Source organism: Klebsiella pneumoniae (genome assembly GCF_000742135.1).
Lineage (GTDB): Bacteria > Pseudomonadota > Gammaproteobacteria > Enterobacterales > Enterobacteriaceae > Klebsiella > Klebsiella pneumoniae.
In genome coordinates, this window is sequence record NZ_KN046818.1 from 4,536,941 (window position 1) to 4,648,622 (window position 111,682).

Annotated in this window: 119 protein-coding genes, 1 rRNA gene, 1 pseudogene and 2 other annotated features (1 of these 123 only partly in view); of the genes and pseudogenes, 34 read left to right on the forward strand and 87 right to left on the reverse strand. The window is 56.4% G+C overall.

The window, feature by feature from the left end; genetic code table 11:
- Positions 1-85 precede the first annotated feature (85 nt).
- Positions 86-165, reverse strand: a sequence feature (23S ribosomal RNA rRNA prediction is too short).
- A gap of 61 nt (positions 166-226) precedes the next feature.
- Positions 227-735: a sequence feature (23S ribosomal RNA rRNA prediction is too short), on the reverse strand.
- A gap of 212 nt (positions 736-947) precedes the next feature.
- Positions 948-2,486, reverse strand: a 16S ribosomal RNA gene (locus tag DR88_RS04510).
- Between the two features lie 470 nt (positions 2,487-2,956).
- Here DR88_RS04510 and DR88_RS04505 point away from each other — a divergent pair.
- Entirely contained in the window at positions 2,957-3,511 is a 555-nt protein-coding gene (locus DR88_RS04505) for a gamma carbonic anhydrase family protein (RefSeq protein ID WP_002919123.1), read from the forward strand.
- Here DR88_RS04505 and DR88_RS04500 read toward each other — a convergent pair.
- Genes DR88_RS04500 through dprA form a run of 6 tightly spaced genes read right to left on the reverse strand, consistent with a single transcriptional unit; the run spans position 3,487 to position 7,278 of the window.
- Positions 3,487-3,744 carry a DUF1488 family protein gene (locus tag DR88_RS04500; protein ID WP_002919125.1) on the reverse strand — a complete coding sequence of 86 codons (258 nt, stop codon included), beginning with the start codon at positions 3,742-3,744 and terminating at the stop codon, positions 3,487-3,489. The genes DR88_RS04505 and DR88_RS04500 overlap by 25 nt on opposite strands.
- Complete coding sequence (aroE, locus tag DR88_RS04495; RefSeq protein WP_002919126.1) at positions 3,741-4,559, reverse strand: shikimate dehydrogenase; 819 nt, start codon at positions 4,557-4,559, stop codon at positions 3,741-3,743. Before aroE ends, DR88_RS04500 begins: the two co-directional genes overlap by 4 nt.
- 3 nt (positions 4,560-4,562) lie before the next feature.
- The gene (gene tsaC / locus DR88_RS04490) at positions 4,563-5,135 is read right to left on the reverse strand and encodes an L-threonylcarbamoyladenylate synthase type 1 TsaC (RefSeq protein WP_002919132.1); all 573 of its coding nucleotides are present in this window, start codon (positions 5,133-5,135) and stop codon (positions 4,563-4,565) included.
- A gap of 4 nt (positions 5,136-5,139) precedes the next feature.
- Positions 5,140-5,682: a DNA topoisomerase family protein gene (locus DR88_RS04485; RefSeq protein WP_004145330.1), complete on the reverse strand. Its 543-nt coding sequence runs from the start codon at positions 5,680-5,682 to the stop codon at positions 5,140-5,142.
- Between the two features lie 26 nt (positions 5,683-5,708).
- Entirely contained in the window at positions 5,709-6,182 is a 474-nt protein-coding gene (gene smg, locus DR88_RS04480; RefSeq protein WP_002919137.1) for a DUF494 family protein Smg, read from the reverse strand.
- A complete protein-coding gene (gene dprA / locus DR88_RS04475; protein WP_002919139.1) occupies positions 6,154-7,278 on the reverse strand; it encodes a DNA-protecting protein DprA in 1,125 nt (374 codons plus the stop codon). Before dprA ends, smg begins: the two co-directional genes overlap by 29 nt.
- A gap of 129 nt (positions 7,279-7,407) precedes the next feature.
- On the opposite strand from dprA, the gene def reads away from it, so the two are divergent.
- The 5 genes from def (at position 7,408) to mscL (ending at position 12,171) form a co-directional block, all read left to right on the forward strand.
- On the forward strand, positions 7,408-7,917 hold the full coding sequence (def, locus tag DR88_RS04470) for a peptide deformylase (protein WP_004150006.1): 510 nt from the start codon (positions 7,408-7,410) through the stop codon (positions 7,915-7,917).
- A 14-nt stretch (positions 7,918-7,931) separates the two neighbouring features.
- Entirely contained in the window at positions 7,932-8,879 is a 948-nt protein-coding gene (gene fmt, locus DR88_RS04465) for a methionyl-tRNA formyltransferase (protein ID WP_004150007.1), read from the forward strand.
- 52 nt (positions 8,880-8,931) lie between these two features.
- Positions 8,932-10,227: a 16S rRNA (cytosine(967)-C(5))-methyltransferase RsmB gene (rsmB, locus tag DR88_RS04460; RefSeq protein WP_004150008.1), complete on the forward strand. Its 1,296-nt coding sequence runs from the start codon at positions 8,932-8,934 to the stop codon at positions 10,225-10,227.
- Between the two features lie 13 nt (positions 10,228-10,240).
- Entirely contained in the window at positions 10,241-11,617 is a 1,377-nt protein-coding gene (gene trkA / locus DR88_RS04455) for a Trk system potassium transporter TrkA (protein ID WP_002919153.1), read from the forward strand.
- Positions 11,618-11,757: 140 nt separating this feature from the next.
- Positions 11,758-12,171, forward strand: a complete 414-nt coding sequence (mscL, locus tag DR88_RS04450; RefSeq protein ID WP_004145325.1) for a large-conductance mechanosensitive channel protein MscL — start codon at positions 11,758-11,760, stop codon at positions 12,169-12,171.
- Here the strand turns inward: mscL and DR88_RS28575 are convergent.
- The 31 genes from DR88_RS28575 to rpsJ form a co-directional block, all read right to left on the reverse strand.
- Positions 12,107-12,385: an alternative ribosome-rescue factor A gene (locus DR88_RS28575; RefSeq protein WP_004145324.1), complete on the reverse strand. Its 279-nt coding sequence runs from the start codon at positions 12,383-12,385 to the stop codon at positions 12,107-12,109. The genes mscL and DR88_RS28575 overlap by 65 nt on opposite strands.
- 57 nt (positions 12,386-12,442) lie before the next feature.
- Positions 12,443-12,868, reverse strand: coding sequence for a Zn(2+)-responsive transcriptional regulator (zntR, locus tag DR88_RS04445; protein ID WP_004185894.1), 426 nt, complete (start codon positions 12,866-12,868; stop codon positions 12,443-12,445).
- A gap of 2 nt (positions 12,869-12,870) precedes the next feature.
- Positions 12,871-13,239, reverse strand: a complete 369-nt coding sequence (locus DR88_RS04440) for a DnaJ family domain-containing protein (RefSeq protein WP_025862083.1) — start codon at positions 13,237-13,239, stop codon at positions 12,871-12,873.
- 108 nt (positions 13,240-13,347) lie between these two features.
- Positions 13,348-13,734, reverse strand: a complete 387-nt coding sequence (rplQ, locus tag DR88_RS04435; RefSeq protein WP_002919206.1) for a 50S ribosomal protein L17 — start codon at positions 13,732-13,734, stop codon at positions 13,348-13,350.
- A gap of 40 nt (positions 13,735-13,774) precedes the next feature.
- A complete protein-coding gene (locus DR88_RS04430) occupies positions 13,775-14,764 on the reverse strand; it encodes a DNA-directed RNA polymerase subunit alpha (RefSeq protein ID WP_002919219.1) in 990 nt (329 codons plus the stop codon).
- 25 nt (positions 14,765-14,789) lie between these two features.
- On the reverse strand, positions 14,790-15,410 hold the full coding sequence (rpsD, locus tag DR88_RS04425; protein ID WP_002919224.1) for a 30S ribosomal protein S4: 621 nt from the start codon (positions 15,408-15,410) through the stop codon (positions 14,790-14,792).
- 33 nt (positions 15,411-15,443) lie between these two features.
- On the reverse strand, positions 15,444-15,833 hold the full coding sequence (gene rpsK / locus DR88_RS0126630) for a 30S ribosomal protein S11 (protein WP_002919257.1): 390 nt from the start codon (positions 15,831-15,833) through the stop codon (positions 15,444-15,446).
- Between the two features lie 16 nt (positions 15,834-15,849).
- Positions 15,850-16,206, reverse strand: a complete 357-nt coding sequence (rpsM, locus tag DR88_RS04420) for a 30S ribosomal protein S13 (protein ID WP_002919259.1) — start codon at positions 16,204-16,206, stop codon at positions 15,850-15,852.
- Positions 16,207-16,352: 146 nt separating this feature from the next.
- Positions 16,353-16,469 carry a 50S ribosomal protein L36 gene (gene rpmJ, locus DR88_RS28580; protein WP_000868187.1) on the reverse strand — a complete coding sequence of 39 codons (117 nt, stop codon included), beginning with the start codon at positions 16,467-16,469 and terminating at the stop codon, positions 16,353-16,355.
- 33 nt (positions 16,470-16,502) lie between these two features.
- Positions 16,503-17,834, reverse strand: coding sequence for a preprotein translocase subunit SecY (gene secY, locus DR88_RS04415; RefSeq protein ID WP_002919515.1), 1,332 nt, complete (start codon positions 17,832-17,834; stop codon positions 16,503-16,505).
- A gap of 7 nt (positions 17,835-17,841) precedes the next feature.
- Entirely contained in the window at positions 17,842-18,276 is a 435-nt protein-coding gene (gene rplO, locus DR88_RS04410) for a 50S ribosomal protein L15 (RefSeq protein WP_002919516.1), read from the reverse strand.
- Positions 18,277-18,279: 3 nt separating this feature from the next.
- Positions 18,280-18,459 (reverse strand): 50S ribosomal protein L30, encoded by a 180-nt coding sequence (gene rpmD, locus DR88_RS04405; RefSeq protein ID WP_001140434.1) that lies wholly within the window; start codon positions 18,457-18,459, stop codon positions 18,280-18,282.
- Between the two features lie 3 nt (positions 18,460-18,462).
- A complete protein-coding gene (gene rpsE, locus DR88_RS04400) occupies positions 18,463-18,966 on the reverse strand; it encodes a 30S ribosomal protein S5 (RefSeq protein ID WP_002919545.1) in 504 nt (167 codons plus the stop codon).
- A gap of 14 nt (positions 18,967-18,980) precedes the next feature.
- Positions 18,981-19,334 (reverse strand): 50S ribosomal protein L18, encoded by a 354-nt coding sequence (gene rplR, locus DR88_RS0126635; protein WP_000358960.1) that lies wholly within the window; start codon positions 19,332-19,334, stop codon positions 18,981-18,983.
- A 9-nt stretch (positions 19,335-19,343) separates the two neighbouring features.
- Positions 19,344-19,877 (reverse strand): 50S ribosomal protein L6, encoded by a 534-nt coding sequence (gene rplF / locus DR88_RS04395; RefSeq protein WP_002919662.1) that lies wholly within the window; start codon positions 19,875-19,877, stop codon positions 19,344-19,346.
- 12 nt (positions 19,878-19,889) lie between these two features.
- Positions 19,890-20,282 carry a 30S ribosomal protein S8 gene (gene rpsH / locus DR88_RS04390; RefSeq protein ID WP_002919665.1) on the reverse strand — a complete coding sequence of 131 codons (393 nt, stop codon included), beginning with the start codon at positions 20,280-20,282 and terminating at the stop codon, positions 19,890-19,892.
- Between the two features lie 33 nt (positions 20,283-20,315).
- Entirely contained in the window at positions 20,316-20,621 is a 306-nt protein-coding gene (gene rpsN / locus DR88_RS04385) for a 30S ribosomal protein S14 (protein ID WP_002919667.1), read from the reverse strand.
- 14 nt (positions 20,622-20,635) lie between these two features.
- Positions 20,636-21,175, reverse strand: coding sequence for a 50S ribosomal protein L5 (gene rplE / locus DR88_RS04380; protein WP_001096200.1), 540 nt, complete (start codon positions 21,173-21,175; stop codon positions 20,636-20,638).
- A gap of 14 nt (positions 21,176-21,189) precedes the next feature.
- Positions 21,190-21,504, reverse strand: a complete 315-nt coding sequence (rplX, locus tag DR88_RS04375; RefSeq protein ID WP_000729185.1) for a 50S ribosomal protein L24 — start codon at positions 21,502-21,504, stop codon at positions 21,190-21,192.
- A gap of 10 nt (positions 21,505-21,514) precedes the next feature.
- Entirely contained in the window at positions 21,515-21,886 is a 372-nt protein-coding gene (gene rplN, locus DR88_RS04370) for a 50S ribosomal protein L14 (protein ID WP_002919748.1), read from the reverse strand.
- Between the two features lie 165 nt (positions 21,887-22,051).
- On the reverse strand, positions 22,052-22,306 hold the full coding sequence (gene rpsQ, locus DR88_RS04365) for a 30S ribosomal protein S17 (RefSeq protein ID WP_002919751.1): 255 nt from the start codon (positions 22,304-22,306) through the stop codon (positions 22,052-22,054).
- Positions 22,306-22,497: a 50S ribosomal protein L29 gene (rpmC, locus tag DR88_RS04360; protein ID WP_002919754.1), complete on the reverse strand. Its 192-nt coding sequence runs from the start codon at positions 22,495-22,497 to the stop codon at positions 22,306-22,308. The genes rpsQ and rpmC overlap by 1 nt, the downstream gene beginning before the upstream one ends.
- The gene (rplP, locus tag DR88_RS04355; RefSeq protein ID WP_002919759.1) at positions 22,497-22,907 is read right to left on the reverse strand and encodes a 50S ribosomal protein L16; all 411 of its coding nucleotides are present in this window, start codon (positions 22,905-22,907) and stop codon (positions 22,497-22,499) included. Before rplP ends, rpmC begins: the two co-directional genes overlap by 1 nt.
- A gap of 12 nt (positions 22,908-22,919) precedes the next feature.
- Complete coding sequence (gene rpsC, locus DR88_RS04350; protein WP_002919766.1) at positions 22,920-23,618, reverse strand: 30S ribosomal protein S3; 699 nt, start codon at positions 23,616-23,618, stop codon at positions 22,920-22,922.
- A 17-nt stretch (positions 23,619-23,635) separates the two neighbouring features.
- The gene (gene rplV, locus DR88_RS04345; RefSeq protein ID WP_002919773.1) at positions 23,636-23,968 is read right to left on the reverse strand and encodes a 50S ribosomal protein L22; all 333 of its coding nucleotides are present in this window, start codon (positions 23,966-23,968) and stop codon (positions 23,636-23,638) included.
- A gap of 14 nt (positions 23,969-23,982) precedes the next feature.
- Positions 23,983-24,261: a 30S ribosomal protein S19 gene (gene rpsS, locus DR88_RS04340; RefSeq protein WP_001138115.1), complete on the reverse strand. Its 279-nt coding sequence runs from the start codon at positions 24,259-24,261 to the stop codon at positions 23,983-23,985.
- A gap of 16 nt (positions 24,262-24,277) precedes the next feature.
- Positions 24,278-25,099 (reverse strand): 50S ribosomal protein L2, encoded by an 822-nt coding sequence (gene rplB / locus DR88_RS04335; RefSeq protein ID WP_002919786.1) that lies wholly within the window; start codon positions 25,097-25,099, stop codon positions 24,278-24,280.
- Between the two features lie 17 nt (positions 25,100-25,116).
- Entirely contained in the window at positions 25,117-25,419 is a 303-nt protein-coding gene (gene rplW, locus DR88_RS04330; RefSeq protein ID WP_000617546.1) for a 50S ribosomal protein L23, read from the reverse strand.
- A complete protein-coding gene (gene rplD, locus DR88_RS04325) occupies positions 25,416-26,021 on the reverse strand; it encodes a 50S ribosomal protein L4 (RefSeq protein ID WP_002919794.1) in 606 nt (201 codons plus the stop codon). Before rplD ends, rplW begins: the two co-directional genes overlap by 4 nt.
- A gap of 10 nt (positions 26,022-26,031) precedes the next feature.
- Positions 26,032-26,661, reverse strand: coding sequence for a 50S ribosomal protein L3 (rplC, locus tag DR88_RS04320; RefSeq protein ID WP_002919796.1), 630 nt, complete (start codon positions 26,659-26,661; stop codon positions 26,032-26,034).
- A 32-nt stretch (positions 26,662-26,693) separates the two neighbouring features.
- Positions 26,694-27,005 (reverse strand): 30S ribosomal protein S10, encoded by a 312-nt coding sequence (rpsJ, locus tag DR88_RS04315; protein WP_001181005.1) that lies wholly within the window; start codon positions 27,003-27,005, stop codon positions 26,694-26,696.
- 383 nt (positions 27,006-27,388) lie between these two features.
- Here rpsJ and DR88_RS04310 point away from each other — a divergent pair, with 383 nt between their 5' ends.
- Positions 27,389-27,874, forward strand: coding sequence for a prepilin peptidase (locus DR88_RS04310; protein WP_020801891.1), 486 nt, complete (start codon positions 27,389-27,391; stop codon positions 27,872-27,874).
- Here DR88_RS04310 and bfr read toward each other — a convergent pair.
- The 11 genes from bfr to fkpA form a co-directional block, all read right to left on the reverse strand.
- Positions 27,858-28,334 (reverse strand): bacterioferritin, encoded by a 477-nt coding sequence (bfr, locus tag DR88_RS04305; protein WP_002919971.1) that lies wholly within the window; start codon positions 28,332-28,334, stop codon positions 27,858-27,860. The two genes, DR88_RS04310 and bfr, sit on opposite strands and share 17 nt — an antisense overlap.
- Positions 28,335-28,407: 73 nt before the next feature.
- The gene (bfd, locus tag DR88_RS04300; RefSeq protein WP_004152415.1) at positions 28,408-28,602 is read right to left on the reverse strand and encodes a bacterioferritin-associated ferredoxin; all 195 of its coding nucleotides are present in this window, start codon (positions 28,600-28,602) and stop codon (positions 28,408-28,410) included.
- 180 nt (positions 28,603-28,782) lie between these two features.
- Positions 28,783-29,967, reverse strand: a complete 1,185-nt coding sequence (gene tuf, locus DR88_RS04295) for an elongation factor Tu (RefSeq protein WP_004174069.1) — start codon at positions 29,965-29,967, stop codon at positions 28,783-28,785.
- Between the two features lie 69 nt (positions 29,968-30,036).
- Entirely contained in the window at positions 30,037-32,151 is a 2,115-nt protein-coding gene (gene fusA, locus DR88_RS04290; RefSeq protein ID WP_002920103.1) for an elongation factor G, read from the reverse strand.
- 96 nt (positions 32,152-32,247) lie between these two features.
- Complete coding sequence (gene rpsG / locus DR88_RS04285) at positions 32,248-32,718, reverse strand: 30S ribosomal protein S7 (protein WP_002920113.1); 471 nt, start codon at positions 32,716-32,718, stop codon at positions 32,248-32,250.
- Positions 32,719-32,814: 96 nt separating this feature from the next.
- Positions 32,815-33,189, reverse strand: coding sequence for a 30S ribosomal protein S12 (rpsL, locus tag DR88_RS04280; protein WP_002920115.1), 375 nt, complete (start codon positions 33,187-33,189; stop codon positions 32,815-32,817).
- 124 nt (positions 33,190-33,313) lie between these two features.
- Positions 33,314-33,601 (reverse strand): sulfurtransferase complex subunit TusB, encoded by a 288-nt coding sequence (tusB, locus tag DR88_RS04275; protein WP_002920119.1) that lies wholly within the window; start codon positions 33,599-33,601, stop codon positions 33,314-33,316.
- A 7-nt stretch (positions 33,602-33,608) separates the two neighbouring features.
- Positions 33,609-33,968 (reverse strand): sulfurtransferase complex subunit TusC, encoded by a 360-nt coding sequence (gene tusC, locus DR88_RS04270; RefSeq protein ID WP_004174061.1) that lies wholly within the window; start codon positions 33,966-33,968, stop codon positions 33,609-33,611.
- A complete protein-coding gene (gene tusD / locus DR88_RS04265; protein WP_002920128.1) occupies positions 33,968-34,354 on the reverse strand; it encodes a sulfurtransferase complex subunit TusD in 387 nt (128 codons plus the stop codon). The genes tusC and tusD overlap by 1 nt, the downstream gene beginning before the upstream one ends.
- Positions 34,354-35,076 carry a helix-turn-helix transcriptional regulator gene (locus DR88_RS04260; RefSeq protein WP_002920130.1) on the reverse strand — a complete coding sequence of 241 codons (723 nt, stop codon included), beginning with the start codon at positions 35,074-35,076 and terminating at the stop codon, positions 34,354-34,356. Before DR88_RS04260 ends, tusD begins: the two co-directional genes overlap by 1 nt.
- A gap of 168 nt (positions 35,077-35,244) precedes the next feature.
- The gene (gene fkpA / locus DR88_RS04255; RefSeq protein WP_004150030.1) at positions 35,245-36,075 is read right to left on the reverse strand and encodes an FKBP-type peptidyl-prolyl cis-trans isomerase; all 831 of its coding nucleotides are present in this window, start codon (positions 36,073-36,075) and stop codon (positions 35,245-35,247) included.
- A 222-nt stretch (positions 36,076-36,297) separates the two neighbouring features.
- Here fkpA and DR88_RS04250 point away from each other — a divergent pair, with 222 nt between their 5' ends.
- Positions 36,298-36,516 (forward strand): protein SlyX, encoded by a 219-nt coding sequence (locus DR88_RS04250; protein WP_002920136.1) that lies wholly within the window; start codon positions 36,298-36,300, stop codon positions 36,514-36,516.
- Positions 36,517-36,574: 58 nt separating this feature from the next.
- On the opposite strand, the gene slyD is transcribed toward DR88_RS04250, so the two are convergent.
- From slyD to kefG, 4 genes are all read right to left on the reverse strand, one after another.
- On the reverse strand, positions 36,575-37,162 hold the full coding sequence (slyD, locus tag DR88_RS04245; RefSeq protein ID WP_002920140.1) for a peptidylprolyl isomerase: 588 nt from the start codon (positions 37,160-37,162) through the stop codon (positions 36,575-36,577).
- 93 nt (positions 37,163-37,255) lie between these two features.
- Entirely contained in the window at positions 37,256-37,456 is a 201-nt protein-coding gene (locus tag DR88_RS04240; RefSeq protein ID WP_002920143.1) for a YheV family putative zinc ribbon protein, read from the reverse strand.
- 11 nt (positions 37,457-37,467) lie between these two features.
- Positions 37,468-39,273, reverse strand: coding sequence for a glutathione-regulated potassium-efflux system protein KefB (gene kefB, locus DR88_RS04235; protein ID WP_004150031.1), 1,806 nt, complete (start codon positions 39,271-39,273; stop codon positions 37,468-37,470).
- Positions 39,260-39,823 carry a glutathione-regulated potassium-efflux system ancillary protein KefG gene (gene kefG, locus DR88_RS04230; protein ID WP_004151401.1) on the reverse strand — a complete coding sequence of 188 codons (564 nt, stop codon included), beginning with the start codon at positions 39,821-39,823 and terminating at the stop codon, positions 39,260-39,262. Before kefG ends, kefB begins: the two co-directional genes overlap by 14 nt.
- Before the next feature lie 173 nt (positions 39,824-39,996).
- On the opposite strand from kefG, the gene DR88_RS04225 reads away from it, so the two are divergent.
- From DR88_RS04225 to DR88_RS04210, 4 genes are all read left to right on the forward strand, one after another.
- Entirely contained in the window at positions 39,997-41,901 is a 1,905-nt protein-coding gene (locus DR88_RS04225; protein ID WP_004150033.1) for an ABC transporter ATP-binding protein, read from the forward strand.
- Between the two features lie 227 nt (positions 41,902-42,128).
- Positions 42,129-43,127, forward strand: coding sequence for a hydrolase (locus DR88_RS04220; RefSeq protein ID WP_024264627.1), 999 nt, complete (start codon positions 42,129-42,131; stop codon positions 43,125-43,127).
- The gene (locus DR88_RS04215; RefSeq protein ID WP_004174055.1) at positions 43,124-43,342 is read left to right on the forward strand and encodes a YheU family protein; all 219 of its coding nucleotides are present in this window, start codon (positions 43,124-43,126) and stop codon (positions 43,340-43,342) included. Before DR88_RS04220 ends, DR88_RS04215 begins: the two co-directional genes overlap by 4 nt.
- 36 nt (positions 43,343-43,378) lie before the next feature.
- Positions 43,379-44,248 carry a phosphoribulokinase gene (locus tag DR88_RS04210; RefSeq protein WP_002920153.1) on the forward strand — a complete coding sequence of 290 codons (870 nt, stop codon included), beginning with the start codon at positions 43,379-43,381 and terminating at the stop codon, positions 44,246-44,248.
- Positions 44,249-44,302: 54 nt separating this feature from the next.
- Here DR88_RS04210 and DR88_RS04205 read toward each other — a convergent pair whose 3' ends face one another.
- A complete protein-coding gene (locus DR88_RS04205; RefSeq protein WP_002920158.1) occupies positions 44,303-44,707 on the reverse strand; it encodes an OsmC family protein in 405 nt (134 codons plus the stop codon).
- Between the two features lie 306 nt (positions 44,708-45,013).
- On the opposite strand from DR88_RS04205, the gene crp reads away from it, so the two are divergent.
- Both crp and DR88_RS04195 read left to right on the forward strand, forming a co-directional pair.
- Positions 45,014-45,646 carry a cAMP-activated global transcriptional regulator CRP gene (crp, locus tag DR88_RS04200; protein ID WP_000242758.1) on the forward strand — a complete coding sequence of 211 codons (633 nt, stop codon included), beginning with the start codon at positions 45,014-45,016 and terminating at the stop codon, positions 45,644-45,646.
- Between the two features lie 51 nt (positions 45,647-45,697).
- Positions 45,698-47,776: a YccS/YhfK family putative transporter gene (locus DR88_RS04195; protein ID WP_004150035.1), complete on the forward strand. Its 2,079-nt coding sequence runs from the start codon at positions 45,698-45,700 to the stop codon at positions 47,774-47,776.
- On the opposite strand, the gene argD is transcribed toward DR88_RS04195, so the two are convergent.
- From argD to ppiA, 5 genes are all read right to left on the reverse strand, one after another.
- Complete coding sequence (gene argD, locus DR88_RS04190) at positions 47,766-48,986, reverse strand: bifunctional acetylornithine/succinyldiaminopimelate transaminase (protein WP_004174049.1); 1,221 nt, start codon at positions 48,984-48,986, stop codon at positions 47,766-47,768. The two genes, DR88_RS04195 and argD, sit on opposite strands and share 11 nt — an antisense overlap.
- A 90-nt stretch (positions 48,987-49,076) precedes the next feature.
- Complete coding sequence (pabA, locus tag DR88_RS04185; protein WP_002920229.1) at positions 49,077-49,640, reverse strand: aminodeoxychorismate synthase component 2; 564 nt, start codon at positions 49,638-49,640, stop codon at positions 49,077-49,079.
- A 32-nt stretch (positions 49,641-49,672) separates the two neighbouring features.
- Positions 49,673-50,275, reverse strand: coding sequence for a putative adenosine monophosphate-protein transferase Fic (locus DR88_RS04180; RefSeq protein ID WP_002920230.1), 603 nt, complete (start codon positions 50,273-50,275; stop codon positions 49,673-49,675).
- Positions 50,265-50,432: a FicA/YhfG family antitoxin gene (ficA, locus tag DR88_RS04175; RefSeq protein WP_002920231.1), complete on the reverse strand. Its 168-nt coding sequence runs from the start codon at positions 50,430-50,432 to the stop codon at positions 50,265-50,267. The genes DR88_RS04180 and ficA overlap by 11 nt, the downstream gene beginning before the upstream one ends.
- Positions 50,433-50,538: 106 nt before the next feature.
- On the reverse strand, positions 50,539-51,108 hold the full coding sequence (gene ppiA, locus DR88_RS04170; RefSeq protein ID WP_002920238.1) for a peptidylprolyl isomerase A: 570 nt from the start codon (positions 51,106-51,108) through the stop codon (positions 50,539-50,541).
- 276 nt (positions 51,109-51,384) lie between these two features.
- Here ppiA and tsgA point away from each other — a divergent pair, with 276 nt between their 5' ends.
- Positions 51,385-52,572: an MFS transporter TsgA gene (gene tsgA, locus DR88_RS04165; RefSeq protein ID WP_002920240.1), complete on the forward strand. Its 1,188-nt coding sequence runs from the start codon at positions 51,385-51,387 to the stop codon at positions 52,570-52,572.
- Here the strand turns inward: tsgA and DR88_RS04160 are convergent.
- Positions 52,569-53,891 carry a cytosine deaminase gene (locus DR88_RS04160; RefSeq protein ID WP_025861255.1) on the reverse strand — a complete coding sequence of 441 codons (1,323 nt, stop codon included), beginning with the start codon at positions 53,889-53,891 and terminating at the stop codon, positions 52,569-52,571. The two genes, tsgA and DR88_RS04160, sit on opposite strands and share 4 nt — an antisense overlap.
- Before the next feature lie 238 nt (positions 53,892-54,129).
- Between DR88_RS04160 and nirB the strand changes: the two genes are divergently transcribed.
- From nirB to cysG, 3 genes are all read left to right on the forward strand, one after another.
- Positions 54,130-56,673 carry a nitrite reductase large subunit NirB gene (nirB, locus tag DR88_RS04155; protein WP_002920243.1) on the forward strand — a complete coding sequence of 848 codons (2,544 nt, stop codon included), beginning with the start codon at positions 54,130-54,132 and terminating at the stop codon, positions 56,671-56,673.
- Positions 56,670-56,996, forward strand: a complete 327-nt coding sequence (gene nirD, locus DR88_RS04150; protein WP_002920249.1) for a nitrite reductase small subunit NirD — start codon at positions 56,670-56,672, stop codon at positions 56,994-56,996. Before nirB ends, nirD begins: the two co-directional genes overlap by 4 nt.
- Positions 56,997-57,149: 153 nt before the next feature.
- Positions 57,150-58,523, forward strand: coding sequence for a siroheme synthase CysG (cysG, locus tag DR88_RS04145; RefSeq protein ID WP_004150044.1), 1,374 nt, complete (start codon positions 57,150-57,152; stop codon positions 58,521-58,523).
- Between the two features lie 72 nt (positions 58,524-58,595).
- On the opposite strand, the gene trpS is transcribed toward cysG, so the two are convergent.
- The 12 genes from trpS to DR88_RS04090 form a co-directional block, all read right to left on the reverse strand.
- The gene (gene trpS / locus DR88_RS04140; protein WP_002920253.1) at positions 58,596-59,600 is read right to left on the reverse strand and encodes a tryptophan--tRNA ligase; all 1,005 of its coding nucleotides are present in this window, start codon (positions 59,598-59,600) and stop codon (positions 58,596-58,598) included.
- Complete coding sequence (gene gph, locus DR88_RS04135; RefSeq protein WP_004188345.1) at positions 59,593-60,354, reverse strand: phosphoglycolate phosphatase; 762 nt, start codon at positions 60,352-60,354, stop codon at positions 59,593-59,595. Before gph ends, trpS begins: the two co-directional genes overlap by 8 nt.
- Entirely contained in the window at positions 60,347-61,024 is a 678-nt protein-coding gene (gene rpe / locus DR88_RS04130; RefSeq protein WP_002920259.1) for a ribulose-phosphate 3-epimerase, read from the reverse strand. Before rpe ends, gph begins: the two co-directional genes overlap by 8 nt.
- 17 nt (positions 61,025-61,041) lie before the next feature.
- Positions 61,042-61,869, reverse strand: a complete 828-nt coding sequence (gene dam, locus DR88_RS04125) for an adenine-specific DNA-methyltransferase (protein WP_002920260.1) — start codon at positions 61,867-61,869, stop codon at positions 61,042-61,044.
- 78 nt (positions 61,870-61,947) lie between these two features.
- Positions 61,948-63,234: a cell division protein DamX gene (damX, locus tag DR88_RS04120; RefSeq protein WP_004150046.1), complete on the reverse strand. Its 1,287-nt coding sequence runs from the start codon at positions 63,232-63,234 to the stop codon at positions 61,948-61,950.
- Positions 63,235-63,318: 84 nt separating this feature from the next.
- Positions 63,319-64,413, reverse strand: coding sequence for a 3-dehydroquinate synthase (gene aroB / locus DR88_RS04115; RefSeq protein WP_004150047.1), 1,095 nt, complete (start codon positions 64,411-64,413; stop codon positions 63,319-63,321).
- 55 nt (positions 64,414-64,468) lie between these two features.
- Complete coding sequence (aroK, locus tag DR88_RS04110) at positions 64,469-64,990, reverse strand: shikimate kinase AroK (protein ID WP_002920267.1); 522 nt, start codon at positions 64,988-64,990, stop codon at positions 64,469-64,471.
- A gap of 270 nt (positions 64,991-65,260) precedes the next feature.
- Positions 65,261-66,505 carry a DNA uptake porin HofQ gene (gene hofQ, locus DR88_RS04105; protein ID WP_032443989.1) on the reverse strand — a complete coding sequence of 415 codons (1,245 nt, stop codon included), beginning with the start codon at positions 66,503-66,505 and terminating at the stop codon, positions 65,261-65,263.
- Positions 66,438-66,821: a HofP DNA utilization family protein gene (locus tag DR88_RS0126650; RefSeq protein WP_002920279.1), complete on the reverse strand. Its 384-nt coding sequence runs from the start codon at positions 66,819-66,821 to the stop codon at positions 66,438-66,440. The genes hofQ and DR88_RS0126650 overlap by 68 nt, the downstream gene beginning before the upstream one ends.
- Complete coding sequence (locus DR88_RS04100) at positions 66,811-67,239, reverse strand: HofO family protein (RefSeq protein WP_025861246.1); 429 nt, start codon at positions 67,237-67,239, stop codon at positions 66,811-66,813. The genes DR88_RS0126650 and DR88_RS04100 overlap by 11 nt, the downstream gene beginning before the upstream one ends.
- On the reverse strand, positions 67,229-67,762 hold the full coding sequence (locus DR88_RS04095; protein ID WP_004174028.1) for a PilN domain-containing protein: 534 nt from the start codon (positions 67,760-67,762) through the stop codon (positions 67,229-67,231). Before DR88_RS04095 ends, DR88_RS04100 begins: the two co-directional genes overlap by 11 nt.
- Complete coding sequence (locus DR88_RS04090; RefSeq protein WP_020323926.1) at positions 67,746-68,546, reverse strand: type IV pilus biogenesis protein PilM; 801 nt, start codon at positions 68,544-68,546, stop codon at positions 67,746-67,748. Before DR88_RS04090 ends, DR88_RS04095 begins: the two co-directional genes overlap by 17 nt.
- Positions 68,547-68,664: 118 nt before the next feature.
- Between DR88_RS04090 and mrcA the strand changes: the two genes are divergently transcribed.
- Positions 68,665-71,223 (forward strand): peptidoglycan glycosyltransferase/peptidoglycan DD-transpeptidase MrcA, encoded by a 2,559-nt coding sequence (gene mrcA / locus DR88_RS04085; protein ID WP_004150051.1) that lies wholly within the window; start codon positions 68,665-68,667, stop codon positions 71,221-71,223.
- A 53-nt stretch (positions 71,224-71,276) separates the two neighbouring features.
- Here the strand turns inward: mrcA and nudE are convergent, their stop codons facing one another.
- On the reverse strand, positions 71,277-71,837 hold the full coding sequence (nudE, locus tag DR88_RS04080) for an ADP compounds hydrolase NudE (RefSeq protein ID WP_002920321.1): 561 nt from the start codon (positions 71,835-71,837) through the stop codon (positions 71,277-71,279).
- Between the two features lie 320 nt (positions 71,838-72,157).
- Here nudE and DR88_RS04075 point away from each other — a divergent pair, with 320 nt between their 5' ends.
- The 5 genes from DR88_RS04075 to pckA all read left to right on the forward strand — a co-directional run bounded on the left by DR88_RS04075 (position 72,158) and on the right by pckA (position 78,315).
- Positions 72,158-74,287 carry an intracellular growth attenuator family protein gene (locus tag DR88_RS04075; RefSeq protein ID WP_004174025.1) on the forward strand — a complete coding sequence of 710 codons (2,130 nt, stop codon included), beginning with the start codon at positions 72,158-72,160 and terminating at the stop codon, positions 74,285-74,287.
- Positions 74,288-74,347: 60 nt separating this feature from the next.
- On the forward strand, positions 74,348-75,031 hold the full coding sequence (yrfG, locus tag DR88_RS04070; RefSeq protein WP_004210367.1) for a GMP/IMP nucleotidase: 684 nt from the start codon (positions 74,348-74,350) through the stop codon (positions 75,029-75,031).
- Complete coding sequence (hslR, locus tag DR88_RS04065; protein WP_002920326.1) at positions 75,028-75,429, forward strand: ribosome-associated heat shock protein Hsp15; 402 nt, start codon at positions 75,028-75,030, stop codon at positions 75,427-75,429. Before yrfG ends, hslR begins: the two co-directional genes overlap by 4 nt.
- Positions 75,430-75,447: 18 nt before the next feature.
- Positions 75,448-76,332 (forward strand): Hsp33 family molecular chaperone HslO, encoded by an 885-nt coding sequence (hslO, locus tag DR88_RS04060; protein ID WP_004188324.1) that lies wholly within the window; start codon positions 75,448-75,450, stop codon positions 76,330-76,332.
- 360 nt (positions 76,333-76,692) lie between these two features.
- Positions 76,693-78,315 (forward strand): phosphoenolpyruvate carboxykinase (ATP), encoded by a 1,623-nt coding sequence (gene pckA / locus DR88_RS04055; RefSeq protein WP_002920331.1) that lies wholly within the window; start codon positions 76,693-76,695, stop codon positions 78,313-78,315.
- Positions 78,316-78,392: 77 nt separating this feature from the next.
- On the opposite strand, the gene envZ is transcribed toward pckA, so the two are convergent.
- Both envZ and ompR read right to left on the reverse strand, forming a co-directional pair.
- Positions 78,393-79,748, reverse strand: coding sequence for a two-component system sensor histidine kinase EnvZ (gene envZ / locus DR88_RS04050; protein ID WP_002920333.1), 1,356 nt, complete (start codon positions 79,746-79,748; stop codon positions 78,393-78,395).
- On the reverse strand, positions 79,745-80,464 hold the full coding sequence (gene ompR / locus DR88_RS04045) for an osmolarity response regulator transcription factor OmpR (RefSeq protein WP_001157751.1): 720 nt from the start codon (positions 80,462-80,464) through the stop codon (positions 79,745-79,747). The genes envZ and ompR overlap by 4 nt, the downstream gene beginning before the upstream one ends.
- Positions 80,465-80,691: 227 nt before the next feature.
- Here ompR and greB point away from each other — a divergent pair, with 227 nt between their 5' ends.
- From greB to feoC, 5 genes are all read left to right on the forward strand, one after another.
- Positions 80,692-81,165 (forward strand): transcription elongation factor GreB, encoded by a 474-nt coding sequence (greB, locus tag DR88_RS04040; RefSeq protein ID WP_002920503.1) that lies wholly within the window; start codon positions 80,692-80,694, stop codon positions 81,163-81,165.
- A gap of 100 nt (positions 81,166-81,265) precedes the next feature.
- A complete protein-coding gene (locus DR88_RS04035) occupies positions 81,266-83,596 on the forward strand; it encodes a Tex family protein (RefSeq protein ID WP_004150056.1) in 2,331 nt (776 codons plus the stop codon).
- A gap of 412 nt (positions 83,597-84,008) precedes the next feature.
- Entirely contained in the window at positions 84,009-84,236 is a 228-nt protein-coding gene (gene feoA / locus DR88_RS04030) for a ferrous iron transporter A (protein WP_002920506.1), read from the forward strand.
- 28 nt (positions 84,237-84,264) lie between these two features.
- Positions 84,265-86,583, forward strand: coding sequence for a Fe(2+) transporter permease subunit FeoB (gene feoB, locus DR88_RS04025; RefSeq protein WP_004150058.1), 2,319 nt, complete (start codon positions 84,265-84,267; stop codon positions 86,581-86,583).
- 9 nt (positions 86,584-86,592) lie between these two features.
- Positions 86,593-86,832: a [Fe-S]-dependent transcriptional repressor FeoC gene (gene feoC, locus DR88_RS04020; protein WP_002920509.1), complete on the forward strand. Its 240-nt coding sequence runs from the start codon at positions 86,593-86,595 to the stop codon at positions 86,830-86,832.
- Between the two features lie 88 nt (positions 86,833-86,920).
- Here feoC and DR88_RS04015 read toward each other — a convergent pair whose 3' ends face one another.
- Positions 86,921-87,190, reverse strand: coding sequence for a YdgH/BhsA/McbA-like domain containing protein (locus tag DR88_RS04015; RefSeq protein WP_002920510.1), 270 nt, complete (start codon positions 87,188-87,190; stop codon positions 86,921-86,923).
- A 120-nt stretch (positions 87,191-87,310) separates the two neighbouring features.
- The gene (bioH, locus tag DR88_RS04010; RefSeq protein WP_004174021.1) at positions 87,311-88,084 is read right to left on the reverse strand and encodes a pimeloyl-ACP methyl ester esterase BioH; all 774 of its coding nucleotides are present in this window, start codon (positions 88,082-88,084) and stop codon (positions 87,311-87,313) included.
- Positions 88,085-88,122: 38 nt separating this feature from the next.
- Between bioH and gntX the strand changes: the two genes are divergently transcribed.
- The 3 genes from gntX to gntT all read left to right on the forward strand — a co-directional run bounded on the left by gntX (position 88,123) and on the right by gntT (position 91,084).
- Positions 88,123-88,797 (forward strand): DNA utilization protein GntX, encoded by a 675-nt coding sequence (gene gntX, locus DR88_RS04005; RefSeq protein ID WP_004185961.1) that lies wholly within the window; start codon positions 88,123-88,125, stop codon positions 88,795-88,797.
- A gap of 58 nt (positions 88,798-88,855) precedes the next feature.
- Positions 88,856-89,431 (forward strand): Fe-S biogenesis protein NfuA, encoded by a 576-nt coding sequence (gene nfuA / locus DR88_RS04000; RefSeq protein ID WP_002920540.1) that lies wholly within the window; start codon positions 88,856-88,858, stop codon positions 89,429-89,431.
- Between the two features lie 336 nt (positions 89,432-89,767).
- Positions 89,768-91,084, forward strand: a complete 1,317-nt coding sequence (gene gntT, locus DR88_RS03995) for a gluconate transporter (RefSeq protein ID WP_002920542.1) — start codon at positions 89,768-89,770, stop codon at positions 91,082-91,084.
- A gap of 102 nt (positions 91,085-91,186) precedes the next feature.
- On the opposite strand, the gene malQ is transcribed toward gntT, so the two are convergent.
- On the reverse strand, positions 91,187-93,280 hold the full coding sequence (malQ, locus tag DR88_RS03990) for a 4-alpha-glucanotransferase (RefSeq protein ID WP_002920543.1): 2,094 nt from the start codon (positions 93,278-93,280) through the stop codon (positions 91,187-91,189).
- 10 nt (positions 93,281-93,290) lie between these two features.
- Positions 93,291-95,681: pseudogene (gene malP, locus DR88_RS0126660) on the reverse strand (maltodextrin phosphorylase).
- A gap of 624 nt (positions 95,682-96,305) precedes the next feature.
- Here malP and malT point away from each other — a divergent pair.
- Positions 96,306-99,011 carry an HTH-type transcriptional regulator MalT gene (gene malT, locus DR88_RS03985; protein ID WP_002920545.1) on the forward strand — a complete coding sequence of 902 codons (2,706 nt, stop codon included), beginning with the start codon at positions 96,306-96,308 and terminating at the stop codon, positions 99,009-99,011.
- 15 nt (positions 99,012-99,026) lie between these two features.
- On the opposite strand, the gene DR88_RS03980 is transcribed toward malT, so the two are convergent.
- From DR88_RS03980 to glpE, 3 genes are read right to left on the reverse strand one after another with little or no spacing between them, the layout of a single operon-like run.
- Positions 99,027-99,785, reverse strand: coding sequence for a DeoR/GlpR family transcriptional regulator (locus DR88_RS03980; RefSeq protein WP_002920548.1), 759 nt, complete (start codon positions 99,783-99,785; stop codon positions 99,027-99,029).
- Positions 99,786-99,834: 49 nt separating this feature from the next.
- On the reverse strand, positions 99,835-100,665 hold the full coding sequence (gene glpG / locus DR88_RS03975) for a rhomboid family intramembrane serine protease GlpG (protein WP_004151408.1): 831 nt from the start codon (positions 100,663-100,665) through the stop codon (positions 99,835-99,837).
- Positions 100,666-100,715: 50 nt separating this feature from the next.
- A complete protein-coding gene (glpE, locus tag DR88_RS03970) occupies positions 100,716-101,045 on the reverse strand; it encodes a thiosulfate sulfurtransferase GlpE (RefSeq protein ID WP_002920552.1) in 330 nt (109 codons plus the stop codon).
- 204 nt (positions 101,046-101,249) lie between these two features.
- Between glpE and glpD the strand changes: the two genes are divergently transcribed.
- Positions 101,250-102,758: a glycerol-3-phosphate dehydrogenase gene (gene glpD, locus DR88_RS03965; RefSeq protein WP_002920554.1), complete on the forward strand. Its 1,509-nt coding sequence runs from the start codon at positions 101,250-101,252 to the stop codon at positions 102,756-102,758.
- Positions 102,759-102,846: 88 nt separating this feature from the next.
- Here glpD and glgP read toward each other — a convergent pair whose 3' ends face one another.
- The 5 genes from glgP to glgB all read right to left on the reverse strand — a co-directional run.
- Entirely contained in the window at positions 102,847-105,294 is a 2,448-nt protein-coding gene (gene glgP, locus DR88_RS03960; protein WP_004150067.1) for a glycogen phosphorylase, read from the reverse strand.
- Between the two features lie 17 nt (positions 105,295-105,311).
- A complete protein-coding gene (gene glgA, locus DR88_RS03955) occupies positions 105,312-106,745 on the reverse strand; it encodes a glycogen synthase GlgA (RefSeq protein WP_002920564.1) in 1,434 nt (477 codons plus the stop codon).
- On the reverse strand, positions 106,745-108,040 hold the full coding sequence (glgC, locus tag DR88_RS03950; RefSeq protein WP_002920566.1) for a glucose-1-phosphate adenylyltransferase: 1,296 nt from the start codon (positions 108,038-108,040) through the stop codon (positions 106,745-106,747). Before glgC ends, glgA begins: the two co-directional genes overlap by 1 nt.
- An 80-nt stretch (positions 108,041-108,120) precedes the next feature.
- Positions 108,121-110,097 (reverse strand): glycogen debranching protein GlgX, encoded by a 1,977-nt coding sequence (glgX, locus tag DR88_RS03945; protein ID WP_004150068.1) that lies wholly within the window; start codon positions 110,095-110,097, stop codon positions 108,121-108,123.
- Positions 110,094-111,682: the 3' portion of a 1,4-alpha-glucan branching enzyme gene (gene glgB, locus DR88_RS03940; protein WP_004150069.1), read on the reverse strand. 598 nt of this gene lie beyond the right edge of the window; the window shows 1,589 of its 2,187 coding nt (coding positions 599-2,187); the start codon falls outside the window, past its right edge; its stop codon occupies positions 110,094-110,096. The genes glgX and glgB overlap by 4 nt, the downstream gene beginning before the upstream one ends.

Consider the following 111,682-nt stretch of genomic DNA (forward strand, 5'->3'; position numbering starts at 1 on the left):
TTTTTCAACATTAGTCGGTTCGGTCCTCCAGTTAGTGTTACCCAACCTTCAACCTGCCCATGGCTAGATCACCGGGTTTCGGGTCTATACCCTGCAACTTAACGCCCAGTTAAGACTCGGTTTCCCTGCGGCTCCCCTATACGGTTAACCTTGCTACAGAATATAAGTCGCTGACCCATTATACAAAAGGTACGCAGTCACACCCGAAGGTGCTCCCACTGCTTGTACGTACACGGTTTCAGGTTCTTTTCACTCCCCTCGCCGGGGTTCTTTTCGCCTTTCCCTCACGGTACTGGTTCACTATCGGTCAGTCAGGAGTATTTAGCCTTGGAGGATGGTCCCCCATATTCAGACAGGATACCACGTGTCCCGCCCTACTCTTCGAGTTCACAGCCTGTGCATTTTGGTGTACGGGACTATCACCCTGTACCGTCGGACTTTCCAGACCGTTCCACTAACACACAAGCTGATTCAGACTCTGGGCTGCTCCCCGTTCGCTCGCCGCTACTGGGGGAATCTCGGTTGATTTCTTTTCCTCGGGGTACTTAGATGTTTCAGTTCCCCCGGTTCGCCTCGTTAACCTATGTATTCAGTTAACGATAGTGCAACGAATCACACTGGGTTTCCCCATTCGGACATCGCCGGCTATAACGGTTCATATCACCTTACCGACGCTTTTCGCAGATTAGCACGTCCTTCATCGCCTCTGACTGCCAGGGCATCCACCGTGTACGCTTAGTCGCTTAACCTCACAACCCGAAGATGTTTCACTTCTGATTGCGAAAATTTGAGAGACTCGAACACACATTAACTGTGTGTCGTTTCAATTTTCAGCTTGATCCAGATTTTTAAAGAGCAAAATTTCACAATGCACTTCGCAGTACATTTTGAAATTTATTATTTATCAAACAATCTGTGTGGACACTACAAAGGCATGTTCTTTAAGGTAAGGAGGTGATCCAACCGCAGGTTCCCCTACGGTTACCTTGTTACGACTTCACCCCAGTCATGAATCACAAAGTGGTAAGCGCCCTCCCGAAGGTTAAGCTACCTACTTCTTTTGCAACCCACTCCCATGGTGTGACGGGCGGTGTGTACAAGGCCCGGGAACGTATTCACCGTAGCATTCTGATCTACGATTACTAGCGATTCCGACTTCATGGAGTCGAGTTGCAGACTCCAATCCGGACTACGACATACTTTATGAGGTCCGCTTGCTCTCGCGAGGTCGCTTCTCTTTGTATATGCCATTGTAGCACGTGTGTAGCCCTGGTCGTAAGGGCCATGATGACTTGACGTCATCCCCACCTTCCTCCAGTTTATCACTGGCAGTCTCCTTTGAGTTCCCGGCCKRACCGCTGGCAACAAAGGATAAGGGTTGCGCTCGTTGCGGGACTTAACCCAACATTTCACAACACGAGCTGACGACAGCCATGCAGCACCTGTCTCACAGTTCCCGAAGGCACCAATCCATCTCTGGAAAGTTCTGTGGATGTCAAGACCAGGTAAGGTTCTTCGCGTTGCATCGAATTAAACCACATGCTCCACCGCTTGTGCGGGCCCCCGTCAATTCATTTGAGTTTTAACCTTGCGGCCGTACTCCCCAGGCGGTCGATTTAACGCGTTAGCTCCGGAAGCCACGCCTCAAGGGCACAACCTCCAAATCGACATCGTTTACGGCGTGGACTACCAGGGTATCTAATCCTGTTTGCTCCCCACGCTTTCGCACCTGAGCGTCAGTCTTTGTCCAGGGGGCCGCCTTCGCCACCGGTATTCCTCCAGATCTCTACGCATTTCACCGCTACACCTGGAATTCTACCCCCCTCTACAAGACACTAGCCTGCCAGTTTCGAATGCAGTTCCCAGGTTGAGCCCGGGGATTTCACATCCGACTTGACAGACCGCCTGCGTGCGCTTTACGCCCAGTAATTCCGATTAACGCTTGCACCCTCCGTATTACCGCGGCTGCTGGCACGGAGTTAGCCGGTGCTTCTTCTGCGGGTAACGTCAATCGACAAGGTTATTAACCTTATCGCCTTCCTCCCCGCTGAAAGTGCTTTACAACCCGAAGGCCTTCTTCACACACGCGGCATGGCTGCATCAGGCTTGCGCCCATTGTGCAATATTCCCCACTGCTGCCTCCCGTAGGAGTCTGGACCGTGTCTCAGTTCCAGTGTGGCTGGTCATCCTCTCAGACCAGCTAGGGATCGTCGCCTAGGTGAGCCGTTACCCCACCTACTAGCTAATCCCATCTGGGCACATCTGATGGCATGAGGCCCGAAGGTCCCCCACTTTGGTCTTGCGACGTTATGCGGTATTAGCTACCGTTTCCAGTAGTTATCCCCTCCATCAGGCAGTTTCCCAGACATTACTCACCCGTCCGCCGCTCGTCACCCGAGAGCAAGCTCTCTGTGCTACCGCTCGACTTGCATGTGTTAGGCCTGCCGCCAGCGTTCAATCTGAGCCATGATCAAACTCTTCAATTTAAGTTTGATGCTCAAAGAATTAAACTTCGTAATGAATTACGTGTTCACTCTTGAGACTTGGTATTCATTTTTCGTCCGAGGACGTTAAGAATCCATGTCACTTTGAGTGCCCACACAGATTGTCTGATAAATTGTTAAAGAGCAGTTGCGACGCGCTTTAGCGCTCTGTCGCGAGGTGGCGTATATTACGCTTTCCTCTTTCAGAGTCAACCCGTTTTTCAGGATTTTTCTCTGCAACCGAACCGGCTGTTTGTGTGAAGTGATTCACATCTGCCGTGTCAGTGGGTGCGCATTATAGGGATCCCATTTTTTTGCACAAGCCTTTTTTCGATCTTTTTTTCTGAATGGTGATTTTTCACCCTTTTCGCCGTGTAATTGCACGATTTGCTCAATTTTCACCGTTTTCAGGGGTTGCACAGGGAGATAAAAGCCACCAAAGTCTTCTTACGTTCCCGTATTTTGAGGTCTATATGTCTGCTCAGCTGCGCCCCTACAAAGCATTTTTCCCACAAATCGGTCTTCGCGTCATGATTGACGCATCCAGCGTTGTCATCGGCGATGTCAGAATTGCCGATGACGTCAGCGTCTGGCCTCTGGTGGCCATTCGCGGCGACGTCAACTATGTATCGATAGGTCAACGCAGCAATATTCAGGACGGTAGCGTTCTCCATGTGACCCATAAGTCCTCTTATAAGCCGGAGGGAAATCCGCTGATCATTGGTGAGGATGTAACTGTTGGTCATAAAGTGATGCTCCACGGCTGCACTATCGGCAACCGCGTACTGGTTGGTATGGGTTCGATCTTATTAGATGGTGTCGTCGTTGGCGATGACGTCATGATTGGTGCGGGCAGTCTGGTTCCGCAGAACAAACAGCTGGAAAGCGGCTACCTTTACTTTGGCAATCCGGTCAAACAGATCCGCCCCCTGACAGAGGCGGAACGGGAAGGACTCAAGTATTCAGCAAATAACTATGTGAAATGGAAAAATGAGTACCTGGATCAGGATAACCAGATCCAGCCCTGAGCATCTTCCTGACCATCGCGGATCAATGCTTCTGCCTCTTCCTCTAGATCCCAACGATGTTCCTGGAAGGCGGCCAGCCACTGCGCTGGCCCCTCTGCGCCGAAACGCTGCTGCAAGATTTGCCCTGAAATTGCGCAGGTTAATTGCATCCCATTCACCAGCGCGGGAAAAACCACGCCCTGCCGTTCGGCATCCCATGATTCCCGGTCAGGAAACTGAATCGCCTGATTCATGCATTCAGTTCCTGCTGCAGCGTTTCAATGACCGGAGCGATAGCCGGCAGAACGCCGTGCCATAGCAGAACAGCATGGGCGGCTTGCGCCACCAGCATTCCCAGCCCATCGGCACAGTGGACTGCGCCATATTGCTGGCACCAGTGAAGAAACGGTGTCGGCCCTTTCTGGTAAAACATGTCATAGCAATATACGTCAGCGTTGACAATAGATGCCGGGATAGCTGGTACATCACCGTCTATTCCACTGGACGTCGCATTGACGATCAGATCGAATGTTTCCCCGGATAAGGTATCCATCTCCCTTGCGCTAACGCTCCCGGTATGGGCGAAGAGAGTGGCTAACTCACGGGCACGAGAATAGGTGCGATTCACGATCGTGACGGCGCATCCCAGCGACAGAAGCGGCAAAAGAACCCCGCGAGATGCCCCACCAGCACCAACCAGCAGGATCCGTTGGCGTGGCTTAATGAATCCCAGGCGTTCCAGATCGCTCAGAAGACCAATACCGTCGGTGTTGTCCCCCAGTAAACGGCCATCTTCCAAGCGTTTCAGGGTGTTTACTGCTCCCGCCAGCGCTGCGCGTTCTGTCAGTTCGTCGGCACGCGCAAAGGCTTCCTCTTTAAAAGGAACGGTGACGTTGGCCCCCTTTCCTCCTTCTGCAAAGAACTGATTCAGAGAAGAGACAAAATCGTCCAGCGGCGCCAGTACACGTCCATAAGGATGAGTAATTCCTAACTGGCGGGCAAACAGCTGATGAATAGCAGGCGACTTGCTGTGCGCGATCGGATTACCAAAAACGGCATAGGTTTCCATGGTTCACCCCTGGCGGAACAGTTCACCCGTCAGGGCATCACGGATTTCAGATGGGTTTTGCCGGCCGCCCGTGGCGCCATCCACCACCGGGAAGCTGTCGCCAAACTGAGCATGGACCTCTGCGGTAGTACGGCACGGTGGTTGCCCGGTGAGATTGGCGCTGGTCGAAACCAGTGGTTTTCCGTAGGCTTCGCACAATTCGATTACCAGCGGATGGTTAGTCACGCGTACGGCCAGTGAATCAAAACGTCCTGTCAGCCAGCGCGGCGTTTCAGGACGCGCCGGGAATACAAACGTCACCGGTCCCGGCCAGCAAGAGAAGATGGCTTCCCGCTGTGAGTCACTTAACCGTGAATCATCAATATAGGGCTTCAGTTGCTCAAAGCTGGCGGCGATAAGGATCAATCCTTTCTCAACGGGACGCTGCTTCAGCTCCAGCAGGCGCATAACGGCCGTTTCGCTGTCAGGGTCGCAGCCGACGCCAAACACGGCTTCGGTGGGATAGGCGATGACATGTTCATTTTTCAGGACCGCCACGGCATGGGCGACGGCTTCTGAGGGCAGGTTATTGTTCACTGATTTATTCCGCCGGGATCGGCTTTCCACATTGTTTACTGGCACAGAAGCGTCTGAGCCCCTGCGCCGTCTTCTTTTCTATTAACAGCGGGTAATGGCATTCAGGGCATTCGCCCGCCACCGGTTTAAAATTGATAACGAACTGGCAATCAGGATAGCGATCGCAGGAGTGAAAGGTTTTACCGAAACGGGAACGACGCTGGACCAGATGGCCTTGTCCGCACTGCGGGCAAGCGATAGCCGTCTCATCGGGTTTATCAATCAGCTCGGTATGTTCACATTCCGGATAGCGGCTACAGCCAATGAACATCCCAAAACGCCCCTGGCGTAACACCATAACCGCACCGCACGATGGGCACTCTTGCCCCTCCAGCACCTTAACGATATGCCCGTCCGCCTGGCTTTTCAGGGGACGAATATAGTCACAGTCCGGATAATGCGAACAGCCGAGAAACGGGCCATGTTTCCCGGAACGGATCACCAGTTCGGCCCCGCACTGCGGGCAGGGCTCATTTTTACGCACCGAAAACAGTGCTGATTTGGTCATAACAACTCGATGTTGCTGCAAAAAGATTAATGCAGCATACCTTCATTTACTTCGAAGAGTAATTCTTCCATTTGCTGATAGGCGTTTTCACAGCCCGGGATATTGAACAGTACCATCAGGATGACCCATTTCAGGTCTTCCAGCTCAAATTCTGCCGTATCCAGCGCCAGTACGCGCTCTATCACCATTTCTCGCGTTTCGAGGTTCAACACCTGAATCTGCTCGAGGAAGAGTAAAAACCCCCGGCAACTGGCATCCAGACGCTGGCACTCCTCTTCGGTATATACCCGAAGAGAGAGCGGGTCGGAAGCGAGCTGCATGGGTTCAACGAGACCCTCCTGATAATCAGCCAGTTTCTCGAGCCACATTAACGCGTTATAGATGTCTTCCCGCTCAAAACCCGCATCGGTAAGATCCCGCGTCAGTTTGTCCTGATCCACGCGCATTTCTGCTTCGCTATGGATGTAAGTTTCAAACAAATACATGAGTACGTCGAACATGGCTTGCCCTCCTTAATCGGACATAGCCGCCGGGTACAGCTGCGATCCAGCCTGCTAACTCCAGTTCAAGTAGCTGAGCTACGGTTACTGGCACAGATTGGCCGGCACGTTCAGCGACAACGTCAACAGGTGTTACCTCATCTCCTACGTTAGCCAGGAGCTCCGGAAATGGCAATGCTACAGACGGCTGATCGACGCAAATATTTATCGAATCAGACGTATCAGTCAGCCAGGCCAGCTCGTTATGCCAGTATTCCACAATATCCTCTGGCGAGGTCACTGGCACCGCGCCTTGCTTAATTAACCAGTGCGGGCCTTCCGATCCCGGATTGCCTATCGGGCCAGGCAGGGCGAACACATCCCTTCCCTGCTCCAGGGCGCAGCGGACGGTGACCAGCGATCCGCTTCGCAACGCCGCCTCAATCACCAGCACGCCCAGGCTTAAGCCGCTGATAATCCGGTTGCGCCTGGGGAAATGTGCGGGAAGCGGCGGCGTAATGAGTGGAAATTCAGATACCAGCGTACCGCCATTGTCGATGATCTGCCGGGCGAGGGTTGCATGGCGCCGCGGATAAACCTGACTCAGCCCATTGCCCAGTACCGCGATAGTTTTACCCTCCGCCGCCAGCGCGCCGCGGTGCGCGACCCCGTCAATGCCTAACGCCAGCCCACTGGTGATGGTAATCCCTTTCTGCGCCAGCGTTTCGCTGAACAGTTTCCCCCAGCGGGCGCCATACCAGGAGTGCGAGCGACTGCCAATAACGGCAAGCTGCGCGCTGTGAAGCAGGGCGAGGCCGCCGCTGACCAGCAACGCGCCGGGGTAATCAGCGATAGCCTTTAACCGCAATGGATAGCGCGGATCGTCACCCCGTAACAGATGATGATCCGGTTGTCCCAGCCAGCGCCGCGTCTCGTCAAGCTCATGCTCGTCAAGCCGGAAAAATAACTTTGCCTGCGCCGCGGTCATCCCGACGGCATGCAGCGCTTCACGATCAACGCTGGCGGCTGCGCATAAGCGCTGAGCGATCTCTACCATCCTGTCGCCATACAAGCTACTGACCTTCATCAGCCGCAGCCAAATCTCGTCGGGCGTCATCCTTACCCCCCTGCCATAAGCGGTATTGACAATCTTTGCGATTGGACAGTGAGACTGTCAATTGCAGGGGGTTTTGTCTAGAATAGAGCTAATAATCTTATCAACTCCTGAATACGACTCTGGAACTTTATGGCAGTTTTGCAAGTGTTACATATTCCGGACGAGCGCCTTCGCAAAGTCGCCGAGCCGGTCAAAGAAGTGAATGCGGAAATTCAGCGTATCGTCGATGATATGTTCGACACCATGTACGCCGAGGAAGGCATCGGTCTGGCCGCAACCCAGGTCGATATCCATCAGCGCATTATCGTTATTGATGTGTCGGAAAATCGTGAAGAGCAGCTGGTATTAATTAACCCGGAAATGCTGGAGAAAGATGGCGAAACCGGTATTGAAGAAGGCTGCTTGTCCATTCCTGAACAGCGCGCCCTGGTGCCGCGTGCGGAAAAAGTGAAGATCCGGGCACTGGATCGCAATGGTAAGCCGTTTGAACTGGAGGCCGATGGCCTGCTGGCTATCTGTATCCAGCATGAGATGGATCACCTGGTCGGCAAACTGTTTATTGACTATCTGTCACCACTCAAACAACAGCGCATTCGTCAGAAGGTAGAGAAACTGGATCGTTTACGTTCCCGTGCCTGATAACAAGGAATACCGTGTCACAATCACTACGTATCATTTTCGCCGGCACCCCTGATTTTGCAGCGCGTCATCTTGATGCGCTGCTGTCGTCTGAACATCAGGTTGTTGGCGTATTCACTCAGCCTGATCGCCCTGCTGGTCGCGGCAAAAAATTGATGCCAAGCCCGGTAAAAGTGCTGGCAGAAGCCCATAACTTACCTGTGTTCCAGCCATCCTCCCTGCGTCCGCAGGATAACCAGCGGTTAGTCGCCGATCTCGGCGCCGATATTATGGTGGTAGTGGCGTACGGTCTGATTCTGCCTAAAGCGGTGCTGGAGATGCCCCGTCTGGGCTGTATCAACGTTCACGGCTCGCTGCTACCGCGCTGGCGTGGCGCAGCGCCTATTCAGCGTTCACTGTGGGCGGGGGATAGCGAAACTGGCGTAACCATCATGCAGATGGACGTCGGCCTTGATACGGGGGATATGCTGTATAAGCTTTCCTGTCCCATTACCGCAGAAGATACCAGCGGCAGCCTGTACGATAAGCTGGCCGAGCTCGGCCCTCAGGGGCTGCTGGCAACGTTAGCCCAGCTGGCCAACGGCACCGCACGGCCTGAAGTACAAGATGAATCGCTGGTGTGCCATGCCGAAAAGCTGAGTAAAGAAGAGGCTCGTATCGATTGGTCGCTTTCCGCTGCGCAGTTGGAACGCTGCATCCGCGCGTTTAATCCGTGGCCAATGAGCTGGCTGGAAATTGACGGACAACCGGTAAAAGTGTGGCGAGCATCGGTCATCGCCGAAGCCGCTCACGCCGAACCGGGTACTATCGTGGCAGCAACCAAACAGGGTATTCAGGTCGCCACGGGGGATGGGATCCTCAGCCTGGAGTCGCTACAGCCTGCGGGTAAAAAAGCGATGAGCGCCCAGGACTTACTCAATTCCCGCCGGGAGTGGTTTATCCCTGGCACCCGTCTCGCCTGACGGTCGTCTCTTCTGAAGCCCGGGTTCGCCGGGCATTTTTATTTTTGCGCTTATGAAAAAGAATATAAATTTACGCAGCCTGGCCGCCCAGGCTATCGAGCAAGTTGTTGAAAAAGGGCAGTCTTTAAGCAACGTACTGCCCCCTCTACAGCAGAAAGTCAGCGATAAAGATAAAGCGCTACTGCAGGAGTTGTGCTTTGGTGTACTACGTACTCTAAGCCAGCTGGAGTGGCTTATCAGCAAGCTAATGGCGCGTCCGATGACCGGCAAACAGCGCACCGTGCACTCTCTGATCATGGTTGGTCTCTATCAGTTACTCTACACCCGCATTCCACCACACGCCGCGCTGGCGGAAACGGTAGAAGGCGCGGTGGCCATTAAACGCCCGCAGCTTAAAGGGCTAATCAACGGCGTGCTACGCCAGTTCCAGCGCCAGCAGGAAGCGTTGTTAGCCGAATTTGCTGAGCATGAAAACCGCTATCTTCATCCCAAATGGCTGCTGAAACGCCTGCAGCAGGCCTGGCCGGAGCAGTGGCAGGAGATCGTCGAGGCGAACAACCAGCGCCCGCCGATGTGGCTGCGCGTTAACCGCAACCATCATTCCCGGGATGAGTGGCTTGCCCTGCTTAACGAGACCGGTTTAGAGGGCTTTACCCACCCTGATTATCCGGACGCCGTACGCCTGGCCACCCCTGCTCCGGTCCACGCGTTACCAGGCTTTGCCGAAGGCTGGGTGACCGTCCAGGATGCCTCGGCTCAGGGCTGTATGCGCTACCTGCAACCGGAAAATGGCGAACGCATTCTCGATCTCTGCGCGGCGCCGGGCGGGAAGACGACGCATATTCTGGAAGTCGCTCCCCAGGCTCAGGTTATGGCGGTGGATATTGATGAACAGCGTCTGTCCCGCGTCTATGACAACCTGAAACGGCTGGGCATGAAAGCCGAAGTCAAGCAGGGCGATGGCCGCTTCCCTGAGCAGTGGTGTGGCAATGAGCAGTTCGATCGTATTCTGCTGGATGCCCCCTGCTCCGCAACCGGCGTTATTCGCCGCCATCCGGATATCAAATGGCTGCGCCGGGATCGGGATATCGCCGAGTTAGCCCAACTGCAGGCCGAGATCCTCAATGCCACCTGGACGCACCTGAAGCCAGGCGGCACGCTGGTTTACGCAACCTGTTCTATTCTGCCGGAAGAGAACAGTCAGCAAATTGCCGCCTTCCTCGCGCGAACCCCGGATGCAGAACTTCACGCCACCGGCACGCCGGCGAGCCCCGGGCAGCAAAATCTGCCGGGCGTGGAAGAAGGTGATGGCTTCTTTTACGCTAAGCTAATCAAACGTCGGAACTAATGGGTCACTGCAGATGAAGATTATTATTCTGGGCGCCGGCCAGGTCGGCGGCACGCTGGCGGAAAACCTCGTCGGCGAGAACAATGATATTACGCTGGTTGATACCAATGGCGACCGTCTGCGCAGCCTGCAGGATAAGTTCGACCTGCGTGTCGTCCAGGGGCATGGCTCTCACCCTCGCGTACTGCGCGAGGCGGGAGCCGATGATGCCGATATGCTGGTAGCGGTCACTAGTTCGGACGAAACCAACATGGTGGCCTGCCAGGTCGCTTACTCATTGTTCAATACGCCAAACCGCATAGCGCGTATTCGTGCGCCTGATTACGTTCGTGATGCGGAAAAGCTCTTCAACTCTGAAGCGGTACCCATCGATCACTTAATCGCTCCGGAACAACTGGTCATCGACAACATCCACCGTCTGATCGAATATCCCGGCGCGCTGCAGGTCGTGAACTTCGCAGAAGGAAAAGTCAGTCTCGCGGTAGTAAAAGCCTATTATGGTGGCCCGCTGGTGGGGAATGCCTTATCCACTATGCGGGAGCATATGCCGCATATCGATACGCGCGTGGCCGCCATTTTCCGCCACGATCGCCCCATCCGCCCGCAGGGCTCGACGATTGTCGAGGCCGGAGATGAAGTCTTCTTTATTGCCGCCTCGCAGCATATTCGCGCGGTCATGAGCGAACTGCAGCGACTGGAAAAGCCGTATAAGCGTATTATGCTGGTCGGCGGGGGCAATATTGGCGCGGGTCTGGCCCATAAGCTGGAAAAAGATTACAGCGTTAAGCTTATCGAACGTAATCAGCAGCGAGCCGCTGAGCTGGCGGAAAAGCTGCAGCATACTATCGTCTTCTACGGGGATGCATCGGACCAGGAGCTGTTGGCTGAAGAGCATATTGACCAGGTGGACCTGTTTATTGCCGTCACTAACGACGACGAAGCCAATATTATGTCGGCTATGTTGGCCAAGCGAATGGGCGCGAAAAAAGTGATGGTGCTAATCCAGCGCAGAGCCTACGTGGATCTGGTCCAGGGTAGCGTCATCGATATTGCGATTTCGCCTCAGCAGGCCACAATTTCCGCACTCCTCAGTCATGTCCGTAAAGCCGATATTGTCGGCGTCTCCTCCTTGCGCCGCGGCGTTGCAGAAGCGATTGAGGCAGTCGCGCACGGCGATGAGAGCACCTCCCGGGTAGTCGGGCGTTCGATCGATGAGATCAAACTTCCACCGGGCACGATCATCGGCGCCGTCGTGCGGGGCAATGACGTGATGATCGCCAATAATAATCTACGGATCGAGCAGGGCGACCATGTGATCATGTTTTTGACCGATAAGAAGTTTATTTCCGATGTCGAAAGGCTGTTCCAGCCAAGCCCTTTCTTCCTGTAATTCCCAGGGCGCCGAACAGGCGCCTTTTTATTATCCCTTATTATTCAAAGGTTAATATTTTGCAGTAACTATCTGCTGGGAATGGCAAATGAAAATACATTTGTTAAACTTACAACGTCAGCTGGCACAAGGAGAATAAAATGAGTTTTTTAAAAGAGTTTCGCGAATTCGCGATGCGCGGGAACGTTGTCGATTTGGCAGTGGGTGTGATCATCGGTGCAGCATTCGGTAAAATTGTTTCATCACTGGTCGCGGATATTATTATGCCGCCACTCGGCCTGTTGATTGGCGGGATCGATTTTAAACAGTTTGCCGTCACGCTACGTGATGCCCAGGGCGATGTCCCGGCTGTGGTGATGCATTATGGGGTATTCATTCAGAACGTTTTCGATTTCATCATCGTCGCGTTTGCCATCTTCATGGCGATTAAATTGATGAATAAGTTAAATCGTAAGAAAGAAGAGGCTCCGGCGGCACCGCCAGCTCCCTCTAAAGAAGAAGTTCTGCTGAGCGAAATTCGCGATCTGCTGAAAGAACAAAACAACCGTTCTTAATCAGCAGAGAAAGCAGAAGGCCAGTGGTAAAAAAGCGATTCGCTTGCTTGCCACTGGCCTCCCGATCAATCCTTCCTGCATGTTTATCTTTACGTTGATAGCTTCCTTTCCCTTTCTTGTTTTTCTCTACGCGCTGCCTGAATAACGGATCGTGGAGAAGTGCCTCAATGGCGTTATCTTTAATTTGTCCTTTAGTATGCTGATAGCGACTCATAGTTACTCCGGTATATGTATAAACTCGGCGCGAGTGTAGATCCGCGCGTTTAAAAAATCAACGTCCGCCATTGCCGTTGCTGGCCCCTTGTTCAAGGGCCTCAAGGATAGAACAGTAAACGCTGCTGTGCGCAGTGCCGCAACAGGCATCGTTGAGCCGCTGCAGAGAGCGGCGCATCGTCTGTAGCTCTTTAATCCGCGCCTCAACTTCACTTAATCGCGCCTGAACGATCCCTTTCGACTCCTGACAGGTATGATGCTCCGGATCGATGCGGATCGACAATAATTCGCGGATCGCTTCCAGGGTGAAACCCAGTTGTCGGGCATAACGAATAAAGCGCAGCCGTTGAAGATCGTTATCCGAGTACAGACGAAATCCTCCCTCGGTGCGTATGTCATGATCCATCATCTGCTGCTTTTCATAGTAGCGGATGGTATCAGGCGTCACGTCAGCCAGTTTTGCCAATTCACCAATACGATACATATTTACTCCTGATTTATTTTTTGCAGCAACGCATCGGCGTACTCACCGCGTAAAAAGTCGGTGTTCAGACCTGCCTGACGTAACTTCAGCTCGAGCAGGGCAAGGCGTTTGCTAAGTTCGGCATGACGCGGATCGTCCTGACGGACGCCGTTCAGTAAGTCTGCCAGAGCCAACGCTTCTTTGCGTTGCTCCAGTTCCGGAGGAAGACATCCTGCATTTTTCAGAAGGCGATAGCCTGCCCGCAACTCCGCCGGCACATGTGAATCGTCATCGAAAGTCAGCGGTTCTCCGCTGCCGGGTAAATTATCGAACTCACCTTTGGTTTGGGCATCGAGGATATGACGTTCCGCCCACTGATCCAGCAACCACATTCTACGGCTCCAGGGGATGAACAAAAAGAGTACAGATAGTGTAGTGAAATGGGGATGGGGTAGATATAAAAAAACCCGCCTGGGCGGGTTTTTTTACGTTACTACAGATTACTCTGCAGCAGCTTCTGCTTTCGGCTCAGCACGATCAACCAGCTCGATGTATGCCATCGGCGCGTTGTCGCCTGCACGGAAGCCACACTTCAGAATGCGAGTGTAACCACCGGCGCGGCTCGCGAAACGCGGGCCCAGCTCGTTAAACAGTTTTGCCACGATCTCGTTATCACGAGTGCGGGCGAATGCCAGACGACGATTAGCAACGCTATCAGTCTTGGCAAGAGTAATCAGCGGCTCAACTACGCGACGCAGTTCTTTCGCTTTCGGCAGGGTCGTCTTGATGATTTCATGACGAACCAGCGAACCTGCCATGTTACGGAACATAGCCTGGCGATGGCTGCTGTTGCGGTTCAGTTGACGACCACTCTTACGATGGCGCATGACCTTATCCTTCTCAGTAAAACCTTAACCTGTGATCCGGTTACTCGTCAGCAATGCTTGCTGGTGGCCAGTTTTCCAGGCGCATGCCCAGAGACAGTCCACGGGAAGCCAGCACGTCTTTAATCTCAGTAAGAGATTTTTTACCCAGGTTCGGCGTTTTCAGCAACTCAACCTCGGTACGCTGTACCAGATCACCGATATAGTGGATAGCTTCTGCCTTGAGGCAGTTAGCAGAGCGGACAGTCAATTCCAGATCGTCAACAGGGCGCAGCAGGATCGGATCGAATTCTGGTTTCTCTTCTTTCACTTCTGGCTGACGTACATCACGTAGGTCAACAAAAGCTTCCAGTTGTTCAGCCAGGATGGTTGCCGCACGACGAATCGCCTCTTCAGGATCGATTGTGCCGTTGGTTTCCATTTCGATGACCAGCTTGTCCAGGTCGGTACGCTGTTCTACACGCGCAGCTTCAACATTGTAGGCAATACGCTCTACAGGGCTGTAGCAGGCGTCGACCAGCAGACGGCCGATTGGGCGCTCATCTTCTTCCGAATGAATTCGGGCAGAAGCCGGCACATAACCGCGACCGCGCTGAACTTTGATACGCATGCTAATAGCAGCGTTCTCATCAGTCAGGTGGCAAATCACGTGCTGCGGCTTGACGATTTCGACATCACCGTCGTGGGTAATGTCGGCTGCGGTCACAGGGCCAATGCCAGATTTATTCAAAGTAAGGATGACTTCATCTTTACCCTGAACTCTCACCGCCAGCCCTTTCAGGTTGAGCAGGATTTCAAGGATGTCTTCCTGAACGCCTTCTTTGGTGCTGTACTCGTGCAGTACACCATCAATCTCAACCTCGGTCACCGCGCAACCCGGCATCGATGAGAGCAGAATACGGCGCAGTGCGTTACCCAGAGTATGGCCGAAGCCACGCTCTAAAGGCTCAAGGGTCACCTTGGCGTGCGTCGAACTCACTTGCTCGATATCGACCAGGCGCGGTTTTAGAAACTCTGTCACAGAACCCTGCATTGTGTCCTCTCTTTGGTACTAAGCTTTACTTGGAGTAAAGCTCGACGATCAGGTGTTCGTTAATGTCCGCAGACAGATCAGAACGCTCCGGCTGACGCTTGAACGTACCTTCCATCTTGCCAGCATCAACTTCCAGCCAGGTTGGCTTTTCACGCTGCTCAGCCAGCTCCAGAGCGGCTTTCACGCGAGATTGCTTTTTCGCTTTCTCACGAATGCTGACAACGTCATTCGCTTTAACCTGATAAGAAGCGATGTTAACAACACGACCGTTTACCATAATCGCTTTGTGGCTAACCAGCTGGCGTGCTTCAGCACGAGTGGCGCCGAAGCCCATACGGTATACAACGTTGTCCAGACGACCTTCCAGCAGAGCCAACAGGTTTTCACCGGTGTTGCCTTTCAGACGTGCTGCTTCTTTATAGTAGTTACGGAACTGACGCTCCAGCACACCGTACATACGGCGAACTTTTTGCTTTTCACGCAACTGCACACCATAGTCAGACAGACGCGGCTTACGCGCACCGTGCTGGCCAGGAGCTTGTTCAATTTTACACTTGGTATCGATCGCGCGAACGCCAGACTTAAGGAATAAGTCGGTGCCCTCACGACGGCTCAGCTTGAGCTTAGGACCCAAATATCTTGCCATTTTCTTTCTCCAACTAACCTGGAAAACGCAGCGTTATACGCGACGTTTTTTCGGCGGACGACAACCGTTATGAGGGATCGGAGTCACATCAGTAATATTAGTGATGCGGAAACCAGCGGCGTTCAGTGCACGAATGGTAGATTCGCGACCCGGACCCGGACCTTTGACCATAACTTCCAGATTCTTGATGCCGTATTCTTTTACGGCTTCTGCGCAACGCTCTGCTGCAACCTGAGCTGCGAACGGAGTGGATTTGCGAGAACCACGGAAACCGGAACCACCGGCTGTTGCCCAACCCAGTGCGTTACCCTGACGATCAGTGATGGTAACGATGGTGTTGTTAAAAGAAGCATGGATATGAGCCACGCCGTCAGAGACTTGTTTTCTTACACGCTTACGTGCACGAATTGGTGCCTTTGCCATTATTCAATCACCCCGATTATTTCTTGATCGGTTTACGCGGACCCTTACGGGTACGTGCGTTGGTCTTGGTACGCTGACCGCGAACCGGGAGACCACGACGATGACGCAAACCACGGTAGCAACCAAGGTCCATCAGACGCTTGATGCTCAGGGTGATTTCACGGCGCAGATCACCTTCAACGACAAATTTACCTACTGCTTCACGCAGAATATCAATTTGTTCTTCAGACAGCTCACTGATCTTAACATTTTCAGCGATGCCCGTTTCAGCGCAGATGGCTTTAGAACGGGTTTTGCCGATACCGAAAATAGCGGTTAAAGCGATAACGGTATGTTTGTGATCAGGAATGTTAATGCCTGCTATACGGGCCACTATGCACTCCTACTATTTAATATGTACGCACCATGCTGAAAAGCCCGTTTTCAGGATACTCAAATGGAAACGTACAGACATACAAAAGATTGGCTGGCTAATCTAGCCAGCTCAATCCAACTTTGCAAGAAAAATATGCGAAAAAATCAGCCTTGGCGCTGTTTATGCTTCGGCTCGGCACTGCAAATCACACGGATGACACCATCACGCTTAACGATTTTGCAGTTACGGCATAATTTCTTGACGGAAGCACGAACTTTCATTTTTACTCTCCGTAACTTCTCGGGCGACCAGTTTTAACGGCCGTAGCCTTTCAGGTTCGCCTTCTTCAATGCAGACTCATACTGACTGGACATCATCAGAGTTTGCACTTGAGCCATAAAGTCCATAATCACGACAACAACGATAAGCAGCGAGGTCCCACCGAAGTAGAACGGCACTTTCATCGCGTCACGCATGAACTCCGGGATCAGGCAGATAAAAGTAATGTACAACGCACCAACCAGAGTCAGGCGAGTCATCACTTTATCGATATACTTCGCCGTTTGCTCTCCCGGACGAATTCCTGGTACAAATGCACCGGACTTCTTCAGGTTATCTGCTGTTTCACGCGGGTTGAAAACCAACGCCGTGTAGAAGAAACAGAAGAAGATGATTGCAGACGCATAGAGTAACACATAAAGCGGTTGCCCAGGCTGCAAATACAGCGAAATTGTTGTCAGCCAGTTCCAACCAGTACCACCCCCGAACCATGACGTGATGGTTGCCGGGAACAGTATAATACTGGAAGCGAAGATTGCCGGGATTACCCCCGCCATATTCACTTTCAGCGGTAAATGTGTGCTCTGTGCAGCATAGACACGACGACCCTGTTGACGTTTCGCGTAGTTTACCACAATGCGGCGTTGACCACGCTCAACGAATACAACAAAGAAGGTCACTGCAAATACTAATACTGCAACCAACAGCAACAGGAGGAAGTGCAGGTCGCCTTGACGCGCTTGCTCGATAGTATGGGCGATGGCCGGCGGGAGTCCCGCAACGATACCGGCGAAGATAATGATCGAGATACCGTTACCGATACCACGTTCAGTGATCTGTTCGCCGAGCCACATCAGGAACATAGTCCCTGTGACCAGACTAACAACAGCAGTGAAATAGAATGCAAAGCCTGGATTAATCACCAGGCCTTGCATACCAGGCATATTCGGCAGACCGGTAGCAATACCGATCGACTGGAATATCGCCAGCACCAGAGTACCGTAGCGGGTGTACTGGCTGATCTTACGACGACCAGACTCACCTTCTTTCTTCAGTTCCGCCAGCGGTTGATAAACCACCGTCAGCAGCTGCACGATGATCGATGCCGAAATGTACGGCATAATCCCCAGCGCAAAGATAGAAGCACGGCTGAGAGCACCACCAGAGAACATGTTGAACATTTCAATGATGGTGCCTCGCTGTTGCTCAAGCAGTTTGGCAAGTACAGCGGCATCAATACCAGGGATCGGAATAAAAGAGCCAATACGGAACACTATCAGCGCACCGACCACAAACAGAAGTCTGCGTTTCAGTTCGCCAAGGCCACCTTTGGCACTTTGAAAATCTAATCCCGGTTGTTTAGCCATCTGCTACTTATTCCTCAATTTTACCGCCAGCAGCTTCGATAGCAGCACGAGCACCTTTAGTCACACGCAGGCCACGAACAGTTACCGGACGAGTTACCTCACCAGACAGGATCACTTTCGCGAACTCGATCTGGACACCGATAATGTTAGCCGCTTTCAGCGCGTTCAGGTCTACTACATCGCCTTCTACGTGAGCCAGATCGGAGAGACGGATCTCTGCGGTGATCATCGCTTTACGAGAAGTGAAGCCGAATTTAGGCAGACGACGGTACAGAGGCATCTGACCACCCTCGAAACCGCGACGTACGCCACCGCCAGAACGAGATTTCTGACCTTTGTGACCACGACCACCGGTTTTACCGAGGCCAGAACCGATACCACGACCCAGGCGTTTACCCGCCTTTTTGGAGCCTTCGGCCGGAGACAGAGTATTTAAACGCATCTCTTACTCCTCAACTTTAACCATGAAGGAAACCGCGTTGACCATACCACGAACAGCAGGAGTATCCTCGCGCTCTACGGTGTGACCAATACGACGCAGACCCAGGCCAAGCAGCGTTGCCTTGTGTTTCGGCAGACGACCGATTGCACTGCGGGTTTGAGTAATTTTAATAGTCTTTGCCATGGTTTATTTCCCCAGAATTTCTTCAACGGATTTACCACGCTTGGCAGCGACCATATCCGGGGACTTCATGTTTTCCAGACCGTCGATAGTTGCACGAACCACGTTAATCGGGTTAGTGGAACCATACGCTTTAGCCAGAACGTTACGAACCCCAGCGACTTCCAGAACGGCGCGCATTGCACCACCGGCGATGATACCGGTACCTTCGGAAGCCGGCTGCATGAATACACGAGAACCCGTGTGAGTACCCTTAACCGGGTGCTGCAGGGTGCCGTGGTTCAGCGCGACGTTAATCATATTGCGACGGGCTTTTTCCATCGCTTTCTGGATCGCTGCTGGAACTTCACGCGCTTTACCGTAACCAAAACCAACGCGACCGTTACCATCGCCTACTACAGTCAGAGCTGTGAAGGAGAAAATACGACCACCTTTAACGGTTTTAGATACGCGGTTTACCGCGATCAGCTTTTCCTGCAGTTCGCCAGCTTGTTTTTCGATGTGAGCCATCTTACACCTCTACCTTAGAACTGAAGGCCAGCTTCACGGGCAGCATCTGCCAGTGCCTGGACACGACCATGATATTGGAACCCGGAACGGTCAAAGGAAACATCTTTGATGCCTTTTTCCAGAGCGCGTTCAGCGACAGCTTTACCCACAGCTGCTGCAGCGTCTTTGTTACCGGTGTACTTCAGTTGTTCAGCGATAGCTTTTTCTACAGTAGAAGCAGCTACCAGAACTTCAGAACCATTCGGTGCAATTACCTGTGCGTAAATGTGACGCGGGGTACGATGTACCACCAGGCGAGTTGCGCCCAGCTCCTGGAGCTTGCGGCGTGCGCGGGTCGCACGACGGATACGAGCAGATTTCTTATCCATAGTGTTACCTTACTTCTTCTTAGCCTCTTTGGTACGCACGACTTCGTCGGCGTAACGAACACCCTTGCCTTTGTAAGGCTCAGGACGACGGTAGGCGCGCAGATCTGCTGCAACCTGGCCGATCACCTGCTTATCAGCGCCTTTCAGCACGATTTCAGTCTGAGTCGGACATTCTGCAGTGATACCCGCAGGCAGCTGATGATCAACCGGGTGAGAGAAACCTAAAGCCAGGTTTACTACATTCCCTTTGACCGCTGCACGATAACCTACACCAACCAGCTGCAGCTTCTTAGTGAAGCCTTCGGTAACACCGATAACCATTGAGTTCAGCAGGGCACGCGCGGTACCAGCCTGAGCCCAACCGTCTGCGTAACCATCACGCGGACCGAAGGTCAGTGCATTATCTGCATGTTTAACTTCAACAGCATCGTTGAGAGTACGAGTCAGCTCGCCGTTTTTACCTTTGATCGTAATAACCTGACCGTTGATTTTTACATCAACGCCGGCAGGAACAACGACCGGTGCTTTAGCAACACGAGACATTTTTTCCTCCGATTAGGCTACGTAGCAGATAATTTCGCCACCAAGACCAGCCTGGCGCGCTGCACGATCAGTCATAACACCTTTTGAGGTAGAAACAACTGCGATACCCAGACCGGCCATAACTTTCGGCAGCTCATCTTTTTTCTTATAGATGCGCAGACCTGGGCGGCTGACACGCTGAATGCTTTCTACAACAGCTTTGCCCTGGAAATACTTGAGAGTAAGTTCCAGTTCAGGCTTGGTGTCGCCTTCAACTTTAAAATCTTCGATAAAACCTTCTTCCTTCAGCACGTTGGCGATTGCCACTTTCAGCTTGGAGGAAGGCATGGTGACCGCAGCTTTGTTCGCGGCCTGACCGTTACGGATACGGGTCAGCATATCCGCGATCGGATCTTGCATGCTCATCTGTCTTTACTCCCGTGATTCAATTGGTGACAATTACCAGCTAGCCTTTTTCAGACCCGGGATTTCACCGCGCATAGCGGCTTCACGGACCTTAATACGGCTCAACCCGAACTTCCGCAGGAAACCATGCGGACGACCTGTTTGACGGCAGCGGTTACGCTGACGAGACGGGCTGGAATCACGCGGCAGAGTCTGCAGCTTGAGAACGGCATTCCAACGATCTTCGTCGGTTGCGTTCACATCAGAGATGATAGCTTTCAGTTCAGCGCGTTTAGCGAAGAATTTATCAGCTAAAGCCACGCGCTTTACTTCGCGTGCTTTCATTGATTGCTTAGCCATTAAGTAACCCTACCTTACTTGCGGAACGGGAAGTCAAAGGCAGCCAGCAGAGCACGGCCTTCTTCGTCAGATTTCGCAGTAGTGGTAATGGTAATATCCAAACCACGAACGCGGTCGACTTTATCGTAGTCGATTTCTGGGAAGATGATCTGCTCACGGACACCCATGCTGTAGTTGCCACGACCGTCGAAAGACTTAGCGGACAGGCCGCGGAAGTCACGAATACGCGGTACAGCAATAGTGATCAGGCGCTCAAAGAACTCCCACATGCGTTCGCCACGCAGAGTTACTTTACAGCCGATCGGATAGCCCTGACGGATTTTGAAGCCTGCAACTGATTTGCGTGCTTTGGTGATCAGCGGTTTTTGACCGGAGATTGCTGCCAGGTCAGCTGCTGCGTTATCCAGCAGTTTCTTGTCAGCGATCGCTTCACCAACACCCATGTTCAGGGTGATCTTCTCGACCCGAGGGACTTGCATGACAGAATTGTAGTTAAACTCAGTCATGAGTTTCTTAACTACTTCGTCTTTGTAGTAATCATGCAGTTTCGCCATCGTACTACTCCAAATTACTTGATAGTTTCGCTGTTAGACTTGAAGAAACGGACTTTTTTACCGTCTTCGAATCTAAAGCCTACACGGTCAGCCTTGCCGGTTGCCGCATTGAAGATTGCAACGTTAGAAACCTGAATTGCAGCTTCTTTTTCAACGATGCCGCCTGGTTGGTTCAGAGCCGGAACCGGCTTCTGGTGTTTCTTAACCAGGTTGATACCTTCAACAATGACCTTGCCGGAAGACAGGACATTCTTAACTTTACCGCGCTTACCTTTATCTTTACCGGTTAACACGATAACTTCGTCATCACGACGGATTTTCGCTGCCATGATTCGCTCCTTAGAGTACTTCTGGTGCCAGAGAGATAATTTTCATGAACTTCTCGGTACGAAGTTCACGAGTTACCGGCCCAAAAATACGCGTACCGATAGGCTGCTCGCTGTTATTGTTCAGAATAACGCATGCATTACCATCGAAGCGAATGACAGAACCGTCCGGGCGACGAACACCCTTCTTGGTGCGCACCACTACCGCCTTCAGCACATCACCTTTTTTGACCTTACCACGCGGAATTGCTTCTTTGATGGTGATCTTGATGATGTCGCCTACGCCTGCGTAGCGACGGTGCGAGCCACCCAGAACCTTGATACACATTACGCGACGTGCACCGGAGTTGTCGGCGACGTTCAGCATAGTCTGTTCTTGGATCATTTTAGTGCTCCGCTAATGTCAACTACTACTGAGACCCGAAAATTAGGGTCGTTAAAAAGCCCCATATCGAGGGCGCGGCATTATAACACCACAAACCAGATATGGGTAGAAAAAATAAACGGCTCATCGCTGAGCCGTTTATCCGTATCGAGAATGCGTACTCTATTACAGAACCGCTTTCTCTACAACGCGAACCAGCGTCCAGGACTTAGTCTTGGACAGCGGACGGCATTCGCGGATTTCAACCTTGTCGCCGATACCGCATTCGTTGTTCTCGTCATGTACGTGCAGTTTGGTCGTACGTTTGATGAATTTACCGTAAACCGGGTGTTTCACCATACGTTCGATAGCAACAACAATGGATTTCTCCATTTTGTCGCTAACTACGCGACCTTGCAGAGTACGGATTTTATCGGTCATTACGCACCCGCCTTCTGAGTCAGTAAAGTCTTAACGCGTGCAACATCACGACGCACTTGCTTCAGCAGATGAGTCTGTTGCAGCTGGCCACTTGCAGCCTGCATGCGCAGGTTGAACTGCTCACGCAGCAGGTTCAGCAGCTCAGCGTTCAGCTCTTCAACGCTTTTTTCACGCAGCTCTTTTGCTTTCATTACATCACCGTCTTAGTTACAAAGGTGGTTTTGATCGGCAGTTTCGCTGCTGCCAGGCCGAATGCTTCACGGGCCAGCTCTTCCGGTACACCGTCCATTTCATACAGGACTTTACCCGGCTGAATCAAGGCAACCCAGTACTCCACGTTACCTTTACCTTTACCCATACGAACTTCCAGCGGCTTCTCGGTGATCGGTTTGTCCGGGAATACACGGATCCAGATCTTACCTTGACGCTTAACTGCACGGGTCATAGCACGACGTGCTGCTTCGATCTGACGTGCAGTCAGACGACCACGGCCAACAGCTTTCAGACCGAAAGTGCCGAAGCTAACATCCGTACCCTGCGCCAGACCACGGTTGCGGCCTTTGTGCACTTTACGGAATTTTGTACGCTTTGGTTGTAACATCAGCGACGCTCCTTATTTACGGCCTTTACGCTGCTGCTTTTTAGGTTGAGCAGCCGGTTCCGGTTGTTCAACAGCAGCCATACCACCCAGGATCTCACCTTTGAAGATCCATACCTTAACGCCGATTACACCGTAAGTGGTGTGCGCTTCAGAGGTGTTGTAGTCGATGTCAGCACGCAGAGTGTGCAGCGGTACGCGACCTTCACGGTACCATTCGGTACGTGCGATTTCCGCGCCGCCCAGACGGCCGCTAACTTCAACTTTGATACCTTTAGCGCCCAGACGCATTGCGTTCTGTACAGCACGCTTCATCGCACGACGGAACATAACGCGACGTTCCAGCTGAGAAGTGATGCTGTCAGCAACCAGTTTTGCGTCCAGTTCAGGTTTACGAACTTCGGCGATATTGATCTGTGCAGGTACGCCAGCGATATCCGCTACGACCTTGCGCAGTTTTTCTACGTCTTCGCCTTTCTTACCGATAACGATACCCGGGCGAGCGGTGTGAATGGTCACACGGATGCTCTTAGCCGGACGCTCGATAACGATGCGAGATACAGACGCTTTAGCCAGTTCTTTAGTCAGGAACTGACGTACTTTAAAATCGCTGTCCAGGTTGTCAGCGAATTCTTTGGTGTTCGCGAACCAGGTAGAGTTCCATGGTTTGACAATACCCAGGCGAATACCATTAGGATGTACTTTCTGACCCATTGCTAGTCTCCAGAGTCTCAGCGATCGGACACAACCACAGTGATGTGGCTGGTGCGCTTCAGGATGCGATCTGCACGACCTTTAGCACGCGGCATAATGCGCTTCATGCTCGGGCCTTCGTCTACGAAAATTTTCGCAACTTTCAGATCATCAATGTCAGCGCCATCGTTGTGTTCAGCGTTAGCAATGGCAGATTCCAGTACCTTCTTGACCAGTACAGCAGCTTTTTTGTTGGTGTAGGTCAGAATATCCAGGGCCTGCGACACTTTCTTACCGCGAATCAGGTCAGCTACAAGGCGAACCTTCTGAGCAGAAGAACGAGCATGGCGATGTTGAGCTAAAGTTTCCATCTCTTCCTCCTACCTTATTTCTTCTTCGCTTTTTTATCAGCAGCGTGGCCGCGATAAGTACGAGTCGGTGCGAATTCACCCAGTTTGTGACCGACCATTTCGTCGGAAACAAATACTGGAACGTGCTGACGACCATTATGGACAGCGATGGTCAAACCGATCATGTTAGGAAAGATCGTTGAACGACGGGACCAAGTGCGCAGGGGCTTCTTGTCTCCGCTTTCCACCGCTTTCTCTACCTTCTTCAGCAAGTGCAGGTCAATAAAAGGACCTTTCTTGAGAGAACGTGGCATGGCTTATCCTCTAAAATTATTTGCTACGGCGACGTACGATGAATTTATCAGTACGCTTGTTGCTGCGGGTCTTCTTACCTTTGGTCTGCAGGCCCCACGGGGATACCGGGTGCTTACCAAAGTTACGACCTTCACCACCACCATGTGGGTGGTCTACTGGGTTCATCGCAGTACCGCGAACGGTAGGACGAACACCACGCCAGCGTGCAGCACCTGCTTTACCCAGAACGCGCAGCATATGCTCAGCATTGCCAACTTCGCCCAGAGTCGCGCGGCAGTCTGCTTCGACTTTACGCATTTCACCAGAACGCAGACGCAGGGTGACATAAGCACCGTCACGAGCAACGATCTGAACGTAAGTACCAGCGGAACGAGCCAGCTGACCGCCTTTACCTGGTTTCATTTCTACGTTATGAACGGTAGAACCAACCGGGATATTGCGCATCGGCAGGGTGTTGCCTGCTTTGATTGCAGCATCAACGCCAGACTGAATCTGGTCGCCAGCTTTCAGGCCTTTCGGGGCCAGGATGTAACGGCGCTCGCCGTCTTTGTACAGAACCAGCGCGATGTTCGCGGAGCGGTTCGGATCGTACTCAAGACGTTCAACAACTGCCGGGATACCATCTTTGTTGCGTTTGAAGTCAACAATACGGTAAGCCTGCTTGTGGCCACCACCGATATGACGGGTGGTGATACGGCCATTGTTGTTACGACCACCGGATTTGCTGTTTTTTTCCAGCAACGGAGCAAAAGGTTTGCCCTTGTGCAGCTCTGGGTTAACCACTTTAACGACGTGGCGACGACCCGGAGATGTCGGTTTACATTTAACAACTGCCATTGTATTACTCCTCCGACTTACTCAGCGCCGCCAACGAAGTCCAGATTCTGGCCTTCTTTCAGGGTGACGTAAGCTTTTTTCCAGTCGCTACGACGACCGATACGCTGTCCGTGACGTTTAACTTTCCCTTTAACAACCAGGGTGTTAACGACTTCGACTTCGACTTCAAACAGTTTCTGCACAGCAGCTTTGATTTCTGCTTTGGTCGCGTCTTTAGCAACTTTGAGAACGATGGTGTTTGTTTTTTCCATCGCAGTAGACGCTTTTTCAGAAACGTGCGGTGCGCGCAGCACCTTCAGCAGACGTTCTTCACGAATCATGCCAGCATCTCCTCAACTTGCTTAACAGCATCAGCAGTCATTACGACTTTGTCGAAGGCGATCAGGCTAACCGGGTCGATACCGTTCGCATCACGTACGTCAACCTTATGCAGGTTACGTGCGGCCAGGAACAGGTTCTCGTCCAGCTCACCGGTGATGATCAGCACATCTTCCAGAGCCATGTCTTTCAGTTTCTGTGCCAGCAGCTTAGTTTTCGGCGCTTCAACAGAGAACTTCTCGACAACGATCAGACGATCCTGACGTACCAGTTCGGACAGAATGCTTTTCAGCGCGCCGCGGTACATCTTCTTGTTAACTTTTTGACTGTGGTCCTGCGGACGAGCAGCGAAGGTCACGCCACCGGAACGCCAGATCGGGCTCTTGATAGAACCAGAACGCGCACGGCCGGTACCTTTCTGGCGCCACGGTTTTTTACCGGAGCCAGTGATTTCAGCACGAGTCTTCTGAGCACGAGTGCCCTGACGCGCACCGGCTGCATAAGCAACAACAACCTGGTGAACCAGCGCTTCGTTGAAATCACGACCGAAGGTAGTTTCGGAAACAGTCAGCGCGCTCTGCGCGTCTTTCAATACTAATTCCATTGCTATCTCCTCACGCCTTCACAGCTGGTTTAACGATCAGGTCGCTACCGGTCGCACCCGGGACAGCACCTTTAACCAGCAGCAGGTTGCGCTCAGCGTCAACACGTACTACGTCCAGGCTCTGAACGGTTACACGCTCATTACCCAGCTGACCTGCCATTTTCTTGCCTTTGAACACTTTGCCCGGAGTCTGGTTCTGACCGATAGAACCCGGAACGCGGTGGGACAAGGAGTTACCGTGAGTAGCGTCCTGGGTACGGAAGTTCCAGCGCTTAACGGTACCAGCAAAACCTTTACCTTTAGAGGTACCGGTTACGTCAACTTTTTTAACGTCAGCAAACAGTTCAACGCTAATGTTCTGACCTACGGTGAATTCTTCGCCGTCAGCCAGACGGAATTCCCACAGACCACGGCCAGCTTCAACGCCAGCTTTAGCGAAGTGACCCGCTTCCGGCTTGGTTACACGGTTAGCTTTTTTAGCACCGGTGGTAACCTGGATTGCGCGGTAGCCATCGTTAGCCAGGTCTTTAACCTGAGTAACACGGTTTGCTTCAACTTCGATTACGGTTACTGGGATAGAAACGCCATCTTCAGTGAAGATGCGGGTCATGCCCACTTTTTTACCGACTAAACCAATCATTGTTTCAACCTCTCAATCGCTCGATGACCTGATTAACCCAGGCTGATCTGCACGTCTACACCGGCAGCCAGATCCAGACGCATCAGAGCATCAACGGTTTTTTCAGTTGGCTCAACGATGTCAACCAGACGCTTGTGAGTGCGAATTTCGTACTGGTCACGCGCGTCTTTGTTGACGTGCGGGGAGATCAGAACGGTAAAGCGCTCTTTGCGGGTCGGCAGCGGGATCGGACCACGGACTTGCGCACCAGTGCGCTTAGCAGTCTCGACGATTTCCGCGGTTGATTGATCGATCAGACGATGATCAAACGCTTTCAGGCGGATACGGATTCTTTGGTTCTGCATGAGACCAGAGCTCCAATTATTTTATAGACGAAATGATTACTCCTCATACCCATTACGATTGATGGGAGAGTGTAACCGTTCTTACATAGTCCCCCGATTGGGGACATTGTTTGATAACCCAAATGCGATTACCAGGGTTCATATTGAACCGGCCGTCAACTTTGACAGGCCCGCGCATTATACGCAAATTCTGGCGCGACGCAAGTGCTGTTTAGAAAATCATCACCAGGATTTGCGCGCCTTCGCGTTAGCGCGCTGTACGGGGCTGCAATGCGGAGTAAGAGTGCGGATTGTGGGATCCATTCCCGGAAAATGCCTTTTGTGCTGAACGGGAGAGGATGAGCATAGTGACGCAATGTTCATCGATCATTGCGGGGTCAACTATGCTCGCCGCCCTCCCCTTCTTGCTGTGCTATAGCGGTTTGACCGTGGCATTATGCCACCAGGATCTGCGCCACGGTCTGTTGCCCGACCGTTACACCTGTCCCCTGCTGTGGAGTGGTTTACTTTTTTATCTCTGTCTGGCGCCGCACCAGCTGCATGATGCCGTCTGGGGGGCGATAGCGGGCTATCTCTCTTTGGCTGCGATTTACTGGCTATACCGCGGTATCCGCGGCTATGAAGGGTTGGGTTATGGAGATATAAAATATCTTGCCGCCCTCGGCGCCTGGCATGGCTGGCGGTTACTGCCGCAGTTGGTCCTGGTTGCCTCACTACTCGCCGGCATAGCGTGGGCAGGAGCAGGTTTATACGCCAGTTGCGGCGGGAGGAGCAAATGGAGAAGAAGCAACCCGCTGCCGTTTGGGCCATTCCTGGCGGCCGCGGGTTTTTGGTGCGGGTGGCAGACGCTGGCTAATCTGACACTTTGATCTGCGACTGCAGGTAATTTTGCAGACCGATTTTGCCAATCAAATCGAGTTCGGTTTCCAGCCAGTCGATATGGCCTTCTTCATCCGCCAGGATCTCAATCATCATATCGCGGCTGACGTAGTCATGGACGCTGTCGGCATAGGCAATAGCCTCACGCAAATTTTGCGCCCCTTCCAGCTCCAGCCTCAAATCGGACCGCAGCATCTCTTCCACATCTTCACCGATGCCAAGTTTGCCGAGATCCTGCAGATTAGGGATACCTTCGAGAAAAAGAATACGCTCGATATACTTATCGGCGTGCTTCATTTCGTCGATGGATTCGTGGTACTCAATATCGTTGAGGCGCATCAGGCCCCAATTTTTAAACATTCTCGCATGAAGAAAGTACTGATTAATTGCGACTAGCTCATTTCCCAATAATTTATTGAGATAACTTATGATTTTGACATCACCTTTCATTATATAGTCCCTCCGCTTCCACTCATTGAAGCGTAGTCCGGCCTATAGGGATGTCAAAAGAGAAGCGTGGACTTCAGGCGATTTCTTTGAATTCCGGCATGGTGGTTAATTCATCTTCCATCACTTCACGCGCGGCACGAACACACTTACCGCATTGATTTCCCACGGGAACAAACTTACGTAATTGCTGAAAAGATTGCGGTTGAAACTGGCGCACAACCTGACGAATTTTTTTATCGCTGACGCCATTGCACAAACAAACGTACATAGAAACTCCCGTTTAATTTATGCACAAATATTAAATGAGAATGGTTATGATTACAATAGACCATTTGCTCATTATCCGCCGCAACGCACGATATGAATAGCCAGCAAAAATCCGTTTTTCGCTGAATGACAGACAGCAAAAAGGGCGCCGAAGCGCCCTTTTTAATTCAAAGCTAACGAATTAGCCCAGAACTTTAGCTACAACGCCCGCGCCAACGGTACGGCCGCCTTCACGGATTGCGAAACGCAGACCGTCGTCCATCGCGATCGGGTGGATCAGGGTAACAACCATTTTGATGTTGTCGCCCGGCATTACCATCTCTACGCCTTCCGGCAGTTCGATGGTGCCAGTCACGTCAGTAGTACGGAAGTAGAACTGCGGACGGTAGCCTTTGAAGAACGGAGTGTGACGGCCGCCTTCGTCTTTGGACAGGATGTACACTTCAGATTCGAACTTGGTGTGCGGGTTGATGGTGCCCGGCTTAGCCAGTACCTGACCACGTTCGATTTCTTCACGTTTGATACCACGCAGCAGAACACCTACGTTCTCACCAGCACGGCCTTCGTCCAGCAGTTTGCGGAACATTTCAACGCCAGTACAGGTGGTTTTCGCGGTTTCTTTGATACCAACGATTTCAACTTCTTCACCTACTTTGATGATACCGCGCTCTACACGACCGGTAACAACGGTACCACGACCGGAGATGGAGAATACGTCTTCGATCGGCAGCAGGAACGGCTTGTCAATCGCACGCTCTGGTTCCGGGATATAGGTATCCAGGTGGCCAGCCAGTTCGATGATTTTCGCTTCCCACTCTGCGTCGCCTTCCAGCGCTTTCAGAGCAGAACCACGAACGATCGGAGTGTCGTCGCCCGGGAAATCGTACTGAGACAGCAGTTCACGAACCTCCATCTCAACCAGTTCCAGCAGCTCTTCGTCATCAACCATGTCGCATTTGTTCAGGAACACGATGATGTACGGAACGCCTACCTGACGACCCAGCAGGATGTGCTCACGAGTCTGCGGCATCGGGCCGTCAGTCGCAGCAACAACCAGGATCGCGCCGTCCATCTGCGCAGCACCGGTGATCATGTTTTTAACATAGTCGGCGTGGCCCGGGCAGTCTACGTGCGCGTAGTGGCGAGTCGGGGTGTCATATTCAACGTGAGAGGTGTTGATGGTGATACCACGAGCTTTTTCTTCCGGCGCGTTATCGATCTGGTCGAATGCGCGAGCGGAACCACCGTAGGTTTTAGCCAGAACGGTAGTGATGGCAGCAGTCAGGGTAGTTTTACCATGGTCAACGTGGCCGATAGTACCAACGTTGACGTGCGGTTTTGTACGTTCAAATTTTTCTTTAGACACGGCTATATTCCTTACTATAGTGCTCTCCCCTTCGGAGAGAGCACGGGACTTAGGTTTTAATCCTGTGGATTATTTACCACGGGCTTCAATAACGGCCTGAGCAACGTTGTTCGGCGCATCATCATACTTCAGGAATTCCATGGTGTATGATGCACGACCTTTGGTCAGAGAACGCAGCTGAGTTGCATAACCGAACATTTCGGACAGCGGTACTTCAGCGTGGATCTTAACGCCGGTTACTTCGGATTCCTGACCGCGCAGCATACCGCGACGACGGCTCAAGTCACCGATAACGTCACCAGTGTTCTCTTCCGGAGTTTCTACTTCAACCTTCATGATCGGCTCAAGCAGAACTGGTTTTGCTTTCTTAAAGCCTTCTTTAAAGGCAATAGACGCAGCCAGTTTAAACGCCAGCTCAGAGGAGTCAACGTCGTGGTAAGAACCGAAGTGCAGACGGATACCCATATCAACTACCGGGTAACCTGCCAGCGGACCAGCTTTCAGCTGTTCCTGGATGCCTTTATCAACGGCCGGGATGTATTCGCCAGGAATTACACCACCTTTGATGTCGTTGATGAACTCGTAACCTTTCGGGTTAGAGCCCGGCTCCAGCGGGTACATGTCGATCACAACGTGACCGTACTGACCACGACCACCAGACTGCTTGGCGTGTTTACCTTCGATATCGGTAACTTTCGCGCGAATCGCTTCACGGTAAGCAACCTGAGGTTTACCGACGTTCGCTTCAACGTTGAATTCACGCTTCATACGGTCAACGATGATGTCGAGGTGCAGCTCACCCATACCGGCGATAATGGTCTGGTTAGACTCTTCGTCAGTCCATACGCGGAAAGACGGGTCTTCTTTAGCCAGACGACCCAGAGCCAGACCCATTTTTTCCTGGTCAGCTTTGGTTTTCGGCTCAACGGCGATGGAGATTACCGGCTCAGGGAATTCCATACGCTCCAGAATGATCGGCGCATCCGGGTCACACAGGGTGTCACCAGTGGTTACGTCTTTCAGACCGATAGCAGCAGCGATGTCGCCCGCGCGAACTTCTTTGATCTCTTCACGTTTGTTAGCGTGCATCTGAACGATACGACCGAAACGCTCACGTGCAGCTTTCACGGAGTTCAGTACGGTATCACCAGAGTTAACCACACCGGAGTACACGCGGAAGAAGGTCAGGTTACCCACGAACGGGTCGGTAGCGATTTTGAACGCCAGTGCAGAGAACGGCTCGTCGTCGCTTGCGTGACGCTCAGCCGGGGTATCTTTACCGTCGTCCAGGATACCGTTGATCGCAGGTACGTCAACCGGGGATGGCAGGTAATCAATTACCGCATCCAGCATCGCCTGAACGCCTTTGTTCTTGAACGCAGAACCACAGGTTACCAGGATGATTTCGTTGTTCAGAACGCGCTGACGCAGAGCTTTTTTGATCTCTTCTTCAGTCAGTTCTTCACCACCCAGGTATTTTTCCATCAGCTCTTCAGAAGCTTCAGCTGCGGATTCGATCAGGTTCTGGTGCCATTCATCAGCCAGGTCCTGCATGTCAGCCGGGATATCTTCGTATTCGAAGGTTACGCCCTGGTCTGCATCGTTCCAGTTGATGGCTTTCATTTTCACCAGGTCAACAACGCCGGTGAAACCTTCTTCAGCACCAATTGCCAGCTGCAGCGGAACCGGGTTCGCGCCCAGACGGGTTTTGATCTGACCAACAACTTTCAGGAAGTTAGCGCCCATGCGGTCCATTTTGTTAACGAACGCGATGCGCGGAACTTTATATTTGTTTGCCTGACGCCATACGGTTTCAGACTGCGGCTGAACACCACCAACTGCGCAGTAAACCATTACCGCACCATCAAGAACACGCATGGAACGTTCTACTTCGATAGTGAAGTCAACGTGCCCCGGGGTGTCGATGATGTTTACGCGGTGCGGTTCATACTGTTTGGCCATACCAGACCAGAATGCAGTAGTCGCAGCGGAAGTGATGGTGATACCACGTTCCTGCTCCTGCTCCATCCAGTCCATGGTAGCGGCGCCGTCATGAACTTCACCGATTTTGTGGTTTACACCGGTGTAGAACAGAATACGTTCGGTAGTAGTGGTTTTACCGGCGTCGATGTGCGCACTGATACCGATGTTACGGTAGCGTGCGATGGGTGTTGTACGAGCCATTTGATTCCTCGTTTATTTCTTTAGGCGTTCAGTTAAGTTATCCAGAGCGGGCGACTCATCTGAAGCGCCCGCCTGGTGACTATGACTCCGAAGGGATTACCAACGGTAGTGAGCGAACGCCTTGTTGGCTTCGGCCATACGGTGAACGTCTTCACGTTTCTTAACTGCAGTACCTTTGTTGTCTGCAGCATCAGTGAGTTCGTTCGCCAGGCGCAGAGCCATGGATTTATCACCGCGTTTACGAGCAGCTTCAACGATCCAACGCATTGCCAGGGCATTACGACGGACCGGACGAACTTCAACTGGAACCTGATAAGTAGAACCACCTACGCGGCGGGACTTAACTTCGACAGTCGGGCGCACGTTTTCGAGCGCAACTTCGAAGGCTTCCAGTTCAGATTTACCAGAACGCTGAGCCAGGGTCTCCAGCGCGCTGTATACGATAGTTTCTGCAGTAGATTTTTTACCATCTACCATCAGGATATTGACAAATTTAGCCAGCAGTTCTGATCCGAACTTCGGATCCGGCAGAATTTTACGCTGACCAATGACGCGACGACGTGGCATGGAAATACTCCGTTGTTAATTCAGGATTGTCCAAAACTCTAAGAGTTTAGTATGACATTAAGATAAATCAGTTTGGCCTTACTTAACGGAGAACCATTAAGCCTTAGGACGCTTCACGCCGTACTTGGAGCGAGCCTGCTTACGGTCTTTAACGCCGGAGCAGTCAAGCGCACCACGAACGGTGTGGTAACGAACACCCGGAAGGTCTTTAACACGACCGCCACGGATCAGGATCACGGAGTGCTCCTGCAGGTTGTGACCTTCACCACCGATGTAGGAGGTGACTTCGAAACCGTTAGTCAGACGCACACGGCAAACTTTACGCAGTGCAGAGTTCGGTTTCTTAGGAGTGGTGGTATATACGCGAGTACATACGCCACGTTTCTGCGGGCAGGCTTCCAGCGCTGGCACGTTGCTCTTTGCAACTTTGCGCGCGCGTGGTTTGCGTACCAGCTGGTTAATTGTTGCCATTAAATAGCTCCTGGTTTTAGCTTTTGCTTCGTAAACACGTAATAAATCGCCTCATATATTATGAGGACGCAGAATTTTAGGGCGGTGCCGAAAAGGTGTCAAGAAATATACAACGATCCCGCCATCACCAGGCCAACTGACCGGCATGTTTGACTGTGAGTCTGACGAAATCAGTATAGCTAACCCTGCCGACACTGTCCGCAATTTGACCAGCCAGCCCGCGGGCGTCAACGTCGTCTTGCAGCACGTATAGGGTTATGGGGGCGGATTGCAGGATCTCAAGGAAGCGACCATCGGCGATGGCCGCGGTGACGCCGTCAGACAGTAGTACCAGATCGTCGCCGTGCTCCATCAAACGAAGCATCGCTGCGATGTCGGCATGCCAGGGGGAAACACTGAGCGTATGGAGCATGGGGGCCTCAGAAACGCAAAATCACATCAAATTCATGCAGACGGGCGCGCAGGGCATCCGGCGCCAGGCATTCGACATCCACCACCCACGGGGTCGCGGGATCCAGGCCGCGCTCTCGCGCTGAGTCGGCGCACAGCCAGCACTGGTCGATATCATATAGCGACAGCAATTTAAAGGTAGCGATGTAGTCGCGGGCCAGCACAGCGCCAGGCCGCTGTTCGGGTAACAGCTGAAACACGCCGTCGCCCACAAAAAACACGCCAATATCGTCGGTGAGCGCGGAGGTTGCTAATAAGGCATCGAGGCCTTCCCTGCCAGCGGCGCTGCCGTGCGGCGCAGAGGAAAATACAAAAGCCACACGTTTCATCAGAACTGCACCATCCGATCGCAAGTAAGCGCCGCTTCCGCTAGCGCGCCGAGCCCGCTCAAGGTAAAACCCGGCTGCAAATTGTGGCCAGGCAGAGCGAGCTGTTGCGCTTCGCGTTCGTCCGTTACGCCACGACGCAGGGCGGCCGCCACGCAGATATGCAGCGCGACGCCGTGCTCATCGTGGAGGGATTGCCACCCGCGCACCAGATCGAACTCATCGCTGGCGGGCGCCGTCAACTGGTTAGCGTTAAGCACGCCTTCGCGATAGAAAAAAACGCACGCCAGCTCATGGCCTTCCTGCAGCACGGCCTGGGCAAATTGCCAGGCGCTGCTCGCCTGCTGCGTGCCATAGGCTGGGCCGGTCACCGTGAGGGCAAAACGCATTACTTATCCAGCCCCTGGAAATCGCCGCTTTTGAACTGGCGAATATAGAGGTAAACGGTGTGCTTGGAGATGTTCAGACGATCGGCTACCTGGTTAATAGCGTCTTTAATATCGAAGATCCCTTTCTCATAGAGATTCAGCACGATTTGACGGTTTTTCGCATTGTTAGACACGCTGCGATCGGCATTCACCTCTTCAATGGTGAACTCCAGCGTCTGGGCGACCAGATCGTCTACCGAAGAAGCAAAGTTCACCGGCGAGTTCACTTCAGGCGTTTCTGGCGGAATAAAGGTGCTCATGATCTGGGAAAACGGCACATCCAGATTCATGTTGATACACAGCAGACCAATCACCCGGTGATCGCGGTTGCGAATGGCAATCGTCACCGACTTCATCAGTACGCCGCTTTTAGCACGGGTAAAGTAGCATTTGGAAACGCTGCTATCGGCGCCCGTCATATCGTGCAGCATGCGCAGCGCAAGATCGGTAATCGGTGAACCGATTTGGCGGCCGGTATGTTCACCATTGGCGATACGGATGGCAGAGCATTTCAGATCCTGCAAAGAATGCAGCACGATTTCACAGTGCGAACCGATGAGCATCGCCAACCCGTCCACTACCGCTTCATAAGATTTGAGAATATCGAAATCGGTCTGGTCAAAGGGACGTTGATCCAGCAGGTCAAGCTCGCTGGTTTCATTGGTTAAAAGCGACCTGGACATGAAAAAAAGCACTCCTTTTCAGGAGCCTGTCGTTATTGTCAGGGCAGGCTCATCATCATTATTAAGCTATCTAAAGTAATACAGCGCCTGAGGATCTTTCCAGTTTTAATTATATCTGCGCTCAATAAAAAAGCCGCCGCCTCTGACGAGACGGCGGCCTGAACCTGATTACTTCTTAGCGTCAGCTTTCGCGTCCGCGGCTTTCGCATCGCCTGCGGCTTCCGGCTGTGCATCTGCCTTCGGCGCCGGTTTGATATCCAGCAGTTCTACATCAAAGACCAGCGTAGAGTTGGCCGGGATGCCCGGGACGCCAGTTTTACCGTAGGCCAGGTCCGGCGGAATAACCAGCTTGATTTTGCCGCCTTTCTTGATGTTCTTCAGGCCTTCAGTCCAGCCCGGGATCACGCCGTCGAGACGGAAAGAGAGCGGCTCGCCGCGAGTATAAGAGTTATCAAACTCTTTACCGTCGATCAGGGTACCTTTGTAGTTTACCACCACGGTATCGCTGTCTTTCGGCGCATCGCCAGCGCCTTCTTTCTCGACTTTATACAGCAGGCCAGTTTTTGAGGTTTTCACGCCCTTCTCTTTGGCAAAGTTGTCACGGAAAGCTTTGCCTTTGGCTTCGTTCTCAGTGGCGTCTTTTTCCATTTTCTGCTGAGCCGCGGTCTTCACGCGCGTTTCAAAGGCCTGCAGAGTCTGTTCGATCTCCTGGTCGGACAGTTTGCTCTTATCGGCAAACGCGTCCTGTACGCCGGCGATCAGCTGGGATTTATCCAGCTTAATGCCCAGCTTCTCTTGTTCTTTCAGGGAGTTTTCCATGTAACGCCCCAGGGACGCGCCCAGCGCATAGGCCGATTTCTGATCGTCATTTTTAAATGCCGATTTACTCTCAGCCGCCGGGGCTGCCTTCGTTGCCGTATCTGCAGCGAAGGTCAGCGGTGCATTCAGGGCGACGGCCATTGTGGTCGCCAGCAGCGTTACTTTAAACAGTGATTTCATCCATTTCTCCAGGGCCGGGGCCTCTCGCCCCAGGGTTATCGTAAAAAGCAAAAAACGTACTATAGAACGTTGCCATTAAAATCTACATACGGACGTTCCTGAATATCGCCTCTTTTAGGACTATTTTTGTATGAATAAGTTTCCTGTACGGCGCAGCGATGCTGCGCGCCAGGGGAAACTTAAGTAGAATCCGCCCGCAGGATCAGACTAAAGAGGTTACCCATGCACGATAGCACATTAGAAACGCGCCTTGCGGAGCTGGAAAGCCGGCTGGCGTTTCAGGAAATCACCATCGAAGACCTCAACAAAACCGTGACCGCCCACGAGATCGAGATGGCGAAGATGCGGGAGCATATGCGTCTGATGATCGAGAAGCTTAAGGCGACCCAACCCTCCCATATCGCCTCCCAGGCGGAAGAGACGCCACCGCCGCACTATTGAGGCGTAAAAAAAGCGGGTTTCCCCGCTTTTTTGTCGTCTTCGTGCCGAAGCGCAAAGATTAGTGGCAGCCGCAGCCACCGTGGCCGCCGCAGCCGCCTTTACCATGGTCGTGACCATGATCGTGGCCGTGGCCGCCGCAGCAACCGTCATGACCATGGTCATGATCGTGATCGTGGCCATGCGCGCCGTGCACGTGACCGTGCTCCAGCTCTTCCGCAGTCGCTTCGCGGATGGCGACGACTTCCACATTAAACTTCAGGTTCTGACCAGCCAGCATGTGGTTGCCATCAACCACAACGTGGTCGTCTTCAACTTCAGTGATTTCTACTGGTACCGGACCCTGATCGGTTTCCGCCAGGAAGCGCATGCCAACCTGCAGTTCATCAACGCCCATGAAGACGTCTTTCGGTACACGCTGCACCAGGTTTTCGTCATACTGACCGTAAGCGTCGTTAGCGCCGACGGCAACGTCAAATTTGTCGCCCACTTCGTGGCCATCCAGCGCGTTTTCCAGGCCGGAAATCAGGGAGCCGTGACCGTGCAGGTAATCCAGCGGCGCGCTTACCGGAGACTCATCAACCAACACACCGTCTTCTGTACGTACCTGATAGGCCAGGCTGACCACCAGGTCTTTTGCTACTTTCATGATATCTCCTGAGATGGGAAGAATAGTGGCGCAGATTGTAGCGGAATTCTGCTGCCGTGTACCCTTTAGCTTAAAAAAAGCCGACGGATAACGCTAGTCGGGATGAAAAATGCCAATCACCTGCTCCTCTTTGCGTACATGCTCACGGGCCTCTTTATCTGCCTCACGCATCTGATGACCGCACTTAACGCACTCAACAACATCGACATTATTCTCACGCCACATTGCCAGCGAATCCTGCGCCTGGCACGCCGGACATTTCGCCCCGGCAATAAAACGTTTACGCACTGCCATAAGATTTACCTTTATTCAAACTCGTCCCAGCCGTCCAGCTGCCGGCTCTCTTTCTGCATTTCGCGCTGGAAAATCTCTTCCAGTTCGCGCCGGGCCTCCCGCACGCGTGATATCTGTACCGTATCAGTATGCACTGGCATTAGCTCGCGCAGCATTCGCATATCGAGGCGTCGGAAGTGCAGCTGCGCGCGCTGGGCCTGGTGAGGATGCATCCCGAGGGTGATGAGCGCTTTGCGCCCCAGCTCCAACGCACTGGAGAAAGTTTCGCGAGAAAACTGCGTCACGCCGGCCTGCAGCAGCTCATGCGCCTCAACGCGCCCGCGAGCGCGGGCCAGAATATGCAGATGTGGAAAGTGTTGTTGACACATTTCCACCAGCCGCATGGTATCTTCTGGCTCATTACAGGTGATGACGATCGACTGCGCCTCTTCCGCTCCCGCCGAGCGCAGCAGCTCCAGCTGGGTGGCATCGCCAAAATAGACTTTATAGCCATAGTTGCGCATCAGATTTACCGCGCTGATGTCCCGCTCCAGTACCGTAATACGCATCTTATTGGCCATCAGCAGGCGACCAATGACCTGACCAAAGCGACCAAACCCGACAATAATCACCTGCGGCTTGTCATCCTCCACCCACGGCGCCTCACCGGTATCGTCCGCCGGGTTCAGCCGTCGCGACAATAGCTTATCTATCCCCTTCATCAGCAGCGGCGTCGTCATCATCGACAACGTTACCGCCACCAGCAGCAGCGCCATCTGGTCGTGCTGAAACAACCGCTGAGAGGCGGGCAGCGAAAAGAGGACAAACGCGAACTCGCCGCCCTGGCTTAATACGCCCGCGAACTGCATCCGCTCGGAACTTCGCAGGCCATAGAGACGGGCCAGCAGATAGAGCACCAGCATTTTTACCGCCACCAGCACCGCCACGCTCACCGCCACCCACAGCAGATGGGTATACAGTACGCCAAGGTTCAGCGCCATGCCGACGGAAATAAAGAACAACCCGAGCAGCAGCCCCTTGAACGGATCGATAGCGATCTCCAGTTCGTGGCGATACTCACTTTCCGCCAGCAGCACGCCGGCAATAAAGGTGCCCAGCGCCATCGACAGCCCCAGCGCCTCCATAAACAGGGCAGATCCGAGGACCAACAGCAGCGTGGCGGCAGTGAACACCTCCCTGACCCCCGAGCTGGCGATAAAACGGAACACCGGCCGCAGCAGATAGCGTCCGCCAATCAGCATCCCGGCAAAGGCCAGGACCTTCATGCCGACCGTCAACCAGTTCACATGCTCATCCGCTGAACCGGCCAGCAGGGGCACCAGCGCCAGCGCCGGGATCACCGCCAGATCCTGAAACAGCAGCACCGAAAAGCCTAGCTGTCCCGCTTCGCTGCGGCTCATTCCCTTCTCACGCATCAGCTGCAGCGCCATGGCGGTGGAAGACATCGCCAGGCCGATCCCGCCGACCACCGCCGCCTGCCATGAAAACCCGGTCGTCATCAGCAACCCACCGAGGATCGCCGCGCTGAGCATCACCTGCGCCGCGCCAACGCCGAAGATGGAGCTCCGCAGTCGCCATAGCTTGGCGGGATTGAGCTCCAGGCCGATGATAAACATCAGAAACACTACGCCGAGCTCAGAGAAATGGAGAATTTCATCCACATCGCTGATAAACCCGAGCCCCCACGGACCAATGGCGATCCCGGCCAGCAGATAGCCCAGCACCGCGCCAATCCCCAGTCTTGAAGCCAGAGGGACGGCGATGACGGCCGCGAACAAAAACAACACCCCCGCCAGCAGCAAATCAGATCCCGCCATGGACACCTCCGGCGGCGATGGGGTTGGCCAACCAGTCCCGGTAGGCCAGGGCGCGGCTGCGCAGCTCCTCTGGCTGCTGCCTCCGGGCCCAGTAGACGATAATGGGGCTCATCCAGTGCATACGGCACATGCCGGCGGTCAGTTCAAAAGGACGTAAAATATCGTTCATCGGATAGCGATTAGCATCGCGACGGTAGGCGCTCTCAGGCTCGCCGGTGGTGATCACGCTGCGCCAGTACTTTCCCGCCAGTTCGTTCCCTCCGGCGCCGCTGGCGAAGCCGCGGCTTAACACACGATCCAGCCACTCCTTAAGCAGCGCCGGACAGCTCCAGGTATATAAAGGGTGCTGGAAAACAATCACCTCATGCTGGCGCAGCAGGTCCTGTTCGTAAGCAATATCGATAAAAAAATCCGGATAGTGCGCGTAGAGATCGTGCACGGTGACGTTCGGCAACTGTAAGGCCGGCTCTAATAAAACCCGGTTGGCCACGGAATCCTGAGATTCTGGGTGGGCATACAGCAGCAACACTTTCGCTGTCTGAGACATCATTCCCCTCCCGTAGGTCTTCTGGCGGCCTGCACAGCCCCGGCGTTTTGACACAGCCAGAATGACTTTGTGTATCGTCTTCGTTTTGGGCTACCATGGCGGCCCGGTGAAGCGATTCGCTTCCACACTACATTATCATAATGACAAATTAACATAGTCTGAACATACGGCGCCTTATGATTGTTTTCTCCTCGTTACAAATTCGTCGCGGCGTACGCGTCCTGCTGGACAACGCCACCGCTACCATCAATCCTGGCCAAAAGGTCGGTCTGGTGGGGAAAAACGGCTGCGGGAAATCGACGCTGCTATCGCTTTTGAAAAACGAGTTAAGCGCTGACGGCGGCAGTATGACCTTTCCCGGCAACTGGCAGCTGGCCTGGGTGAATCAGGAAACCCCGGCGCTACCGCAGCCGGCAATCGATTATGTCATTGACGGCGATCGAGAGTATCGCCAGCTGGAGGCCGCGCTCCAGCAGGCTAACGAACGCAACGACGGTCATGCTATCGCCACCGTCCACGGTAAGCTGGACGCCATCGACGCCTGGACGATCCGTTCGCGCGCCGCCAGCCTGCTGCACGGTCTGGGTTTCAGCAATGAACAGCTTGAGCGGCCGGTCAGCGATTTTTCCGGCGGCTGGCGTATGCGCCTTAACCTCGCCCAGGCGCTGATCTGCCGCTCCGATCTGCTGCTGCTCGATGAACCGACTAACCACCTCGATCTCGATGCGGTGATCTGGCTGGAGAAGTGGCTGAAGGGCTATACGGGAACGCTGATCCTCATCTCCCACGATCGCGATTTTCTCGATCCTATCGTCGACAAAATTATCCATATCGAACAGCAGACCATGTTTGAGTACACCGGCAACTACAGTTCGTTTGAAGTGCAGCGCGCCACCCGCCTCGCTCAGCAGCAGGCGATGTACGAAAGCCAGCAGCAGCGCGTCGCGCACCTGCAAAGCTATATCGATCGCTTCCGTGCCAAAGCCACCAAGGCCAAGCAGGCGCAAAGCCGGATCAAAATGCTGGAGCGGATGGAGCTTATCGCTCCGGCGCACGTGGATAACCCGTTCCACTTCAGCTTCCGCCAGCCGGAGAGCTTGCCTAACCCGCTGCTGAAGATGGAGAAAGTCAGCGCCGGCTACGGCGAGCGTATTATTCTCGACTCCATCAAGCTTAACCTGGTGCCGGGCTCGCGTATCGGCCTGCTGGGCCGCAACGGCGCCGGGAAGTCGACGCTGATTAAGCTGCTGGCAGGCGAACTCCAGCCAGTAAGCGGCGAGATCGGCCTCGCGAAAGGCATCAAGCTCGGCTACTTCGCCCAGCATCAGCTGGAATTCCTGCGCGCCGATGAGTCGCCGCTGCAGCACCTGGCGCGTCTGGCGCCGCAGGAGCTGGAGCAGAAGCTGCGTGATTATCTCGGCGGCTTTGGTTTCCAGGGCGATAAGGTGAGCGAAGAAACCCGCCGCTTCTCCGGTGGAGAAAAGGCGCGCCTGGTACTGGCCCTGATCGTCTGGCAGCGCCCTAACCTGCTGCTGCTCGATGAACCGACCAACCACCTTGACCTCGATATGCGTCAGGCCTTAACCGAAGCGCTGATCGACTTTGAAGGGGCGCTGGTGGTCGTATCGCACGATCGGCACCTGATCCGTTCCACCACTGACGATCTGTACCTCGTCCACGATGGTAAAGTCGAGCCGTTCGACGGCGATCTGGAAGATTATCAGCAGTGGCTCAGCGACTCGCAAAAACAGGAGTCCCAGAGCGGCGAGGCGCCAAAAGAGAGCGGCAATAGCGCCCAGGCGCGCAAAGACCAGAAACGTCGGGAAGCGGAGCTGCGCAGCCAGACCCAACCGCTGCGCAAAGAGATCGCCCGTCTGGAAAAAGAGATGGACAAGCTCAACGCGCAGTTGGCCAGTGCGGAAGAAAAACTTGGCGACAGTGAGCTTTATGACGCCTCACGTAAAGCCGAGCTGACCGAATGCCTGCAGCAACAGGCCAGCGCGAAGTCCGGGCTGGAGGAGTGCGAGATGGCCTGGCTGGAGGCCCAGGAGCAGCTGGAGCGCATGCTTCAGGAAGGCTAAACTCTTCCTCTTCATCCTGCCTGCGCGTACGCTGCCGCTGGCAGGGTGGGTTTCTGCCCTCTTCATGGCCTGGCCATCAGCGACATCAATGATTTGTTTTTGCTGTAAGCTGGCGTCACTGGCCGCAAGACCACATATTGGCTAACCCCCTGCATGCCCTGCGCGGTATAGTCATCATCACGTTTATTAATTGTTCTGGTGCTATGGTTGAAATCATCCCCACAGACATGACGCCCCCCGAAAACGATTCGCGTGAGTTCCATCCGATGCGCGGCGTGGGCAATCGTCATCTGCAAACCATGCTGCCGCGGCTGATTCGCCGTAAATTGCGCTTTACCCCGCACTGGCAGCGCCTTGAGCTGCCGGACGGCGATTTTGTCGATCTGGCCTGGAGCGAAGACCCGCACCAGGCGCGCCATAAGCCGCGCCTCGTCGTTTTTCACGGCCTGGAAGGCAGTCTGCACAGCCCGTACGCCCATGGTCTGATCCACGCGGCGATGCAGCGCGGCTGGCTGGGCGTGGTGATGCATTTCCGCGGCTGCAGCGGCGAACCTAACCGCAATCACCGCATCTATCACTCCGGCGAAACGGAAGATGGCACCTGGTTTTTGCACTGGCTGAAGCGCGAGTTTGGTCCCGCGCCGACCGCGGCCGTCGGCTATTCGCTGGGCGGCAATATGCTGGGCTGCCTGCTGGCAGAGGAAGGCGACCGCTGCCCGCTGGATGCGGCGGTGATCGTCTCCGCGCCTTTCATGCTCGAAGCCTGCAGCTATCATATGGATAAGGGCTTCTCGCGGGTTTATCAGCGCTATCTGCTCAATCTGTTAAAAGCCAACGCTTCACGCAAGCTGAAAGCGTACCCGGGCTCGCTGCCCGTCGATTTACGCCAGCTCAAAGGGATGCGCCGCATCCGGGAATTTGACGATATGATCACCGCCAAAATCCATGGCTTTGCCGATGCGCTGGATTATTACCGGCAATGCAGCGCCATGCCGCGGCTCAGCGATATCACTAAGCCGACGCTCATCATTCACGCGAAAGACGATCCGTTTATGGATCACCACTCTATTCCGCCGCAGGAGCAACTGCCCGCGAACGTAGAGTATCAATTGACCGAGCAAGGCGGCCACGTTGGCTTTGTCAGCGGCACTCTGCGTAAACCGGAGATGTGGCTGGAAAGACGCATTCCCGACTGGTTAAACCGCTGGCTGGAGGTTCCCGTATGATTATTCCCTGGCAGGATCTGGATCCCGAAACGCTGGATAACCTGATTGAAAGCTTTGTGTTACGTGAAGGCACCGATTATGGTGAATATGAACGTTCACTTGCCGATAAAGTCGCCGATGTAAAACAGCAGCTGAAACGCGGAGAGGCGGTCCTTGTGTGGTCGGAACTGCATGAGACAGTCAATATTATGCCGCGCGCGCTGTTTAACGGCTAAGGCGACGCCACTACATCGTTTAACCAGGGAGTTGTTATGTCTGCCAAACATCCGGTGATCGCCGTCACGGGCTCCAGCGGCGCGGGCACTACCACCACCAGCCTTGCCTTTCGCAAAATCTTCGCGCAGCTAAACCTGCACGCCGCGGAGGTGGAAGGCGATAGCTTTCATCGCTACACCCGCCCGGAAATGGACATGGCGATCCGTAAGGCGCGGGATCAGGGCAAACATATCAGCTACTTTGGCCCGGAGGCGAACGACTTCGGCCTGCTGGAGCAGACCTTTGTCGACTATGGTCGCCACGGCAAAGGTCAGTCGCGGAAATATCTGCACACCTATGACGAAGCCGTGCCGTGGAATCAGGTGCCGGGGACCTTTACCCCCTGGCAGCCGCTGCCGGAGCCGACAGACGTACTGTTCTATGAGGGGCTGCACGGCGGGGTTGTCACGCCGCAGCATGATGTCGCCAGCCATGTCGACCTGCTGGTCGGGGTGGTGCCTATCGTTAACCTCGAATGGATCCAAAAGCTTATTCGCGACACCAGCGAACGCGGCCACTCCCGGGAGGCGGTGATGGACTCGGTCGTCCGCTCGATGGAAGATTACATCAACTTCATTACCCCGCAATTTTCCCGCACCCATATCAACTTTCAGCGCGTGCCGACGGTGGACACCTCCAACCCGTTTGCCGCCAAAGCGATCCCCTCGCTGGACGAGAGCTTTGTGGTGATCCATTTCCGCAATCTGCAGAATATCGATTTCCCCTGGCTGTTGGCGATGCTGCAGGGCTCGTTTATCTCGCACATGAACACCCTGGTGGTGCCGGGCGGTAAAATGGGGCTGGCGATGGAGCTTATCATGACGCCGCTGGTCGAGCGCCTGATGGAAGGCCGTAAGATAGGCTAACCAAAAAACCCCGGCCTGGCCGGGGTTGAGATTCGATACAACGGCAGGCGAAGACTACGCCTCGATCACTTCATAGGAGTGAGTGATGTTCACCGCTTTTTCCAGCATCAGCGCCACCGAGCAGTATTTCTCTGCCGACAGGTCCACCGCCCGGGAGACCGCGGCATCTTTCAGCGCCTTGCCGGTGACGATAAAATGCAGATTAATATGCGTGAACAGACGCGGAGCCTCTTCGCGACGCTCGGAGGTCAGCTTCACTTCGCAATTGGTCACGTCGTGACGACCTTTTTGCAGAATGGAGACCACATCGATCGCACTGCAACCGCCCGCCGCCATCAGCACCATCTCCATCGGGCTGGGAGCCTTATCCCCGGAGTTGCCATCCATCAGAATCTGGTGTCCCGATGCGGACTCCCCGATAAAGGTTAACCCTTCTACCCATTTCACACGCGCTTGCATAAAATTTAACTCCAGTATCGCAATATTCCTGTCAGATTACGCGCACATAACAATTCTCGCAACGGAAGGCGACCTGCGTCATGCTGAAGCGAGACACCAGGAGACATGCAGCGAAAGCTATGCTAAAACAGTCTGGATGCTACAGTAATACATTGATGTACTGCATGTATGCAGAGGAGTTCACATTACGGGCTGTCGAAAAATCATCAGCCAGCTTCCCAGGTATAGGGAAACAATACGATTGCATGCCCGGACGCCGTGTAGTGTCGGCGCCCGGAGATAGCTTATAACAGAGGATAACCGCGCATGGTGCTTGGCAAACCGCAAACAGACCCTACCCTTGAATGGTTCTTGTCTCATTGCCACATTCATAAGTACCCATCAAAGAGCACGCTGATCCACCAGGGTGAAAAAGCAGAAACGCTGTACTACATCGTTAAAGGCTCCGTGGCTGTACTCATCAAGGATGAAGAAGGTAAAGAGATGATCCTCTCCTACCTCAACCAGGGCGATTTCATCGGTGAATTAGGCCTGTTTGAAGAGGGTCAGGAGCGTAGCGCCTGGGTACGGGCGAAAACCGCATGTGAAGTGGCCGAAATCTCTTATAAGAAATTCCGTCAGCTGATCCAGGTGAACCCGGACATTCTGATGCGTCTCTCTTCGCAAATGGCTCGCCGTCTGCAGGTCACGTCTGAGAAAGTGGGCAACCTGGCCTTCCTCGACGTGACGGGCCGTATCGCCCAGACGCTGCTGAACCTGGCGAAGCAACCGGATGCCATGACCCACCCGGACGGTATGCAAATTAAAATTACCCGCCAGGAAATTGGTCAGATCGTCGGCTGCTCTCGTGAAACCGTTGGTCGTATTTTGAAAATGCTGGAAGATCAGAACCTGATTTCCGCGCACGGTAAAACCATCGTCGTCTACGGCACCCGTTAAGTTGCTAAGCGGCGTATTGCTCCCGCAGTACGCCGTTTTTGTTTTTCCCTCATGTGGCGCAGGCTGATTTACCACCCGGAAGTCAACTATGCACTGCGGCAAACGCTGGTGCTGTGTCTGCCCGTGGCCATCGGTCTTCTGCTCGGCCATCTCCAGCAGGGGCTGTTATTTTCCTTAGTCCCCGCCTGCTGCAACATTGCCGGTCTTGATACCCCGCATAAGCGCTTTTTCAAACGCCTGATTATCGGCGGCTGCCTGTTTGCCGGATGCAGTCTGGTGGTGCAGTTGCTGCTTGCCCAGTCGATACCCCTGCCGTTTATTCTCAGCGGCCTGGCGCTCTTGCTCGGCGTTACCGCGGAGATCAGTTCGCTGCACGCGCGGCTGCTGCCCGCGTCGCTGATCGCCGCCATCTTTACCCTGAGCCTGGCGGGCAATATGCCCATCTGGGAGCCGCTGCTGATCTACGCCTTCGGCACGCTGTGGTACGGCGTGTTTAACTGGTTCTGGTTCTGGCTGTGGCGCGAACAGCCGCTACGGGAGTCGCTTAGCCTGCTTTACCGGGAGCTGGCGGACTACTGTGAAGCCAAATACAGCCTGCTGACCCAGCATACCGATCCCTCGACCGCCCTGCCGCCGCTGCTCACCCGCCAGCAGAAAGTGGTCGATCTGATTACCCAGTGCTATCAGCAGATGCATATGCTGGCCGCTAACCAACGCAACGATCATAAGCGCCTGCTGCGGGCGTTTCAGATGGGGCTGGATCTGCAGGAGCATATTTCGGTCAGCCTGCATCAGCCGGAAGAGGTGCAAAAGCTGGTGGAACGCAGCCATGCCGAAGCGGTGATCCGCTGGAACGCGCAGACCGTCGCCGCCCGCCTGCGCGTGCTGGCGGATGACATGCTCTATCATCGCTTTCCAAAGCGCTTTCAGATGGATAAACAGATCGAGGCTCTGGAAAAGATCGCCAGACAACATCCGGATAACCCGGTCGGCCACTTCTGCGCCTGGCACTTCAGCCGCATCGCCCGGGTGCTGCATACCCAGCGCCCGCTGTATGCCCGGGACCTGATGGCCGACAAAGAGCGTCGTTTACCGCTATTGCCCGCGCTAAAGAACTACCTGTCGCTAAAATCGCCCGCGCTGCGCAATGCCGCCCGCATCAGCGTGATGCTGAGCGTCGCCAGCCTGATGGGCAACGCCCTGCACTTGCCTAAGCCCTACTGGATCCTGATGACGGTGCTTTTCGTCACCCAGAACGGCTATGGCGCCACCCGGGTGCGTATTGTTCACCGGGCGGCAGGGACGCTCGCCGGCCTGACGATCGCCGGGCTGACCTTGCATTTTCACGTTCCGGAGAGCTACACCCTGAGCGGGATGCTGCTGATTACCCTGCTCAGCTATCTGATCATTCGCAAACACTATGGCTGGGCGATGGTTGGGTTTACGGTGACGGCGGTATATACCCTGCAGCTGCTGACGCTTAACGGCGAACAGTTTATTATCGCCCGGCTGATCGACACCCTTATCGGCTGCCTGATCGCCTTCGGCGGGATGGTCTGGCTGTGGCCGCAGTGGCAGAGCGGCCTGCTGAAAAAAAACGCCCACGATGCGCTGGAGGCCGACCAGCAGGCAATTCGCCTGATCCTCAGCGCCGATCCAAAAGCCCCCGCGCTGGCCTATCAACGCATGCGCGTCAACCAGGCGCACAACGCGCTCTACAACTCCCTGAATCAGGCGATGCAGGAACCCGGGTTTAATACCCACTATCTGGAAGATATGAAGCTGTGGGTGACGCACAGCCAGTTTATCGTCGAACACATCAACGCTATGACCACCCTGGCCCGGGAGCATACGATGCTGACCCCGGATCTTGCCCAGCGCTATCTCGAATCCTGTGAGATTGCGCTGCAGCGCTGCCAGCAGCGGCTGGACAGCGATGGTCCCGGCAGCGCAGGGGATGCCAATATTATGGAGTCGCCGGAAAGCGAGGCGCCGATCGGTCCGTTAAGCACCATGGAGCAGCATCTGCAACGCATTCTGGGCCATCTGAACACCATGCACACCATTTCGTCAGTGGCATGGCGTCAGCGGCCGCACCATGGCATCTGGCTGCGGAAGATCAACCGTTAATCACCTTTGCCACCGCCTGGGCAAAGCGCGCCATCCCTTCAGTAATATCCTGCTCGTCGATGATTAGCGAGGGAACAAAACGCATCACGTCCGGCCCGGCGTTGAGCACCATGACGCCGGCGTCGGCCGCGGCATAGAGGAAATCACGCGCGCGGCCTTTGTGCTGCGGCTTGAGTTCCGCGCCGATCAGCAGGCCCATCCCGCGTATATCACTGAACAGATCAAACTCGGCATCCAGCCGCTGCAGGTGTTTGACGAACAGTTCGCGCTTCGCGCTCACGCCATCCAGCACCGCCGGGGTATTGATCAGATCGAAGGCGGCGTTGGCGACCGCGCAGGCCAGCGGGTTGCCGCCGTAGGTTGAGCCATGGGAGCCCGCATGGAAGGCGCTGGCGATCTCGTGGGTGGTCAGCATGGCGCTGACCGGGAAGCCGCCGCCCAGCGCTTTGGCGCTGGTCAGAATATCCGGGGTCACGCCGTAGTGCATATAGGCGAACAGCGATCCGGTACGCCCCATACCACACTGTACTTCATCAAAGACGAGCAGCGCCTGGTGCTGATCGCACAGCTCGCGCAGTCCCTGCAGGAAAGCCGGCGTGGCCGCCGTCACGCCGCCTTCGCCCTGAATCGGCTCCACCACCACCGCGCAGGTGTGGTCATCCATCACCGCTTTTACCGCCTGCAGATCGTTGAAGGGAACATGGACAATATCCGCCGGTTTTGGGCCGAAACCATCGGAATACTTCGGCTGACCGCCGACGGAAACGGTAAACAGGGAGCGGCCATGAAAGGCATTATGGAAGGCGATGATTTTGGTTTTATACGGGCTATGGCGGGTCACCGCATAGTGACGCGCCAGCTTAAAGGCCGTTTCATTGGCTTCGGTGCCGGAGTTCATAAACACCACGCGCTCGGCGAAGGTAGCCTCGACAAGTTTACGTCCCAGACGCAGCGCCGGCTCATTGGTAAAGACGTTGCTGGTGTGCCACAGCGTTTCGCCCTGCTGATGCAGCGCCGCCACCAGCGCCGGATGGCAATGACCAAGCGCCGTCACCGCGATACCGCCGGCGAAATCGATATACTCTTTCCCCTGCTGATCCCAGACGCGGCTGCCTTTCCCCTTCACCGGGATGAATTCTGCCGGTGCATAAATTGGCAAAATAACTTCATCGAATGTGGCGCGGGTGATTGCCGGTTGTTCAGTTGCCATGTCTTGCCCATCCCTCTTCGTTACGCAGATGCGATTATGATAATCAAATCACAAAATATGCATAAAAAATCAGTCAATAGCAACTGAAAATCACCGTTTCAAAAAGTTGGCCAGCAATTGATGGCCCTGCTCGCTGAGGATGCTTTCCGGATGAAACTGCACGCCCTCGAGATCCCATTCGCGGTGACGGATCCCCATAATCTCACCGCTGGCGCTGCGGGCAGTGACGTTAAACTCGGACGGGAGCGTCGGCGGGTCAATCACCAGCGAGTGATAGCGGGTCACCGTCAGGGGATTATTCAGCCCCTGAAACACCCCTTCGCCGTTATGCTCGATAAGCGAGGTTTTGCCATGCATCACCTGGGCCGCCCGCACGATAGTCGCGCCAAACGCCTGGGCGATCGCCTGATGCCCGAGACAGACGCCCAGCAGCGGCGTTTTTCCGGCATAGTGGCGGATAACCGCGAGGGAAATCCCCGCCTCATCCGGCGTGCAGGGGCCTGGCGAGATCACGATTTTCTCCGGCGCCAGCGCCGCTATCTCCTCCAGCGTCAACGCATCGTTGCGCCTGACCAGTACTTCCGCCCCCAGTTCGCAGAAGTACTGATACAGATTCCAGGTGAAAGAGTCATAGTTATCGATAAGCAGGATCATAGCGGCTCCGGAACAATCAAAACCGGGCTATTCTACTCAGATTCCCGCGCTTCGCTTACCACTTTGCGAAAGATCGCCACCAGCGGGGCCAGATCGCCCATCGCGCTCTGCTGGCAGGCCGCACTCCAGCCGGCGGGGTCAACGTCACGCCAGTTAAGAAGGTAGCCGGCATGTATCGCCAGCTGTTCAAAGAAAATGCGCTGGGTCAGGCCATTGCCAAGACGAAAAGGGTGCAGCACATTAATTTCACCATAGAACCAGCTCAGGCGTTCGATGAAGGTATCGCGCGGCAGGCCACTGAGATAATCCTCCTGCTCAAGGGCCTGCATCAGGGCATTCCCCTCCTCCTCGATCCGGGCAAAGTGGCAGAACGGCGTATCGCCCAGGTAGAGGTTCACTTCACGCAAGCGGCCCGCCCAGTCAAACAGATCCTGATACAACTGGTGATGAATAGCGCACAGATAGGGTAAGCCGCGCACCCGCGGGCCCAGCGGCAGAGTGGCCGCCCGCAGCGCTGTCATCTCAAAGGCGGCCTGCTGCAGATTTTTAGCCTGGCGGATGCCGAGACGGTTGCGCAGTACGTTCAGCGCCGGATAGAGATAAGGATCGCGTTCATCGCCGAATTTATCGCTCATACTCCCTCCGCAACGTCGCCAGACGCGCCAGCGCCTCTTCGGCAGTCAGCGTAACCAGCGGCACCGTCACGCCTTCAAGGCGACGGCTGGCCTGAAAATTGGTATTGCGTGTCTGTTCCCAGAGTCGGGATTTTTGCTTATCGGTGAGTGGACGCATCGTCGCCCCCCTTATCGTCCCCTGTGTGCCACAAGTATAAGCAGCAATTTCAGGTTATGCCGGGAGGCGACCGGGCGCGGCGATAGACCACCGCGCCGCGGGAGGATTAGGGCAGCACTTTCGCAGAGAGGATAACGACCGGTTTGGTCGGCACATTCTGGTACGGACCAACGTTATGGGTCTGGACCTGGGAGATCTTATCCGCAACATCCATCCCCTTCACCACTTTGCCGAATACCGCATAGCCAAAGTCGCGCTGGCCATGGTCGAGGAAGGCGTTATCCGCCACGTTGATGAAGAACTGACTGGTGGCGCTATCCTGATCGGCGGTACGCGCCATCGCGATGGTGCCGCGGGTGTTGCGCAGGCCGTTGTCTGCTTCATTCTTGATCGGCGGGTTAGGCTGCTTCTGCTGCATCTGTTCGTTAAAGCCGCCGCCCTGCACCATGAATCCCGGGATCACGCGGTGAAAGGTGGTGTTGTTGTAGAAGCCGCTGTTGACGTACTTCAGGAAGTTATCCACGGAAATCGGGGCTTTCTGGCTGTTTAACTCAAGCTCAATGTTACCTGCCGAAGTGGTCAGCAGCACATGCGGATCGCCCTTTGCCGCCATGGCCGGGGAGAACGCTGAAATAGCGAAAACGGCAGCCATCGCCGCCAGTGTTGATTTGAGCATGGAAATTCCTTAACGGAGCAGAATAAAAGCGAGTGCCTTGATTCTAAAGAGCCTTTGCATCCTGGGCCAGCCTTTTACCAAATTTTACTTAGCTGTAATAATTGTAACCGCGCAAACGATCTCCTTTGCAGCGAACAAGCGTGATGCAGATCACATTAAAACATGCAAAAGATAACCTATTACACAATAAACATTTAATTACATCACCTGAACGAATAAAATCTGTCCGCCCGGCGCAGCGTCAACGCGCTTTACCTTTCTATTCACAGGCCAGTCATGACTAACAGCAACCGTATTAAGCTCACATGGATCAGCTTCTTCTCCTACGCCCTGACCGGCGCGTTGGTGATCGTCACCGGGATGGTGATGGGTAACATTGCGGATTATTTCCATCTGCCCGTTTCCAGTATGAGCAACACCTTTACCTTTCTGAACGCCGGTATTCTTATCTCCATCTTCCTCAATGCCTGGCTGATGGAAATCGTGCCGCTGAAAACTCAGCTGCGCTTTGGCTTTATTTTGATGGTGCTGGCGGTGGCCGGCCTGATGCTCAGCCACAGCCTGGCGCTGTTCTCCGCGTCAATGTTCGTTCTTGGCCTAGTGAGCGGGATCACCATGTCGATCGGGACCTTCCTGATCACCCATATGTATGAAGGCCGTCAGCGCGGGGCGCGTCTGCTGTTTACCGACTCCTTCTTTAGCATGGCGGGCATGATTTTCCCGATGGTCGCCGCCGTCCTGCTGGCGCGCAGCATCGAGTGGTACTGGGTCTACGCCTGTATTGGTCTGGTGTATGTCGCTATTTTCGTCCTGACTTTCGGCTGTGATTTCCCGGTGCTGGGCAAAAAAGCCCAGAGCGAAAACAGCCAGCCGGTGGTGAAAGAGAAGTGGGGCATCGGCGTACTGTTCCTCTCCGTTGCGGCGCTGTGCTACATCCTCGGTCAGCTGGGCTTTATCTCCTGGGTACCGGAATATGCGAAGAGCCTGGGCATGAGCCTCGGCGACGCCGGTAAACTGGTGAGCGATTTCTGGATGTCCTACATGATCGGCATGTGGTCATTCAGCTTCATCCTGCGCTTCTTCGACCTGCAGCGTATCTTAACCGTCCTCGCCGGGCTCGCGACGGTGCTGATGTACCTGTTTATCAATGGTTCGCCGGAGCATATGCCGTGGTTTATTCTGACCCTGGGCTTCTTCTCCAGCGCCATTTACACCTCGATCATTACGCTCGGTTCGCAGCAGACGCGGGTCGCTTCGCCGAAGCTGGTGAACTTTATCCTCACCTGCGGCACCATCGGCACCATGCTCACTTTCGTGGTCACCGGCCCGATTGTGGCGGCCAGCGGTCCCCTGGCCGCGCTGCACACCGCTAACGGCCTCTATGCCGTGGTATTCGTAATGTGCTTTATCCTCGGCTTCGTCTCCCGTCATCGCCAGAACAACGCTCAGGCGGCGTCTCACTAAGCCTTCGGCCCCTTTGCATCCGCAAGGGGGCTGTTCCTCATAAAAGAAAGCTCCTCGCCACCGCGGTCAGTTTGGATCCAGCTTTGCGCCGGCTGGGTGGTCGCGATCACCCTTCCCTGGCGAATTGACCAGCGCACCGGCACCTGGCAGCGGACGGCCTCAAAGCCATTCTCCGCCGGGAGAATGATCAGGTTAGCCGGGTTGCCGCTGACAATGCCGTAATCCTCGAGGCCAAACGTGCGGGCGCTGTTGTCGGTGATAAGCTGCAGGCCGTCGTTGATCTGCTGGTAGCCCATCAGCTGGCAAACATGGAGCCCCATATGCAGGACCTGCAGCATATTGCCGGTCCCCAGCGGGTACCACGGGTCAAAGACGTCATCATGACCAAAGCAAACGTTGATCCCCGCCGCCAACAGCTCCTTCACCCGGGTAATGCCCCGTCGCTTCGGGTAGTCGTCAAACCGGCCCTGCAGATGAATATTCACCAGCGGATTGGCGACAAAGTTGATGCCGGAGAGCTTAAGCAAGCGGAACAGACGCGAGGTATAAGCGCCATTATAGGAGTGCATAGCGGTGGTATGGCTGGCCGTTACCTGCGGCCCTATCCCCGCTTTCAGCGCCAGCGCGGCAACGGTTTCAACAAAGCGCGACTGCTCATCGTCAATTTCATCGCAGTGAATATCCAGTGGGCGGTCATATTGCTGCGCCAGACGGAAGGCGATATGCAGCGATTCCACACCATATTCACGGGTGAACTCAAAATGCGGGATCGCCCCGACAACGTCCGCCCCCAGCTTGAGGGCCTCCTCCAGCAGCGCCTCGCCGTTGGGGTAAGAGAGGATCCCCTCCTGTGGGAAAGCGACAATCTGTAACTCGACCCATGGCGCCACCTCCTGTTTGACCTCCAGCATCGCCTTCAGCGCCGTTAACGTGGGATCGGAAACATCGACATGAGTGCGGACAAACTGCACGCCATTGGCGATCTGCCACTTCAGGGTTTTCCACGCCCGGGCTTTGACGTCCTCATGGCTGAGCAGCGCTTTCCGCTCCGCCCAGCGCTCAATCCCCTCGAACAGAGTACCGGACTGATTCCAGTTCGGCTCGCCGGCCGTCTGGGTGGTATCCAGATGGATATGCGGCTCGATAAAAGGCGGGATCGCTAGCCCGCCGCGAGCGTTCAATACCTCGTAGCTTTCATCGTGCGCCTCCCCCATCGGCGTGATCGCGCCAAAGCGGCCCTTATCAATGGCTATTTGCCACAGGCCGTCGCGGTCTGCCAGGCGTACGTTCTGAATCAACCAAAGCGGCGCTGCTGTCATATCACCCTCTCTATTCAATACGGCTTGTTTTCTGTCTAACCCCAATCGCGGCTTACCCAATTCTTGTACACAAAATCAGCAAAAAGGAAAAGTCAGCGTTTTCCATGACTTATAAAAATACTGACAAATCAAACGCATACCCATTAAGTGGTAGGTGAAGTTGTCATTGATTTGCATCAATAAGCCTGATGGCTGAATCGTTAAGGTAGGCGGTAATAGAAAAGAAATCGAGGCAAAAATGAGCAAAGTCAGAATCGCTATTATCGGTAACGGCATGGTTGGCCATCGCTTTATCGAAGAGCTTCTCGATAAGGCGCCTGCCGGACAGTTCGACATTACCGTGTTCTGTGAAGAACCGCGTATCGCCTACGACCGCGTCCACCTGTCGTCTTATTTCTCCCATCACACTGCGGAAGAACTGTCGCTGGTACGCGAAGGTTTCTATGAGAAACACGGCGTCAAGGTGCTGGTCGGCGAACGGGCGATCACCATCAACCGCCAGGAGAAAGTGATCCACTCCAGCGCCGGGCGTACCGTGTTCTACGACAAGCTGATTATGGCGACCGGCTCATACCCGTGGATCCCGCCGATTAAAGGCGCGGAAACCCAGGATTGCTTCGTCTATCGCACTATTGAAGATCTTAACGCCATCGAATCCTGCGCCCGCCGCAGCAAACGCGGCGCGGTAGTCGGCGGCGGCCTGCTCGGCCTGGAAGCGGCCGGCGCGTTGAAAAACCTCGGCGTGGAAACCCATGTTATCGAATTCGCGCCGATGCTGATGGCCGAACAGCTCGACCAGATGGGCGGCGAGCAGTTGCGGCGCAAAATCGAAAGCATGGGCGTGAAAGTTCACACCAGCAAAAACACCAAAGAGATTGTTCAGCAGGGCACCGAGGCGCGCAAAACCATGCACTTCGCCGACGGTAGCGAGCTGCAGGTCGATTTCATCGTCTTCTCAACCGGGATCCGCCCGCGCGATAAGCTGGCCACCCAGTGCGGGCTGGCGGTCGCCCAGCGCGGCGGCATCATGGTCAACGATAGCTGCCAGACCTCCGATCCGGATATCTATGCCATCGGGGAATGCGCCAGCTGGAACAACCGCGTCTACGGTCTGGTCGCCCCCGGCTATAAAATGGCCCAGGTGGCCGTCGACCATCTCCTCGGCAGTGAAAATAGCTTCACCGGCGCCGACCTCAGCGCCAAGCTGAAGCTGTTGGGTGTGGACGTGGGCGGGATCGGCGATGCCCACGGCCGCACGCCGGGCGCCCGTAGCTACGTCTATCTCGACGAAAGCAAAGAAGTTTATAAGCGCCTGATCGTCAGCGCCGACAACAAAACGCTGCTCGGCGCGGTACTGGTCGGCGACACCAGCGACTACGGCAATCTGCTGCAGCTGGTGCTCAACGCCATCGAGCTGCCGGAAAATCCGGATTCGCTGATCCTCCCGGCCCACGCCGGCAGCGGCAAGCCATCGATCGGCGTGGATAAACTGCCGGACAGCGCGCAGATCTGCTCCTGCTTTGACGTCAGCAAAGGCGACCTGATCGCCGCTATCAACAAAGGCTGCCACACCGTGGCGGCGCTGAAAGCGGAAACCAAAGCCGGGACCGGCTGCGGGGGCTGTATTCCGCTGGTCACTCAGGTGCTCAACGCCGAGCTGGCGAAACAGGGCATCGAGGTCAACAACAATCTGTGCGAACACTTCGCTTACTCCCGTCAGGAGCTGTTCCACCTGATCCGCGTGGAAGGCATTAAAACCTTCGACGAACTGCTGGAAAAACACGGTCAGGGCTACGGCTGTGAAGTCTGTAAGCCGACCGTCGGTTCCCTGCTGGCCTCCTGCTGGAATGAGTACATCCTCAAGCCGCAGCACACGCCGCTGCAGGACAGCAACGACAACTTCCTCGCCAACATTCAGAAAGATGGTACCTATTCGGTGATCCCGCGCTCAGCTGGCGGCGAAATCACGCCGGAAGGGCTGGTCGCCGTGGGCCGCATCGCGCGTGAATTCAATCTGTACACCAAAATCACCGGCTCTCAGCGCATCGGCCTGTTTGGCGCGCAGAAAGACGACCTGCCGGAGATCTGGCGGCAGCTAATTGAAGCGGGATTCGAAACCGGCCACGCCTACGCCAAAGCGTTGCGAATGGCGAAAACCTGCGTCGGCAGCACCTGGTGCCGCTACGGCGTTGGCGACAGCGTCGGCTTCGGCGTGGAACTGGAAAACCGCTACAAAGGCATCCGCACCCCGCACAAAATGAAGTTCGGCGTCTCCGGCTGCACCCGCGAATGTGCCGAGGCTCAGGGCAAAGACGTCGGGATCATCGCCACCGAGAAAGGCTGGAACCTGTACGTGTGCGGTAATGGCGGGATGAAGCCGCGTCACGCCGATCTACTGGCCGCGGACCTCGATCGCGATACGCTCATCAAATATCTCGACCGCTTTATGATGTTCTACATCCGCACCGCCGATAAGCTGACCCGCACTGCCCCGTGGCTGGACAATATGGAAGGCGGTATCGACTATCTGCGCAGCGTCATCATCGATGACAAGCTCGGTCTGAACGACCATCTGGAAGAAGAGCTGGCTCGCCTGCGCGCCGCCTTCGCCTGCGAGTGGACCGAGACCGTCAACAACCCGGCGGCGCAGACCCGCTTCAAACACTTTATCAACAGCGACCAGCGCGACCCGAACGTTCAGGTGGTGCCGGAACGTGACCAGCACCGCCCGGCCACGCCGTATGAGCGTATCCCGGTTACTCTGGTGGAGGAAAAAGCATGAGCCAGTGGGTAAATATCTGCAGCATCGACGACATCCTGCCGGCCACCGGCGTCTGCGCCCTGCTCGGTCAGCAGCAGGTGGCGATCTTCCGTCCCTACCATGACGACAGAGTATTCGCCATCAGCAACATTGATCCGTTCTTCAACGCCAGCGTACTGTCTCGCGGGATTATCGCCGAGCATGACGGCGCGCTATGGGTCGCCAGCCCGCTGAAAAAACAGCGCTTCCGCCTGAGCGACGGCCTGTGCATGGAAGATGCCAGCCACTCTATCGCCCGCTTCGACGCCCGCGTGAAAGACGGACACGTTCAGCTTAAAGCGTAAGTCCTTCTCCCTCCCCCCGGCCACGGGGGGAGATATAAGTAACAGTTCTGACCGACAGCGCATGAGTGCGGGATATGTCGCATGTTTTGTATTACCTTTGCTGCTATTCTACGACCACTCGTTTTCTACCCCTTATTTTTATGAGGTTATTCTGTGGATCACTTACCCATATTCTGCCAGTTGCGCCAGCGCGATTGTTTACTGGTTGGCGGCGGGGATGTCGCCGAACGCAAAGCCCGTCTGCTGCTGGATGCTGGCGCTAACGTTACGGTCAATGCGCTCGACTTCACGCCCCAGTTTCAGGTGTGGGCTGATTCACAGATGCTAACTCTGGTGCAGGGGGAGTTTATCCCCTCGCTGCTGGATAACTGCTGGCTGGCCATCGCCGCTACTGATGATGAGACGGTCAACCAGCAGGTTAGCGAGGCGGCCGAAGCGCGGCGTATCTTCTGTAACGTGGTGGATGCCCCGCGCCAGGCCAGCTTTATCATGCCGTCGATCATCGATCGCTCGCCGCTGATGGTCGCCGTCTCCTCGGGCGGGACATCACCGGTTCTGGCGCGCCTGCTGCGCGAGAAACTGGAGTCAATTCTGCCCCTACATCTCGGCCAGCTGGCCCGCTATGCCGGCCATCTGCGCGCGCGGGTTAAGCAGCAGTTTGCCACCGTAGGCGAGCGTCGCCGCTTCTGGGAGAAGCTGTTTGTTAACGACCGTCTGGCGCAGTCGCTGGCTAATGACGATCGGCAGGCAGTCGCGGATACCACTGAGCAGTTGCTGACGGAGCCGTTGGAGCATCGCGGCGAGGTGGTGCTGGTTGGCGCCGGCCCCGGTGACGCCGGGCTGCTCACGCTCAAAGGCCTGCAGCAGATCCAGCAGGCTGACGTGGTGGTCTATGATCGGCTGGTCTCCGATGACGTCATGAATCTGGTGCGCCGCGATGCCGACCGGGTGTTCGTCGGCAAACGTTCTGGCTACCACTGCGTCCCGCAGGAGGAGATCAACCAGATCCTGCTGCGCGAAGCGCAAAAAGGAAGACGCGTGGTCCGGCTGAAAGGCGGCGATCCCTTTATCTTTGGCCGCGGGGGGGAAGAGCTGGAGACGCTTTGCGAGGCGGGCATCCCCTTCTCCGTTGTGCCTGGCATTACCGCCGCCTCCGGCTGCTCCGCTTATTCGGGGATCCCCTTGACCCACCGCGATTTCGCGCAGGGCGTCCGCCTGGTCACTGGCCACCTGAAAACCGGCGGCGAGCTGGACTGGGCGAACCTGGCGGTGGAGAAGCAAACCCTGGTGTTCTACATGGGTCTGAACCAGGCGCCGGCGATCCGCGAGAAGCTTATCGCTCACGGCATGGCTGAAGATATGCCCGCCGCCATCGTCGAGAACGGCACCGCTGTGACGCAAAAAGTGGTCAGCGGCACCTTAGGACAACTGGATATTCTGGCGCAGCAGATGGCCAGCCCGGCGCTGATCATCGTTGGCCGCGTGGTCGGTCTGCGGGATAAACTGAACTGGTTTTCGAACCATTAACCTTGCCTCCCATAAAGTGACAGGCATAAAAAAGGGCGGGATAGCATCCCGCCCTTTTAGCTGTTGCGTCGCTTACGGCTTGGCGACAAAGCCAATCGCTTCGTATACCGCTTTCAGGGTTTGAGAAGCCCGCGCGCTGGCCTTTTCCGCGCCGTCTTTCATCACCTGATTGAGAAACGCTTCGTCGTTACGGAAACGGTGATAGCGCTCCTGCAGGTCAATCAGCATGCCCGATACCGCTTCGGCGACTTCGCCTTTCAGGTGGCCATACATTTTGCCTTCAAAATGCTGTTCCAGCTCAGGAATAGTTTTCCCGGTAACCGCGGAAAGGATATCCAGCAGGTTGGAGACGCCCGCTTTCTCTTTCAGATCGTAACGCACTACCGGCGGCTCGTCGGAGTCGGTGACCGCACGTTTAATCTTCTTGACCACCGATTTCGGATCTTCCAGCAGGCCGATGACGTTGTTGCGGTTGTCGTCGGACTTGGACATCTTTTTCGTCGGCTCCAGCAGCGACATCACGCGCGCGCCGGATTTAGGGATAAACGGCTCAGGCACTTTAAAAATATCGCCGTAGATGGCGTTAAAACGCTGGGCGATATCGCGGCTTAGCTCAAGGTGCTGTTTCTGATCTTCGCCCACCGGAACCTGGTTGGTCTGGTACAGCAGAATGTCAGCGGCCATCAGTACCGGATAATCAAACAGACCGGCGTTGATGTTCTCCGCGTAGCGCGCTGACTTGTCTTTAAACTGAGTCATGCGGCTCAGTTCGCCGAAATAGGTGTAGCAGTTCAGCGCCCAGCCTAGCTGGGCATGTTCCGGCACGTGCGACTGCACGAAGATAGTGCTTTTCTGCGGGTCGATGCCGCAGGCCAGATACAGCGCCAGGGTGTCCAGCGTCGCCTTGCGCAGCTGCTGCGGATCCTGGCGCACGGTGATGGCGTGCTGGTCCACGATGCAATAGATGCAGTGGTAATCGTCCTGCATGTTTACCCACTGACGCAGCGCACCCATATAGTTGCCAATGGTCAGTTCACCTGAGGGCTGTGCGCCACTAAAAACGATGGGCTTAGTCATGTTTCAATTCCTGAGTTTCACTGTGCGGTAACCCGAGAGCGGGTAAGAGTTCGTTAAACTGGTCGAAGAGATAGTCCGGCTCGCTCAGCGCAAGCGGTTCACCATAGTTATAACCGTAGGTCAGACCAACAGAGCAGCAGCCTGCCGCTTTGGCCGCCTGAATATCATTGCGCGAATCGCCGACAAACAGCAGCTCGGCTGGAGCCAGAGAGAGCTTTTCCGCCACCAGCAGCAGCGGTTCCGGATGCGGCTTTTTATTCTGCACGTCATCGCCGCCAATCACCACGGTAAAATATTTCGCAATATCGAGCGCGTCCAACAGCGGGGCGACAAACGGCGTCGGCTTATTTGTAACCAGCGCCAGCGGCAGGCCTTTGGCATGCAGCGCGCCGAGCGTATCGGCCACCGCCGGGAACAGGAAACTGCCCTCTTCCGCCGCTTCGGCGTAATAGCGGTCAAACAGTTTACGCAAAATGCGCAGCTGCTCGTCTTGCGGAATATCATGATCGTCGACGGAAGGCTTGCCCATCGCCGCACGTAACGTTGCTCGCTCCTGACGAGCCCAGGTCAGCGCCCGCTCCATCAGGACATCGGCGCCGTTACCGATCCAGGTGATAACGCGTTCTTCTCCCGCCACCGGCAGCTCCAGGGCGTACAGAGCGTTATCAACCGCCGAGGTTAGACCCGGCGCGCTGTCCACCAGCGTGCCGTCGAGATCAAATGCGATGCCGCGGATCGCCTGTAATTTATCCATGACTCACCTTCGCTAATTCACTACGCATTTGATCAATGACTTGCTTGTAGTCCGGCTGACCGAAGATCGCCGAACCGGCAACAAACATATCCGCACCCGCCGCGGCGATTTCGCCGATATTGCTGGCTTTCACGCCGCCATCCACTTCCAGGCGGATGTCGTAGCCGGACGCATCGATGCGCTGGCGCACTTCACGCAGTTTATCCAGCGTCTGGGGAATAAAGGACTGGCCGCCAAAGCCCGGGTTAACCGACATCAGCAGGATCACGTCCAGCTTATCCATCACGTAATCGAGGTAGCTCAGCGGCGTCGCCGGGTTAAACACCAGGCCCGCTTTACAGCCGTGCTCTTTGATAAGCTGCAGGCTGCGATCGACGTGTTCGGAGGCTTCCGGATGGAAGGTGATAATGCTGGCGCCGGCTTCGGCAAAATCAGGAATGATGCGGTCGACCGGCTTCACCATCAGGTGAACGTCGATTGGCGCGGTAATACCGTAATTACGCAGTGACTTCAGCACCATCGGGCCAATCGTCAGGTTTGGCACGTAGTGGTTGTCCATAACGTCGAAGTGCACGACATCCGCACCCGCCGCCAGCGCCTTCGCGGTATCCTCACCCAGACGGGCAAAATCAGCCGACAGAATCGAAGGGGCAATCAAATACTGCTTCATCCGCATCTCCTTGAAATTTATTTGGTCTTAGGCGGACGGTAGAGCGCTAATAGCTCGTCCACCTTTTTACGCGTACCACCGTTGCTGCTGATGCTGCGCCGAACCTTCACAATATGCGTTTCTGCCGCGTTTTTATACCATTCCTGCGTCAGCGGCGTGCGGTGGTTGGAAATCAGCACCGGGATGCGCTTTTTCATCAGCGATTCCGCCTTTTGCGCCAGCAGTACCTGTTGTTCCAGGTTGAAACTGTTGGTGTGGTAGGCGGTAAAGTTCGCCGTCGCCGTTAGCGGCGCATAGGGCGGATCGCAATACACCACTGTGCGGCTATCCGCACGTTGCATGCACTCTTCGTAAGATTCGCAGTAAAACTCGGCGTTTTGCGCCTTCTCGGCGAAATGATAGAGCTCAGCTTCGGGGAAATAGGGCTTTTTATAACGGCCAAACGGCACATTGAACTCGCCGCGCAGATTGTAGCGGCACAGGCCGTTGTAGCCGTGACGGTTCAAATACAGGAACAGCACCGCGCGACGCAGCGGATCCTGGCTTTGGTTAAATTCATCACGATACAGGTAGTAGCGCTCAGCGACGTTATTTTCCGGGGTAAACATCTCACGGGCGGCGGCGACGTATTCGTCGGTGCGCAGTTTGACGATGTTGTACAGGCCGATTAAGTCACTGTTGATATCCGCGAGGATATAACGAGAAAAGTCGGTATTAAGAAATACCGACCCGGCGCCCACAAAGGGCTCGATCAAGCACTCGCCTTCCGGCAAATGCTTTTTAATATCGTCAAGCAGGGGGAACTTTCCCCCTGCCCACTTCAGAAAAGCGCGATTCTTTTTCATGCTGCCTAACTAATTACACGTTCTCCGGCTGTGGAGAAAGCTCCGACAGCATCCTGCGCTTAAGACTACCCCACGGCATTATTTCAGGTCAGCCTGAACCTGATGCAGCGGTTTTGCCCATGGATTTTTCGCCTGCACGTCCGCCGGCAGCGAGGTGACAGCACGTTTCGCTTCATCTTTCGATGCATAGATACCGCTCACCAGCACGTACCATGGTTGGCCGTTACGCGACGTTTCATAGACAACATATTTATCCAGCTTCTCTTTCTTCGCCCAGTTGTTGAGGTTGTCGTAGTTAGAGGAGCTGCTGAGCTGCAGAGTATAGTGACCCGACGGCGCAGTTTTCATTGAGCTGACGTCACCTGCCGTCTTCCCGCTCTTCGCTGCCGGCGCTGCCGCAGCTGCCGTTGCCGCTGGCGCTGCGGTCGTCGTGGTCGGCTTGCTCTGAGCGGTGGCCACCGGTTTGCTTTCGCTGACGGACGTTTTCGCCGGAGCGGTGGTCGCCGTGCTTTCAACATGCTTCGGCTGGACCGGCTTTGATTCTACCGGCGTTTTCACCACGGACTGTGGCTTCGACTGCGGCTTCGCTTCGATAACGGTATGCTTACGTTCAGCCGGACGCGGGGTCGCTGCTGTCTGACGCTCGGTCGCCTGGCGCGGCGCCGCGGTGCCATTGGCGCCATTCCGGATTGGCGCGACGGTAGCCGGTTCAGTCGGCAGCGTCGAGTTAGCCACGGCGCCGTCCAGTTGGCCCTGCTGCTGGGTCAACGCATTGTTCAGATCGCCCTGAACTTCGATACGCTGCTGGCCCTGCGGCGCAACCGCTGCCTGGCCCTGCGTCGGGTTCGCGGCAATAGGCGGTACCGTTACGTCCTGCTGTGAGGTGCTGTTAGCGGCGGCAGTCTGGTCCTGGCCGGCAGCAGGCATGCTGGCGGACTGGTCGTCAGACAGATTAATGCTCTTCTCGCCGGAAGCGGTCTGCTGGCTGGAAGATGATGGCGATTTCAGTGCGGAACCGATACCCACGATCAACAGCAGCAGCACCAGAATCCCCACACCCATCATGATGTACTGGCGGGAGGCCGGTTTGGCCGGCGCTTTTTTACGCTTGCGCGGACGACGCTCTACAGGCTGCTCTTCGAGCATCTCCTCGTCTTGCGCATCCAGTTCTTCTTCGAACTCTTCCTCTTCACGCTCGCGACGGGCCTTACCAGCGCGCGTCGGACGGCCTTCATCGGCATCAAGATCAACATCGTCAAAATTGATCTGCGGATCGGCATCACGCTCGGAAGACTGACGGGAACGACCAGCACGACGATCGTTGCGATCGGCTTTCATATCGTCTTCTGGTTTGAAATCATCCATTTAACACCCCACTAAAAGGCTTATGCTCACGATTATTGCACATCACCCGAAATGATAACGCCGCGCGAACGCGGCCAGACCTTCTTATTGTTGCGCCTGCTGAGTATCAGCAATCGCGCCAAGAACCACATCGTGCGGCACTCCGCCGCGCAGCTCGCTGCTTCCTATTGCGAGCGGGAGCACCAGCCGCATTTCGCCAGCCAGTACCTTTTTATCGCGCATCATATGGGGCAAATACGCCTGCGCACTCATTTCCTGCGGGCCGCGTACCGGTAAGCCTGCACGCTTGAGCAGCTCGATAATGCGCTGAGTATCCTGCGCGCGGAACTGCCCCAGCCGTTCGGACGTGCGTGCCGCCATCACCATACCTGCCGCCACCGCTTCGCCATGCAGCCAGTTACCGTAGCCCATTTCCGCTTCGATAGCATGGCCGAAGGTATGTCCAAGATTGAGTAAAGCACGTAACCCGGTTTCACGCTCGTCGGCTGCCACAACCTCCGCTTTCAGTTCACAGCAGCGGCGAATGCAGTACGCCATGGCGGTATCGTCCAGCGCCAGCAGCGCATCAATGTTGTTTTCCAGCCAGCTGAAGAATTCACCATCCAGGATCACCCCGTACTTGATGACCTCAGCCAGTCCGGAAGCGAGCTCGCGCTTCGGCAGAGTTTTCAGACAGTTAAGATCAACTACCACGGAAACCGGCTGCCAGAAGGCGCCAATCATGTTTTTGCCGAGAGGGTGGTTCACTGCGGTTTTGCCGCCGACCGACGAGTCGACCTGCGACAACAGGGTGGTAGGGACCTGGATGAAACGCACGCCGCGCTGATAGCTTGCCGCGGCGAAACCGGTTAAATCACCGATCACCCCCCCGCCAAGCGCCACCAGAGTGGTGTCGCGGCCATGTGGTTTTTGCAACAGCGCAGTAAACACGGTATCCATCACCGCCAGGCTTTTGTATTGCTCGCCGTCTGGCAGAATGACGCTGTCAACGTTGACCCCTGACTGCTCCAGCGCAGAGCGGACGGTATCCAGATAAAGCGGCGCCAGCGTTTCGTTGGTGACCAGCATAGCCTGGTCGCCCGACTTGAGTGGCAGGAAGGAAGCTGGATCGTTAAACAAACCAGCCGCGATGGTAATCGGGTAACTACGTTCCCCGAGGGTAACAGTAAGCCTCTCCATAACGCGACATCCACCTCAATGACTATTACTCTGACGCACTTTTATTAAGCCAGAATCAGTTGCTTTCCAGCATATGAATAATCTGGTTCGCGACGACTTTCGCACTCTGATCGTCTGTGCGGATAGTCACATCGGCGATCTCTTCATACAGCGGGTTACGCTCGTCAGCCAGCGCTTCCAGCACTTCACGAGGCGGCGCATCGACTTGTAGCAAAGGACGCTTTTTATCGCGCTGCGTACGGGCCAACTGCTTCTCGATCGTAGTTTCCAGGTAGACCACCACGCCGCGGGCGGAGAGACGGTTACGCGTTTCACGGGATTTTACAGAGCCGCCGCCAGTCGCCAGCACAATCCCCTGTTTTTCCGTCAACTCATTGATAATTTTCTCTTCACGGTCGCGGAAGCCTTCTTCGCCTTCAACATCGAAGACCCAGCCCACATCAGCGCCAGTGCGTTTCTCAATCTCTTGATCAGAATCGTAAAATTCCATGTTGAGCTGTTGGGCTAACTGGCGCCCAATAGTGCTTTTGCCGGCACCCATAGGCCCAACCAGAAAGATATTGCGTTTCTCTGCCATTTTTTCGGTACTACTAAGACTATTCGTTAATGATAAACCCGCTTCGCAGACACCCAGCGCCGCAGGGCATGAACTGAAACCTCATATGCAATAGAGCGAGAGTCAGACTAAAAATTATCTCAATACTCCGGCTGGTTTGGCAACTGAATAAAATCGCCGGACAATAAAGGGAGGATTGATGTCGTACCCGACTCTCAAATCGGTACCCCTTGTATGCTAAATCCGTCCTCACGTCAAACACCTGAAACGTGTTTAGCATGAAAAACCTGCTTAACGTACTGCCAGAATCCGTGGCGTAATAAAGACAACCAGTTCGCGACGTTCATTATCTTTCCCGTCACGACGAAACAGACGTCCCAGTACCGGGATATCGCCAAGCAGCGGGACGCTGTCGCGGGCGGTTTTGTTTTTCTGCGAAAAGATGCCGCCCAACGCTAAAGTCTCGCCGCTGCGAACTTCCACCAGGGTCTCTATCTCCTGCTTATCGATGGCCAGCGCTTCGCCGTTTTCCTGCTTCAGCACCTGGCCTGGCGTATTCTCGCTTATTCGCAGCTTAAGCCGCACTCTTCCCTGCTGCAGCACCGTCGGCGTGACCTCCATGCCCAGCACCGCCTCTTTGAACTCCACCGAAGTGGCGCCGCTTTCGCCACTGGAAACCTGATAGGGGATCTCGCTTCCCTGCTTGATGCTGGCAGGCTGCATGTGGGAGGCCAATAAACGCGGGCTGGCAATAATTTCGACCTGCTGCTTGCGCTCCAGCGCGGATAGCTCCAGCTCAAGCAAGCGACCGTTGATCTTGCCGATGTTAAACCCTGCGCGGGTGCTGGCATCGTTTACCGATACATCGCTGCTTAGGGTGGTGATTTGCCCGGAGCCTGGCGGGCTTCCGGCTTCCGCAAGCCGCCACTTCACCCCCAGCTCACGAAGGCTGGTTTCGCTCATCGACACGATATGGGCGGCCAGCTCCACCTGGCCGACCGGCAGATCCATCTCCTGCGCCCAGGCCTTCAACGCCGTCAGGTGCCGGGCATCATCGCGGATCAGCAGCCGATTAGTCCGTTTGTCCGCCATCAGGTGTCCCCTGGCGCTGAGCAGCTTTCCGCCGCTTTTAGCCAGCTCCTCAGCGTCGGCAAAGTGCAGGGTCACGCTCTCCGCCTGCAGGGGCAGGTTCTGCAGGCGTTTCTCCTGTTCGGCTTCACGCTGCGCCTGATTTGCCTTTTGCCAGGCCTGGGTGTGCGCGTAGATGACCGTCCCCTGCTGTTGCAAAGAGAGACCCGCGCTATCCGCTACCGCCCGCAGCGCCTGGCTCCAGGGAACCTTCTGCAGACGCAGGGAGAGCGTGCCGCTGACGTCCGGCGCGACGACGAGGTTCTTATGGTTCATTTCGGCCAGGGCTTGCAGCACCTGGGCCACTGGCGCATCGTCAATCACCAGCGAAACCGGTTTATCATTGCGGGCGGCGGGGGCCACCGCCAGCGGCAGCAGCAGAAGCAGCAGGCTTATCCATCGCATCATGTTGTTTCCCTTCACGTTGCCAGCGCCACGCTGGCGGTTCACATCCCGAAGACGTGACGATGTCCAGCTCACCGGCCGTCAGCCGGCTCACCCGCCAGCCCGTGGGCAATTGCTCATCCATGCGTACCCGTCGCCACTTTCCGTTCCCATCCTGCAGAAACCCCGTCCAGCCAGCCTCATCCCCAACCGCCCCGCCATAGCGCCATTGCGAAAGCTGCGCCGTGCGGCAGGGATCCTCAACCGGCTGGAAAGGGTCACGCTCGGCCGCCAGCAGCGACAGCGGTAGCCACAGGAAGATCCAGCGTTTACCGCTCATCTTCCGCCTCCAGCAGCAGTCGCAGGCGGAGCGTCTGCGCCTCACGGCCCAGCGAAAACGAACGCGGATTCATCCCGCAGCGCGCCAGCCAGGAAAAAAGCGCGGGTACCGTTGACCAGGACAGGGTCAGCTCCATCTCGCCGCCGCTTCCCTGCGGACGCCAGGCGATAAGCTTCGCTCCGGAGAGCGGAATGGCTATGGGCGAAAATGACTGCGTGTCGATGCGCGCCCCGGGATTTTCCTCGCCGGGGATGCGCAGCGCCATGATCCGCCGCCACTGCGTTTGCAACGCCGCATCACGGGTTACCGCCGCCTGCGGCGGGCGCAGATCGCGCCAGAGCGCCACGCCGCCTCCCGACAGCCCTATTGCGATCAGGATCGGCAGCCCCGTCCAGGCGCCCCGAAGGTTAATCCGCATCAGCGCGCGCTCCCGTCAGGGTAAAACTGAACTGCCAACGCCCCTCGGCGTCGCGCTGGGTCCCGCCGGCTTTTGCCGGCGCGAATCCCGCGACGCGAGTCAGCGCAGCCTCCACGCTGGTTAGCGCCTGCAGGTTAAGGGCCAGGCCGTCCAGCGTGAGGAGTACGCCCTGGTACTCCAGCCGCGTCAGCCACGCCTGCGCGGGCAGATCTGCCGCGAGCGCCTGCAGCCTGGGTTGCCAGGCGGCGATCGCCGATCTGCGCTGGTACTGCTGGCGCTGCCGTTGATGCTGCTGCCACGCCTCACGCATCGCCTGCTCGCGCTGCTTAAGCGAAGCGAGCAGCTGCGCGTCGGCCGTCGTGTGAAGCGTCGCCAGGAAGTCGCGCTGCAGACGCGCCGTTCGGCTCACCAGCAGGCCCATCCCGCCCAGCAGCACAATGCCGATGGTTAACAACAGGACGTAGCGCAGGCGCTGGCGGCGACGCAGGTCGCGCCAGGGAAGAAGATTAACGACATGCGTCATGCCGCCCGCCTCCCAGCGCCAGCCCAAGGGCAATGGCGTAACGATCGCCATCGGCTGGCAGCGGGGGCTGCCGACGGTGAATCACTTGCCAGACATCAAAGCGACTGGCCTCATCGCCCGCGTCAATACACAGGCGCAGCGGAACCTGAAGCTGCCCCGCCAGCTGGCTTAAGGACCCGACATCAGCGCAGGCGTCACTGCCCCAGGCCTCACGGGTCGCCCACAGCCAGCGCTTTTCATCCCGCCACGCCAGGCCCTGGTCTGCCGCAGTCATCCAGGGGAAAAAGGCGCCGAGCGCACTGGCATCCGGTACGATGGCCGCCACCCGCAGCCGCAGCCGCCCTGCCAGCTCCCGCAGAACATTGATATCCAGCCGCTGCGCCGCCGTAACCTGCCAGCCGTCATCCCGCGAGGTGGGGGCATAATCAATACATAGCGCGGAGGCAGGCATTGCCAGCTGCTGGCTCATGGCGCTGGCTACCCACGTCGCCTGTTCCCGCTCCCGCAGGGCGAACTGGGGATACGGAAGACGCTTTTGCAGTGTGCGCACCGCGGGAAAGGCGATACTAACCTGATGCTGCGCCGGTAGCTCCCGCCGCCAGGCGGCCAGCCGCGAACCGAGTGCGCTGACGTCCGCCACCATTCCCTGACGCACCAGCCCCGGCGGCAATGGGATACGCCACCAGCGGCGCAGCGCCCAGTGTGAACGTTCATGCAATAGCGCGACAATGGCAATGCTATCCTGTTGGATATGCATTCCAAGCCGCCAGTTTCTGAAAGCCATGCTTACGATCTCCTTATCCGGCAAAACTGCCCGGCTATATCAATGCACCTGGCTTGCCTTTATACTACCGCGCGTTTGTTTATAAACTGCCCAAATAAAACTAAATGGGAAAACACCGGTGAAGTTCGTAAAGTATCTATTGATCCTTGCAGTCTGTTGCGTACTGCTGGGAGCAGGCTCGATTTTTGGCCTCTACAAATACATAGAGCCGCAACTCCCCGACGTCGCAACCCTGAAGGATGTGCGTTTGCAGATCCCGATGCAGGTCTATAGCGCCGACGGTGAGCTTATTGCGCAGTACGGCGAAAAGCGCCGTATCCCTGTGACGTTGCAGCAAATTCCCCCCGAGCTGGTGAAAGCGTTTATCGCCACCGAAGACAGCCGCTTCTATGAGCACCACGGCGTCGATCCGGTAGGTATTTTCCGCGCCGCCAGCGTGGCGATGTTTTCAGGCCACGCCTCCCAGGGCGCCAGCACCATCACCCAGCAGTTAGCGCGTAACTTCTTTCTCAGCCCCGAGAAGACGTTGATGCGTAAGATTAAAGAGGCCTTTCTGGCCATCCGCATCGAGCAGTTGCTGAATAAAGATGAAATCCTTGAGCTGTATCTGAACAAGATCTACCTCGGCTACCGCGCCTATGGCGTCGGCGCCGCGGCGCAGGTCTATTTTGGCAAACCTATCGACCAACTGACCCTGAGTGAGATGGCGGTGATTGCCGGTCTGCCGAAAGCGCCTTCCACTTTTAACCCGCTCTATTCGATGGATCGCGCGACCGCCCGTCGCAACGTGGTGCTGTCGCGTATGCTGAGCGAAGGGTACATCACCCAGGCGCAATACGATGAGGCGCGCAGCGAACCCATCGACGCCAGCTATCACGCGCCGAAAATCGCCTTCTCCGCCCCTTACCTGAGTGAAATGGTGCGCCAGGAGATGGTGAATCGCTACGGCGAGCAGGCCTACGAAGACGGTTATCGGGTCTATACCACCATTACCCGCAAAAACCAGCAGGCGGCCCAGCAGGCGGTACGCAATAACGTGCTGGATTACGATATGCGTCACGGCTACCGCGGCCCGGCCAGCGTACTGTGGAAAGTCGGTGAAACGCCGTGGGAGACGAAGAAGATCGTCGATTCGCTGAAGCGTCAGTCTGGCTACGGTCCGCTTTTCCCGGCGGTGGTCACCTCCGCGAATGCCCAGGAGGCTGTCGCGCTGTTGGCTAACGGCGACTCCGTTTCGCTGACGATGGAGGGCGTGCGCTGGGCCCGTCGCTTTATCTCTGATACGCAGCAAGGGGCGACCCCGCGTAAAGTCAACGACGTTGTGCAGGCCGGGCAGCAGATCTGGGTACGCAAGGTGGGTGACAGCTGGTGGCTATCCCAGCTCCCGGACGTCAACTCAGCGCTGGTCTCCATTAACCCGCAAAACGGCGCGATTATTGCCCTTGTCGGCGGGTTTGACTTTAACCAGAGCAAGTTCAACCGCGCCACCCAGGCGCTGCGCCAGGTCGGCTCCAACATTAAACCGTTCCTCTATACCGCCGCGATGGATAAAGGCTTAACGCTGGCAAGTATGCTCAACGATGTGCCGATCTCGCGCTGGGATGCGGGCGCAGGTTCCGACTGGCGGCCGAAGAACTCGCCGCCGCAGTATGCCGGTCCGATTCGTTTACGCCAGGGCCTGGGGCAGTCGAAAAACGTGGTGATGGTGCGCGCTATGCGCGCCATGGGCGTAGACTACGCCGCCGAGTATCTGCAGCGCTTTGGCTTCCCGGCGCAGAACATTGTCCACACGGAATCGTTGGCGCTGGGCTCAGCCTCCTTTACGCCCCTGCAGGTCGCTCGCGGTTATTCGGTGATGGCCAACGGCGGCTTCCTGGTCAATCCTTTCTTTATCAGTAAGATTGAGAACGATCAGGGCGGGGTCCTCTTCGAGGAGCGTCCGAAAATTGCCTGTCCGCAGTGTGATTTACCGGTAATTTACGGCGATACGCCAAAATCCAACGTGCTGGAAAACAAGGATGTGGAAGATGTCACCACCTCCGCGGAACCGCAGAATGGCAACGTGCCGCCGCAGCCGCAGCTGGAGCAGGCCAACCAGTCGCTGGTCGCGCAGAGCGGCGCACAGGAATACGCGCCGCATGTGATTAACACACCGCTGGCCTTCCTGATCAAGAGCGCGCTGAACAGCAACATCTTTGGCGAGCCGGGCTGGATGGGCACCGGCTGGCGCGCCGGACGCGATCTGCAGCGGCATGACATCGGTGGGAAAACCGGGACCACCAACAGCTCGAAGGACGCCTGGTTCTCAGGCTACGGACCGGGCGTGGTGACCTCGGTTTGGATCGGCTTTGACGATCATCGTCGCGATCTTGGCCGGACCACCGCCTCCGGAGCGATTAAAGATCAGATCTCTGGCTATGAAGGCGGTGCCAAAAGCGCCCAGCCGGCCTGGGACAGCTTTATGAAGAGCGTGCTGGAAGGCGTTCCGGAAGAACCGTTAACTCCGCCGCCGGGTATCGTCACGGTGAATATCGACCGTAGCACTGGTCAGTTGGCGAACGGGGGCAATAGCCGGGCGGAGTACTTTATTGAAGGAACCCAGCCCACCCAGCAGGCAGTCCGTGAGGTTGGCACCACCCTGACTGACGGCGGCGGTGAAACCCACGAATTGTTCTGACAAAAAAAGCGCCTGCGGGCGCTTTTTTATTGCTGCTTAGCGTGGACGCTCGTTCAGAGTCGGCCCTGGGCCTGCAGCCATTCCCGCACTAAAAACAGCGCGCTGACGTTACGGGCCTCATTAAAATCTTCTTCATCCAGCAGCGACATCAGCTGCGCCAGCGGCCAGCGCACCTGCGGTAGCGGCTCAGGTTCATCGCCCGGCAGTGACTCCGGATAGAGATCTTCCGCCACCATGATATTCATTTTGCTGGAGAAGTAGGAGGGGGCCATACTGAGCTTCTTCAAAAACGTCAGCTTATTGGCGCCATAGCCAACCTCTTCTTTCAGCTCGCGATTGGCCGCTTCATCCACGGTTTCACCTGGATCAATCAGCCCTTTGGAGAAGCCCAGCTCGTAGGACTCCGTCCCCACGGCATACTCACGAATCAAAATAATGTGATCATCCACAATCGGCACAATCATCACCGCTTCACGGGTGGAAGGCCGCATACGTTCATAAACGCGACGCACACCGTTGCTGAACTCCAGATCGACGCTTTCGACATTAAAGAGGCGCGAACGGGCGACAGTTTCAACATTGAGAATGGTGGGTTTTTGTAATGATTTGCTCATTGTCATCGGTCTATGCTGTGATTAAGCAGTCATTGTGCGATACGCAACACGCTTTCGGCAATCCAAATTGCTACTTATTTACAGAGTTGTAACCTTTTCCCTGCAGGGGGAAAAGTAATAAAGATAAAAAAGTCAATAGCTTGAATTCGCTTTGAGAATTTACCGATTTCTGCGCTTTAACGTTTTTGGTAAGCTTGTGCGCTGCTGCATGACATATTCACTACCCTGTAAGCAGGTGCGCCGCTAACACTGCAGCTTGACGTTAGTCTTCACGTTCACCGACGATTTCGTAAGAAAAAAATAACTTTGATGGGATGGGCATGGGCACCTTTCTGATATTCCTTACAGCTCTGCTAATCTGCGTATTGCTCATCGGATGGTGGTATCGCGCTCACGCCAGACGCCGCCGACTCCCCCTACTGCACGCCTTTAGCGACGCTACCACGCGGCAGCTTCCTGCGGATGAGCGCCAGGCTATTGAGAAGTATGTTGCCGAGTTGAGCCACGCCCAGCAGGTGCCGGCGTCCGGTGCGACCAGCGCGCCTGTCGCTCTGGCGCTGAACGAACAGAGTGATACCGTCTATGCGGTGACACGCGCCATCACCCGCTACGGGATCACCACCGACGCGCCGAATAAATGGCGCTATTTCCTCGATTCGGTTGAAGTTCATCTGCCGCCGTTCTGGGAACAGCATATCAACGATGAAAACAGCGTCGAGCTGATCCCCACCGACAGCCTGCCGCTGGTTATCACCCTTAACGGTCATAGCCTGAGCGACTATCGCCAGGAAGCGCAAAGCTACGCCCTGGAACGCGCTTCGGCCACCCAGGCCTCCATTCGCGGCGAAGAGAGCGAGCAGGTAGAGTTGCGGCAGATCCGTCGGGAAACGCCTGAAGAACACGCTCTGAATCGCCCGGACGGGCTGCGCGAAGCGATCCTGATCGTCGCCTCCTTTCTGTTCTTTTATTTCAGCCTGATTGGGCCAGCTGTCTTTACCCCCTGGCTGGTCGCCGCAGGTTTGTTGCTGCTCGCCGCCGGACTGTGGGGGATTTATGCCCCGCCGCGTCGCGCCGCGCTGCGCGAAATCCATTGCCTGCGGGGCGTCCCTAAGCGCTGGGGATTGTTTGGCGAAAACGATCAGGAGCAAATCAATAACATCTCGCTGGGCATTATCGATCTCATCTATCCGCGCCACTGGCAACCCTGGATTGCCCAGGACCTGGGGCAGCAGACCGATATTGATATCTATCTCAACCGCCACGTGGCCCGTCAGGGACGCTACCTGTCGCTTCATGATGAAGTGAAAAACTTCCCGCTGCAGTACTGGCTACGCAGCGCGATTATCGCCGCCGGCGCCCTGGTGGTGGTGATTATGCTGTGGGCCAGCGTACCGTTGAATATGCCGTTTAAGTTCACCCTGTCGTGGCTGAAGGGCGCGCAAACGATTGAAGCCACTACCGTCAGCCAGCTGGAAAAAGCCCATGTGCGCATTGGCGATACGCTGCGCCTGACCGGTACCGGGATGTGTAATATCCGCACGCCGGGCAGTTGGTCCGCCAAAGAGGATTCGCCGTTCCTGCCTTTCGATTGTTCACAGATTGTGTGGAACGACGCCCCTCCTCTGCCGCTGCCGGAGTCTGACATTGTCAGCAAAGCGACCGCCCTGATGCAGTCCGTCCAGCGCCAGCTGCACCCGGAAACCGACGATGATTCCCGCGTCAGCCCTGCCCTACGCTCCGCCATTCAGAAATCAGGCATGGTGCTACTGGATGATTTCGGCGATATCGTGCAGAAAACTAACGATCTCTGCTCGGCAAAGGATGATTGCCTGCGGCTGAAGAATGCGTTGGTCAATCTTGGCAATACCCGTAACTGGGAAACGTTAACCAAGCGCGCCACCGCCGGCAAGCTGGATGGCGTGAACGTGCTGCTGCGGCCGGTCAGCGCCGAGTCGCTGGAGAATCTGGTGACCACCTCAACCGCGCCCTTTGTGATACGCGAAACCTCACGGGCCGCGCAGGCGCTGAACAGCCCGGCTCCCGGCGGTTTTCTTATCGCCAGCGATGAGGGCAGCGTACTGGTCAATCAGCCGTGGCCGGCGGTGAGTCTGTATGATTATCCGGCCCATGAGCAGTGGGGCGAACTGCGGCGGCTGGCCGGTATGCTCATGCATACCCCCTTCCATGCCGAAGGTATCGTTACCAACCTGTTTACTGACGCCAACGGCACGCAGCATATCAACCTGCATCGCATCCCCGACCGCAGCGGCCTGTGGCGTTATCTGGGCATCACCCTGCTGCTGCTGTCAATGGTGGGGTGCATGGCTTACCACGCCGTGCAGGCCCTGCGTCGTTATCAACGCCATCGTCAGCGTATGGAAGAGATTCAGAAATATTACGAAAGCTGCCTTAATCCGGTTTTGCTCCCCTCATCTGACTCGCAAGATTAATTTTCCCGGCGACAGGGTGTGATACCCTGTCGCCCATTTTCCGCTCGCTGGAGAGTCATCATGCACTTTGATATCGCCTGGCAGGAGGTCGATACCGTTCTGCTGGATATGGACGGCACGCTCCTGGACCTCGCCTTCGACAACTACTTCTGGCAAACGCTGGTGCCTGAAACCTGGGGGGCCGCCCGCGGCCTCAATTTGCAGGAGGCGAAAGACGCCATGCGCCAGGAGTATCACGCCGTGCAGCATACGCTAAACTGGTACTGTCTGGATTACTGGAGCGAGCGCCTGGGTTTGGATATTTGTGCGATGACCAGCGAACAAGGTCCGCGCGCCACGCTGCGCGAGGATACCGTGCCGTTCCTTGATGCGCTCAAGGCCTGCGGTAAGCGACGCATTCTGTTGACCAATGCCCATCCCCACAATCTGGCGGTGAAGCTCAAACACACCGGCCTGGACGCGCACCTTGATTTATTACTTTCCACCCACACATTTGGTTATCCGAAAGAGGATCAGCGTCTGTGGTGCGCCGTGGCGGAGGAAACTGGCCTTGAGGCGCACAAAACGCTGTTTGTCGACGACAGCGAGGCGATACTGGATGCCGCGAGGGAGTTTGGCATTCGTTACTGCCTGGGTATTACCAATCCTGACTCCGGACTGGCGGAAAAGCAGTATCTGCGCCATCCGGGGCTGAATGATTACCGACGACTGATCCCTTCGCTTACCCCGAAGGAGAGGCGATGAAAGAGAAGCCCACCGAAACCGTCAGACTGGACAAATGGCTTTGGGCCGCCCGCTTTTACAAAACCCGCGCGCTGGCGCGGGAAATGATTGAAGGCGGCAAGGTTCATTACAACGGACAACGTAGCAAACCCGGAAAAATCGTCGAACTCGACGCCATGCTGACGCTGCGCCAGGGCAACGACGAGCGGACGGTGCGCATTATCGGTATTACCGAACAGCGCCGCCCGGCAAGCGAAGCCGTCAACCTGTATGAAGAGACGGCGGAGAGTATCGAGAAGCGTGAAAAAATGGCCCTGGCGCGCAAAATGAACGCCCTGACCATGCCGCACCCTGACAGACGTCCGGACAAGAAAGAGCGCCGCGACCTGATGAGATTTAAACACGGCGAGAGTGAATAACTCGCGCCAGAAAGAGAGATGATTATGACTCAACACGATCAATTACATCGTTATCTGTTTGAAAACTATGCCGTGCGCGGCGAGCTGGTGACGGTGTCGGAAACCCTGGAACAGATTCTGGCGAATCACACCTATCCCCAACCGGTCAAAACGGTGCTGGCGGAGCTGTTGGTCGCCACCAGTCTGCTGACCGCGACGCTGAAGTTTGCCGGCGACATTACCGTACAGCTGCAGGGGGATGGCCCTTTACAGCTGGCGGTGATCAACGGCAATAACCAGCAGCAGCTGCGCGGCGTCGCGCGCGTGCAAGGCGAGATTGCGGACGATGCGGATCTGAAAACGATGGTCGGCAACGGCTACCTGGTCATTACCATCTCTCCGGAAGAAGGTGAGCGCTATCAGGGCGTGGTCGGTCTGGAAGGCGATACGCTGGCCGCCTGCCTGGAAGATTATTTCCAGCGTTCAGAGCAGCTGCCGACGCGCCTTATCATCCGCACCGGCGATCATGAAGGCCAGCCGATGGCGGGCGGGATGCTGCTGCAGGTGATGCCGGCGCAGGATGCCCAGACTGCCGACTTCGAGCACCTGGCGACGCTTACCGAGACCATTAAGGCGGAAGAGCTGTTCACCCTGCCGGCAAATGATGTGCTGTGGCGTCTGTACCATGAAGAAGAAGTCACGGTCTACGACCCGCAGAGCGTGGAGTTCAAGTGCACCTGCTCCCGCGAACGCTGCGCCGGCGCGCTGAAGACGCTGCCGGATGAAGAGATTGATAGCATCCTCGCCGACGAAGGCGAAATTGATATGCACTGCGACTACTGCGGTAACCACTATATCTTCAATGCCATGGATATTGCCGAGATCCGTAATAACGCCTCTCCGGCCGATCCGCAGGTTCATTAATCCCCGCATCTTTCTCAGGCACAGGGCGGCAATGTTGTTTGTCGCGTTGTGCCTGACTTTTAATTTATTCGCGAGTTGAATCGATTTTCCCTGAAAGAGTTACGTAATTTAATTTCAGGAAAGCGATTACATTCACATTTCAGCAGTTTTTTTAATTACTTTTTAACCATTGAGAAACATCTAACCCCACCATCCGTCCATTTCCTGAGATAATCCACTCCACTTCGTGACAGGAGTCACCGTTTTTATCGTCATTCTGAGGAATGTCGAGATACGTAAATCTATGAGCCTGGTCGCGGTCAATACCCGGCAATTAACCCTACAATTTACAGCAGTACATCTTGGCTAAGGAGCAGTGACATGCGCGTTAATCATGGTTTAACCCCGCAGGATCTCAAGGCTTATGGTATCAATGACGTCCAGGATATCGTCCACAACCCCAGCTACGACATGTTGTTTCAGGAAGAGCTCGACCCGAACCTGGAAGGCTACGAACGTGGCGTATTAACCACTCTGGGTGCTATCGCCGTCGACACGGGCATTTTTACCGGTCGTTCTCCGAAAGATAAGTATCTCGTGCGCGACGACACCACCCGCGACACCGTCTGGTGGTCCGATAAAGGCAAAGGTAAAAACGACAACAAGCCGCTTTCGCAGGAAACCTGGCAGCATCTGAAAGGGCTGGTGACCCAGCAACTGTCCGGTAAACGCCTGTTTATCGTCGACGCTTTCTGCGGCGCCAACGCCGATACCCGTCTCAGCGTACGTTTCATTACCGAAGTGGCCTGGCAGGCGCACTTCGTTAAAAACATGTTCATCCGTCCGAGCGATGAAGAGCTGGCTGAATTCGAGCCCGACTTCATCGTGATGAACGGCGCGAAATGCACCAATCCGCAGTGGAAAGAGCAGGGCCTCAATTCGGAAAACTTCGTCGCCTTCAACCTCACCGAGCGCATTCAGTTGATCGGCGGCACCTGGTACGGCGGCGAGATGAAGAAAGGGATGTTCTCGATCATGAACTACCTGCTGCCGCTGAAGGGCATCGCCTCCATGCACTGCTCAGCCAACGTCGGCGAGAAAGGCGATGTCGCCATTTTCTTCGGCCTCTCAGGCACCGGCAAAACCACCCTCTCCACCGACCCGAAACGCCGCCTGATTGGCGATGACGAACATGGCTGGGATGACGACGGCGTGTTTAACTTCGAAGGGGGCTGCTACGCCAAGACCATCAAGCTCTCTGAAGCGGCCGAGCCAGATATCTATCACGCCATCCGCCGCAACGCCCTGCTGGAAAACGTGGTGGTACGCGCCGACGGCACGGTCGATTTCGATGACGGTTCAAAGACCGAAAATACCCGCGTCTCCTACCCCATCGACCACATCGACAACATTGTTAAGCCGGTGTCTAAAGCGGGTCACGCTACCAAAGTGATCTTCCTGACGGCCGATGCGTTCGGCGTCCTGCCGCCGGTCTCCCGCCTGACCGCCGACCAGACGCAGTACCATTTCCTGTCCGGGTTTACCGCCAAACTGGCCGGCACCGAGCGCGGCGTAACCGAACCCACGCCAACCTTCTCCGCCTGCTTCGGCGCCGCCTTCCTGTCGCTGCACCCGACGCAGTACGCCGAAGTGCTGGTCAAACGCATGCAGGCGGCTGGCGCGCAGGCTTATCTGGTCAATACCGGCTGGAACGGCACCGGCAAGCGCATCTCGATTAAAGATACCCGCGCGATCATCGACGCCATCCTCAATGGCTCGCTGGACAACGCGGAGACCTTTACCCTACCGATGTTTAACCTGCAGATCCCGACGGCGCTGCCGGGCGTGGATACCCACATCCTCGATCCGCGCAGCACCTATGGTTCCCCGGAGCAGTGGCAGGAAAAAGCCGACCAGCTGGCGAAGCTGTTTATTGAGAATTTTGAGAAGTATACCGATACGCCAGCGGGCGCCGCGCTGGTGGCGGCAGGACCGCAGCGCTAACGGGCGCAAAGGTGAAAAAGCCGGGCTTGCCCGGCTTTTTATTGTGCAACATCCTGAGCAGCTAACCGCGGGCGCGATCAGCTCTCCCTGGCGGGTTTCATCGGCGCCAGCATCCGGTGCACCGGCAGCCAGGCGCGGATCAGTAACCCGCCGCGTTCGCTGGAGCCAATCTCCAGCCGGCCGTTGTGATTGTCGATAATACGCTGAACAATCGCCAACCCCAGCCCGGTGCCGCTGGTGCTGCGGGCGCTGTCGCCGCGTACAAACGGCTGAAACAGGTGCTCCCGCTGCTCAGGTTTAATCCCCGGTCCATCATCTTCTACCTGGAACCAGGCCCGGCTCGCTTCGCTGCCGCTGCTGACCTTGATCCAGCCATTGCCATAGCGGGCCGCGTTGACCACCATATTCGCCAGCGCGCGCTTGATAGACAGCGGGTGCATACGTACCGGAATCTCGCCGGCCTGCAGGGCGGTGGCGATTTCCCGCTCATAGCCACTCTCCGCAGCGATCACTTCCCCCAGCACCGCATTCAGATCCGCCAGCTCCATCGGCATCTCCTGCCCGGTGCGCAGATAGTCGATAAACTGCTCGATGATGGCGTTGCACTCTTCAATATCTTTGTTGATCGACTCCGCGAGATAGCCGTCCTGCTCGCCCATCATCTCGGTGGCCAGACGAATGCGGGTCAGCGGGGTTCGTAAATCATGACTGACCCCGGCCATCAGCAGCGTACGGTCATCAGCCAGCTGCTTCACGCCCGCCGCCATATGGTTAAAGGCGCGCGTCACCGAACGCACTTCGGAGGCGCCATACTCGCGCAGCGGCGGCGGAATAATGCCGCGCCCGACCTGCAGCGCCGCGTGCTCCAGATCCACCAACGGGCGGTTCTGAATACGAATAAACAGCCAGGCGCCGCCTATCGCCAGCAGCATGATCGCCAGGGTATAGCGGAACAGCGGCGAGAAGTCGCCCTGATGGATCTCGGTCAGCGGCACCCGCACCCAGATATTGGGCGACAGCCAGGTCTTCAGCCACACCACAGGGGAGCTTTTATTGACCTCTACCCGCACCTCTGTGGGGCCACCAAGCTGATGGGCCATCTGCTGGCTTAAGAATTCATAATGCTGCGCCCAGCGCAGGCCTGCGTCTTCCGCCGCTTCATTGGAATAGAGCGAAATCCCCAGCTCGCGATAAATTTCACGACGAAACGCCGGGGGCACCACCAGCTGGGTGCCATCCTCCAGCTGCAGTTTGTCGGTCATCAGCATACGCACTTCGTAGGCTAACACTTTATTAAACTGCTGGAGACTCGGCAGGATCGCGAAATTCAGTACCACCAGATAGGTCGTCACCAGGCTGACGAACAGCAAGGTGACGATCAGGAGCAGTGTGCGAGCAAAGGAGCTGCGCGGCGAAAAGCGCACGCGTTTCATGCCTTAGAACCGTCCGGGACGAAGACGTAGCCCAGACCCCAGACGGTCTGGATGTAGCGCGGATGCGCCGGGTCCTCTTCCACCATGCGGCGCAGGCGGGAGATCTGTACGTCGATGGAGCGCTCCATCGCAGAGTATTCGCGGCCGCGGGCGAGGTTCATCAGCTTATCGCGCGACAGCGGCTCACGGGGATGGCTCACCAGCGCCTTCAGGACCGCGAATTCGCCGCTGGTCAACGGCATCGGCTCGTCTTCACGGAACATCTCGCGGGTGCCTAAATTCAGTTTGAATTTACCAAAGGCGATAACCGCCTCTTCCTGCGACGGCGCGCCCGGCAGCTCGTTCGCCTGGCGGCGCAGCACCGCCCGGATGCGGGCCAGCAGTTCGCGCGGGTTAAACGGCTTCGGAATATAGTCGTCAGCCCCGATCTCCAGACCCACGATCCGATCGACCTCTTCGCCTTTCGCCGTCACCATAATGATCGGCATCGGGTTACTCTGGCTGCGCAGACGACGGCAGATAGAGAGACCATCTTCGCCCGGCAGCATCAGATCCAGCACCATCAGGTGGAAGGATTCACGGGTTAACAGACGATCCATCTGTTCGGCGTTCGCCACGCTACGAACCTGGAAGCCCTGCTCGGTCAGATAACGCTCGAGCAGCGCACGCAGGCGCATGTCGTCATCCACAACCAGAATCTTATAATTCTCTTGCATTGTTTGTACTCCCAAAGGTTCACTGCAATAGTCAGTGCGTATTCTCAAAAAAGCCCGGCGCGCTCACCAGCTAAATCTGGTATATATTCCAGGCTAAATTGTTACAAAGCATATTTAACAGCAGGTTAAGTATACATTTAATCATAAGACACAGTATTTATCCTGTCGGTATTATTACGCGCTACAAATTGTGCGCAACGACAGACAGTCAGAAGGTTGAACTCACGATGAAAACGCCGCTGATCACCCGCGAGGGATATGAAAAACTGAAGCAGGAGATGGACTACCTGTGGCGCCAGGAGCGTCCGGAAGTGACCAAAAAGGTGACCTGGGCCGCCAGCCTCGGCGACCGCAGCGAGAACGCGGACTACCAGTACAACAAAAAGCGCCTGCGGGAGATCGATCGCCGGGTCCGCTATCTGACCAAATGTCTGGAACAGTTGAAAATCGTCGATTACTCGCCGCAACAGGAAGGTAAAGTCTTCTTCGGCGCCTGGGTAGAGATTGAAAACGATGAAGGCGATATCAAGCGCTTTCGCATCGTCGGTTACGATGAAATTTTTGGCCGCAAAGACTATATCTCCATCGACTCGCCGATGGCGCGCGCACTGTTAAAAAAAGAGGTTGGCGATCTGGCCATCGTCAACACGCCGGCGGGCGAAGCCAGCTGGTATGTCAACGAGATCGAATACGTTAAATAGACAAGAACTTTCCGAGAGACGCCCGGCGCGGCTGGTATTTTTAGCCGTCAGTCCGTATAACTAGTCCCTGTTTTTTGACCCTAAAGATGAATTAAAAGCCATGATGAATGATTCGCTCTGCCGCATTATTGCGGGTGAACTTCAGGCCAGAGCCGAACAGGTAGAAGCTGCCGTTCGCCTGCTTGATGAAGGGAACACCGTGCCGTTTATTGCACGTTATCGTAAAGAAGTCACCGGCGGTCTGGATGACACGCAGCTGCGTAATCTGGAAACTCGCCTCGGCTATCTGCGCGAACTCGAAGACCGTCGTCAGGCGATCCTCAAATCCATCGCTGAACAGGGCAAACTGACCGACGCGCTGGAAAAAGCCATCAACACCACGCTCAGCAAAACCGAACTGGAAGATCTCTACCTGCCCTACAAGCCGAAGCGCCGTACACGCGGGCAGATCGCTATCGAAGCCGGGCTCGAACCGCTGGCTGACCTGCTGTGGAACGAACCGGCCCACGATCCGGAAGCGGAGGCCGCAAAATATATTGATGCCGATAAGGGCGTAGCCGACAGCAAAGCGGCCCTGGACGGCGCGCGCTATATTCTGATGGAGCGGTTTGCCGAAGACGCCGCGCTGCTGGCGAAGGTCCGTGACTATCTGTGGAAAAACGCCCACCTGGTCTCCACCGTCGTCAGCGGTAAAGAAGAGGAAGGCGCTAAATTCCGCGACTACTTCGATCACCATGAACCGATCGCCACCGTGCCGTCGCATCGCGCGCTGGCGATGTTCCGCGGTCGCAACGAAGGCGTCCTGCAGCTCTCTTTAAACGCTGACCCGCAGTTTGACGAGCCGCCGAAAGAGAGCCACGGCGAGCAAATTATTATCGACCACCTGGGCCTGCGCCTGAATAACGCCCCGGCGGACAGCTGGCGTAAAGGCGTCGTCAGCTGGACCTGGCGGATCAAAGTCCTGATGCATCTCGAAACCGAGCTGATGGGCACCGTGCGCGAACGCGCGGAGGACGAGGCAATCAACGTCTTCGCCCGCAACCTGCACGATCTGCTGATGGCCGCGCCCGCCGGGCTGCGCGCCACCATGGGACTCGATCCGGGCCTGCGCACCGGGGTGAAAGTGGCCGTCGTCGACGCCACCGGTAAACTGGTCGCTACCGATACCATCTATCCCCACACCGGCCAGGCCGCCAAAGCGGCCGTCGCCGTCGCCGCGCTGTGTGAGAAGTACAACGTTGAGCTGGTGGCCATCGGCAACGGTACCGCCTCGCGTGAAACCGAGCGTTTCTTCCTCGACGTGCAGAAGCAGTTCCCAAAGGTCACCGCCCAGAAGGTGATCGTCAGCGAAGCCGGGGCTTCCGTTTACTCCGCCTCCGAGCTGGCGGCGCAAGAGTTCCCGGACCTCGACGTGTCGCTGCGCGGCGCGGTCTCCATCGCCCGCCGTCTGCAGGATCCCCTGGCCGAGCTGGTGAAAATCGACCCGAAATCCATTGGCGTCGGCCAGTATCAGCACGACGTCAGCCAGACCCAGCTGGCGCGTAAGCTGGACGCGGTGGTGGAAGACTGTGTGAACGCCGTCGGCGTTGACCTGAACACCGCCTCCGTTCCGCTGCTGACCCGCGTCGCCGGCCTGACCCGCATGATGGCGCAGAACATCGTCGCCTGGCGCGACGAGAATGGTCAGTTCCAGAACCGCCAGCAGCTGCTGAAAGTCAGCCGTCTGGGGCCGAAAGCCTTTGAACAGTGCGCGGGCTTCCTGCGTATCAACCACGGCGACAACCCGCTGGATGCCTCCACCGTTCACCCGGAAGCTTACCCGGTGGTCGAACGTATTCTGGCCGCCACCCAGCAGGCGCTAAAAGATCTGATGGGCAATAGCAGTGCGCTGCGCCACCTGAAGGCAGTGGACTTCACCGATGAGAAGTTTGGCGTCCCGACGGTCACCGACATTATCAAAGAGCTGGAAAAACCGGGCCGCGATCCGCGTCCGGAGTTTAAGACCGCGAAGTTCGCCGATGGTGTGGAGACCATGAATGACCTGCTGCCGGGAATGATTCTGGAAGGTGCCGTCACCAATGTCACCAACTTCGGCGCGTTTGTTGATATCGGCGTTCATCAGGACGGACTGGTACACATTTCGTCGCTTTCTGACCGGTTTGTTGAGGATCCGCACACCGTGGTGAAAGCGGGCGACATCGTCAAGGTCAAAGTGATGGAAGTCGATCTGCCGCGTAAGCGTATCGCCCTGACCATGCGTCTCGACGAGCAGCCGGGCGACAGCAACGCCCGCCGCGGCGGTGGTCAGGAGCGCCCGCAGGGAAATCGCCCGGCTGCGAAAGCCGCCAAACCCCGCGGTCGCGAGGCGCAGCCTGCCGGCAACAGCGCGATGATGGATGCCCTCGCCGCAGCGATGGGTAAAAAACGCTAAACTCTCCCTGCCCCTTTTTCAGGGGCAGTTTTTTTTCATGACCAGGCCATCGCCATCACGCGCAAAACAGGTTCAGTTGTTTCTGATAACCTGCTTTTATTCCATGCCTGAAAGGCAGCGAAATTAATATTTTCATTTCGTTAACTTCAGAAACCTTAATTAAACATTAGATCGCCGAAATAATATTTCGCGCATTTTTGATTACAGGCTGACTTTGCGGCATATCAATAAAAAGGTGATTTTCACTTTAAAAATAGCCTGCAGCGCATCATATGTATTGATGATAAAAACCATTCTCATTATCATCGATTACAGAACGTTTTTTCTTTTTTCGTTGGCTACGGTCCCCGGCGCAACTGCCTCCAGGCGTCCGGAAAATTCTTCTTCGGTTAGCGATAGACAAGTAGGCCCTATGCAATTCACACCTGATAGTGCGTGGAAAATTACCGGTTTTTCTCGCGATATTAGCCCAGCATACCGTCAGAAACTGCTCTCCCTCGGCATGCTGCCCGGTTCCTCTTTTCATGTGGTTCGCGTGGCGCCGCTCGGCGATCCTGTTCATATTGAAACCCGACGCGTCAGTCTGGTATTACGCAAAAAAGATCTCGCCTTAATCGAACTGGAAGCGGTTGCACAATAACGGCTGGCCCGGCACAAGAGTCTGAAATATGCAAAAATTAACCGTTGGTTTAATTGGTAATCCTAATTCCGGAAAGACCACCTTATTTAATCAGCTGACCGGCGCTCGCCAGCGCGTGGGCAACTGGGCTGGGGTGACCGTTGAGCGTAAAGAGGGGATTTTCGCCACCACTGACCACCAGGTCACGCTGGTCGACCTCCCGGGAACCTACTCCCTGACCACCATCTCCTCGCAGACCTCGCTGGACGAGCAGATTGCCTGCCACTACATCCTGAGCGGCGACGCCGACATGCTGATTAACGTGGTCGATGCCTCCAACCTCGAGCGCAACCTCTATCTGACGCTGCAGCTGCTCGAGCTGGGGATCCCCTGCGTCGTCGCGCTGAACATGCTGGATATCGCCGAAAAGCAGCAGGTGCGGATCGATATCGACGCCCTCGCCGCCCGTCTCGGTTGCCCGGTCATTCCGTTGGTATCGACTCGCGGACGGGGGATCGAAGCGCTGAAGATCGCCCTCGACCGTCATCAGGCGAACAGCGATCTTGAGCTGGTCCACTATCCGCAGCCGCTGCTGCGCGAAGCTGACCTGCTGGCGCAGCAGATGTCAGCGCAGATCCCGACCCGGCAGCGGCGCTGGCTGGGTCTGCAGATGCTGGAGGGCGATATCTACAGCCGGGCCTATGCCGGCGACGCCGCCGATAAACTGGATATCGCTCTGGCGAATCTCAGCGACGAGATCGACGACCCGGCGCTGCACATCGCTGACGCGCGCTATCAGACCATCGCCGCCATTTGCGACGCCGTCAGCAATACCCTGACCGCCGAACCAAGCCGCTTCACCGCCGCGATGGACAAAGTGATCCTCAACCGCTTCCTCGGGTTGCCGATTTTTCTCTTTGTCATGTACTTGATGTTCCTGCTGGCGATCAACATCGGCGGCGCGCTGCAGCCGATTTTCGATGCCGGCTCGGTCGCGATCTTTGTGCATGGCATTCAATGGCTGGGTTACACCCTGCACTTCCCGGACTGGCTGACCGTGTTCCTCGCCCAGGGGATCGGCGGCGGTATCAACACCGTGCTGCCGCTGGTGCCACAGATCGGCATGATGTATCTGTTTCTCTCCTTCCTTGAGGACTCCGGCTACATGGCGCGCGCCGCCTTTGTGATGGATCGCCTGATGCAAGCCCTCGGCCTGCCGGGGAAATCCTTCGTCCCGCTGATTGTCGGTTTTGGCTGCAACGTGCCGTCGGTGATGGGCGCCCGCACCCTTGACGCGCCGCGCGAGCGTCTGATGACCATTATGATGGCGCCGTTTATGTCCTGCGGCGCGCGGCTGGCGATCTTCGCCGTCTTCGCGGCCGCCTTCTTTGGTCAGAACGGCGCGCTGGCGGTATTCTCGCTCTATGTGCTGGGCATTGTGATGGCCATCCTCACCGGCCTGATGCTGAAGCACACCATTATGCGCGGCGAAGCCTCGCCGTTCGTGATGGAGCTGCCGGTGTACCACGTTCCGCATATCAAAAGTCTGATTATCCAGACCTGGCAGCGCCTGAAAGGCTTTGTGCTGCGCGCCGGGAAGGTGATCGTCATCGTCAGCATCTTCCTCAGTGCGCTGAACAGTTTCTCACTGAGCGGTAAGGTCGTCGACAACATCAACGACTCCGCGCTGGCCTCGGTGAGCCGGGTCATTACGCCGGTGTTTAAACCGATCGGCGTGCATGAAGATAACTGGCAGGCCACCGTCGGCCTGTTTACCGGCGCGATGGCGAAAGAAGTGGTAGTGGGTACGCTGAACACCCTCTATACCGCCGAAGATATCCAGAATGAGGAATTCAATCCGCAGACCTTCAGTCTCGGCGAAGAACTGCTCACCGCCGTCGATGAGACATGGCAGGGACTGAAAGACACCTTCAGCCTCAGCGTCCTGGCCAACCCCATCGAAGCCAGCAAAGGCGATGGCGAAATGGCCACCGGCGCCATGGGGGTGATGGGCAGTAAATTTGACAGCGCAGCGGCGGCATACAGCTACCTGATCTTCGTCCTGCTCTATATTCCCTGCATCTCGGTGATGGGCGCCATCGCCCGCGAATCAAGCCGCGGCTGGATGACCTTCTCCATCCTGTGGGGGCTGAATATCGCCTATTCGCTCTCGACGCTCTATTACCAGACCGTTAGCTTTAGCGATCACCCGCGCTACAGTCTGGTATGTATCCTGGCGGTAGTGTTGTTCAACGTGGTGCTCTTCGGCCTGTTGCGCCGGGCGCGCAGCAGGGTGGACGTCTCGCTGCTGGCCACGCGAAAAACGCCGGCCTCCTGCTGTTCCAGCCCGGCTGGCGATTGCCACTAAGGAGGGACTGTGGCGTCGTTAATGGAAGTCCGCGATATGCTGGCCCTGCAGGGCCGCATGGAGGCGAAACAGCTCAGTGCTCGCCTGCAGACACCTCAGCCGCTGATTGACGCCATGCTTGAGCGAATGGAAGCCATGGGTAAGGTGGTCCGGATCAGCGAAACGAGCGAGGGCTGCCTCTCCGGCAGCTGTAAAAGTTGCCCTGAAGGGAAAGCGGCGTGCCGGCAGGAGTGGTGGGCGCTGCGATGAAAGGAGTCAGGCCAGGTCGCGCAACGAGGTAAAACGAGTAAGACAGCTATGAAAAACGGGCCAGCAGGCCCGTTTTCTTATGACTGGATTATTTATAAACGTCAGCGTTCGCGTGTACGGTTTTTTCGTTTTTCTGCCCGGCAATCACCACAAAGTATTTCCCACCCAGCTCATCGGCTTTTTTCGACAGATCGCGTCGGGCGTCCATCGGCGACGTCGTCCTGGAGGTCGTAATGCTACCGACCTTGGTCAGATTCATCTTCGCCACGTCTTCTTTTTGGATCTCTTTCGCGGCGAATGCGCCGAAAGAGAGGGTGCCTATCACCAGAGATGCAACCATTCCTGTAACAAGTTTCATAGCCTCTACTCTCCATAAGGTTGTTATTGTAGGTCACGGTGGCGGATTGAAATAATCAACCACCGTAACAACCTAAGTATTGCTAGGAATGGCCCTTTTACCATGGCGCGGCAAAAAAAATTACCCCAGCCGCGTCTTCAGCGCCAGCAGCGGCTCGCAGAAGGCCGCGGGATGGGAAACAAACGGCGCATGCGCGGCCTTATCGAAGAGGATTGACTCGCTTTCCGGCCACAGGTCATCCAGCAACGGGACGATCTTGCGCGGCACCAGTCCATCCAGCCGGCCATACAGCCGCAGAAACGGCATCGGCAGCCTGACCAGCGCCTGACGCAGATCGACGGTTCTGAGGATCTCCAGTCCGCCATTCAGCGCCTCGGCGGAAGGCATCGGCAGCGAGAGCACCGCCTGCTTTAACGCCCGCGCATCCTGACGCGCGCTCTCTGTGCCCATGGTTTGCAGGGCGAGGAATCGCTCGACGGTGCGCTGGAAATCGTCGCTCAGCTGCTGCTGAAATCCGGCCAGCACCTCGGGCTTGATGCCGGGCCAGTCGTCACGAGCCGCGAAACAGGGGGAAGAGGCAACCGTCACCAGCGCCTGCACGCGTTCCGGACGCATAATCGCGACCTGGCTGGCCACCAGCCCGCCCAGGCTCCAGCCCAGCCACACCGCCTGTGGAGGGGCCTGCTCCAGCACCCGCTGCGCCATCGCCTCCAGCGACATCGCCCCAAACCCGCCGCTGCGGCCATAGCCCGGCAGATCCACCAGGTGGAGGGTAAAATGCGAAGCCAGCTGCGGCGTGATGCAATCCCATACCTGAGCGTTCAGCCCCCAGCCGTGCAGCAGCACAAGATGACAATCTCCTTCGCCGATTGTTTGCCACCAGATGTCGTTCATCCGTTACCGTTCTCTTTTTACTGGACAGAAGGCCAAATATGCTAACAGCACACAGCTTATGCTGGCTATGCCAAATGCCGCTGGCAGTCGCCCGCTGGGGGATCTGCTCCCGCTGCAGCCGCGCCCTGCTCGCCTGTCCCCCGCTCTGCCCGCAGTGCGGCCTGCCGGCGGCGGCATCCCGTCACCCCTGCGGCCGCTGCCTGCAAAAGCCGCCTCCCTGGCATCGGCTGGTGGCGGTCAATGACTATCGCCCGCCGCTGAGCGGTCTGGTGCAGCAGCTGAAGTTTCACCATCGCCCGGAGCTGGGCCCCGCCCTCGCGCGTCTGCTGCTGCAGCGCCTTCTGCAGCGTGACGATTTGCCGCCAGTAGACGCTCTGGTCGGCGTGCCGCTATGGCATCGCCGTCGCTGGCGCCGGGGTTATAATCAGTGCGACGAACTGTGCCGACCGTTAGCCCGCTGGCGAGGATGCGTCTGGCATCGCGAAGGCCTGACTCGCCAGCGAGCCGGCGCCGTCCAACATTCGCTCAATGCCCGCCAGCGCAGGCAGAACCTGAAAAATGCCTTTCAGCTTGAATTTGCCGTGCAGGGACTCCATATCGCTCTGGTGGATGATGTCGTCACGACCGGCAGCACCGTCGCCGAGATATCCCGCCTGCTTTTGCGAAACGGCGCCGCGACGGTTCAGGTATGGTGTTTGTGCCGTACCTTGTAGACCCCCGCTGATGGGCGTATTATAACCCAGTAAAATAGTCAACTATTAGGCCAACGCTATGATCCGTATTTCCGATGCTGCACAAGCGCACTTTGCCAAACTGCTGGCAAATCAGGAAGAAGGGACGCAAATTCGCGTATTTGTGATTAATCCCGGCACCCCAAACGCTGAGTGCGGCGTATCTTACTGCCCACCGGATGCGGTGGAAGACACCGACACGGCGCTGAAATTTGAACAGCTGACCGCCTATGTCGATGAGCTCAGCGCGCCCTATCTGGAAGACGCTGAAATTGATTTCGTCACTGACCAGCTCGGCTCGCAGCTGACGCTGAAAGCGCCGAACGCCAAAATGCGCAAAGTCTCTGACGATGCCCCGCTGATGGAGCGCGTCGAGTACCTGCTGCAGTCGCAGATTAACCCGCAGCTGGCGGGCCACGGCGGCCGCGTATCGCTGATGGAGATCACCGACGACGGTCTGGCTATCCTGCAGTTCGGCGGCGGATGCAACGGCTGCTCGATGGTCGACGTGACCCTGAAAGAAGGTATTGAAAAACAGCTGCTGAACGAGTTTCCGGAGCTGAAAGGGGTTCGCGATCTGACCGAGCATCAGCGCGGCGAGCACTCCTACTACTAAGCCCTTCCTCCGGCGGCAGCCTGCCGCCGGTCCTCCCTGGCCCTTTCTGTGTTACCGCGCAACATCTCCCGCTAAATGACCGGCAAAAACCGGGGAAAGAGTATGACTTAAGTCTCATATTTAACATTTTCCCCCGTCAGGTGATTCTCAACCCTCACATGTTACCCGTATCATCCATTTCAGGCGCCACCGGCAAAAAAATAGCCAGCTATCCTTTCTCTGGGTAAGGATAATGCAAGCGTTTACGGCGCCAGACTATTTTGCTCCCTGACGGAGCGGATGCTCTACAGGTTCGAACTTTGACGTTACCCATAACAAATTAAGGCCAGGTAAATCATGCCATTAGTCATCGTTGCTATCGGGGTTGCCCTGTTGTTGCTGTTAATGATCCGTTTCAAAATGAACGGCTTCATTGCGCTGGTTCTGGTGGCGCTCGCCGTCGGATTAATGCAGGGTATGCCACTGGATAAAGTGATCGTCTCCATCAAAAACGGCGTTGGCGGCACCCTTGGCAGCCTCGCGCTGATCATGGGCTTCGGCGCTATGCTCGGTAAGCTGCTGGCAGACTGCGGCGGCGCCCAGCGTATCGCCACCACGCTTATCAATAAGTTCGGTAAGAAGCATATTCAGTGGGCGGTGGTCCTGACCGGCTTCACCGTTGGCTTCGCCCTGTTCTATGAAGTGGGCTTCGTGCTGATGCTGCCGCTGGTGTTCACCATCGCCGCCTCGGCCCGTATTCCGTTGCTGTACGTCGGCGTACCGATGGCAGCCGCGCTCTCCGTCACCCACGGCTTCCTGCCGCCGCATCCGGGTCCGACCGCGATCGCCACCATCTTCCATGCCGATATGGGCAAAACGCTGCTCTACGGCACCATTCTGGCTATCCCGACGGTTATCCTGGCGGGACCGGTGTTTGCGCGCTTCCTGAAAGGGATAGATAAGCCGATCCCGGAAGGCCTGCATAACCCGAAAGTGTTCACTGAAGAAGAGATGCCAGGCTTTGGCGTCAGCGTCTGGACCTCGCTGGTTCCGGTGATCCTGATGGCGATGCGCGCCGTGGCTGAGATGATCCTGCCGAAAGGCCACGCCTTCCTGCCAATTGCCGAGTTCTTCGGCGACCCGGTGATGGCCACCCTGATTGCGGTACTGATTGCCCTGTTCACCTTCGGTTTGAACCGCGGCCGCTCCATGGAGCAGATCAACGATACCCTGACCTCTTCGATCAAAATCATCGCCATGATGCTGTTGATTATCGGCGGCGGCGGCGCCTTCAAGCAGGTGCTGGTGGATAGCGGCATGGATAAATACATCGCCTCTATCATGCACGAATCGAACATGTCTCCGCTGTTTATGGCGTGGTCTATCGCCGCGGTGCTGCGTATCGCGCTGGGTTCGGCGACCGTAGCCGCCATCACCGCGGGCGGGATCGCCGCGCCGCTGATCGCCACCACCGGCGTCAGCCCGGAGCTGATGGTTATCGCCGTTGGCTCCGGCAGCGTTATCTTCTCCCATGTTAACGATCCGGGCTTCTGGCTGTTCAAAGAGTACTTTAACCTGACCATCGGCGAGACCATCAAGTCCTGGTCGGTGCTGGAAACCATTATCTCAGTCTGCGGCCTGGTGGGCTGTCTGCTGCTGGGGATGGTGGTGTAAGGTCACTCCCGCCACAGAAAAAGGCCGGTCCGCGTGAAGCGGGCCGGCCTTTTTTATCGGACATGCTCTTCGCCGCGCAGAGGAGCGCGCGGCAGGAAGTTATCAGGAGGCGGCTTTCTTGCTCGCCGCCTTGCGCCGTTTATCCAGATCCTTAATCAGCTTATTGACCCGTTCATCGGCAAACATCTGCTCCAGGGTGACGGACAGCTTCCGGCGCCAGTTCGGGTACTCGGTGCTGGTGCCCGGAATGTTAACCGGCGTCGCCATCTCCAGCCAGTCTTCCGGCTGCAGGCCCAGCAGGGCGCTGTTGCTGTCGGCAATATAACGCTGCATCCCCCGGTTGAGGATCCCCGTCATGCTCATCAGCGAGGCCTTATGGCCGGCGCGCTTGGGCAGACAGCCGTACTTATGCAGCGCGTCCAGCAGCCCTTGTTTCGCCAGCTCGCGGTCCTGGTACAGTCCGCGCAGCACCACCTCATCAGGATAGAGGCCCAGCGCTTTACCTAACGTCAGATCGCCGCTTTCCCAGTAGCCGCGGAGAGTGGGCAGGTCGTGCGTCGTCGCCACAGCCATTGATTGCTCCGGGTACAGCGCCGGCGCGCGGAACGTTTTCTCTGCATCACTCTCAAAATAGAGCACCTTATAAGAATAGACGCCGCTGTTGCGTAACTTGCTGACGATCTCCACCGGTACCGTGCCCAGATCTTCACCGATCACCATGCAGCGATGACGCTGGCTTTCCAGCGCCAGAAGCGACAGCAGATCGTCGACCGGATACTGAACGTAAGCGCCATGGTCGGCGGTTTCACCATACGGGATCCACCACAGACGCAGCACAGACATCACGTGATCGATGCGCAACGCGCCGCAGTTCTGCATATTAGCGCGCAGCAGGTCGATAAACGGCTCATAGGCGCGGGCGGCAATGATATGCGGATCCATCGGCGGCAGGCCCCAGTTCTGGCCCAGCGGGCCCAGAATATCCGGCGGCGCGCCTACGGATGCTTTCAGGCAGTACAGTTCACGATCGCACCAGGTTTCCGACCCGCCCTCGGCGACGCCCACCGCCAGGTCGCGGTAGAGGCCGATCGGCATGCCGTCACGCTGGCTGGTTTCCCAGCAGGCGGCAAACTGACTCCAGGCCAGCCACTGCAGCCAAAGATAGAAACTGACGTCATCCTCATGCTCAACGCAGAAGGCTTTCACCTCCGGGCTGTCGATATCCTGAAAGGCCTTCGGCCAGGCCGGCCAGCCCCAGCGCAGCGGGTCCTGTTGTACCTGCCAGGCGTGCAGCGCATCGAAAGCCGCCTGCCAGTAGAGGCTTTCCCCTTCGCGCAGAACAAACTCGCGGAACGCTGTCATCTGCTCATCTTCACGACGAGAGAATTGTTTCCATGCCATACGCAGCGCGGTCATTTTCAGCGTAGTGACGGCGGTATAATCCACATCGTCCGTTTCCCGCGCCGCCTGCAGTGCCTGCTGCGTTGCCGGAGACTGCCACCACGCCTGCGCCTCTTCGCTACGCTGGAAATCTTCAACCGCGTTGACGTCGATATAAATAACGTTCAGCCAGCGACGTGAAGACGGGCTATAGGGGCTGGCGCTCTCCGGGTTCGCCGGATAGAGGGCATGAATCGGGTTAAGGCCAATAAACGACCCGCCGCGGCGGGCGATTTCCGGCAGCATGGCCCGCAGATCGCCAAAATCGCCGATCCCCCAGTTTTTCTCTGAGCGCAGGGTATACAGCTGCACGCAGGTGCCCCACAGCTTTTTCCCCTCTTTCAGCGGCTGCGGCTCATAGCAGCGGGCTGGCGCGACGATAGTCCGGCAGTGCCAGCGCTCCCCCTCCTGGGTGAGGGTCAGGGAGTGGTACCCCTCCGGCAGTTTGGCCGGCAGCGGCAGCGTCTCGCCGCCGCGGGTTTTCCCTTGATACTGCTTACCGTCCTCAGTAGTCAGGATCCACTGATACTCACCGCGTCCTGCCACCGGCAGCGACATTTTTTTGCCGTGAGTGAAAATTTTCACGTTCGGCAGCGGGTTAACCGCCACTTTCGTGGCGGCGGTAGAGCGATGCATCGCATCCAGCAGGCGCTGTTTGGTGACAGCCGCGATAGACTGCGGCTTGCCGTGCGCGTTGATATAGCTGGGGCTGATGCCCGCCGCCAGCGCGGCATTATCGAGGCGTTTACTCTCCATAGGCCTTCCTTTAGCGTTTCGCCTGCCAGATACGTTGCTGATAATCGCGGATCGAGCGGTCGGAGCTGAACATGCCGCAGCGCGCGGTGTTGAGGATAGCCGCGCGGGTCCAGGCCTCCTCGTCGCGATACAGCTCATCTACCCGTTTTTGCGCCGCTACGTAGGCTTCGAAATCGGCCAGCACCAGGTACGGATCGCCGCCCTGCAGCAGGCTGTGCAGCATCTGATCGAAGGCATGCTTGTCGCCGTTGCTGTAGGTGCCGTTCTCCAGCTCCTTAAGCACCGCATCGAGCAGCTTGTCTTTTTTACGCCATTTCAGCGGATCGTAGCCTTTCGCTTTCAGGGCTTTCACCTCTTCAACCGTGTGGCCGAAGATAAAGATGTTCTCCTCGCCCACCTGCTCAGCGATTTCCACGTTAGCGCCATCCAGCGTCCCGACGGTCAGCGCGCCGTTCAGCGCCAGCTTCATGTTGCCGGTGCCAGAGGCTTCTTTACCCGCGGTGGAGATCTGCTCGGAGATATCCGCCGCCGGGATCAGTTTTTCTGCTGCCGATACACAATAGTCCGGCAGGAAGACCACCTTCAGCTTATCGCCGACTTTCGGGTCGTTGTTGATCGCTTCCGCTACCTTATTGATGGCAAAAATAATGTTTTTCGCCAGATAGTAGCCCGGCGCCGCTTTCGCGCCGAACAGGAAGACGCGCGGTACGCGGTCGGACTGCGGGTTTTCGCGGATCTCTTTGTACAGCGCAAGGATATGCAGCAGGTTAAGGTGCTGACGCTTATACTCGTGCAGACGTTTGATCTGGATATCGAAGATCGCCTGCGGGTTGATCTCAATCCCGGTACGCTGCTTCACAAACTCAGCCAGATGAACTTTGTTGGCCTGCTTGATATCGCGATAAGTCTGACGGAACGCCGCATCGTCAGCATATTTTTCCAGGTTGATCAGCTGGTCGAGGTCATTGGCCCACTCTTTTTTCAGCGTCTCATCCAGCAGCGAGGCCAGCGCCGGGTTGCACTGCTTGATCCAGCGGCGCGGCGTGATGCCGTTGGTCACGTTATGGAATTTGTTCGGCCACAGCTGGTTATATTCCGGGAACAGATCTTTTACCACCAGATCCGAGTGCAGCGCCGCCACGCCGTTGACAGCAAAGCCGCCCACCACGCACATGTTGGCCATCCGAACCTGTTTGTCATGCACCACCGCCAGCTTCGCCCAGACCTGCTTATCGCCCGGCCAGGTTTCGTCCACCAGCTGTTTAAAGCGGTCGTTGATCTCTTTAATGATCTGCATATGGCGCGGCAGCAGCGCTTTCACCAGCTTCTCATCCCAGCATTCCAACGCTTCCGGCATCAGGGTGTGGTTGGTGTAAGCAAAGGTTTTGCTGGTGATCGCCCAGGCGTCGTCCCAGCTCAGCTGGTGCTCGTCGATCAGCACGCGCAGCAGCTCCGGGATGGCGATGGTCGGGTGCGTATCGTTCAGCTGGATCACTTCGTAATCCGCCAGCTCGGCCAGCTTGCGGCCTGCCAGATGATGACGGCGCAGGATATCGGCCACTTAGCAGGCGCACTGGAAGTACTGCTGCATCAGGCGCAGTTTTTTACCGGCCTGATGGTTGTCGTTCGGGTACAGCACCTTGGTCAGTTTTTCCGCGTCGATGCCCTGCTGCTCGGCGCGCAGGAAATCGCCATCGTTGAATTTGGTCAGGTTGAACGGATGAGCGTGTTTGGCCTGCCACAGACGCAGCGGCTGGGCGACGTTGTTGCGATAGCCAAGCACCGGCAGGTCCCAGGCTTCGCCGGTAATGACGAACGCCGGCTGCCATTCGCCGTTTTTGCTGACTTTCCCGCCGATACCTACCTGGACATCCAGCGCTTCGTTATGACGGAACCACGGGTAGCTGCTGCGCCCCCAGTCGTCAGGGGCTTCCATCTGCTGGCCATCGTCAAATGACTGGCGGAACAGGCCATACTGGTAGTTGAGACCGTAACCGGTCGCCGACTGCCCCACCGTCGCCATGGAGTCGAGGAAGCAGGCTGCCAGACGTCCCAGGCCGCCGTTACCCAGCGCCGGGTCAGTCTCTTCTTCCAGCAGATCGGTGAGGTTGACATCGTAGCCTTTCAGCGCGTCGCTGACGCCCTCGTACCAGCCCAGGTTGAGCAGGTTGTTGCCGGTCAGACGACCAATCAGAAACTCCATTGAGATGTAGTTAACGTGACGCTGTCCTTGCGCCGGTTTCGCTACCGGCTGCGCCGCCAGGAGTTCCGCCAACGCTCCGCTGACTGCGCGCCACCATTGACGCTGTGTCATCTGGGAAGCGGACTGTAAACCAAAATGCTGCCACTGACGCGTCAGTGCAGCCTGAAACTGAGCTTTGTTAAATGTAGTCTGTGACATAATGAGATCCGGGTCCTTTACTAAAACGATGGCGCTAGTGTGCCGACCTCCCGATTCATCGTCCTCATCCTGACGGGGATTAGACAGGGAGGAGTGGCGGGGATGAGCGAAAAGTGTGATCCTGAACACTATAGTGTGGGTGAGAAGGCAAAAATATGCTGTAAAAATCACCGCGATATGACAATTGAGAGGTTACCTCCGGTAGCTAAAAATTTGTTACAGGCCAATACGCGTAAAAAATCTTCCAGTTCCTCGCCACGTTATTAACAAAATAAATAGAGGCCCCTGAAGAAATAAGCACCTTTCATCGCATTGACCCGCAAAAAAGATTACTTCTAAGAAATCGCTGACAATAATTTAATAAAAACAAACAACTACTCTTAGCGTAAAATAAATCTACCCACACTCCGCCAGCTACCGCCTGAAAACCGCGGCCGACCAGTCCTGCCTGCGATTTTTTCCCATTCTCAGCCAATGTCGAAATTTGTGACATAGAGCAAATTCAAGAGCATAAACTTCGGACATAACTTGCAATAAATTTCATAATCACCGACCTTATTAGATATTAATTACGAAGCGCAAAAAAAATCGCAACCTCTCTCTTGCACAGCGAAATGTAGAACTATGTTGATTCCGTCCAAATTAAGTCGTCCGGTCCGCCTTGAACACACTGTGGTTCGTGAGCGCTTACTGGCGAAACTTTCCGGCGCGAACAATTATCGTCTCGTGCTGATCACCAGTCCTGCCGGGTACGGTAAAACAACGCTCATTTCTCAGTGGGCCGCGGGTAAAAACGATCTTGGGTGGTTTTCGCTGGACGAAGGCGACAACCAGCAGGAGCGTTTTGCCAGCTATCTGATCGCGGCGATTCAGCAGGCTACCGGCAACCACTGCGCGGCCAGTGAAGCGATGGTGCAAAAACGCCAGTACGCCAGTCTCTCCTCTCTTTTTGCGCAGCTGTTTATTGAACTTGCCGACTGGCAGCGCCCGCTGTATCTCGTCATTGATGATTACCATCTGATCAATAATCCGGTGATCCATGACGCGATGCGCTTTTTCCTGCGCCATCAGCCGGAGAATATGACCCTGGTGGTCCTGTCGCGTAACCTGCCGCAGCTGGGCATTGCCAATCTGCGCGTCCGCGATCAGCTTCTGGAGATTGGCAGTCAGCAGCTGGCCTTTACCCACCAGGAGGCGAAACAATTTTTCGACTGTCGTCTGACATCGCCTATCGAAGCCGACGACAGTAGCCGGCTGTGCGACGATGTCGCCGGGTGGGCCACCGCGCTACAACTCATCGCCCTCTCCGCCCGCCAGAATAACTCCTCCGCCCAACACTCCGCCCGCCGCCTCGCCGGGATTAACGCCAGCCATCTGTCGGATTATCTGGTGGATGAAGTGCTGGATAACGTTGACGCCCGCACGCGCAACTTTTTGCTGAAGAGTTCTCTGCTGCGCTCAATGAACGACGCGTTAATCGTGCGCGTCACCGGCGAAGAGAATGGCCAGATGCAGCTGGAGGAGATCGAACGCCAGGGGCTGTTCCTGCAGCGGATGGATGATTCCGGCGAATGGTTCCGCTATCACCCGCTGTTTGGCAGCTTCCTGCGCCAGCGCTGTCAGTGGGAGCTGGCGGTTGAACTACCGGAGATCCACCGCGCCGCGGCGGAAAGCTGGATGGCGCAAGGTTTCCCCAGCGAGGCCATCCACCATGCGCTGGCGGCCGGCGATGCCAAAATGCTGCGCGATATCTTGCTCAATCATGCCTGGGGCATGTTTAACCATAGCGAGCTGGGGCTACTGGAGCAGTCGCTGGCGGCGCTGCCATGGTCCAATCTGCTGGAAAATCCGCGCCTGATCCTGCTCCAGGCCTGGCTGATGCAGAGCCAGCATCGCTACAGCGAAGTCAATACCCTGCTGGCGCGCGCCGAGCAGGAGATGAGTGTGGAAATGGACACCGCGATGCATGGCGACTTCAACGCGCTGCGCGCGCAGGTGGCGATTAACGATGGCGACCAGGACGAGGCGGAACGTCTGTCAATGGTGGCCCTGGAAGAGCTGCCGCTGGCCAACTATTACAGCCGCATCGTCGCCACATCGGTGCATGGCGAAGTTCTCCATTGTAAGGGGAAGCTGACCAAATCCCTCGCCGTGATGCAGCAGACCGAACAGATGGCCCGCCGTCACGACGTATGGCATTACGCCCTGTGGAGCATCATTCAGCAAAGCGAAATCCTCTTCGCCCAGGGCTTCCTGCAGGCCGCCTGGGAGAGCCAGGAGAAAGCCTTCCAGCTGGTACGCGAACAGCATCTTGAGCAGTTGCCGATGCATGAGTTCCTGCTGCGCATCCGTTCTCAGCTGCTGTGGGCATGGGCGCGCCTCGACGAGGCTGAAGCTTGCGCCCGCCAGGGGATGGACGTGCTCTCCACCTATCAGCCGCAGCAGCAGCTGCAGTGCCTGGCGCTGATGGTCCAGTGCTCACTGGCGCGCGGCGATCTGGATAATGCCCGCAGCCACCTGAACCGGCTGGAAAACCTGCTCGGTAACGGTCACTATCACAGCGACTGGGTCTCCAACGCCGATAAGGTGCGAGTGATCTACTGGCAGATGACCGGTGATAAAACCGCGGCGGCCAACTGGCTGCGCCAGACGCCAAAGCCGGAGTTCGCCAACAACCACTTCCTGCAGAGCCAGTGGCGCAACATTGCCCGGGCGCAGATCCTGCTGGGCGATTTCGAACCGGCGGAAATGGTGCTGGAAGAGCTGAACGAAAATGCGCGTTCGCTGCGTTTAATGAGCGATCTCAACCGCAACCTGCTGCTGCTCAACCAGCTGTACTGGCAGTCGGGACGCAAGAGCGAAGCGCAGAAAGCCCTGCTGGAAGCCCTGACGCTCGCCAACCGCACCGGTTTTATCAACCACTTTGTGATTGAAGGCGAGGCGATGGCCCAGCAGCTGCGCCAGCTGATCCAGTTGAACACGTTGCCGGAGCTGGAGCAGCATCGCGCCCAGCGTATTCTGCGCGACATCAACCAGCATCATCGCCACAAATTCGCCCACTTTGACGAAGGGTTCGTCGAGCGACTGCTGAATCATCCGGAGGTGCCGGAGCTTATCCGCACCAGCCCGCTGACCCAGCGCGAGTGGCAGGTGCTTGGCTTAATCTATTCCGGTTACAGCAACGAGCAGATTGCCGGCGAGCTTGACGTGGCGGCCACCACCATCAAGACCCACATTCGCAACCTGTATCAGAAACTGGGCGTCGCCCACCGGCAGGACGCGGTACAGCATGCCCAGCAGTTACTTAAGATGATGGGATACGGCGTCTGACGACGCCGTTGCCGTTTAGCACAGTTCCAGCTGAAGGTTGTTATCAGTGATCACCTTCAGCACGCCGGCCGGCGGCAGCACGTCGGTATAGACCGCATCGACCATACTGATGCTGCCCATGTTGACCATCGCATTGCGGCCAAACTTGGTATGGTCCACTACCAGCATCACGTGGCGTGAATTCTCAATGATCGCCCGCTTGGTGCGCACTTCATGATAATCAAACTCCAGCAGCGAGCCATCGCTGTCTACGCCGCTGATGCCGAGAATGCCGAAGTCGAGGCGGAACTGCGAGATAAAGTCCAGCGTCGCTTCCCCAATAATCCCGCCGTCCCGGCTACGCAGTTCGCCGCCGGCGAGAATAATGCGGAAGTCCTCTTTCACCATCAGCGTGTTGGCGACGTTAAGGTTATTGGTCACAATCCGCAGATCGTTGTGATCGAGCAGGGCGTGCGCCACCGCTTCCGGCGTGGTGCCGATATCAATAAACAGCGTCGCCCCGTCCGGGATCTCGCTGGCCACCCGCCGGGCGATACGCTCTTTCTCCGCCGTCTGGGTCGCTTTGCGATCGTGCCAGGAGGTGTTCACCGAGCTGGAGGGCAGCGCCGCGCCGCCGTGATGGCGGAGGATCATTTTCTGTTCGGCTAAATCGTTCAGGTCGCGGCGGATGGTCTGCGGGCTTACCGCGAACTGCTCAACCAGCTCTTCCGTGCTGACGTAACCCTGTTTTTTTACCAGCTCGATAATGGCGTCATGACGTTGTGTTTGTTTCATGAAATATCCCTGGAAAAATGTCGCCTACCCGACCCCTGTCGGTAAGTCTTTATGCGCGTTTTCGCCCATGTAAGGTATCAACAAACGCCATCGCCAGGCCGGTCGCCAGACCAGCCACGTGCGCGCCGTTGGCGATCGCCATGCCGAAAACGTCAAACCAGCCAGCAATTAACCACACTAAAGAGAAGAGTATCAACCCGCGCTGCAGATAAATACCGCTCTGCGGATCGCGCTCGCCCCGCAGCCAGACGTAGCCCATCAGCGCGTAGACCACGCCCGACAAGCCACCAAACCACGGGCCGCTAAACTGGTGCTGCACGAAGCCGCTCAGCAGAGCGCTGATGACGGTGATCACCACCAGCTTGCCGCTGCCGATGCGCTTTTCCACCGCGCCGCCAAGATACCACCACCATAGCAGGTTGAAGAGAATATGCATCAGCGAGAAATGCATGAAAGCATGGCTGAAATAGCGCCAGGCTTCGAACTGCAGCGAAGGATCGTAGGGCCAGGCCAGCCAAATCATCACCGGCTGATCGCCCAGCAGATTTTGCAGGATGAACACCGCGATGCAGATCAGCAGAATCGCCCAGGTGAACGGACCGGCGTTATGCCGCAGCGTGGCAAAGAAAGGAAAGCGCTGATAGCGCAACCCGCTATTGGTCTGTCCGGACTGCCAGCTCGCCGCAAGATAGCGCGGGTCCGCCGGGTTTTCGAGAAAACGCGCCAGCTCAGCCCTGACGCGCCCGGCCTGACTCTCATCAGCCAGCCAGACGTCGCTCTGGGTATGCTGCTGGATGGTCAGGATAATCCCCTGCGTCGCCATATAATCGACAAACGCCTGGGCCACCCGCGGGTTGGCAAAAGAGGTAATCATTAACATGCAGCGAATCGCTTATTCCACACAAAGGGGGATAGTATACCTGCCGGTCGTTAAAACGTCCCGCGCGCCACTTCCGCCGGGAAATGGCGATGCCAGGCGTCGAACCCGCCGTCAACGCTATAGACCTTATCAAACCCCTGCTGCAGCAGATATTGCGCGGCGCCCTTGCTGCTGTTGCCGTGATAGCACATCACCATCACCGCCGTGTCAAAGTCGTTGTCACGCATAAACGCGCCCAGCGTATCGTTGGTCAGATGAAACGCGCCCGGCGTATGACCCATCGCATAGCTTTGCGGATCGCGGATATCGACCAGTACCGCCGTCTGCTGATGCAGTTTCTGGTGCGCTTCTTCAACATTGATGCATTCAAACTGTTCCATGATTCTCTTCTCTTTCTCGTCATGACGGGCGATGGCCGGCCCAATTTTACCCTGTAGTGTACCGTCAGGCGGTAAAGAAACGCCAATATGTTACACCCATCACTTCAAAATGTTTTTTTGATGTTACCAAAAGCGCGTTTGTTTGCTATAGTGAGCGATATCGAGCATTTATGAGCTTAAACGAAAGTGTGAGAGGGTAAGAACGTGGAAACCAAAGATCTGATTGTGATAGGCGGAGGCATCAACGGTGCCGGTATCGCGGCAGATGCCGCCGGGCGTGGTTTATCCGTACTGATGCTGGAAGCGCGCGATCTCGCCTGCGCCACCTCCAGCGCCAGTTCCAAACTGATCCACGGCGGGCTACGCTACCTCGAACACTATGAGTTCCGTCTGGTCAGCGAAGCGCTGGCCGAGCGTGAAGTGCTGTTAAAAATGGCCCCGCATATCGCCTTCCCGATGCGCTTTCGCCTACCGCATCGCCCGCATCTGCGCCCGGCATGGATGATCCGTATCGGCTTGTTTATGTACGATCATCTGGGCAAACGCACCAGCCTCCCGGGATCCACCGGGTTGCGTTTTGGCGCAGAATCGGTACTTAAACCGGAAATTGTGCGCGGTTTCGAATATTCCGACTGCTGGGTCGACGATGCCCGCCTGGTGCTGGCCAACGCGCAGATGGTCGTCCGCAAAGGCGGCGAAGTGCGTACCCGCACTCGCGCTATCTCGGCGAAACGTGAGAATGGCCTGTGGGTGGTGGAAGCGGAAGATATTGATAGCGGTGAGAAGTTTACCTGGAAGGCGCGCGGCCTGGTCAATGCCACCGGCCCATGGGTCAAACAGTTCTTCGACGAAGGGATGCATCTGCGCTCGCCTTACGGCATCCGTCTGATCAAGGGCAGCCACATCGTGGTGCCGCGGGTGCATACCCAGAAACAGGCTTATATTCTGCAAAACGAAGATAAACGCATAGTGTTTGTTATTCCGTGGATGGATGAGTTCTCTATCATCGGCACGACGGACGTCGAGTATAAGGGCGATCCGAAAGCGGTGGCCATTGATGATAAAGAGATCAACTATCTGCTGAACGTCTATAACGCGCACTTTAAAAAGACCCTCAGCCGGGACGATATCGTCTGGACCTACTCCGGCGTCCGTCCGCTGTGCGACGACGAGTCGGATTCGCCGCAGGCCATTACCCGCGACTATACCCTGGATATTCACGATGAGAACGGTCAGGCGCCGCTGCTGTCCGTCTTCGGCGGCAAGCTGACCACCTATCGCAAACTGGCCGAGCATGCACTGGAAAAACTGACCCCCTATTACAAAGGGATCGGCCCGGCATGGACCAAAACCGCGGTGCTCCCCGGCGGCGATATCGGCGGCGACCGCGACGACTACGCGGCAAAACTGCGCCGTCGCTTCCCGTTCATCAGTGAATCACTGGCCCGCCATTATGCCCGCACCTACGGGAGCAACAGCGAGTGGATCCTGAAGGAAGCCAGCGCCCTGAGCGATCTCGGGGAAGATTTCGGCCACGAGTTTTATGAAGCCGAGCTGAAATATCTGGTTGAGCACGAGTGGGTGCGCAGCCTGGATGACGCCATCTGGCGTCGAACCAAACAGGGTATGTGGCTGACTGCCGAGCAGCAGGCGCGCATCAGCGAATGGCTGGCGCAGCATGCGGGAAAGTCTGAGCTGTCGTTAGCGTCGTAACGCTGCCGGCGGAAACGCCTGAGGCCAGGTTCAACCGCAATAATCAAACAACGGGGTCAAATGGCCCCGTTGTGTTGCGTTGACTGGCTTACAGCCTTACCGGGTCGATATGCCAGATATATTTCGCGTACTCCTGGATCGTCCGGTCGGAAGAGAAGTAGCCCATGTTGGCAATATTCAGCATCGCCTTATAGGCCCACTCTTCCGGGTTTTGATACAGCTCGTCGACGCGATCCTGGCAGTCCACATAGCTACGATAGTCCGCCAGAACCTGGTAGTGGTCGCCAAAGTTAATCAGCGAATCCAGCAGGTCGCGGTAGCGCCCCGGTTCTGCCGGGCTGAAGACGCCGGTACCGATCTGCGTCAGCGCCTGGTGGAGCTCTTCATCCTGCTCGTAATATTCGCGTGGTTTATAGCCGCTGCGACGTAGCTCCTCCACCTCTTCCGCGGTGTTACCGAAGATAAAGATATTCTCTTCGCCCACGTGCTCCTGCATCTCCACGTTTGCCCCATCAAGGGTGCCGATAGTCAGCGCGCCGTTAAGGGCAAACTTCATATTACTGGTGCCGGAAGCTTCAGTGCCTGCGAGGGAGATCTGTTCCGACAGGTCTGCCGCCGGAATGATCAGCTGCGCCAGGCTAACGCTGTAGTTGGGGATAAAGACGACCTTCAGCTTGTCGCCAATCTGCGGATCGTTATTAATCACCGCCGCCACATCGTTGATCAGGTGAATAATGTGCTTGGCCATGTAGTAGGCCGAGGCCGCCTTACCGGCGAAAATATTCACCCGCGGCACCCACTCGGCCTGCGGATCGGCCTTGATCCGGTTATAGCGGGTGATGACGTGCAGCACATTCATTAGCTGCCGTTTGTACTCATGGATACGTTTGATCTGCACATCAAACAGCGCCTTCGGATTGACCACCACATTGAGCTGTTGAGCAATATAGCTGGCCAGCCGTTGTTTGTTCTCAAACTTGGCCTGACGCACCGCCTGATTGACCATCGGGTAGTCGATATGCTGTTTCAGCTCATCAAGCTGACTCAGATCGGTCCGCCAGGTGCGGCCGATATGCTCATCCAGCACTTTCGACAGCGGCGGGTTGGCCAGCGCCAGCCAGCGGCGCGGCGTCACACCGTTGGTCACGTTGATAAAGCGCATTGGGAAGATTTTGGCGAATTCGGCAAACAGTGACTCCACCATCAGTCGGGAATGCAGCTCGGACACCCCGTTGACCTTGTGGCTGACCACTACCGCCAGCCAGGCCATCCGCACACGGCGGCCGTTAGACTCGTCGATAATCGAGGTGCGGCTGAGGAGGTCGGTATCGTTCGGATACTGCTCCTGCAAGGTCTTGAGGAAATAGTCGTTAATCTCGAAGATAATCTGCAGATGGCGCGGCAGAATTTTACCCAGCATATCCACCGGCCAGGTCTCGAGCGCTTCGCTCATCAGGGTGTGGTTGGTATAGGAGAAGACCTGGCAGGTCACCTCGAACGCCTCGTCCCAGCTGAACTTATGTTCGTCAATAAGCAGACGCATCAGCTCCGGTATCGACAGCACCGGGTGGGTGTCATTCAGGTGAATGGCAATCTTGTCCGCCAGGTTGTCATAGGTCTTATGCAACATATAATGGCGACTCAGGATATCCTGCACCGTGGCCGACACGAGGAAATACTCCTGGCGCAGGCGCAGCTCGCGGCCGGAGTAGGTCGAGTCGTCCGGATAGAGCACGCGGGAGACGTTTTCGGAGTGGTTTTTATCCTCTACCGCGGCGAAGTAGTCGCCCTGGTTGAATTTACCGAGGTTAATTTCGCTACTGGCCTGCGCGCTCCACAGACGCAGCGTGTTGGTGGCGTCGGTGTCAAAGCCGGGGATGATCTGGTCGTAGGCTTCCGCAATGATCTCCTCCGTCTCAATCCAGCGGGTTTTCTTTCCTTCCTGCTGAATGCGGCCGCCGAAGCGCACTTTATAGCGGGTGTTGTGGCGCTCAAACTCCCACGGGTTACCGTACTCCAGCCAGTAGTCAGGAGACTCTTTTTGCCGGCCATCGACAATATTCTGTTTAAACATCCCGTAGTCGTAGCGGATGCCGTAACCGCGTCCCGGCAGACCCAGCGCCGCCAGGGAGTCAAGGAAGCAAGCCGCCAGGCGGCCCAGACCGCCGTTGCCAAGCCCGGGGTCATTCTCTTCATCGATCAGCTCTTCGAGATCGAGCCCCATCTCCGCCAGCGCGCTGCTCACATCGTCATAAATGCCCAGCGACAGCAGCGCATTCGAGAGGGTGCGGCCGATCAGAAACTCCATCGACAGATAGTACACCTGGCGCACTTCCTGGGAGAGCTGCGCGCGCTTGGAGCGCAGCCAGCGCTCCACCATGCGATCGCGAACGGCAAACAGCGTGGCGTTAAGCCATTCATGCTTGTTGGCGATGGCCGGATCTTTACCGATGATAAACATCAGTTTATAGGCAATAGAATGCTTTAACGCCTCAACGCTCAGCGTCGGTGATGCATAGCTAAAGGGTACATTCATAACAATGACTCCAGTGGTTACATCAAGCGTTGATAAAGTTCGCGATAGGAGTTCGCGGCAACCTGCCAGCTAAAATCCATATTCATCGCCTGACGCTGCACGTAGCGCCAGAGCGACGGGCGCGACCAGAGGACAAAGGCGCGACGGATAGCGCGCAGCAATGACAGCGCATTGCTGTCCTCAAAGACAAACCCTGTCGCCAGACCATCGGCCAGATTCTCCAGCGAACTGTCAGCGACGGTGTCCGCCAGACCGCCGGTGCGGCGCACCAGCGGCAGCGTCCCGTACTTCAGACCATACAGCTGGGTCAGGCCGCAGGGTTCAAAGCGGCTCGGGACCAGAATGACGTCGGCGCCGCCCATAATGCGGTGGGAGAAGGCCTCATGGTAGCCAATCTGCACACCCACTTTGCCCGGGTGTTCGGCGGCGGCGGCGAGGAAACCTTCCTGCAGCACCGGATCGCCGGCGCCCAGTAGCGCCAGCTGGCCGCCCTGCTCAAGCAGACCCGGCAGCGCTTCAAGCACCAGGTCCAGCCCTTTCTGGCTGGTAAGACGGCTGACGACGGCAAACAACGGCGCTTTATCATCGACCTTCAGGCCCATGGCAATCTGCAGCTGACGCTTGTTCTCCGCCTTCTCCTCCAGCGTGTCGCGATCGTAGCGCATCGGCAGCAGCAGATCGTTTTGCGGGCTCCAGATACCGTCGTCAACGCCGTTGAGAATTCCCGACAGCCGACCTTCATGATGGCGCTGGCGCAGCAGCCCCTCCATGCCGTAGGCGTACTGCGGCTCGGTGATCTCGCGCGCGTAGGTCGGGCTCACCGCCGTAATATGGTCGGCGTAGTAGAGGCCGGCCTTGAGAAACGAGATCTGCCCGTTAAACTCGAGGCCATGCATGTTATAGAACGACCAAGGCAGCTCAATGTCATTCATATGCCAGGAGTAAAACATCCCCTGGTACGCCAGGTTGTGCACGGTAAACACCGATTTAGCCGGGCGTCCGCGCGCCGCCAGGTAGGCCGGCGTCAGGCCGGCGTGCCAGTCATGGGCATGCACCACATCCGGGCGCCAGAACGGATCCAGTCCGCTGGCCATTTCACTTCCCACCCAGCCCAGCAGCGCAAAGCGCAGGACGTTGTCGGGATAAGCGTGCTGGTTGGTATCGTGGTAAGGGCTCCCCGGACGGTCATAGAGATGCGGGGCGTCTATCAGGTAGATCCCCACGCCGTTAAAGTGGCCGTACAGCAGCGTGATCCGCCCGGCGAAGGTATCCCGGCGGGTCACCACCTGGGCATCCACCACGCCGCGACGGATATCGGGAAACGCCGGCAACAGCACGCGCGTATCGATACCCTCCGCGATTTGCGCCGCCGGCAGTGCGCCGATGACGTCCGCCAGACCGCCCGTCTTTAACAGCGGGAACATCTCAGAACATACATGTAAGACCTGCATTAGCGCTCCTGTTTGTGCCCTAATTTCCGCAGCATGTCGCGGGTCACCAGCACGATACCTTCCTCTGAGCGATAGAAGCGGCGTGCATCCTCTTCCGCATTCTCACCAATCACCATTCCTTCCGGGATAACACAGGCGCGGTCAATCACGCAGCGACGCAGGCGGCATGAGCGCCCCACCCAGACATCTGGCAACAAGACTGCCGAATCAATGTTACAGAACGAATTCACCCGCACGCGCGGGAACAGCACCGACTGCACCACCACCGACCCGGAGATAATGCACCCCCCGGAAACCAGCGAGTTCAAGGTCATGCCGTGGCTACCGGAGCGGTCCTGCACGAACTTCGCCGGCGGCAGCGATTCCATATGGGTGCGGATCGGCCAGTTCTGGTCGTACATATCCAGCTCCGGCGTGACTGACGCCAGATCGAGGTTAGCCTTCCAGTAGGCTTCCAGCGTCCCCACGTCGCGCCAGTAAGGTTCGGCGTTCGGGTCGGACTGCACGCAGGAGAGCGGGAAAGGATGTGCATAAGCCATGCCAGCTTCGGTGATCTTCGGAATGATGTCTTTACCGAAATCGTGGCTGGAGTTCTCGTTGCGATCGTCTTCTTCCAGCAGCTCATAAAGATAGGCGGCGTCAAAGACATAAATGCCCATGCTGGCCAGCGATTTGGTCGGGTCGGTCGGCATCGCCGGCGGGTTGGCGGGTTTCTCGACAAACTCAATGATTTTTTCGTTTTCGTCGACCGCCATGACGCCGAAGGCGGATGCCTCTTCAATGGGCACCGGCATGCAGGCCACGGTGCAACGCGCCCCTTTTTCGACATGGTCGATCAGCATGCGCGAGTAGTCCTGCTTATAAATATGGTCGCCCGCGAGGATCACCACGTACTCGGCCTTGTAGCGGCTGATGATATCCAGGTTCTGCGTCACCGCATCCGCCGTGCCGCGATACCAATTTTCGCCATGCACGCGCTGCTGAGCCGGCAGCAGATCGACAAACTCGTTCATCTCTTCGCTGAAGAACGACCAGCCGCGCTGGATGTGCTGCACCAGCGTGTGCGACTGATACTGGGTAATAACGCCGATGCGGCGGATCCCTGAGTTAATGCAGTTAGATAATGCGAAATCGATAATACGGAACTTGCCGCCAAAGTGAACGGCAGGTTTCGCACGCTTAATGGTGAGATCCTTCAGCCGGGTGCCACGCCCGCCCGCGAGGATCAACGCCACGGATTTGATGGGTAATTGACGCGCCAGCATCAGCGGATCGTTTTTTTCAAGCCTAACCATGATTAACTCCTTTTTACACCCCCGCTTTCCAGCTCATCCCGCCGCGCCGCCGCCACGGGTCCAACCGAAAGCTTCAGGGCTTACGACCTTTGAAATACGCACACTCCGTGCGCGGGCCCATGCCAGACAGCCATGATGACCGGATTATCCTCTCCGGCGAATGGAGGAACGGCGCGCCATTCCCCCTCGGGTAAAACCATATCCACCACCTCTGCGGTGGCGTTCAGCGTGAGCAGCCAGCGATCCGACAACTGGATCTGCATACACGCGGCCCCCTGCTGCCACTCCGCGGCAGTCAGGGGCTGGGCGTTGCGATTAAGCCAGCGGACGTTGCCATCCCCCTCCTGCCACCAGCGGTTGCGGGTGAGCGCCGGAATACGGCGCCGCAGGTGGATCAGCGCCGCGGTAAAGGCGGTTAATCCCGGGTTCGCCTGGCGCCAGTCCAGCCACGTCAGGGCGTTGTCCTGGCAGTAAGCATTATTGTTACCGTGCTGGCTGTGGCCCTGTTCATCGCCCGCCAGCAGCATTGGCGTCCCCTGAGCCAGCAGCAGCGTCGTCAGCAGCGCATGCGCGCTGGCGCGCCGCCGTTCAATCACCGCAAAATTCGCTTCTAATCCTTCTATACCATGATTGTTGCTGTAGTTATTGTTAGTCCCATCGCGATTCTCCTCCCCGTTTGCCTCATTGTGTTTCTGATTGAAACAAACGCAGTCGCGCAGCGTGAAGCCATCGTGGGCCGTCACCAGGTTGACCGTCGCCGATGGCGGTTTGCCATCGCGGGCAAAGAGATCGCTGGAGGCCGCGAAACGTTGGGCAAAATCCCCCAGGGAGACATTTTGCTGTAGCCAGAAGCGTCGGGCGCTATCGCGAAAATGGTCATTCCATTCAGCGAACAGCGGTGGGAAATTACCCACCTGATAGCCGCCCGGGCCGATATCCCAGGGTTCCGCAATCAGTTTCACCTGCGACAGCACGCTGTCGCGGCGGATAGCCTCAAACAGCGGCGCATCCTGGCGGAATTCCGGCGTCCGCCCCATCACTGAGGCGAGGTCGAAGCGAAAGCCGTCGACATGGCACTCATCCACCCAAAAGCGCAAACACTGGCGCGCCCACTCCACCACGCCGGGGTGGCTAAGATTGAGCGTATTACCGCACCCGGTCCAGTTGTGATAATCGCCATCCTCCCTTACCCAATAATAGCTACGGTTGTCGATTCCGCGCAGGGAGACGGTGGGCCCTTCGAGATCGATTTCCGCACTATGGTTGAGCACGATATCCAGAATCACTTCGATACCGGCGGCGTGCAGCGCCTTAACCGCATCGCGAAACTCATCCAGGGCGCGATCCGGGTCGCTGGCGTAGCGCGGATCCAGCGCGAACCACGCCAACGGGTTGTAGCCCCAGTAGTTGCTTAACCCCATCCGCTGCAGTCGCGGCTCGCTGGCGAACTGCGCCACCGGCAACAGCTCAAGGGCGCTGATGCCCAGCGATTTGAAGTAAGCGATCATCGCCGGGTGGCCCAGCGCTTTATAGGTTCCGCGAATGGCTTCCGGTAGCTGCGGATTAAGCAAGGTGAGCCCTTTCACGTGCGCTTCATAAATCACCGTTTCCCCCCATGGGGTACGCGGCGGTTTATCGCCACGCCAGTCATAGCGCAGATCCACCACCTGCGATTTTGGCGCGACCGCGGCGCTGTCGCGGCGATCGGGCTGCCACATGCCGCCGTGCAGGCGCTCATCGTCAGGCAGATCGCCCTCGACCCGGTGGGCGCTGGGATCGATCAACAGCTTGGCCGGGTTAAAGCGGTGCCCCTGCGCCGGGTCCCAGGGACCATGTACCCGATAGCCGTAGCGCAGGCCCGGCCCGGCGGCGACCAGCCAGCCGTGCCAGATGTCGCCGCTGCGCGCCGGGAGATCGAAGCGTTGCTCGTTGCCCTGCTCGTCGAATACGCACAGCTCCACCCGCTCCGCATGGGCGGAGAAGAGGGCGAAATTCACCCCCTTGCCGTCATAGCTGGCGCCCAATGGCGCAGGTTTGCCTGCCGCGAGTGAGGTCATTGCGCCTCCCGGACCAGCCAGATCGTCGCCAGCGGGGGCAGGGTCAGCGATAGCGAATGTTCGCGGCCATGACTGGCGATAGCGTCGCTTTCCACCACGCCGCCATTGCCCTGATTGCTGCCGTGATAGTGCATGGAGTCGGTATTTAGCGCCTCGCGCCAGCGGCCCGGCTGGTTAATGCCGAAGCGGTAGTCGTGGCGCGGCACCGGCGTGAAGTTGCTGGCGACGATAATCTCGTTGCCCGCCCGGTCACGGCGTACAAAGACAAACACCGAGCGCTCATGGTCGTCGACCACCAGCCATTCGAAGCCGTAGGGGTCAAAATCCAGCTCGTGCAGCGCTTTATGATGACGGTAGGTATGGTTCAGGTCGCGCACCAGCCGCTGGACGCCGTGGTGCCAGTTGTCGCCGCCCTCCAGCAGATGCCAGTCGAGGCTAACGTCATGGTTCCACTCGCGGCCCTGAGCGAACTCATTGCCCATAAACAGCAGCTTTTTCCCCGGGAAGGCGAACAGCCAGCCGTAGTAGGCGCGCAGGTTGGCGAACTTCTGCCAGGCATCGCCCGGCATGCGGTCGAGAATCGATTTTTTGCCGTGCACCACTTCATCGTGGGAGAGCGGCAGCACAAAATTCTCGGTGTAGTTGTAGAGCATGCCGAAGGTCATTTTGTCATGATGGTAGCGGCGATGCACCGGATCGAGCTTCATGTAATCCAGGGTGTCGTGCATCCAGCCAAGGTTCCATTTGAACCAGAAACCGAGGCCGCCGCCGGCTGGCGGACGGGTCACCCCGGCAAAATCGGTGGACTCTTCCGCCATGGTGACCGCGCCCGGCGTCTGTTCGCCAAGGATGCGATTGGTGTTGCGCAGAAACTCAATAGCTTCCAGATTCTCCCGACCGCCGTATTCGTTGGGGATCCACTCTCCCGCCTTGCGGCTGTAATCGCGATAGATCATCGAGGCCACCGCGTCGACCCGCAGCGCATCGATGCCGAAGCGTTCGATCCAGTACAGCGCGTTACCCACCAGGTAGTTGCTGACTTCCCGACGTCCGTAGTTGTAGATCAGGGTATTCCAGTCCTGGTGATACCCCTCGCGCGGATCGCTGTGCTCATACAGCGAAGTGCCGTCAAACGAGGCAAGGGCAAAATCATCCGCCGGGAAGTGGCCGGGCACCCAGTCAAGAATGACGTTCAGCCCGGCGGCGTGCGCGGCATTGATAAAGTAACGGAAATCGTCGCGGGTGCCGAAGCGGCGGGTCGGCGCATAGAGCCCGGTGGGTTGATAGCCCCAGCTGCCGTCGAACGGGTGCTCGTTAACCGGCAATAGTTCGAGATGGGTGAAGCCCATCCATTTCGCATAGGGCACCAGCTGGTCGGCCAGCTCGCGGTAGCTCAGCCAGAAATTATTATCGGTATGACGGCGCCAGGAGCCGAGATGCACTTCATAGATAGAGATCGGGGCATCAAACTGGTTCGCCGCTCTGCGGTCCGCTGGCTGTTCCACTTTGGGCGGCAGGTCGCAGATAAGCGAGGCGCTTTCCGGACGCATTTGCGACTCAAAGGCGTAAGGGTCGGCTTTGACCC

What these genes read in the sequence shown, in the direction of transcription:
- DR88_RS04505 (WP_002919123.1), top strand. Translation starts at nt 2,957, where the DNA reads ATGTCTGCTCAGCTGCGCCCCTACAAAGCATTTTTCCCACAAATCGGT.
- DR88_RS04500 (WP_002919125.1), bottom strand. Translation starts at nt 3,744, where the DNA reads ATGAATCAGGCGATTCAGTTTCCTGACCGGGAATCATGGGATGCCGAA.
- aroE (WP_002919126.1), bottom strand. Translation starts at nt 4,559, where the DNA reads ATGGAAACCTATGCCGTTTTTGGTAATCCGATCGCGCACAGCAAGTCG.
- DR88_RS04485 (WP_004145330.1), bottom strand. Translation starts at nt 5,682, where the DNA reads ATGACCAAATCAGCACTGTTTTCGGTGCGTAAAAATGAGCCCTGCCCG.
- smg (WP_002919137.1), bottom strand. Translation starts at nt 6,182, where the DNA reads ATGTTCGACGTACTCATGTATTTGTTTGAAACTTACATCCATAGCGAA.
- dprA (WP_002919139.1), bottom strand. Translation starts at nt 7,278, where the DNA reads ATGACGCCCGACGAGATTTGGCTGCGGCTGATGAAGGTCAGTAGCTTG.
- def (WP_004150006.1), top strand. Translation starts at nt 7,408, where the DNA reads ATGGCAGTTTTGCAAGTGTTACATATTCCGGACGAGCGCCTTCGCAAA.
- rsmB (WP_004150008.1), top strand. Translation starts at nt 8,932, where the DNA reads ATGAAAAAGAATATAAATTTACGCAGCCTGGCCGCCCAGGCTATCGAG.
- trkA (WP_002919153.1), top strand. Translation starts at nt 10,241, where the DNA reads ATGAAGATTATTATTCTGGGCGCCGGCCAGGTCGGCGGCACGCTGGCG.
- mscL (WP_004145325.1), top strand. Translation starts at nt 11,758, where the DNA reads ATGAGTTTTTTAAAAGAGTTTCGCGAATTCGCGATGCGCGGGAACGTT.
- DR88_RS28575 (WP_004145324.1), bottom strand. Translation starts at nt 12,385, where the DNA reads ATGAGTCGCTATCAGCATACTAAAGGACAAATTAAAGATAACGCCATT.
- zntR (WP_004185894.1), bottom strand. Translation starts at nt 12,868, where the DNA reads ATGTATCGTATTGGTGAATTGGCAAAACTGGCTGACGTGACGCCTGAT.
- DR88_RS04440 (WP_025862083.1), bottom strand. Translation starts at nt 13,239, where the DNA reads ATGTGGTTGCTGGATCAGTGGGCGGAACGTCATATCCTCGATGCCCAA.
- rplQ (WP_002919206.1), bottom strand. Translation starts at nt 13,734, where the DNA reads ATGCGCCATCGTAAGAGTGGTCGTCAACTGAACCGCAACAGCAGCCAT.
- DR88_RS04430 (WP_002919219.1), bottom strand. Translation starts at nt 14,764, where the DNA reads ATGCAGGGTTCTGTGACAGAGTTTCTAAAACCGCGCCTGGTCGATATC.
- rpsD (WP_002919224.1), bottom strand. Translation starts at nt 15,410, where the DNA reads ATGGCAAGATATTTGGGTCCTAAGCTCAAGCTGAGCCGTCGTGAGGGC.
- rpsK (WP_002919257.1), bottom strand. Translation starts at nt 15,833, where the DNA reads ATGGCAAAGGCACCAATTCGTGCACGTAAGCGTGTAAGAAAACAAGTC.
- rpmJ (WP_000868187.1), bottom strand. Translation starts at nt 16,469, where the DNA reads ATGAAAGTTCGTGCTTCCGTCAAGAAATTATGCCGTAACTGCAAAATC.
- secY (WP_002919515.1), bottom strand. Translation starts at nt 17,834, where the DNA reads ATGGCTAAACAACCGGGATTAGATTTTCAAAGTGCCAAAGGTGGCCTT.
- rplO (WP_002919516.1), bottom strand. Translation starts at nt 18,276, where the DNA reads ATGCGTTTAAATACTCTGTCTCCGGCCGAAGGCTCCAAAAAGGCGGGT.
- rpmD (WP_001140434.1), bottom strand. Translation starts at nt 18,459, where the DNA reads ATGGCAAAGACTATTAAAATTACTCAAACCCGCAGTGCAATCGGTCGT.
- rpsE (WP_002919545.1), bottom strand. Translation starts at nt 18,966, where the DNA reads ATGGCTCACATCGAAAAACAAGCTGGCGAACTGCAGGAAAAGCTGATC.
- rplR (WP_000358960.1), bottom strand. Translation starts at nt 19,334, where the DNA reads ATGGATAAGAAATCTGCTCGTATCCGTCGTGCGACCCGCGCACGCCGC.
- rplF (WP_002919662.1), bottom strand. Translation starts at nt 19,877, where the DNA reads ATGTCTCGTGTTGCTAAAGCACCGGTCGTTGTTCCTGCCGGCGTTGAT.
- rpsH (WP_002919665.1), bottom strand. Translation starts at nt 20,282, where the DNA reads ATGAGCATGCAAGATCCGATCGCGGATATGCTGACCCGTATCCGTAAC.
- rpsN (WP_002919667.1), bottom strand. Translation starts at nt 20,621, where the DNA reads ATGGCTAAGCAATCAATGAAAGCACGCGAAGTAAAGCGCGTGGCTTTA.
- rplE (WP_001096200.1), bottom strand. Translation starts at nt 21,175, where the DNA reads ATGGCGAAACTGCATGATTACTACAAAGACGAAGTAGTTAAGAAACTC.
- rplX (WP_000729185.1), bottom strand. Translation starts at nt 21,504, where the DNA reads ATGGCAGCGAAAATCCGTCGTGATGACGAAGTTATCGTGTTAACCGGT.
- rplN (WP_002919748.1), bottom strand. Translation starts at nt 21,886, where the DNA reads ATGATCCAAGAACAGACTATGCTGAACGTCGCCGACAACTCCGGTGCA.
- rpsQ (WP_002919751.1), bottom strand. Translation starts at nt 22,306, where the DNA reads ATGACCGATAAAATCCGTACTCTGCAAGGTCGCGTAGTTAGCGACAAA.
- rpmC (WP_002919754.1), bottom strand. Translation starts at nt 22,497, where the DNA reads ATGAAAGCAAAAGAGCTGCGTGAAAAAAGCGTTGAAGAGCTGAACGCT.
- rplP (WP_002919759.1), bottom strand. Translation starts at nt 22,907, where the DNA reads ATGTTACAACCAAAGCGTACAAAATTCCGTAAAGTGCACAAAGGCCGC.
- rpsC (WP_002919766.1), bottom strand. Translation starts at nt 23,618, where the DNA reads ATGGGTCAGAAAGTACATCCTAATGGTATTCGCCTGGGTATTGTCAAA.
- rplV (WP_002919773.1), bottom strand. Translation starts at nt 23,968, where the DNA reads ATGGAAACTTTAGCTCAACATCGCCATGCTCGTTCTTCTGCTCAGAAG.
- rpsS (WP_001138115.1), bottom strand. Translation starts at nt 24,261, where the DNA reads ATGCCACGTTCTCTCAAGAAAGGTCCTTTTATTGACCTGCACTTGCTG.
- rplB (WP_002919786.1), bottom strand. Translation starts at nt 25,099, where the DNA reads ATGGCAGTTGTTAAATGTAAACCGACATCTCCGGGTCGTCGCCACGTC.
- rplW (WP_000617546.1), bottom strand. Translation starts at nt 25,419, where the DNA reads ATGATTCGTGAAGAACGTCTGCTGAAGGTGCTGCGCGCACCGCACGTT.
- rplD (WP_002919794.1), bottom strand. Translation starts at nt 26,021, where the DNA reads ATGGAATTAGTATTGAAAGACGCGCAGAGCGCGCTGACTGTTTCCGAA.
- rplC (WP_002919796.1), bottom strand. Translation starts at nt 26,661, where the DNA reads ATGATTGGTTTAGTCGGTAAAAAAGTGGGCATGACCCGCATCTTCACT.
- rpsJ (WP_001181005.1), bottom strand. Translation starts at nt 27,005, where the DNA reads ATGCAGAACCAAAGAATCCGTATCCGCCTGAAAGCGTTTGATCATCGT.
- DR88_RS04310 (WP_020801891.1), top strand. Translation starts at nt 27,389, where the DNA reads ATGCTCGCCGCCCTCCCCTTCTTGCTGTGCTATAGCGGTTTGACCGTG.
- bfr (WP_002919971.1), bottom strand. Translation starts at nt 28,334, where the DNA reads ATGAAAGGTGATGTCAAAATCATAAGTTATCTCAATAAATTATTGGGA.
- bfd (WP_004152415.1), bottom strand. Translation starts at nt 28,602, where the DNA reads ATGTACGTTTGTTTGTGCAATGGCGTCAGCGATAAAAAAATTCGTCAG.
- fusA (WP_002920103.1), bottom strand. Translation starts at nt 32,151, where the DNA reads ATGGCTCGTACAACACCCATCGCACGCTACCGTAACATCGGTATCAGT.
- rpsG (WP_002920113.1), bottom strand. Translation starts at nt 32,718, where the DNA reads ATGCCACGTCGTCGCGTCATTGGTCAGCGTAAAATTCTGCCGGATCCG.
- rpsL (WP_002920115.1), bottom strand. Translation starts at nt 33,189, where the DNA reads ATGGCAACAATTAACCAGCTGGTACGCAAACCACGCGCGCGCAAAGTT.
- tusB (WP_002920119.1), bottom strand. Translation starts at nt 33,601, where the DNA reads ATGCTCCATACGCTCAGTGTTTCCCCCTGGCATGCCGACATCGCAGCG.
- tusC (WP_004174061.1), bottom strand. Translation starts at nt 33,968, where the DNA reads ATGAAACGTGTGGCTTTTGTATTTTCCTCTGCGCCGCACGGCAGCGCC.
- tusD (WP_002920128.1), bottom strand. Translation starts at nt 34,354, where the DNA reads ATGCGTTTTGCCCTCACGGTGACCGGCCCAGCCTATGGCACGCAGCAG.
- DR88_RS04260 (WP_002920130.1), bottom strand. Translation starts at nt 35,076, where the DNA reads ATGTCCAGGTCGCTTTTAACCAATGAAACCAGCGAGCTTGACCTGCTG.
- fkpA (WP_004150030.1), bottom strand. Translation starts at nt 36,075, where the DNA reads ATGAAATCACTGTTTAAAGTAACGCTGCTGGCGACCACAATGGCCGTC.
- DR88_RS04250 (WP_002920136.1), top strand. Translation starts at nt 36,298, where the DNA reads ATGCACGATAGCACATTAGAAACGCGCCTTGCGGAGCTGGAAAGCCGG.
- slyD (WP_002920140.1), bottom strand. Translation starts at nt 37,162, where the DNA reads ATGAAAGTAGCAAAAGACCTGGTGGTCAGCCTGGCCTATCAGGTACGT.
- DR88_RS04240 (WP_002920143.1), bottom strand. Translation starts at nt 37,456, where the DNA reads ATGGCAGTGCGTAAACGTTTTATTGCCGGGGCGAAATGTCCGGCGTGC.
- kefB (WP_004150031.1), bottom strand. Translation starts at nt 39,273, where the DNA reads ATGGCGGGATCTGATTTGCTGCTGGCGGGGGTGTTGTTTTTGTTCGCG.
- kefG (WP_004151401.1), bottom strand. Translation starts at nt 39,823, where the DNA reads ATGATGTCTCAGACAGCGAAAGTGTTGCTGCTGTATGCCCACCCAGAA.
- DR88_RS04225 (WP_004150033.1), top strand. Translation starts at nt 39,997, where the DNA reads ATGATTGTTTTCTCCTCGTTACAAATTCGTCGCGGCGTACGCGTCCTG.
- DR88_RS04220 (WP_024264627.1), top strand. Translation starts at nt 42,129, where the DNA reads ATGACGCCCCCCGAAAACGATTCGCGTGAGTTCCATCCGATGCGCGGC.
- DR88_RS04215 (WP_004174055.1), top strand. Translation starts at nt 43,124, where the DNA reads ATGATTATTCCCTGGCAGGATCTGGATCCCGAAACGCTGGATAACCTG.
- DR88_RS04210 (WP_002920153.1), top strand. Translation starts at nt 43,379, where the DNA reads ATGTCTGCCAAACATCCGGTGATCGCCGTCACGGGCTCCAGCGGCGCG.
- DR88_RS04205 (WP_002920158.1), bottom strand. Translation starts at nt 44,707, where the DNA reads ATGCAAGCGCGTGTGAAATGGGTAGAAGGGTTAACCTTTATCGGGGAG.
- crp (WP_000242758.1), top strand. Translation starts at nt 45,014, where the DNA reads ATGGTGCTTGGCAAACCGCAAACAGACCCTACCCTTGAATGGTTCTTG.
- DR88_RS04195 (WP_004150035.1), top strand. Translation starts at nt 45,698, where the DNA reads ATGTGGCGCAGGCTGATTTACCACCCGGAAGTCAACTATGCACTGCGG.
- argD (WP_004174049.1), bottom strand. Translation starts at nt 48,986, where the DNA reads ATGGCAACTGAACAACCGGCAATCACCCGCGCCACATTCGATGAAGTT.
- pabA (WP_002920229.1), bottom strand. Translation starts at nt 49,640, where the DNA reads ATGATCCTGCTTATCGATAACTATGACTCTTTCACCTGGAATCTGTAT.
- DR88_RS04180 (WP_002920230.1), bottom strand. Translation starts at nt 50,275, where the DNA reads ATGAGCGATAAATTCGGCGATGAACGCGATCCTTATCTCTATCCGGCG.
- ficA (WP_002920231.1), bottom strand. Translation starts at nt 50,432, where the DNA reads ATGCGTCCACTCACCGATAAGCAAAAATCCCGACTCTGGGAACAGACA.
- ppiA (WP_002920238.1), bottom strand. Translation starts at nt 51,108, where the DNA reads ATGCTCAAATCAACACTGGCGGCGATGGCTGCCGTTTTCGCTATTTCA.
- tsgA (WP_002920240.1), top strand. Translation starts at nt 51,385, where the DNA reads ATGACTAACAGCAACCGTATTAAGCTCACATGGATCAGCTTCTTCTCC.
- DR88_RS04160 (WP_025861255.1), bottom strand. Translation starts at nt 53,891, where the DNA reads ATGACAGCAGCGCCGCTTTGGTTGATTCAGAACGTACGCCTGGCAGAC.
- nirB (WP_002920243.1), top strand. Translation starts at nt 54,130, where the DNA reads ATGAGCAAAGTCAGAATCGCTATTATCGGTAACGGCATGGTTGGCCAT.
- nirD (WP_002920249.1), top strand. Translation starts at nt 56,670, where the DNA reads ATGAGCCAGTGGGTAAATATCTGCAGCATCGACGACATCCTGCCGGCC.
- trpS (WP_002920253.1), bottom strand. Translation starts at nt 59,600, where the DNA reads ATGACTAAGCCCATCGTTTTTAGTGGCGCACAGCCCTCAGGTGAACTG.
- gph (WP_004188345.1), bottom strand. Translation starts at nt 60,354, where the DNA reads ATGGATAAATTACAGGCGATCCGCGGCATCGCATTTGATCTCGACGGC.
- rpe (WP_002920259.1), bottom strand. Translation starts at nt 61,024, where the DNA reads ATGAAGCAGTATTTGATTGCCCCTTCGATTCTGTCGGCTGATTTTGCC.
- dam (WP_002920260.1), bottom strand. Translation starts at nt 61,869, where the DNA reads ATGAAAAAGAATCGCGCTTTTCTGAAGTGGGCAGGGGGAAAGTTCCCC.
- damX (WP_004150046.1), bottom strand. Translation starts at nt 63,234, where the DNA reads ATGGATGATTTCAAACCAGAAGACGATATGAAAGCCGATCGCAACGAT.
- aroB (WP_004150047.1), bottom strand. Translation starts at nt 64,413, where the DNA reads ATGGAGAGGCTTACTGTTACCCTCGGGGAACGTAGTTACCCGATTACC.
- aroK (WP_002920267.1), bottom strand. Translation starts at nt 64,990, where the DNA reads ATGGCAGAGAAACGCAATATCTTTCTGGTTGGGCCTATGGGTGCCGGC.
- hofQ (WP_032443989.1), bottom strand. Translation starts at nt 66,505, where the DNA reads ATGATGCGATGGATAAGCCTGCTGCTTCTGCTGCTGCCGCTGGCGGTG.
- DR88_RS0126650 (WP_002920279.1), bottom strand. Translation starts at nt 66,821, where the DNA reads ATGAGCGGTAAACGCTGGATCTTCCTGTGGCTACCGCTGTCGCTGCTG.
- DR88_RS04100 (WP_025861246.1), bottom strand. Translation starts at nt 67,239, where the DNA reads ATGCGGATTAACCTTCGGGGCGCCTGGACGGGGCTGCCGATCCTGATC.
- DR88_RS04095 (WP_004174028.1), bottom strand. Translation starts at nt 67,762, where the DNA reads ATGACGCATGTCGTTAATCTTCTTCCCTGGCGCGACCTGCGTCGCCGC.
- DR88_RS04090 (WP_020323926.1), bottom strand. Translation starts at nt 68,546, where the DNA reads ATGGCTTTCAGAAACTGGCGGCTTGGAATGCATATCCAACAGGATAGC.
- nudE (WP_002920321.1), bottom strand. Translation starts at nt 71,837, where the DNA reads ATGAGCAAATCATTACAAAAACCCACCATTCTCAATGTTGAAACTGTC.
- DR88_RS04075 (WP_004174025.1), top strand. Translation starts at nt 72,158, where the DNA reads ATGGGCACCTTTCTGATATTCCTTACAGCTCTGCTAATCTGCGTATTG.
- yrfG (WP_004210367.1), top strand. Translation starts at nt 74,348, where the DNA reads ATGCACTTTGATATCGCCTGGCAGGAGGTCGATACCGTTCTGCTGGAT.
- hslR (WP_002920326.1), top strand. Translation starts at nt 75,028, where the DNA reads ATGAAAGAGAAGCCCACCGAAACCGTCAGACTGGACAAATGGCTTTGG.
- hslO (WP_004188324.1), top strand. Translation starts at nt 75,448, where the DNA reads ATGATTATGACTCAACACGATCAATTACATCGTTATCTGTTTGAAAAC.
- pckA (WP_002920331.1), top strand. Translation starts at nt 76,693, where the DNA reads ATGCGCGTTAATCATGGTTTAACCCCGCAGGATCTCAAGGCTTATGGT.
- envZ (WP_002920333.1), bottom strand. Translation starts at nt 79,748, where the DNA reads ATGAAACGCGTGCGCTTTTCGCCGCGCAGCTCCTTTGCTCGCACACTG.
- ompR (WP_001157751.1), bottom strand. Translation starts at nt 80,464, where the DNA reads ATGCAAGAGAATTATAAGATTCTGGTTGTGGATGACGACATGCGCCTG.
- greB (WP_002920503.1), top strand. Translation starts at nt 80,692, where the DNA reads ATGAAAACGCCGCTGATCACCCGCGAGGGATATGAAAAACTGAAGCAG.
- DR88_RS04035 (WP_004150056.1), top strand. Translation starts at nt 81,266, where the DNA reads ATGATGAATGATTCGCTCTGCCGCATTATTGCGGGTGAACTTCAGGCC.
- feoA (WP_002920506.1), top strand. Translation starts at nt 84,009, where the DNA reads ATGCAATTCACACCTGATAGTGCGTGGAAAATTACCGGTTTTTCTCGC.
- feoB (WP_004150058.1), top strand. Translation starts at nt 84,265, where the DNA reads ATGCAAAAATTAACCGTTGGTTTAATTGGTAATCCTAATTCCGGAAAG.
- DR88_RS04015 (WP_002920510.1), bottom strand. Translation starts at nt 87,190, where the DNA reads ATGAAACTTGTTACAGGAATGGTTGCATCTCTGGTGATAGGCACCCTC.
- bioH (WP_004174021.1), bottom strand. Translation starts at nt 88,084, where the DNA reads ATGAACGACATCTGGTGGCAAACAATCGGCGAAGGAGATTGTCATCTT.
- gntX (WP_004185961.1), top strand. Translation starts at nt 88,123, where the DNA reads ATGCTAACAGCACACAGCTTATGCTGGCTATGCCAAATGCCGCTGGCA.
- nfuA (WP_002920540.1), top strand. Translation starts at nt 88,856, where the DNA reads ATGATCCGTATTTCCGATGCTGCACAAGCGCACTTTGCCAAACTGCTG.
- gntT (WP_002920542.1), top strand. Translation starts at nt 89,768, where the DNA reads ATGCCATTAGTCATCGTTGCTATCGGGGTTGCCCTGTTGTTGCTGTTA.
- malQ (WP_002920543.1), bottom strand. Translation starts at nt 93,280, where the DNA reads ATGGAGAGTAAACGCCTCGATAATGCCGCGCTGGCGGCGGGCATCAGC.
- malT (WP_002920545.1), top strand. Translation starts at nt 96,306, where the DNA reads ATGTTGATTCCGTCCAAATTAAGTCGTCCGGTCCGCCTTGAACACACT.
- DR88_RS03980 (WP_002920548.1), bottom strand. Translation starts at nt 99,785, where the DNA reads ATGAAACAAACACAACGTCATGACGCCATTATCGAGCTGGTAAAAAAA.
- glpG (WP_004151408.1), bottom strand. Translation starts at nt 100,665, where the DNA reads ATGTTAATGATTACCTCTTTTGCCAACCCGCGGGTGGCCCAGGCGTTT.
- glpE (WP_002920552.1), bottom strand. Translation starts at nt 101,045, where the DNA reads ATGGAACAGTTTGAATGCATCAATGTTGAAGAAGCGCACCAGAAACTG.
- glgP (WP_004150067.1), bottom strand. Translation starts at nt 105,294, where the DNA reads ATGAATGTACCCTTTAGCTATGCATCACCGACGCTGAGCGTTGAGGCG.
- glgA (WP_002920564.1), bottom strand. Translation starts at nt 106,745, where the DNA reads ATGCAGGTCTTACATGTATGTTCTGAGATGTTCCCGCTGTTAAAGACG.
- glgC (WP_002920566.1), bottom strand. Translation starts at nt 108,040, where the DNA reads ATGGTTAGGCTTGAAAAAAACGATCCGCTGATGCTGGCGCGTCAATTA.
- glgX (WP_004150068.1), bottom strand. Translation starts at nt 110,097, where the DNA reads ATGACCTCACTCGCGGCAGGCAAACCTGCGCCATTGGGCGCCAGCTAT.